Here is a 115,343-nt window from a genome sequence, read left to right as displayed (position 1 = left end):
ACTTAACAGATACAGATGAAGTCGTTTCTGATGGTTCATTATCTTATAATCATGCTAGTGCTGAAGGTAACCAAGAGTATTATTTCATTTTACGTGATGATCTTAACTTCGCTGCCGTAAAAGATGGTGCTGCCGTTGATACAGGTGAATTGGTTTCAGCAGAAGACGTTGTATTCTCATTAAATCGTGCAAAAAATCCAAAGTCAGTTCCAGACCATCGCACATATAGTCTTCATGAAAATATCGAAACAGTCGAAATCGTTTCTGATTTAGCTGAATTACAAAAGAAAAAAGTTGCAGGCTCTGATCAGTCTGTTTTAGATGCATTATCTCAAAACCTCCCTGCCTCTGTAACGCAGTTAGCAAAAGATAAAGGGACTGTTAATAACGCAGCGGGAGCATACCAAGTTGTTAAAATTACAACACCAACACCATTCCCACAAGTGTTAAATTATTTAGCACACCAATCTGGTGGTATCGTATCTGAAAAGCAAGTAACAAGCATTAACACATATGATGTAGCAAGCTATAATCCAGACAAGGATATCGCCTATGGTGATCAAGCTACGGTGACGGAAGGCACAGCAACATACAACAACCATCTTTATGCTAGTGGCCCTTACATTCTTATAAAGAAAAATGATTATGAAGCACAATTTGTGAAAAATCCTGCCTACCGTGTAGGTAGTGAATATGAACCGAAGATCGCAAAAATTAATGTTCGTTTTATCGCTGATAACGATAGTGCATTATCAGCATTACGTAATGGTGAGATTCATGTTCTCCAGTCAGTACCAGAAACAAAGCTAGACATTGTAAAATCTGATACTAAACTAACGTTAAATACTGCTGATAGTAATGCAGTATCATATCTACAAATGAATACATCTGGTCGCACTGTATCAGATTCAGTAGACCTACGTAAAGCAATTCTTTACTCTATTAATCAAAATGAATTTATTAGCTACTATCAAGGCAATAAAAAACCTTCTGTATCCACTGTTTCACCACTCATTAATACAGGGTTAAAGCTTGAAGCAGACAGTAAAAAAGTAAAAGAATATTTAAAGGCCTATAATGATTAATTTTTTAAATTAAGCGTGTGAGTATACAAAACAATCGGCTAAGCATACTAAAAAGCAGAACCTCCTCATATTATTTGAGGAGGTTTTGCTCATAATGTTGAAAACCAAAATGGTCAAGAATATTTTTGTGAATGTTGTGTTGGAAGTTCCATTCCATCACTTATCACTATAAAATTGAGAGATGTGTCATAAGGTGCATGCTGAGTGAAGTGGTTGATTGGAGTGGAGGCTGGGCGACTCCTCGGGGATCAGCAATAGAGGAACGCGAGTGAAGCGGCTCATCGGACGCCCCCAGGAAAGCGCCCAGCCGGAACGGAAATCAACCCCTAGCATTGCCAAAAAGACCTATTTTATTTACAACATAAACAGAGCCTCCTCATATTATTGAGGAAGCTCTGTTATCTATTTTATACTCTGTTAAATCTCATTGTGTGATTTTGGTTTTGGCCCTAGATCTTCGGGCTCAATATCTGCAAATGTCTCGCCCTCTTCTTCCAAATCACGCATACGATGGGCAATACGTGATGCGGCAGAAGCAGCGATACTGCCAACTAAATCATCTAAAAACGTATTTACATGATGTCCTGGTTCTGTATCTAACTTCTTAATAATACCGATTTTTTGCTTATCTAAGTGACCAAAAGTTGTTACCGCTATGCTACCGTATGTAAAAACAGATCCAAGTGCGATTGTTTCATCCACACCAAATAAACCTTCATCGGATTCTATAATTTGCTGTAACGGTGCCGATAATAACTTTTTCTCTGCAAGTTCATCTAATTCAATCCCTACTAATAAAGCATGTTGAACTTCACGCTTACGTAATACACGCTCGACAGAATGAACACAGTGGTCTAATGTTAAACCTTCATTATAGGATTTTTGCATTTCATAAACGATTTCAGCAATATCCTCTAGCGATACACCACGACGAATGAGTGCAGCTTGGGCCGCCTTCGCTACTTCATCAGAGTGTATGCGAGTTCTTTTATCATGCATAACTATCCCTCACTTCGATTTGATTGCTAGAATAGTGCTAGCCCAACCTATTATACCTTTACTTTAGCTATATGGTACAATTTCGTTACAAACATGAGAAGGAGTGTCATCATTGGATAAGGGAACTGTACAAGATTTAAAGTTCTATAGTGAAGCATTACAGGAGGAATTACTGCTCTATATTTATGTTCCTGCAAATTATTCCCCACTATATAAATATAATATTTTAATTGCATCAGACGGCAAAGATTATTTCCAGCTTGGAGGAATTACAAAACTTGCTGATGAACTTATCGATGACTATGAAATCGAAAATTTAATCATTGCATTCGTTCCTTATAAGGACATTAAGGATCGACGTCATAAATATATTCCTAGTGGAGAGCAACATGAAGCATACCTTCGTTTTTTAGCACATGAGCTTGTGCCCTATTTAGACGCTGAATATGCAACCTATCAAATGGGAATGAGTCGTGGGGTCATTGGTGACTCGATGGCTGCAACCGCTTCCTTAATGGCCGCATTAAAATATCCAAGTATTTTTGGTAAGGTAATTTTACAATCACCGTATGTTGATGAAAATGTTTTGCAAGCTGTAGAAAATTTTAAAGATCCAGGCGCAATCTCCATTTACCATATTGTTGGAAAAGAAGAGAATAAAGTTGTCACAATGGATAAATCCATTAAAGATTTTTTAACACCAAATCGTCAGCTGCATAATCTCATGTTAAACAAAGGATTTTCTATATTCTATGAAGAATTTAATGGCAATCATACATGGAAATATTGGAAACCTGATTTACGTCGTGCATTAATTGAAAATTTCAATTAATATAGACGAATCAAATTACGAAATCGGAAATTTCTGTTATACTTAAATAAAAAATTGTTTACTCTCGGGAGGTAATGGCCTATGAAGTACGGTATTGTGGCATTTCCATCAAAAAAATTGCAAGATTTAGCGAATACGTATCGCAAACGTTACGATCCTCATTATGCGAAAATTACTCCGCATCTAACATTAAAAGACAGCTTCGATGCGACGGAAGAGGATATTCAATCTATTATAAAGCAATTAGATGAACTTGGTGCCAAATATGCACCTTTAAACATCCATGCATTACGCATAAGTTCATTTTTCCCAATAACAAATGCGATTTATTTCCGCATTGAACAAACTGAACAATTAACAGCATTTCACCAAGCTCTAGAAGAAAAAGTACCTTTTGGTGATTCAAAACACGTATTTGTACCACATATCACGATTGCTCAAAAAATGACAGACTCTGAGCATGATGACATCTTTGGGCAATTACGTATGACTGGTGTTGATGAAAAAGATACGATTGATCGTATTCATCTTTTATACCAATTGGAAGATGGCTCGTGGACAACATATGAAACCTTCCGATTGTCAGGAGATGAGTAATCCTTGTACAACGTTAAGATTGTGGAAACAGCAAAAGAGCATGAAGATGCGTTTGCAGTTCGCAAACAGGTTTTTGTTGAAGAGCAAGGTGTGCCGCTGCATTTAGAATGTGATGCTGAGGATGCATCCGCAACGCATTTTATTATGTACGAAGACAATGACCCTGTAGGTGCTGCACGTTTACGCAATATCGTGGACGATGCTGCAAAAATTGAACGTGTCTGTATTTTACAAGATCAGCGAGGCAAAAAACTAGGTGCTTTAATTATGAAGGAAATGGAAAAGTACGCCATTTCAATGAATAAGAAAAAGCTAAAACTCAATGCACAAAGCTATGCTATTCCTTTTTATGAAAAGCTTGGCTATGCGGTAACATCTCCAGAATTTATGGATGCTGGTATCCCACATCGTGCTATGGAAAAAACGATTTAACTTCTTTCAGCTCAAAAAGGTGTTACGAAAATGCTACGGCATCTCGTAACACCTTTTTTATTTTTCTACAAAGCTTTAAAGGTTGATTTATCATTTAACCAACCTTTTAAACATATCATGTTATTTCATCATTTTAGTAATTTTATCTAAATCTAGTGAAGCACCATCTTGGATAATAGATTGGACTAACTTATCTTCAAGCTCTTGCGTAATTTGTCTATTGGACACCTTACTTACGCGTCGTACGATTTTTCTTACTTGTTTTTCATTTTTAAAATCAGCATGTTGAATTGCATTTGCTAATGCGAAGATTTCATCCATCGATACCCCAGTTTTTTGTTCAATTGAATTAAAAAACCCGCGATTCATGTTCCCCCTCCTATCTAGTTAAAATTTAAATTTATTTCCATTATTAATTTATGAAAACATTTAAAAATTAGTGAAGGCTTTAAACTTTATTCAGATAATGGTGCACTCTGAAGAAAAGCTAAAGCCTCTTATCGACTGTCACATTAGTCAAATTAGATGATCGTAGCACCAACAATGATTAAAAGAATGAATAGAACAACGATTAGAACAAAAGTTGAACTATGACCATGACCATGTCCATAGCCATAATATCCGCCGTAATCTCCTCCGTAACAACCGTCAGCATGCCCTCCATACGAATGAGCGCCCCAGCCTTGATATCCCATAAAAATACCCCTCCCTTCTACAACCTATAATATGTCTTCGTTGTAAAAATGGGTGGGGTATTCGTCTAGTCAATATTTCCTTTTGGTTTAAATATTAATGCTCCGATAAAGGCAAAGATAATGGCAGCACTGATTCCTGAGCTTGTTACTTCAAACATTCCAGTCAACACGCCTACAAGCCCATGCCTTTCTGCCTCAGCAAGCGCACCATGCGTTAAAGAATTCCCAAAGGACGTAATAGGAACTGTTGCACCAGCACCCGCAAAATTAATTAGAGGTTCATACAAGCCCATTCCGTCTAGAATTGCACCAATTACGACTAGAGTACTCAATGTATGCCCAGGTGTTAATTTTCCAAAATCCATTAATAATTGACCTATGGCGCAAATAATGCCTCCTACAAAAAATGCAAACACAAATGTCATAACCATAGCTTTCACCTCATTTCATTGTAATTTCAATCGCATGTGCTGTACATGGAATCGTCTCGCCCTGTTGAAAAGTAAGCGGAGACAGTAATGCTCCTGTCGCCACAAGAAGAACTCGTTTATACGTACCTGCTCGCATCTGTTGGATCACATAACTAAAAAAAACAGCTGCTGAACAACCTGCACCACTTGCACCGGATTGGAATGTCTCATCCTGTCCATAAAACTCGGCACCTGCATCACGTAAAGGTTTTAACTCCTCACTCTTTATGCCACTTTCAACAAACATGCCCTTTAAAAGTTTTAAGCCAAGTTGACCTAAATCACCCGTTAAAATTAAATCATAGTGGTAAATTTTTTGATTACGCTGCTCTAAATGTGATTGAATCGTCTGAAAAGCGGCTGGTGCCATCGCTGCACCCATGTGAAAGGGGTCATCCATACCATAATCAACTGATTTTCCAACAGTTGCTGCTTCAATAGAAGGATACTCTTCATGATGCTTACCAATAAGAGCATAACCAGCAGCCGTTACAGTCCATTGAGCAGTTTGGGGCTTTTGCGAGCCATAATTGATTGGATAGCGAAATTGTCGCTCAACCGCATTATGTTGACTAGATGCACCAGCGAGCGAAAAATTGGCGGCACCTATTTCGGTTAAAAGGCTCGCAACGATTACTGAAGATATAGAGGTGGCACATGCCGAGAATAATCCGATAAAAGGAATGTCTAAGTCTCTGGCCGCAAAATTGGTCGGTGTCATTTGATTCACTAAATCGCCGCCCATAAAGTAATCAATGTCCGTATTTTTCACGCCCGCCTTTTTCATCGCAAATTCACAGGCCTCTTCAACCATTTTGCGATGACCTTGTTCATTTGTTTTCATTTGCCATCGTTCATCATCATAAGTCGCATCAAAATGTTGACTAAATATACTGCGTTTCTCTAGTGGACCTGCTACTACACCTGCTGCTAGTAAGGATGGCTTCGATTGGAAGACAATTACCATGAAACCACTCCTATCGTTACAAGAATGTATTTAATAAGTGCAACAAAAAAGGCGGAGACAACACCAAATAATACAACTGACCCAGCTAGTTTGAATAAATTCCCACCAACACCAAGTACTAATCCTTCAGATCTATGCTCAATGGCAGCAGAAATAACAGCATTACCAAACCCTGTAACGGGCACAGCTGATCCAGCTCCAGCAAATTGACCAATTTTCTTATATAAGCCAAAGCCCGTTAATATCATGGCGAAAAATATCATTGTTGAAACTGTTGGATTTCCGGCTGTCGCTTCGGTAAAATCAAAGAAAATGATATAAAAAAGAGAGACGGCCTGTCCGATTGTACAAATAAGGCCACCAACTAAAAATGCCTTTGCAACATTTTTAAAATAGGGCGGTTTCGGCGTGACATTTTGTTCTAATTGTTGGTATTGTTCTTTTTCCACTATGTTTCCTCCTTCGCCAGCTTTTTTAATTTATTTATTTTTTCTTTCAATTTATTATCTTCAACTTGATCCCTTTTTATTTTATTGGCTTCATAAAATATTTTATAATCAGCTGAGACAAAAACGTCTTTGTTTGGATATTTTTCATTAAATTTCTTTTGCAACTTTTTTTCTAATTTAGCCTTTTTCCACTTATCCCATGGTTTAATTTGAACTGCTACAAGCATACTATTGTCGTATTGGATAACCGTTGTTTTGTCTACATATTTCTGCTCTTTTAAAATGGCTTCAACTTCTTTTTCATTTTCCGGTGAACCGTAGACAATAAATTTTTCTTTTTCACCGCAACCACTTAAAAGCGATAAACTGACTAATAGAGGTAACATCATTCCTAATAGCTTCAAGTTTTACCCTCCTTTTCTTTAAAGTTTCTCCATACATAAAAAAACTATTCATTTGACTATATATACAAAGGCCCGAGTCCATTTTTCATAAATACATATTGTAGAAGTAGTAACAAGGAAAGGAGGTGACAATATGGGTTGTGGCAAGCCAACAAATCCTATTGGACCAATCCATTCAGCAGGCTGCGTTTGTGACGTAGTACGCGCTATTTTAGACATTCAGAATCAAGCGGTGAGAGAAGAATGTCAACCATGTACAGCTAACTGTTTCCTAGAACCACTAGGAGGCATTGTAAGTCCAGCACGCTCTCATGCAGATACACGAGTATTTATGTTAATTACAAAAGACGGTACTCCTTTTAAAGCATTTTTCAGTTCTCCAACAGCAGATCCATGTATATGTACATCAGTATTTTTCCGTGTAGAAGATATGTTTGATGAGTGCTGCGCTACCTTGCGTGTTTTAGAGCCTTTATGTTCATTTGACTCCAGTGAAAGTACAGTCGATCTATTAAGTCGAGATGGCTGCTGTGTCAACATGAAAAAAATATGTAAAGTAGATGATTGGAATTCAACTGAGAGCTGTATCACTGTAGATTTATCATGCTTCTGCGCTGTACAATGTATTGCTGATGTTGACTTAGGGATTTGTGAATAATAGTTTCTCCTTTGACACACTACACATAAAAAAAAGTGTACAGCATCCTCTGCTGTACACTTTTTTCATAAAGTAGGTAATTGTTTACCCCGCCATAATACTTGTTCTATGTCCTCAAAATAGATAATCTCTTGTGTCTTTAATTCAAAAGAAGTAAGCATCAATGAATCCGTCTGTACATTCGATGCACTACCTCGTAAATTTCTACCATCCTTTAAACTTATGGCTAATGGTTGATAGGCTTTTTGCCGAAACGGCTTTTCTAAAAATTGAAGTTGCTTTAGTAAATACGGATCTATTTGTACTTCTTCAACCACTTCTTCTTTTTCTTCAATCATTTGCTCATTGAAATTGCCGTCCTTACTATACACTGACGTACTTTCATCCAAATCAAGTTCATGTAGCACCTTAGAAATATTTAAAAAATATGATGGTGACTTTATAAACAAGCGTGGCTTATGATCCACATTACTCACTTCCCTTTTTTCATACAATATGCGAAAGGAAGAAAATTGGTTCTCAGCCTAATTTGCTTATGAATGTTGTCGCCAAACCTAAGTAAATTAAAATACTTGTAATATCATTTAATGTTGTAATAAATGGTCCTGATGCAACGGCTGGATCAATTTTCAGGCGATGCATCAGCAGTGGAATAAAAGAACCTGCAAGCGTTGCTACTAAAATTGAACCACAAAGCGCCGCTCCTACCAGCATTCCAAGAATAAGCTCTTGTTTCCAAATATAGACGATGCCGATCACAATCAGTCCACAAACAATTCCAGACATTAAGCCCGTGCCTGCTTCACGTAGGAGTAATTTTAGCTTACTATGTTCTTCGACATCTCCTGTCGCAATTCCTCGAATAGCTACCGCTAGTGCCTGTGTTCCACTATTTCCAGAAGTACCTGAAATAAGAGGGATAAACACCGCGAGTAACGCAACCTGTTCTAACGTTGCCTCAAACTGTCCCATCAAATTAGCTGTCAACATCCCTAAAAATAATAATATGACAAGCCATGGTAAACGTTTTTTAGCCGCTTGGAACGAAGTTGTATCAAATTTATCCATATCGGAAATACCCGCTAATTTAGAGTAATCCTCCGAGGCTTCCTCATCAATAACGTCGATAATATCGTCGACTGTAATAATCCCTAGTAATTCACCCTTATCGTCAATAACTGGTGTCGCTAAGAAGTTATAGTCCTTCATAATTTGAGCAACCTCTTCTTGGTCATCCCCTGCGTGCACCATTACAACACGTTCATTCATAATCGAACGTATACGGGTATCTTCATCAGCAATAATTAAATCGCGAAGCGTAATAACACCTGTTAATCGATGTGCTTCATCCACGACAAATATATAATAAATGGTTTCGGCATCTGGCGCTTCTTTCCGTAAAATCGCCATTGCCGAACGAACAGTGGAATTTTCTGGTATCGCTACATATTCAGTCGTCATGATAGAACCAGCTGTACCTTCGTCATAACTTAATAACTCATTAATCTCTTCAGCAGTTTCCTCATCCATCATGCCTAAATAGCTTTCGCGTTGTTTGTAATCTAACTCATTTAATACGTCAGCTGCATCATCTGCATACATATGAGAAAGCATTTCTGCACCATATGACTGATCCATCTCAGCTAGATACGCTGTGTATTCATCATCATCTATTTCGATTGCCTCAAAAATATCAGCCATTTCCGTCGGAGACAAGAACGAATAGATGATCTTTCGTATATCAGGCTCCACCTTCTCATAAAACGTTGCCTGATCATATGGATGAAGCTCTAAAAACTCATCGCGGAATGCGTTTATATCATGTGCTTCGAGCATTTCTCGCAAACGCGCCTCGTCGAATTGCACATCATTCTTTTCATTTCTTTCCTCTATCATGCTTGTCCCCTCCTTCCGAGCATTAAATCATTGGTACGGGCAATGCCGTAAATCTACCTTTTATATAATAGAGGGTAAGGTACCTTTTCTGCAAACCCTTTTTTTACTACATAGCAACCTACAACATCTCCACAATCTAATTGGATAAATTTTTAGGTAAATGTTTCCATTTTCACCTACCACCATAACGTAGGGTTGATTTCTGTTAACATGTTTTTAAGAACACATATAAAATGATAAAGAGATGCCCGTTTGTGCGAACATCTCCTTAAATATATAACATGATTCAGTAATAGTTTTCACGCTTTGTGAACTAATGACTGTTTAGATAGTCTTCCGTTATAGATTTTGAAGGAAAAAACTTCAAACTAAGGAGTCATTCAATAATAACTGCATATCTTCGTTTACGTTACTTGTAAATTGTAACTTCTCACCTGTCAAAGGATGAAGCATCTTTAAGGATACACAATGTAAGGCTTGTCTATTTATATGATCACGACTTCCACCATAAAGCTCATCTCCAACAAGTGGATGTCCCACATAGGCCATATGCACACGAATTTGGTGTGTTCGCCCAGTGTGCAACTTTAGTTGTATATGCGTCATCGGTTCATCCTGTAAATAAAAGTGCCTTAAAATGGTCACATCTGTATGCGCAAATTGACCGTCCTCACACACCTCTCGCTCAATAATACTCGTCTCCTTGCGTCCAATAGGAGCTATGATGGATTGTACATCTTGTGCCACATGTCCATGTACAATGGCTTCATATTGTCGAGAAATCTCTCCGCTGCGCTGTGCAAGTCCTGTTAAATGATGAATATGAGCATGTTTGGCAATGCATAGCAAGCCAGAAGTATCACGATCAAGTCTCGTGACGATATGAGCCGTTGATGCTAGACCTTGCTGCTGAAAATGACCACATACTAGATTCGCTACACTATGTGTTGGATGCTCACGCGAGGGAATCGTACTTTGATGTGCTGGCTTATTAAGCACTAAAATTGCTTCATCTTCGTAAATAATAGAAAGTTCACCGTGTTCAACAGCGAGCCCTTCACTTTTTTCTTCTGGAGGGAATGTAACTTCAACTCGATCCCCAAAGTGAAGAGGATGTCGAACATTGCGTTCAACATCATTTACTGTCAGAAAGCCTCCATCAAATTTAATAGCCGTTAAAGCGCGCTTGGAGATGCGCCATTCAGCTAAGGCTTCCCTGAGTAGTTGGCCTTCCTTTTCCGCTATAAAATGCAGTGTAAACCTTGTATCCATTTTACTCATTGGCAACGAATGATTCATGTACTCGTTCCCAGAACGGGAATGGACGGAAACGTGCAAAACGCACTCTTTCATTTGCTACATTAAATGCAATCGACTTCACATCACCTTGCGTGACTTGTAAATGATCGACTGTCATATTAAAGTTTTGTTCATTTACTGGACGTAAAACACAGTGATGGTGTGCTGGTAAAATGAGTGGTGAACCAACTGTACGGAAGACACGGTTATTGATAGATGCTATCTCAGTAATTTGGAGTGCCGCTAAAGTCGGATGAATAATTGCTCCACCGAGTGCTTTATTATAAGCTGTACTACCAGAAGGCGTTGATACACAAAGACCGTCTCCACGGAAACGTTCAAACTGATTACCATTTAACTCCACATCCATAACAAGTGTGACATCAGGTGATTTCACAGTTGCTTCATTTAGCGCTAAATACGTATTGGATTCCGCATTATGGTGCTCCACCTTTACCTCTAGTAGTGGATACTCCACAACGTTAAATTCCTTTTTGGCAATGGATAAAACAAGCTTTTCTAATTCAGATGGCTTCCAATCCGCATAAAATCCTAAATGTCCCGTATGAATACCTACGAAGGCAACTTGATCTAGCAAATGAGCATATCGATGAAAGGCATGTAGTAAAGTGCCATCTCCTCCAATAGAGATTACGATTTCAGGAGCCTCTTCATCATAAGTTAACCCAAAATCCTGCAAATACGTTCTAGCTAGCTCCATTAATTCGTTCGACTGTGCATCTCTACGTGATTGAATGGAAAATTTCATTTTGAGTCACGCTCCTTCTCCGATAGTAAATTAGGATTCGATGCTTCTTTATATTCACTGAAATAGGCCTGCGCTTCTTGTATCTCACTACGAATGGACGACATTTCCTCATCCAATCGGAAAGCGGCCTCTGCTGCACTTTGAAGGCGATTTTTAATTTCCTCCGGGAACATGCCTTTATATTTATAATTTAAAGAATGCTCAATAGATGCCCAGAAATTCATGGCTAGTGTTCTTATTTGAATTTCAGCTAATACCACTTTTTTCCCCTGTATCGTCTCTACAGGATACTCCACAATCATATGATATGAGCGGTAGCCACTTGGCTTATTATGTGTAATATAGTCACGCTCTTCTACTACACGCATATCTTTACGTTGCCGTATAAGCTCCGTAACTGTTGAAATATCATCTACAAACTGACACATAATACGTAAGCCTGCGATATCCCCTAGCTCGTCACCTAGCTGTTTAGAAGGTTCAAAGGAAAGTCCTTTTTCTAATGTTTTATCATATATACTTGCTAAAGGCTTTACACGTCCTGTCACAAACTCAATTGGTGAATTTGCATTAACAATACCAAACTGCGAACGCATACCTTTTAATTTTACTTTTAACTCATCTACTGCTTGTTTATAAGGACTTAAAAATATTTCCCATTGTCCCATCACAAAAACCTCCCGACATTCGGTATCGAACAAAACCAACACCGTCTGTTCGTTTTGTCTTTTTATTCAGCAAGAATTGTCTTGAAGTGTTGTTCCACCGCTTGGACAAATTCCGCCCCATAATTGTAATTTCCTTCAATATTATACACGAGCATTTCCAATTCATCGTAAAAATTTGTAAGCTCAATAACTTCTTCACCTAGTTGTAGCTTTGGATTTTTCCCTTTTTGTAAAATATGTACAAGTTGATCCCAACTACTTGGCGGAAAACGCAAGTAATGATAATCCTCTCCTGCATCCAGTAAATAAATAAACGCAAAGTCATCAGAATCTGCTATTAATTGTGCAGCAGGTTTTAACTGTAAATTTACTTCATTGTCGTTTAAACTAAAATGAAGTTGTTCGTTTTCAAAATTCAATGTTTCTATTGTATAAATTTTACGCACACGCGGTTCCCCTTTTCGTCGTACTCTTCTTCTTATTTTAGCATAGAGGGTAATTAGTTGCAGTGTGTAAATACTAAATCAATGAAATAACGAACGAAACATTTTATCATAGCGTGTAGCTGATTTCCGTTCCGACTGGGCGACTCCTTGGGGATTAGCAATAGAGGAACGAAGGCTTAAACCATCACATCCTGTGATAACGCCTTCGTGACCAACATCATGCTGTTGCTGACGCTATAGTGATGAGACATACTAAATTTTTGTTCATCATCGGAAATTAGGGATGACATTTCGTCAAAACGTATGCCCTGCATATTAGTTGATTGGAGTGGAGACTGGGCGACTCCTCAGGGATCAGCGATAGAGGAACGAAGGCTAAAAGCATCACATCCTGTGATATCGCCTTCGTGACCAACATCCTGTTGGCCCGAGACCCTGGAGCGAGCAACGCGAGTGAAGCGGCTCATCGGACGCCCCCAGGAAAGCGCCCAGTCGGAACGGAAATCAACCTCACATTATGATGATGAATGATGAATCTTTCCCCTAATCAACACACATAAAAAAATTAAAATAAAAAGGTGAGCATAATGGCACAACAACTTGAAATAGAGTTTAAAAATCTCTTAACAAAACAACAATACGAACATTTATTGCAAGAATTCAACATTTCCGAAAATGCTATTCATCGTCAAACAAATCATTATTTCGACACACCTTCTCAAGCTATTCGGAAACTCCAAAGCGGGCTTCGTATTAGACAAATCGACAAATATTTTGAATGTACTTTAAAAGAAAAAAATGCAGAGCATGCACATTTAGAGACGACTGACGAAATAACTGCTGAGCAAGCTAAGAAAATGCTTGCTGGTGAAGGTTTCTATGCCCAAGAAGTAGCAAAAAGACTAGCTCTCTTTAACATTCTTTTGGAAGAATTGGAGATATTCGGTTCACTGACAACAGATCGTGTCGAAATTCCTTATAAGGATGGCCTTCTAGTATTCGATCATTCTTTCTATTTGCAGTGCGATGATTATGAGGTAGAATATGAATCAAAAGATGCAATAAAAGGAAATGCAATCTTCGACGAATTTCTACAGCAATATGGTATTGAAAAACAGGCCACAGATAAAAAAATTGCGCGTTTTATGAAAGCATTACAAATGAATAAAAAACAATAACAATAACAATAGCTTAGCTAGTATAACAAGAAAGGGTGGCAACTCCTTGGATATCCAATCACTCAGAACTTTACTTGACATTCAAGCATTACAAACACTAGGATCTTCAGAAAATTCATCGTCAAACAATCTTACAGACAGCAACTCTCTGTTTTCAGACATGATTAGCGAAATGCTCGGCGACTCAACTACTTCTAACAATGCAAAATTATCTAGTTTGCTCGGAGGTGTTTCAAGCGCTTCGTCATTGATGAATCAGTTTAGTAGTTTAAATGGGTTATCTGAAACCATGCAAAACAATGCGTATCAATCATTACTTTATAATGGTTCTAATAGCGTCTTTGTCCCTTCATCTGTACAAGCCGCTTTAGCAAACATACAATCTAGTACAACTAGTACAAAACTAGACTCCTATGTTTCGGATGACGTAATTGGTTCAACTGCCTATGCCAATTCATTAGCAGGTGCGAATCAGTACGCTTCGATTATTCAAAAGGCTGCCGCTACATATAATGTACCTGAGAAACTTATCGCTGCCGTGATTAAGCAAGAGTCTAATTTTAATGCAAATGTGGTTAGTCATGCTGGAGCACAAGGATTAATGCAATTAATGCCGCAAACAGCGCAACATTTAGGGGTTACAAACGCCTTTGATCCAGAGCAAAATATTATGGCAGGAGCCAAATATTTACGCCAAATGCTAGATAAATTTGATAATGATCCTACATTAGCATTAGCTGCTTATAACGCAGGAGCTTCACGCGTTACAAAGTATGGTGGTGTTCCTCCTTTCAAAGAAACGCAGAATTATGTCAAAAAAGTGATGAATTACTACACAGTTTAAGCGCATAATCATTGTTAATACAGTCTTTTTCAGCAAATTTCACCCGCGTGGTGAAATTTGTGCTTTTTTAGCGAAAAACATTTCGGAAGAGCGGTTTGTTTGTGTTAACGAAAAGACGTTGATAGAATGAAGGTAGTCACAAGAAATTCACATTTTAAAAAATGACTAAGTATAAAAATATACTTTACGATATAAAGAATTAAAGGGGCATTTAACTTATGAGTCGAAAATACACTGTTCCTTATGAGGAGCTGGGGGCTGAAAAGCTTTCAGAGCTAATCCATGCGTTCTATAGAAGAGTTGCACAGCATCCTGATCTTATTCCAATCTTTCCGAAAGATTTAACAGAGACAGCCCGCAAGCAAATTCAATTTCAAACACAGTATTTAGGTGGACCAAATCTTTTTACTGAGGAGCATGGTCATCCAATGATGCGTGCACGTCATATGAATTTTCCGATTACACCTGATCGTGCTCAAGCTTGGCTTGAATGTATGTCCGAAGCGATGGATGAAGTTGGGATGGAAGGTAAGTTCCGTGAAATTTATTATCAACGTTTAGTATTAACAGCTCATCACATGATTAATACACCAAATGACGATGAGGGGGAATTGTTACGTGAATAATATTCAAATGCTACAAGAGCCAACTCCTGAGATCTCTACTGCTAATAAGCCTATTGAATTGTATATTTTCGTAGATCCACTTTGTCCAGAAGCTTATAATATGCAAGCCGTTCTTCGTAAGTTACAACTAGAGTACAATCATTACTTTACATGGCGCTTTGTACTAAGCACAGAGCTTGCCTCTTTGAATTGTTTAAGTAAGCGTGTAAAGGGTTGTGTATCAGGTATTGAACTCGACATTAATCACCCTGTTTTACCATCGATCGCCATTAAAGCAGCAGAGTTACAGGGCAAACGTGCAGGAGCACGCTATTTGTCGAAACTACAAGAATATGTATTACTAAACCAACAAGATGTCAATTCTCATGCTACGTTGTTAAAAATTGCGGAAGATGTTCAATTAGACATGAATGAATTTTCCACAGACTTTGGTTCAAAGGAAGCAGCGCGTGCCTTCCAATGCGATTTATATATTAAACGTGAGATGGAAGTTGATGAAGTACCTAGCATTGTATTTTTCAATGAATGTATTGAAGATGAGGGTCTTAAAGTTAGTGGTAGCTATTCCTATGAAGTTTATGAACATATTTTACAAGAGATGATGGATGAACAGCTTGTGCGACAACCATTACCAACAATGGAAGAGTTATTTGCAAAATTCCATACCCTTTCAACAAATGAAGTAGCTTTCATCTACTCATCAACAGAACAAAATGCTGAACGTGAATTAAAGAAGCGTATGCTACAGCAAAAGATTGAGCGAATTCAGACAGATCACGCTACATTGTGGCGTATTAAATAATGCTATTATACTATTATTCTAAAGACAGGGACACAACACATTTAATGTTGTGTCCCTGTTCTTGTTGTTGAAAAATTATTATGTCAACTTTATTTATCGGAATGTTCTAGTGATTTATCGGAACATATTAGTATTTTATCGGAACGTTTCTGCGATTTATCGGAATACTTCTCAAAAAATAAAAGAAGCGCCACTATCCTCGACAGAGAGTGACGCCTCTTTTTCACAAAGGGGATGGGAGAAATGTTCACGTTCAAACAAAGGGGTGTATGTTTGTTTTTGTGATTTATTTCACATGAATCAATTTATCATGGAATAGTAAATATAGCAACAAGTCCGATGATAGATTCACAAATTTGTCAAATAGAAAGCGATTACAAACAGTATTTTTTCAAGATACGCACTTTTAAACATTTAAAAATCAAAAAAAATCATTATTCTTTAAATTTTTATTATTTAATTAATCATAGAAAAAAGACTGCAGGGAAATTCCTACAGCCTTCCAAATTAATTATTCAACAATAATTTTTCTAACTCATTTAAACGTTCCTCAAATACTTTACATGCATCATCAATTGGTTTTGCAACGTTCATATCAACGCCTGCTGCCTTTAATACCTCAATTGGGAAATCCGAGCAACCTGCTTTTAAGAAGTTATTAATATAACGTTCTACAGCTGGTGTACCCTCTTCTAAAATCTGTTTACTTAATGCTGTTGCAGCTGATTTACCTGTAGCATATTGATACACATAGTAATTATAGTAGAAGTGTGGAATACGAGCCCATTCTAAGCCGATTTCCTCATCTACAACAATATCCTCGCCGAAGTATTGTTTATTTAAATTATAATAAACCTCTGTTAGACGCTCTGCTGTTAAAGATTCACCATTCTTATCCATTTGGTGGATTAGGTGTTCAAATTCAGCAAACATTGTTTGTCTGAAAACAGTACTTCTGAAGCCGTCTAGCCAATGATTTAATAAATAAATTTTTTGTTGAGGATCTTCAATTGTTTTCAGTAAATAATCATTTAACAGCTCTTCATTACATGTTGAAGCTACTTCAGCAACAAAAATAGAATAATCGCCATAAACAAACGGCTGATTTTTACGTGAATAATAACTGTGTACACTATGACCAAATTCATGAGCTAGTGTAAACAGATTATTAACATTGTCTTGCCAGTTCATTAAAATATATGGATTTGTTCCATATGCACCTGAGGAATACGCACCACTGCGTTTCCCTTTGTTTTCTAAGACATCCACCCAGCGATGATCAAGACCACCTTGAACAATACCTTGATATTCCTCACCTAATGGCGCTAAAGCTTTTACTAAAATATCCTTCGCTTCGTCGTAAGTGACTTTCATATCGACTTCCTTAACGAGTGGGGCAAATAAATCCCACATATGCAGTTCGTCTACACCTAAAAGCTTCTTACGTAATGAAATATAGCGCTGCATAGCTGGTAAATGTTTATGGATTGTTTCTACTAATTGATCATAAACACTTTCTGGAATGAAGTTGTTAGACATTGCTGCGTGGCGTGCAGAATCATAATTGCGAATACGTGCACTTACATTATGCTTTTTCACATTGCCCGTTAATGTAGCAGAAAACGTATTTTTAAAGTTACCGTAAGTTTCGTACATTGCTTTAAAAGCATTTTCACGAACGGTGCGATCTTTACTTTCTAAAAACTTAATATAGTTACCGTGAGTTAGCTGTACTTCTTCCCCTTCTTCATTCTTCACTTTAGGGAAGACAATATCAGCGTTGTTTAACATACTAAATGTATTTGAAGCCGTGCCTGTAACCTCAGACATTTGTGCAAGTAATGCTTCCTGCTCTGCTGGTAATACGTGCGGACGTGCCATCGTAATTTCTTTTAAAGATTGCTTATACAATTGTAAGTCTTTGTTTTCTGCTAAGTAACGTTCTATTGTTTCTTCACTCAATGATAAAATCTCAGGTGTTAAGAACGATAGGGCTGCTGAGATACTAGTCGCTAATGTTTGAATACGACTATTCATATCTTGGTAGAAGCTATTTGTCGTATCTTGGTCATTGCGCATATGAGCATACGTGTAAAGCTTCATTGTACGTTCATAAATTTCATCGTGATAAGTTAGAACTGCTACTAATGCATCTGCTCCATTTTTTACAGTACCTGCATAGCTAGGCGCCTTTTTTGCAAGTTCCGCAACTTCTTTATACTCTTCTTCCCATAGGGCATCAGTTGCAAATATATCCTCCAAGCGCCAAGTTAACTCTTCTGGAACTTCATTTCTTATTAAAACTTGATTACTAGCCATGTGCCAGCCCCCTTTATATGTGAGTTTTTCCTATACTCTCATATTTTCTCAGTATATTGCGGCAATTGCAAATAAATGTGCGTACACTTGCTCACAAATATCCGGAAAATCATTATCTTTTTCATAACTTTTCGCCAGCACCATTCCGTAATTTTTAATAGCTTGTACAGCTTGGGTTGTAACCTCTATATTTTGTTGGCTTAAAAACGATCGAATATGTCTCTCGTCTAGTTCATGAGGTTCTAATTGTACTCGGCGACAAAAATGAAGTAAAATCGTTTGCCACTCTATAGAAAACATCGGTATCGCCTCTTCACCTTTTAGCGGAACACCTACATAATCAGGCATCCCCGTTAAAGCAAAGCGTAACTCATAACTACTTCGTAAAAATGAATCTTGTACCCCATTTTTACTATGGAATAATCGTTGATATACGAATTGCTTACAATACTTTTTATAAAGCTGCCAATAAAGATGAAATTCCTCTTTCGTAATTGTCTTAGGCTCATAAAAAGGAAAATGTTGCTTGTGAATAGTTAATTCTTGTACTTTACCTATAAAAGTATGCCCATGAACATGAAGAAGATTCGTCCAATAAATAAATCTCGATGTGTTTGCATCATAGGTCACTAAATAAGACAAACCTAGTGCTGTAGCATTTATCACCTTTTGCATAATTGGAGAAATAGAAATCTTTTGTATACCTTGTGTAGTTTGTCTTTGAGGCGTTTGAAAAAGCCACAATGGCTGTATAGCATTTTTCTCATATCCAGATGTACGCAATAACCACTTTTCATGAGAAATCGTACTACATTGAAATTCAATGGCAATTTGCTTATGCCCTTTTATCAGAAGCATATCTGGTCGCTGTGAAAGCTTCCGTAAATAAGGCTCCAGCTTCACTGTATGCCCGAGTTTTCTTAGCCATTCAAATAATTGGACTTTACCTTGTAAATGAAGTTTTGATTCACCCTCTGCAAATAACTGTACACAGCTATTAGTAGCAATATGGGCGAAATGGGGAATATTATATTGACCTATCTTTAATTGGACAGGCTGCTGGCATTGGGGACAATAAAATTTCATCTGCTGCCTATATCGTTGTAAAGCTTCCCTTGAATATTCGTAAGGGAGAAAAATCTGCTGCCGCTCGTCATAGGCCATAAGCATAAAATCATCTCCTTTTTAACTAATTGTAAAGGAGTCCTTTTATAGCGACAAATAAAGAGCGGCTTTTTCTTGAAATTTAAAAATTGCTATTTTCTACTTCCAGTGTTGTAGTGAAGCACAACGGCACTTCCCCAATCTATAGATACATTTAAATAAAAAGACTGTAAACTAACTTGATAATCACCAAGTTTGTTTACAGTCTAAGCCACTGAATCAAGTACTCATTACTTTAAATAAAGTATTTTCGTACAGTTTCAAAGCAATCAAATTCCATAATTTTTTCGCCATATTCCTCTAAACGATGGATTGTGAAATTCGATGGACTTAAAAATTCTTTGATAACCGCATTTCTATCGTGATGATTTAGTTCTTCATCTGCGTTCACGAAGTCAACTACTAGGTAATACCAATCTTCATATTTAAATAATGAGGAATCCACTAATTCATCTGTTATGCGTTTTGCTACAGGGATTAACTCATCAATATCTTTAAATTTATAAACATAAATGTCTGTATCCATAAATAATTCTGACTCATCAATGTCACCAAATTGAGTTAGTTGACTAAGAAGATCCTCTCCAACGTCCTCGAATGGAGCAAACATATCTTTGTGTTCATCAAAATGCGAAGAACCATCTAAGGTTTCACCGTCTTTTAAAATATGTGCACGTGTGACAATGATCTCTAAGCCTACTTCCGAAGCATTGATATGAATCCAAATTGGACCTTCTACATCAAAATAATCCTCCGTGTTTACTTCATCAATCATATCCCAAAAAAGTTGTTCACCCTTTGCTCGATTGTACCAAATTTCTTCACGACTATAGCCGCGATCCTCTATATCATTGTACGTAATAAAGAGCTTGAGTGTATTTTCGTTTACACGTTCGATGTCCACTAGACCTCATCTCCCTTCACTGTCATTTGTCGAAAAACAGTTTTGTTTCATTAGTATGCTATTATTCATTGTTTTTAACCTCATACTTCATTTTGTTTTTCAACCTTTGACCACACTACAGTAAACCCATCGAGCAACCGAAATCAAAAAATTAATGTCCACAGTTGTCTCTAATTATATTGTATGCTGTTCTGTCATAAAATGAAAAGGATATACACCGTTTCACAGAAGATATTTGAATTATTGAAATTGTAGTAAACTATTAAGCTAAAATCAAGTTTAACATACATTACCGAATATATATGACTTTTCCCTATTATTTATTATACTTTATATAGAAGGTTTTGCATAAATAAAACACGAAAAATAGATGTTACAATATGCTTGTTGCATATGTAACATCTAATACTTATTCTATGCAGAATACGGCGAAGTTAGTTCACCATACGCTGTGCTTCTTGCAGTTGATAAGCACGAACCTTCCGAGGTAGGAAACGGCGAATTTCATCTTCGTTGTAGCCGACCTGTAAACGTTTTTCATCTAAAATAATGGGACGACGTAATAAACCTGGATACTCTTGAATTAATTCGTATAAACGTTGCAATGGCAAGCTTTCAACATCAACATTTAATTTCTGGAAAATTTTTGATCGAGTTGAAATAATTTCATCCGTACCATCTTCTGTCATACGTAAAATTTCTTTAATTTCACTTATACTTAATGGTTCGGAAAATATATTACGTTCTGTATATGGGATTTCATGCTCCTCTAACCATGCTTTAGCTTTTCGGCAAGACGTACAACTTGGTGATGTAAATAAAGTTACTATCATACTGACACATCCTTTCCTTTTAATCATTATCTATAAACTAGTGTGTTAAATTAGAATTAATGTAATGTAAATATACATACCATTATACAGCACTCTGAGATGTTTGAATATAGTTCCAATAAAAAAGAATGACCATTTCACACGAAATTTTCTTTCTCTTCACACAAACTTCAAAGTATTTACTTCTTGGGATGGTCTAATGAACTACTAATAATATGCCCATTCGCAGAGCATTTTAAACATCCACTGTTCGATTGTTTTTGTTCTCATTTAAAAATTTTAAACGAGAATATTGTTGATTCTGTGTGTACAATATAGACGTATATTTACTAATATCGGTTGCATTTCCAAATAGAAAGCAGCAAAAGTAGCATATAATTTTTTTCGGTGAAAGAACACCGCCAAAAGTCTGACTTTACACACTTGCTTTTCACCGAGCCTTTATAATATAATTTTTTGCAACAAATCAATTATGTCTTTGGTGGATTCACCTCGTCATCCATACAGATGGCAGACAGTTATTGAGCTAAAAAACGCTGACGAAGAGTAGTACATTTGCTTTTACACGTTTAGAGAGTCTGTGGTTGCTGCAAACAGATCGTGTAAGCATTTGGAATGGACTTCCGAGTTAGCTTTGTGAACGTCTTAGTTTCTTACTTAAGTCTATTAGCAAAGCTCGTCCCTTCACGTTACGAAGAAGAGTGGCCGTTATAGGCAAGCTGGGTGGTACCGCGGATTCAAACATCATTCGTCCCTTCATTAGAAAACTAATGAGGACGCATGATGTTTTTTATTTTGGTACTTATGTAAAAACGACGTCTAAGGGACGAAATTCAAGGAGGAAATGACAATGACAACTATTTTTTCAGGCGTACAGCCAACGGGTATTGTAACTTTAGGGAACTATTTAGGTGCATTTAAACAATTCCCTGCATTACAAGATGAAGGAGATGCTGTTTATTGTATCGTCGATCAGCATGCAATAACAGTGGCTCAAGATCCAAAAGAATTACGTCAAAATATTCGCAACCTAGCAGCTACGTATATTGCTACTGGCATCGACCCTAAAAAATCTACATTATTTATTCAATCAGAAGTGCCAGCTCATGCTCAGGCAGGCTGGATGTTACAATGTGTTGCATCGATTGGTGAGCTTGAACGTATGACACAATTTAAAGATAAATCGCACGGTAAGGAAAGCGTATCTGCCGCTCTTTTAACATATCCACCATTAATGGCAGCAGATATCCTTTTGTATAACACAAACATTGTTCCTGTCGGTGATGATCAGAAGCAGCACATTGAGCTTACTCGTGATCTAGCAGAACGTTTTAACAAACGTTATGGTGATGTTTTAACAATTCCTGAAATTCAATTACCTAAAGCAGGAGCTCGTATCAAATCACTACAAGAGCCTACAAAGAAAATGAGTAAATCTGATCCAAATACGAAAGCAACTATCAAGCTTTTAGATTCAGCGAAAGATATTGAGAAAAAAATTAAGTCCGCTGTTACTGACTCTGATGGTATTGTGGCATTTGATGTGGAAAATAAACCTGGTGTTTCTAATTTACTAACAATCGAATCTGCCATTTCAGGCGTATCTATTGACGATCTTGTAAAAAAATACGAAGGCGTTGGCTATGGTGGTTTCAAACAAGGTGTTGCAGCAACAGTTATTGATCACCTGACACCAATTCAAGAGAAATTCTATAACTTAGTTGAATCATCAGAATTAGACATCATTTTAGATGAAGGTGCTGAAAAGGCAAATGCTATTGCTAGCGCTACATTAAAACGCATGGAAGAAGCAATGGGTCTTGGTCGTGCACGTCGCTAAGACATGAAATGAAGAAATGCTGTACCTTTGTTGAAATTTATTGTAAAAGCTTGGCCAAAAAAAGAGGAATATAAGTGTTACATCTTCTCTTTGTTTATAGTTTTATCATAGCCAAGATCAAACACAACAGCACATAACACAATGGCTGATCCAATTGCCACATAAAACGCCGTTGTTTGTGCCATGAATTTAAAAACAACTATCCAGGTATATCCGAGTGTCCGATAATTCAAATACAAGATGAGATTCCCAACGGAGAGAATTAATAAACCGTAGCTCATTAAAAATAAAAAGAGTCGGAACAAGATAAGGGCATCCTTTCTATTTCTTCTTAATTATCATCTATTCTTAAAACTATAAAAAAAGACGTCAGCCACGTAAATTAGGCTGACGTTTTTTAATGTTGTTCATATTAAATAAAGTGAGGTTATTCTTCAAAACGAGGGGTTGATTTCCGTTCCGGCTAGGCGCTTTCCTAGGGGCGTCCGATGAGCCGCTTCGCTGCGCTGCAGGGTCTCGGGCCAACACGATGTTGGTCACGAAGGCGTTATCACAGGATGTGATGCTTTTAGCCTTCGTTCCTCTATTGCTGATCCCCAAGGAGTCGCCTAGCCTCCACTCCAATCAACCACTTTACATAGCGTATATCTTCTGCCATGTCACTCTAATTTTTAGTGGTAAAACAAAAAGTGGGGACGATGAAGCCCCCACTGATTAAAGTTTTACTTTATTAATTATTCCTCGATTCTTTTGAATAGTAGACTAGCGTTGTGTCCACCAAACCCTAGTGAGTTACTCATTGCATATTGAATATCTGCTTTTCGAGCTTCATTCGGTACATAATCTAAATCGCAATCTGGATCTGGATCTGTTAAATTCATTGTCGGTGGTAAAATGCCTTCTTTAAGTGCTAGCGCTGTGAAAATAGCTTCAACACCACCAGCTGCACCTAATAAGTGACCTGTCATTGATTTTGTAGAACTCATTGCAAGCTTATAGGCATGTTCACCAAAGACTGTTTTTACTGCCTGTGTTTCAAATAAATCGTTATATGGAGTACTTGTTCCATGTGCGTTAATATAGTCAACTTGTGAAGCTTCTACATCGCCATCAGTTAAAGCTTGCATCATTGCACGAGAAGCACCTTCTCCTTCTGGAGCTGGAGCTGTAATATGATGTGCATCTCCTGTTGCACCATAGCCAAGAACTTCTGCGTAAATTTTTGCACCGCGTGCTTTTGCGTGCTCATACTCTTCCAAAATAACAATACCCGCACCTTCACCGATAATGAAACCATCGCGATTTTTATCGAATGGACGGCAAGCTGTTTCTGGATCTGTATTTAAAGATAAAGCAGTATTTGCGCAGAAACCTGCTACTGCCATCGTAACGATTGGTGACTCAGCACCACCAGAAATCATCACATCTGCATCGCCACGTTCAATTACTTTGAAAGCATCCCCAATAGAGTTTGTACCTGAAGCACAAGCAGTTACTGAACAAGAGTTAATGCCTTTAGCACCAAAGTGAATCGATACTTGGCCTGAAGCCATATCCGGAATCATCATTGGAATAAAGAATGGACTTACTCTTCTTGCTCCACGCTCTTGGAAAGTTAAAAATTGTTGTTCATATGTTTCCATCCCACCGATTCCAGAGCCAATCCAAACACCTGCACGTGGTGCTAGCTCTTCATCGATTGTTAATTGTGCATCTTCCATCGCCATGATGGATGCTGCTAAAGCATACTGTGTAAAGCGATCCATTTTACGAGCTTCTTTACGTTCGATATACTTTTCTATATTAAAATCTTTCACTTCAGCAGCAATTTTTGCTGCGAAAAGATCTTTATTTAAACGCGTTAATTCGCCAACGCCAGATTTTCCAGCTTTAATGTTAGTCCATGTTTCTTCGATGCTATTTCCTAGTGGTGTAACTGCGCCAATTCCTGTAATTACTACTCGTCTTTTACTCATTGTATTACTCCCCTCAAGCATTTTTCGTTTTTATTTTCCCCATCTTATTGTAACGGCGCCCCATGTTAAGCCACCGCCAAATCCAACAAGTACTACTATATCATCATCTTTTATCTTACCTGCTTCAAGCTCATCTACCAAGGAAATACCAATAGATGCTGCCGACGTATTCCCATATTTGTGAATCGTTTTTGACATTTTTTCTGGTGGTAGCTCTAGACGTTCACGAGCTGATTCCATAATTCGAATATTCGCCTGATGTGGCACTAAAAAATCTACGTCTTCTTTTGTTAAACCTGCTTTTCCTAAAACGTTTATTGCAGATTCACCCATTTGACGAACGGCAAATTTAAATACTTCACGGCCATTCATAGCGATTGTGTCTTGCTGTGTTAAATACAAATTCTTACCACCTGTGCCGTCAGCTCCAAGCTCAAATGATAAAATACCTCTACCTTCTGATACTGGACCAACAATCGCTGCACTTGCACCGTCACCGAATAACACAGCAGTATTGCGATCTTCCCAATCAAGTAATTTCGACAGCTTTTCAACACCTACTACTAAGACATATTTATAAGCATTTGTTTCTACAAATTGCTTTGCTGTCACTAAACTATATATAAACCCTGCACAAGCAGCCGCTTGATCCATCGCAGCTGCATTAACTGCTCCGATTTGCTCCTGAACCATACATGCTACGCTTGGAAAATTTTGATCTTGTGATACTGTTGCTACAAGGATTAAGCCTATTTCCTCAGGTGTAATACCCGCTTTTGCAATAGCCTCTTTTGCAGCAGCTACTGCTAAATCTGACGTTTCCTGATTATCTGCGGCAAAGTGACGTTCTTCTATCCCTGTGCGAGTTCGAATCCATTCATCCGAAGTATCCATCATTTTTTCTAAATCAAAATTCGTAACGACCTTCTCCGGAACGTATTTGCCAATTCCTATAATACCAGCGTTCATTTAGCAACCCCTCTGCTTTCTTACTATCAATTATTAGTAACTGGTCATAATTATAACTCATAATGAAGAACAGGTGCAAGATGAATTAAAATTAATGCGTTTTTTCCTATCGATTCCATCACGAATTAATCTTGCTATTTGTATTGCTTGAATCGGGCGACTGATAGCGATTCTATAGAATTTGGCGAGGCTTTGAAACCATTCCTAGAAGGCATTTGTGACGTATTCGAATGTCAGTGATCGTATTGAAATTTCCTTAAATAAAAAAAGTAACGTTATCGTTGTGACAAATTCGCCATGTTTCACAGAAAAGGTTCTTTTTTTTTCGATTTATGTTATGATATGATAATGAATATGTAGTAAAACTTTATGATATAAAAAAGTTCGGTTGAGGTGAAATTAATGCAATATATCGTAACATTCATATGGTCATTCCTACTAGTTACAATGTTAAACTACGTAGTAAGCTCTGTACTTGGTACAGCGTTTGATTTCCAAACTGCTATTGTCACATCGGTTGTATTTGCAATTCTTGTTTTCATTATCGGTGCAGTTATTCCAAACGAGTCAACTCCAGAAGCTGCAGACAATCATTAATTCAACTAAAAAACCTGTTTCGCTCAATGCGGAACAGGTTTTTTTTGTTATTTTTCAACGACACATTGGCCATCATGTATTCTAATGCGTAATGTTTCTCCTGGTAATACTTCACCTCGAAGCAATTCTTTTGCAACCGCAGTTTCAATATAACGTTGCACGAAGCGTTTTAATGGTCTTGCGCCGAACTGAGCATCTGCTCCTTGTTCTACAACCCAATCAACTACATTTTGTTCTACTTGTAAAGTAATGTCTTGCTCTGCAACTCGTTTGACAAGCTGTTCGATATATTTCCATGCAATGGCTGTAAAATGCTCATCTGATAGTGCATGGAACATAATAATATCATCCATACGATTTAATAACTCTGGTTTAAAATGTTGACGTAGTGCAGCCATCACTAAATCTTCAACAGCAGCATCGTCTTCTTTTGCTTCCATTAAATAGCTTGAGCCAATATTAGAAGTTAAAATGACCACTGCGTTCGTAAAGTTGACCATACGTCCTTGGCTATCAGTAATGCGCCCATCATCTAAAATTTGTAGTAAAATATTCGCGACATCAGGATGGGCCTTTTCAATTTCATCTAATAATACAACTGAATATGGATTTCGGCGAACAGCTTCCGTTAATTGCCCACCTTCCTCATAGCCAATATAGCCTGGAGGTGCCCCTACAAGACGTGATACGCTATGTTTCTCCATATATTCACTCATATCAATGCGAATAAAATGATCCTCAGAATCAAACAACTGTGCAGCTAGTGCCTTCGCAAGCTCTGTTTTACCAACACCTGTTGGACCAAGGAATAAAAAGCTACCAATTGGTCGATGCGGATCTTTGATACCTGCTCGAGCACGCCATACCGCTTCTGTCACAAGCTGTACAGCATTATCTTGTCCAATTACACGCTCATGCAAGGTATCTTTTAAGCGCAATAATTTTTCACGCTCACCTTCTACTAATTTCGTCACTGGTATTCCTGTCCAGCGCGAAACGATTGATGCGATTTCATCTGCTGTTACCTCTTCACGTAAAATACGTGATTCCGTACCATTCTCTAATTGTTTTTCCATCTCTTGAATTTCCTTTTCAAGTGTAGGAATTTTCCCATGACGTAGTTCAGCTGCTTTATTTAAATCATATTTACTTTCTGCTTCATCTAAGTCACGGCGGTATTTATCAAGTTTTTCACGCTTTTTCTGAATGCCATGTAACGCTTCTTTTTCGGTTTCCCATTGTTTACGCATGCCCTCAGAGGATTCTTTAAGCTTTGTTAATTCATCGCTGAGTTGCTCTAGACGCTTTTTACTTGCCTCGTCTTTTTCTTTACGCAATGCTTGCTCCTCAATTTCGAGCTGCATAATACGGCGCGTTACCGCATCCAATTCCTGTGGCATGGAATCAATTTCTGTTCGAATCATCGCACATGCTTCATCGATTAAGTCGATTGCCTTATCTGGCAGGAAACGCTCTGTAATATAGCGATTGGAAAGCTCCGCTGCCGCTACAATCGCACGGTCATGAATACGTACTGCATGATGTAACTCAAAACGCTCTTTCAAGCCTCGTAAAATGGAAACTGTATCTTCAATAGATGGCTCTCGTACAAGCACCTGCTGGAAACGACGCTCTAAAGCAGGATCTTTTTCAATATACATACGGTATTCATCTAATGTTGTAGCCCCGATACAATGTAGCTCGCCTCGTGCAAGCATTGGTTTTAGCATATTCCCAGCGTCCATTGCACCATCCGTTTTACCTGCGCCAACAATTGTATGAATTTCATCGATAAATAAAATAATGCGCCCTTCTGATTCTTTTACTTCTTTTAATACTCCTTTTAAGCGCTCTTCAAACTGACCACGATAACTAGCACCTGCTATTAAGGCACTCATATCCAACTCATACAGTATGCAGTCCTTTAACCCTTCAGGAACATCGCCCTTTACTATACGTTGGGCTAATCCTTCTACAATTGCTGTTTTACCAACCCCTGGCTCACCTATTAAGACAGGGTTATTTTTCGTTTTGCGTGTTAAAATGCGAATGACATTACGAATTTCTTCATCACGGCCGATAACCGGGTCCATTTTACCGTTTCTTACTTCATCTATTAAATTACGTCCAAATTGTTCTAATGGTTTTTTGTCATTTGTTTGTTGAAATTGCATATTTAGCACTCCTTTTCAATAATGTTAAGCGGAATCCCGTTTGCCATTCTATTTCATTAAAAATGTTTGACCTTTTTTGACTAACTTTATTTTACAACATGCGACAAACCTTAGCAAAGAATTAGCCCTAAAATTTCTTCACTTATATCTGGAAAATTACGTTATAATAAAACTATGTTGTTTCTTATAATTAGTAAAATGTTCACTTAATTTTGTAATAATTAAACAATTTTTACAAAAAGAAAGAGATGTGTTGAAGATATGGCTATTATGGATAATATACAAGAGAAATTTCACGATCTTTTTCAAAAGCACGGTGTTTTTATTAAAGTGAATAAGGATAGTAAAATCTTTTTAGAGGGCGAACGGGCGAACGAAATTTATTATATAAAAACAGGAGCTATCTCAATTAGTCAGGAAACCGAGAATGCGAAGGAATTAACCATTCGTATTTGTGGTCCTGATAGTATCATTGGAGAAAGCTCATTATTTTGTAACCTTACGTATAATTCGATGACTGCTAAAGTATTAGAGCCCTCCAGTTTATATGTTCTAAGCCGTGAATCATTGGAACTTTTACTAGTGGAACAACCTACTTTAATGGTGGAATATATGAAGTGGTTGCAAATAGAAAATTTAAAGCATCAAAGTCGTTTGCGCGATTTGATTTTAAATGGGAAAAAGGGCGCTTTATTTTCAACGCTTATCCGTCTTTCGAATACTTATGGGAAGCCTTTAGAAAATGGCACTATTTATATTGACTTCCCGTTAACAAATACAGAAATCGCTAATTTATGTGCGACGAGTCGAGAGATGATTAATCGCATGCTGAATGACTTAAAGAAGCACAATATTATATCTTTCGAAAAAGGTTATATAACCATTCACGATCTACAATTTTTAAAGGATGAAATCGCCTGTGAGAATTGTCCGTTACAAATATGTCGTATTGATTAATAGGCTACATGTTAAATCCCCGCTTATGAGTTATTAGCGGGGATTTTGCATGTTGCTATTATGTAAAAAATAAAGTATGGCTCTTCTGCTAAGCGAGGGGTTGATTTCTGTTCCGGCTGGGCGCTTTCCTGGGGGCGTCCGATGAGCCGCTTCACTCGCTTTGCTCGCTCCAGGGTCTCATCTGTGACGCTGATCCCCGAGGAGTCGCCCAGCCTCCACTCCAATCAACCACTTCTCATAGCGTGTATCTTATGGCATGTTACTATAATTCTAGTGATAGAACAAAAAATTCTAGCAACAATGTTTTGTCAGTGGGAAAGCGTAGTGCTACTGTAGCAGCAGCAACAAATGTTTTATGTTTGAAAGCGAAGCCGCAGCAAAACCAGATGTACAATAGCGTCATTATTATAAGTTTCTTCTGTTTTATTATGGTGAGTAGCTCGGAAAGGAAATCTCCCTCATTTAAAGCGTGCAACAGTCACGAAGATTTCTTTAACTGTTTTGTATTTCAAAACAGCAAAAATCCCCACTTAGTTATAAGCGGGGATTTTTTATTGTGCTTTAAGTGGACTTAGCGTACACCTAGTGCCATTTTTGCATAGCGTGACATTCTATCTTTTGACCAAGGTGGATTCCATACAATATTGACATTTGTACTTTTTACCTCTGGAAGCTCACCTAATGCTGTATTCACTTGATCAACAATAACAGGTCCCATTGGGCAGCCCATAGACGTTAACGTCATTGTAACGGTTGCTGCACCCTCTTCATCTAACTCTACATCATATACTAAACCTAAGTTGACGATATCAATACCAAGCTCAGGGTCAATTACATTTTCTAATGCACCGAACATGCTGTCTTTCATATCTTGATCCATCTGTATTTCTCCTTCCATCACAGTGTTAACTTAATCATAGCAGATGCATCTTATTATGCCAAATGCTGTGCAAGCCATTCAGTTGCTGCTAACATACCATCACGTGACACAGCATGACCCGCTTTCTTATTAGCTAAAAATTTCAAGTTTTCTGGATTCGTTTCATAATATTTACGTAAAGTTAAATAAAAATTATACGTTTCATTGAAAGGTACAGTTTTATCTAACTCCCCATGCCAAAATAGGACAGGTCGTCCTGCAAATTTTTCTGGTGTTAGGCTAACATCATATTTAGCTAGAAGTTCATTCGTTTGTTGTACTTCTTCTTCGGACATTGGCAAATTCACACCGTTTTTAGCGAATTGCTGTAATTGATACTCCGCTAATTTAGTAAAACTTGGTGCACCCATACATACTGCTGCTGTTTTGATCCAATCATAACGCTTTAAACAGCCTGATGTTACAATTCCACCCATTGATGTACCAGCAACACCAATTTTATCATTCGCTAATAAATTTTTATTCTTTAATTCATTATATAATTGTTCAACTTCATGAATAGAATTTAAAACAATATCCCAAAAGTGTAAGCTCAATTGCATCTCAGTCAGGCCTTCACTACGGTCGCCATGTAATTTTGCATCTGGTAATAGGACACGCACCCCTCTGCCTACTAATTGATATGCATAATGTAAGTTATGTTCTTTTGCACTCATGAAACCATGTAAAAAAATTACTACCGGGGTTTCTTCATTCATATTTTCCGTATGTATATGTAATAAAGGAATGTTTCCCCACAATTCTTTCTCAACAATCATCTTTGTCACTCCCAACTTTTGTCTAATCTTTATGTTAGCAAACTTTTTTCACTGTGACAAAATTTTGACGAATGGTTTACAAAACGATACTATTCAAATTATAAGAAAGGGGCAATGAGCTATGAAACCGCATTTAATCGTTTTGGACTTAGATGGTACGTTGTTAACGGACCAACAACAAATTTCAGCAAAAACTAAAAAAACATTATTGCAGGCAAAGGAACAAGGCCATCAAGTTATGATTGCTACCGGTCGTCCTTATCGTGCGAGTGATATTTACTATCACGAGCTTGGCCTTACAACGCCCATCGTGAATTTTAATGGTGCTTACGTCCACCATCCAAAAAACGCCACTTGGCAGACTAAGCATACTCCTATTGATTTAAGCGTAGTGCATGATGTTGTCGATTCGATCAATAGCTATGAATATGAAAATATTATTGCTGAGGTTAAGGACGATATTTATGTGCATACAGAGGATTCAAGGATATTAAATATATTTAATATGGGTAATCCTAAAATTACTCTTGGGGATCTCTATACCCATTTACTTGATAACCCTACTAGTTTACTGATTCAAGCGAATGAAGTGAATTCAATGATTATTCGTGATCATTTACATGCTGTTCATGCAGAGGTCATTGAACATCGTCGTTGGGGTGCGCCACTTCATATTATTGAAATTGTTCGCAGTGGCTTAAATAAAGCTGTAGGAATCGCTCATGTAGCAAAGGATTTAGGTATCCCACGCGAGCGTATTATTGCATTCGGTGATGAAGACAATGATTTAGAAATGATTGATTATGCCGGTATTGGTGTAGCAATGGGCAATGGCATCCCTGCTTTAAAAAATATTGCCAATGAAATTACGACAACCAATAATGACGATGGTATTGCTAAATTACTCATCGAACGCTTGAAATTATCCTAGTTAAGTAGTAATGGCTCATCACCAAAAGTTGTGGATGATATTTGTTAAAACCTATGCCATTTATGAAAGTTGATTGGAGTGGAGGCTGGGCTACTCCTCGGGGATCAGCGATAGAGGAACGAAGGCTAAAACCATCACATCCTGTGATAACGCCTTCGTGACCAACATCGGTGCTGTTGCTGACGCTTCGCTTTCGCACAGACAAACCCCTTTGCTGCCGCTACGTTAGCACTACGCTTTCGCGCAGAAAACATCTGTTGGCCTGAGATCTTGCAGCGAAGCGGGAGGGGAACGAAGGCTAAAAGCATCATGTCCTGTGATAACGCCTTCGTGACCAACATCCTGTTGCCCCGACGCCCCCAGGAAAGCGCCCAGCCGGAACGGAATCAACCACACGTTATAGTGATGAGCCCGTTTTTTTCAACTTGACTTTATTCAGGAGTACCATTTATTCAATGAGTACTTATTGAATAAAGTTAAAAATACATCACTATTTCCTAGGTTGCATTTATACTGAAACTCGAACTCGATATGATAATATATCTATATAACATTTTACTTGGAAGTAGTTTCGAGAAATATAGAGTGGAGAGTGAAAGCTCGACACGTGTTCACCTGTTATATAGTATAGGTATTTGAAAACTTTCATATAGAGTTAAAAGAATGTTAAATTAGGGGGACAAATGATGAAAATTTTTACTGATAGTGGATGTGATTTACCAAAGTCTTACTACGAAGAAAACAATATTGAACTTCTTCCACTACGAGTGCAAGTGAACAATAATGAATATGATGATGTCATTTCGATTGATTCCAAAGAAATTTACGATGCTATTCGTCAAGGTGCTCGCCCAAAAACATCCCAAGTATCACCAGAGCTATTTCTTAAGCATTTCGAAAATCTAGCGCAAAATGAAGAAGAAGGAATCTATATTGCCTTTTCATCGGAGTTATCAGGCACCTATAATACTGCGGTCATGATTCGCAATCAAGTACAGGAGCAATATCCATCCCTTAAATTAGCTATTATCGATTCTAAATGTGCTTCACTAGGTTTCGGCCTAGTAGTTGAAGAAGCCGTTCGCCTTCGAAACACAGGTGCTTCACTGGAAGAAATCGAAGCAAAAATTACAGCCCTTACCCCACAAATGGAGCACTTATTTACGGTAGAGGATTTAGATTACCTCGCTAAAGGTGGTCGTGTATCTAAAGCAAGCGCATTTCTTGGGGGGCTCCTAAGCATTAAACCCATTTTAAATGTAGAGGATGGTAAACTTGTGCCGATTGAAAAATCTCGCGGACGCAAAAAAGCCATCGCTCGCATGTTAGATTTAATGCAGGCGCGCGGTGATAATTTTTCTGAGAAAGTTGTTGGTATTAGCCATAGCGATGATGTGGAATTTGCCAACGAAGTAAAGGCTTCTATCCAAGAAAGATTTTCACCAAAAGCCATTCAAGTAACAATGATCGGTTCAGCTATCGGCTCACACGTAGGACCCGGTACAATCGCCATCTTCTTTACGAATAAAAGCTATCAAGCTTAACAAAAATCCCCTCCGCACTAAAAAAGTGTTGAGGGGATTTATCATTTCATCCTGCATAAACTGCCTTGATTAAAGTTTTATTTTAGAGTATTTTGCTCTTTACGTCGTACTTTACCTCGTCTAATAATAACAACTACAAATCCTATGAATATAAGCCATACTAATCCTAGTGCTACCATATAAGGTACATTAAAACCTTCATCATTTCTAACTTGATAAATCTCTACCATTTCACGATCTAAAATAATCGGATAAACGTCTTTTTCATTAATACGGACTTTTTCTTCATGTATAATACCATTTAGCATTTTACCTTCACCAAGCTGAGCAGGTGTTAAGTCAATGCGTTGTGTTTTACTAGTATTATTAACCATGATGACCCATTTCTCTTTATCGGACGTACGTGTAAATACAAGTAGGCCATTTTCATTTGTGAGAACTTCAAAATCACCATTTCGTAATGTCTCAGATTTATTACGTAAAGATTGGACATTTTTAATATAGTCGATTAATTCTGTATCTGTTTTAAAGTTATATGTTTGGTGCGTGTCTGGCTTTGTTTCCCCGTTCATCGCAATTTCTGTACCATATTGTACGACTGGAATTCCTGGCATCATAAATAAAGCACCCATCGCCATTTTCAAACGCGTTGGCGGAAACATATTTTCTGCTGCAGAATCAAATGTAAAACGTCGCGTTTCTAGCGTATCAATCATAATCTGAGTTGGTTTCTTACCTGTTAAAGGTTCCATCAACTTAGTAGAATCCATATCAACATTTTTAAAGATATTACGGTAAATATCAGCTGAAGCTTTAGAAAAGCTTGCATCAAAGTTTGCATCACTTTCTTCATTTGAAATCACATAGAGTGATTTTTTCGTATCCTTTAATGCTTTAATCACTGCATTGATAAATTCTGTATCAGCACCAGCGATATTTGTTAAACGCACCCCACCAACATCATATGTAGAGACAAAGTCTGTTGCTGATTTAATAAGTGCTTCTTGTACATCTTTGTTTGTTAAGTCCCACTGTACTTGTCCATTATTTGTTGAGGCAATCCAATCCTTTTTCGCTGGATCTTTTGCCCACTCATGGTTCGGACTTACATTGTTTAATGGAAAATCAACCATGACCGCTACGTTTTTAGCTTTATAGGCTTCAATGACACTTTGAAACTCCTCAGATGTCCCAAAATGACGCTCAATTGTAGAATAGCTCGTCGGCATCGATCCATCATATTTCTCAGTAGCAAAAATCGGGCCAATAGAAGTGATTGTAAAGCCCATCTCTCCGATAAATTTTAGTTTATCCTGTAAACCTGCAAAATCGCCTCCTGCAAATTTAGTAGCGTCTTGCGTATTTGTATCAAAATCGTTAGTGCCCGAACCATTAAAGAAACGGTCAACGAGTAAATCATAGATGCTTTCTTCTGCAATCGTTCTTGTCGACGCTTCATCAGCATGTGCAACTGGTGTAGCGCTTACTAATGAAGTTGCTAGTAAAAGCGATGCAGCTGTCGCACTTATCCACTTTTTGAATTTCACTATTATTCCCTCTCTTTCAAACCAATCCTTCGTCATTTTACCAAATAAAATAGTCCCCTCGCTATCATTTCAAAATATTTTCCGAAAATGACAAAATGAATTACGACAAAAAGGTGTCAACTTCGCCATTTAATACAATTTATCGACTTGGTTGCGGGACCCGAGCAGCTTTCTGATCCACCCGAGTGCTTCTTCAGCATACCCGATCAGTTCTCTGAGCGACCTAAGCAATTTCATCTTCCTCAAAAAATAAAAAGCCGTGAAGCGAAAACTTCACGACTTTTACAAAATTATGCTAAGAAATCTTGACCCATTGGTAATTTGAAGCCAAGGAACAATGTAATCAATAAGAATAGTGCAAATAAAATCCAAAACATACCTGTTGGTTTATTTTTCTTTTGACGAACTAATACCATTTCCATCATACCAATGACTAAAATACCACCTATGAATTTAAAGCCATAGAGCATACCCATGCCAAAATCCATGCCTTTAATGAATAGTGCCCCACCAGTGATGATAATTAAAATGTAGAATAAACGTAATGTCATATGTAAGCCTTTTGACTGCTTGCCCATTAATGCTGCAATTAAAAAGATTACGATTGCAACTACCCAAGTAGTAATATGCAAATGCGTTTGGCTAGTTAAGAAACTCATTATTGTCCCACCTCATATTCTTTTTTCTATCAAACTCTATCCTACCATGTGATGGAAAGGGTTTCAAACATTACAATAGTGTTCATAGAATATACATCAAATTTGCCTCGGTATAATTGCGTCCGGAGGCATTAGGCCGAAGTGGCAGCGGCAGATGTTTCTTGCGCGAAAGCAAAGCGACAGCGGCACAGATGTTGGTCACTCAGTCGTTACCACAGGACGTGGCATTCTTAGACTGAGTTCCTCTATTTCAGCGGATGTTTGGACACCCAAATTAAAAATCCGCGGAGGTAAACTCACGCGGATTTGGACAAATTATTCAAAATGATTCACTAAAGTACCGATGCCTTGGATAGATACTTTTACAGTATCACCAGCTTTTAAGAATTGTGGCGGATTCATGCCTTTGCCAACACCTGCTGGAGTACCTGTTAAAATAACGTCACCTGGCTCTAATGTAACATGCTGAGATAAAATCGATACTAATGATTCTACAGTGAACATCATATCTTTTGTTGAGCCGTTTTGACGTACTTCGTCGTTCACTTTTGTAACGACTGTTAAATCTTGTGGATTCGGAATTTCATCTTTTGTTACAAGGTAAGGTCCAAGTGGACAAGTTCCATCCAAGCTTTTTCCTAAGAAGAATTGCTTATGTTTTTCTTGTAAATCACGAGCTGTTAGATCATTGGCAATCGTGTAGCCAAATACATAATCGTATGCTAAGTTTTTCGGAATATTTTTACCACGTTTACCAATAACAATCGCTAATTCGCCTTCATAATCCATTTTAGATGAAAGATCGGCATGAACAGAAATTGTTTGGCCATCAGCAGCAATAGCAGTCGGAGATTTTGTAAATACCATTAAGTCTGTTGGAGCTGCCTCTGCACCCATTTCTTTAGCATGTTCATCATAGTTTTTCCCAATACACATAATGTTTTTTGGTGTACGTGGAATCGGTGATAACCACTCGATCACTGTAAATTCACGTTTGAAGCTTTCAGCACGGTCTGATTTTTCAGCGGCTTCTACTAATTTACGAATCTGTTCAACAAAATCAAAGCCTAGAGCAATGCCATCTACAATTGAACTTGAAAAAGAAGGGAGAACTTGAAGTTCATTTTGAATAGCGAGTACATCCCATACCGCTTCTTCTTTTTTTACTTTTGGTCCAAAGCTTACATGTCCACCTAATTTAAATGATAAAATTTTCATGATTTTCAGAGCTCCTTCTTTTTTTTACATAATACAACAAAATTATAGAAATTGCCTTACTTTTGCGAAAACTATTTTTATTCTTATTAAGTCGTGGGCTCATCACCATAACGTGGGTTGATTTCCGTTCCGACTAGGCGCTTTGTAGCTGCCGCTTTGCTTACGCTACAGAAAACATTTGTTGTTGCTGTCGCTACGCTTTCGCACAGATAAAACAATTGCTGACGCTTCGCTTTCGCACAGAGCAAAGCTTCCTGGGGGCGTCGGGGCAACAAATGTTTTCTGTGCGAAAGCGTAGTGCAACGCAGCGGCAGCAACAGGATGTTGGTCACGAAGGCGTTATCACAGGACGTGATGCTTTTAGCCTTCGTTCCTCTATTGCTAATCCCCGAGGAGTCGCCCAGTCTCCACTACAATCAACTTATATCAATTTCGCCTTGGCGTAATTGCGTCTGGATTTTGAATTGTGCCCAGGCCTGCACGAGGGCCGACACGATGTCGGTCATTTCTGTAATGCCACAGGACGTGGCGTTTTTACCGACGCAGGTCAGTTAGCCGTTTTCGCAGGATGCGAAGGTTTTAGGCTAACATCCTTTATTCATTCCTTTAAAAATCCATGACATCCGCCGGAGGCTTTGGGCCAACAAGATATTGGTCACTCAGTCGTTGCCAAAGGACGTGGCGTTCTAAGACTGAGTTCCTCTAGTTCAGTAGATGTTTAGCACCTACTGAAAGAGAACCACATCCGCATTCATTTCACCACCTTCAGAGGCAGGATTCTTCTACTGAATGAAGATAAATAACATACGTTTTAACAAAAGCTATCCCAAACTTTTTATAATGAGCCAAATCGCCATTCTTATTATACAAGACGTATTCATTAACTTTATGTTGCCCTCACATTGAAGATGAATGCTAATTTCCACCGCAGATTGCTCGCTTTTTGCACGAGAGTCAAGCACCTCAACAATTATCCTGCTTTCATTTTCGCCTTATACGTTAATTTGCGCCATAAAGCCTCTAACGGACCTTGTTGCCATTTCGCTAGCCAAATTTCCGCCACAACCATTTGTACAATAATAATGCTGACGGCAATTAGCACGCCTGTTGCGACGCTTACTTTTCCATACCAGCCAAATCCAAATTGATAAAATAGACATGTTCCAATGACCGATTGAAGTATGTACATCGTTAACGACATGCGCCCTATTTTCGCAAAAGGACTAAGTAATTTTGGTACAACTGGAAGTAAACAAAGTAAAACAATGAGCCCAATATAGCCTACTGCTAAAATTGGACCACCTATGTATACTTTCAAGTAGTCTAATAAATACGTACGCGTAAACATGATTGGTGAGCTCTTAATAAAAACACCAATTGCTAACCCAGCTATTGCTAATGCCAGCCATAGCCATTTAAGTTCCTTCGCTCGTTCTACTAAACGCCATTTAGAGGCTGCGGCACCAATTAACATAAATGGTAGAATTGTAAATAATGCCACAAACCACATGCCGATCCCTGCCTGAACAGATAAATCGGTTAAACGTTGCATAAATGCATCAACCCAACTCCCTGTTCCATAAGAAGTTATCGCCTGCTCTACCGAAGTAATATCTAAATACTCATCAATCGTTGTATTAAAATTAATATATCCTACTATAAGTAACATAAAAGCTTGCATGACACCGCTAATCATTATGCCGATTGACAATAACCAAATTGGATGTAGACGTAGTAATAGCACTAAAAAAACGCCGCAAAATGCATACATCATCAAAATGTCGCCCCACCAAATGAGCACAGCATGTAGCAAACCAAATACAAATAATACAGAAAGTCTTCGAATTCCTATCGCATAAAAATTTTGTTCACGACTTTGTGCTTTCTGCCATTGCATAGCAAGTCCGTAGCCAAATAACATAGCAAACAATGGATAAAAGCTACTTTGTACATAAATATCTAAATTTTGCTGCCACACTATATCTGACGGTGTTGTAAACCATGATGCCAAATCAATATAGGGCATTGGCAAATAAAAGGCAAACATATTAACGAGTAAAATGCCTAGTAAGCTAACACCACGTAAAATATCTAATGTTACAATACGTTCCTGCAACATTGTCGGTCTTAACTCCACAAAATAGCCTCCTTTATATGACGCTTTTAAACAGGGCATCAAGAGATAGCCCTGTTTTCAACGTTTCACTTATGCATGTAAAACCCGTTCAATATCAAATAAATATAGAACCTTATCACTCACTTTAATTTGAAGGATCGATTCAATCGCTTCACTATACACTCTAAGCTGAACTCCATATCGTTCTAAAAGTTCCTTCGTTAGCGCTGGTTCCTCAGCAAAATGTGAGAGGATACGATCTGTCTTATAATCAAGCAAGATCCATTCACCGTTTTCATCCTCAAATAAGCAATCAATAATACCTTGTACAATTTGAGCGTCACCGTCTTCATCTACTCTACTAATCGTAAATGGCAATTCTCTTCGAATTGTTTTTGCTTTTTTAAAGCGTTGTCCAATGTCTGTTGTAAAGAAATTATATATTTTTTTCCACGGAACAACTTTCCCCTCAGCCTCGGTTAGAAGCTGTCTTGCTACTAAATTAGCGACAAACTCCTGAACCTCCTGTACATCCATAAAGCCGTTTTGAGGGACATGTTGCATGACTGTATGAACCGCTGTCCCTATTTCTGCACCTGTCAGCTGTTTGTCCTGTAAAAAGGTTGGACGGGGTGCAACGGTAGTCGTTTTTTGCTTGGAAGGTGCTGAAAAGTAATATTCAGGCTCTTCCTGTCGCTGTAGATTTTCTAAACGCTTAATTTCACTTACAGATGTTTTTGAGCGTTTTTGTGTTGATTTCTGAAACGCATACTGTGCTTGAAAGCGCATCGTAATTTCCGACTGCAAAGCTTCGTCCTCTGGCGTTTCTAGCAATTGTTGTACCTCATCCTCTAACGCCTGTATATCATACGCATAATGGCTTGTTTCAATAGCTCGTACCCACCAATGCGATACATCCTCTGCTGCCTTATAGGAGGAAGTAGCAATGGCTGAAAAATCTGCATGTCTTGCAACTGCGGGCCCAAGCCAATCAAAGTAACTATTAGCTCTGGCGCGTAAATATTCCTGTAGTGGGGCATCTACCGGCAAACTTTGTGCATCCAGCCAATTGTCGCGGGTTTTATCCCAATTTTTTACCGATCCTACTAAAATAAGTCGCTCCTTTGCACGTGTCATCGCAACGTATAATACACGCATTTCCTCAGCACGCATTTCAAGCTCCTTTTTCTCCTTCAAAGCTAAAAATGGTAAAGAAGTATACGTAATACGATTTTCTGGATCAATTGCCTTCACTGCAAGGCCAAAATCTTGATCGAATAAATACGGGTTGTGGAAATCCATTTTATTAAACGGTCTCCCCATCCCTGCAACAAAGACAACGGGGTACTCTAACCCTTTGGAAGAGTGAATGGTCACAAGACGGACGACGTCATCCTTTTCTCCAATCGATTTCGCCGTTCCTAAATCATCACCGCGTGTACGCATACGATCAATAAAACGTAAGAAGCGAAATAGTCCTCGAAAGGCTGTTTTCTCATACATTAAAGCACGGTCATGTAAAATGCGTAAGTTAGCCTGACGCTGCTTCCCATTCGGCATCGCTCCAACCATTTCATAATAATGCGTGTCTAAATAAATTTTCCAAATTAAATCTGACAGTGAACCACGTCGTGCTAAATCTCGCCAGTTTTCAAACGCTAGCATAAATCGTTGAAGCTTCACAAAAGTGTCAGACTGCACACCATGCCCTTCACTTCGAATAAATTGCCTTAATGCATCATAAAATGGCGCTTTCGTATCTGCTAGCCGTATTTTTGCTAGCTCATTTTCTGTTAAGCCAACAAATGGAGCGCGTAGCACTGAAGCTAAAGGAATATCCTGATATGGATTATCGACAACCTTTAGTACATTCAGCATAATCATCACTTCAAGCGCATCAAAATATCCTTTCGAGGACTCTGCATAGAGCGGGATTCCCGCAAGCTTAAATTCCTCTACTAAATCTGTTGACCATGTCATTGAACGCATTAAAATGACAATATCACTATATTTTAACGGACGTTCTGTCTTCGTTTTTGTATCGAATACGGTTGTCCCGTCCTCCATCATCTGCCGAATACGCTCAATAATAAAACGTGCCTCATACTGCGATTTTTTTAATTCCTCTAATTCAGAGGCGTCGCTTACAGTATCTTCTGCCTCTTCGTCCAGCTCCTCTTCCCCGGGAGGATGCATGATGACTAGCTCTACCGGAACTTCTTTGTCATCATAGGGTGCTGCTGGTTTTAGTGAAGCATTTTCATCATAAAGAATTTCTCCAACTCGCTCACCCATAATTTGCGCAAATACATAGTTTGTAGCGTTCAACACTTCTTGTCGACTACGGAAGTTAGCGTTTAAATCTATACGCATTCCCGTCAAATCTGGGGTCTCTAGAAACTCGCTATACTTTCGCATAAAAAGCTTCGGTTCTGCTAAACGGAAACGGTAAATGCTTTGTTTGACGTCCCCAACCATAAATAGATTTCCATCTTGCTCACTACCTGTTTTCACAAGCTGTAATATGGTTTCTTGTAACATATTTGTATCTTGATATTCGTCCACAAGCACTTCTTTAAAACGTTGCTTTAAATCTAGAGCAACAGGTGAAGACTGTAATTCACCTTCGACTTCTACTGTTAAAATTTGCAAAGCGAAATGTTCTAAATCTGAGAAATCAATAATTCCTCGTTCTAATTTCGCCATGCGGAACTGTTCACTAAAAACTTTTGTCAATTCGACTAATGTTCCGATCGTCGGACCCATTAATCGAATCTCTTCCAGCAAGCGTGCAGGAGTCCGAACGAAAAAAGTCTCCTTAAGCTTGTTCACAATTTTTTTAGCTGCCTCACGTTTTTTCTTAGCAAGCTCCTGTAGCTCCACATCCACTAAAGCATCCTTTGATACACGCTTTAAAGTTGACCATTTTACCGTACTAAAATAATCAAAGAGTTCTTGCCACGTTCCTTCACGACTAATACGAATGCCTTCCTGAATCATAGCAAAATCCATTTCTGCAGTTTCAGCATATGGTCCAGGTCCCGCGGGCTGTAGCGTAATGGCACGCATTTCAGAAATTAACACAAACGCCTCTTCAAGACTATGCTTGACTGTTAATTTCACATATTTCGATAGCTCCAAATCATCAATCGTCACGTCCGCTGCTAAGTCGTATGTCTCTGGTAGACTACGAAGCCATTTTTGAGGCTCTGCATGAACACGGGACGTATCATAAAGCTTGCTTATTAATGTTTCGATTGCCTGATCATCACGATCCGATGTAAAGCTATCAACCAGGCGATAGATTGCTTGAACCTGTGCCTCATCCTCAGAATCGTAAGCATCTTCTAATACCTCTGCTAATATATCGTCCCTTAACAAAGCGACCTCTGCCTCATTTGCTATACGAAATCCTGGATCAATATCTAGCATATAAGCGTACTGCTTCACAATAGCTAAGCAGAAAGAATGCAGCGTTGAAATTTGTGCTTTATTGACAAGGCTTAGCTGGCGTCGCAAATGGTTGGAAGTTGGATTTTCTGCAATAGCCTTTTCTAGTGCCTCCGCCATACGGTGACGCATCTCAGCAGCGGATGCGTTTGTAAATGTTACGACAAGTAACTCGTCGACATTGATAGGATTCTCTGTCGCTACTACCTTTTCAATCATGCGATTAATGAGAACTGCCGTTTTACCAGAGCCTGCCGCAGCCGATACAAGTGTATCCTGGCCGCTTGCATAGATGGCCTTCCACTGGTCATCAGTCCATGTCACTTCCGCTGGCTTTTCAGGTATTTTTTGTACCAACTTACTTCATCTCCTTCCGAATTATCTCAACGATATCATTCGGTTTTGCTTGCTGTAACTGACGGTAGCTTTGCTTGCCATCAGATGGGTCAAATTGACAAACAGCTGTAAATTGACAGTAGTCACAGGCTGTTTTTGATTTCAGTTTATACGGACTAATAGAGGTATCCCCTGCTAAAATCCCATTACCAGCCTCTTGATGCTTGCGCCGTACAAAATGCTGTAGATTTTTCATATCATTAACAGGTACAATCCGTGACTGAGATTCTGATGGTGTCCCATCTTTCTTCATATAGACAGGAATAATTTTCGAATGCCCACTCGATTCCTCTAATTGCTCGTCCATCGATAAAATGGCCTCCGCATTTTCTGACAAAAGACCTTTCATTTTGTATTGTTTTAATCGGTCTTCCTCAATTTCACTGTCACTTAAATCCTTATCAAGCTTTAGCATTGGATTGTGGACATGTACATAAAGAACCCCGGCCGGCTCCGCTTCACCTGGTAGCCAGTAAGAGGAATTTTCCATCGCTACATCTAAATACGTTAGTACCTGAAGAGATAAACCGTAGTAAACCTCATTCAAATCTAAATCACGAGCTGATGATTTATAATCGACAATCCGTAAATAAGAGCGGTCATCAATAGACGCACTATCCACCCTATCAATACGACCTCGCATTAACATTTTCTTACCACCTGTTAAATCAATTTCAAGCGGTGGAAGCTGTTCATTTTGTCCCGGTCCGAATGATGCCTCAATGGCGATGGGCTTAAAGTGAGATACATTTGCATGCTGTGTAAGTGCCGTCATTGTTCGCTCGACAATCCGAATAAGCTTGCGTTGAATGTAGCGATAACGTGCGCTTGACAGTAAGATTTGATGTGAAAACACCGGTACAATCTGCTCAACGGCTTGTCGTGCTAATTGTTTAATTTGCTGCTTTGTTAAACGTATCCATGATAGCTGCAAACGGTGTGTCTCCTCAGTAATCCATTTCAATGCCTCATGGAATAAATCGCCCATTGCAAATGTTTCTAACCTATACTCTGCCCGCTCTTCTAGACGAAGTCCGTACGTTGTAAAATGCGAAAATGGACAACGGAAGAACTTCTCAACACGAGACACACTAGATGTTAGCTTTTGACCATATAATTCTTGCGTAATGTAGTTTTCTAAAGGCTCTGCCTCATTTTTATGAGTGATTGGATGTAAAACTCGATCATAAATAAGTGCCCAATAAGGATCCTGTTTATAAAACTTTTGCAAAGCTACCCACTCAGGAGCAAGCTCGCGGCTATGTTCAGCTTGGCGTTTTTGCACCATTAAATGCGCTAAAGCTGTACGCGGATGACGTATATACGGTAAAGCACTTTCATCAAGTAATTCAATTGGATCAATGACCACTCGTTCGACCTTGACACCACTCAAAAGGCCAGCCGTTCTATCATTGCCGATAATTTTCTTTATATAGAGTGAAGACAATAAGGCCTTACCCTCTTCATCTGCCGTTGAATAGGACATATATAATTTATCGGATGGCGTCGTTAAAGCACGATATAGCAAGAAATTTTCCTGCAGCAAACGATTTTTAGATGTTGGCGCAAGCTCGTAACCAATTTGACTAAACCACTCACGTTCAGTATCTGACAGCAATCCCTCATACTCCATACGGGTTGGATAAACCCCATCATTCATTCCTAAGACAAAAGCGACTTTTATATTCGATAAACGGGCTAATTCAACGGTCGCTACCATGACCTCATCTAATGTAGGCGGAATACGCGAAAATTCTAACGTATCAAAGCCCTCATCTAAAATTTTAGCCGCTTCTTCCACGGACATCTCCTGCTCACCAAACATATAAACAAACTGGTCGAGCACTGCAATCCATTCTTTCCAAGCTTGATCATGCTCACTTGCAGCTAACGCATCACCTCGATCAAGTTCACGGTCTTTCATTGCTTGAAGCTTTTCATAAACATGTAAACGCTCAATCAGCTCAAATAAAGCTGTCGCAACATCTCTGCCTGTTGTCGCTTCTTTCAACTTGTCCTGCATTAATTGGAGCGGCTGACGAACTTCATCGCGAATAGCCTCGATTTCTGCTTGCATAGCACGTTCTTCGTCCGTTTGTACGCGTGAATGGAATTCAAGTCCACGATACTTTTTAAAAAACCAGCGAGCTTCCTCAAACCAGCGCTCACCAAAGATACCCTGTGCTAAACAGTAGTTTTCTAAACGATCCCCACGCTCTCGCCAAACATTTAACTCGGAATGTAACGGGAAAAATAGATCTGTTTTCACACTACGAAAAACTGGCTCATATTTCCAATCAGAAGTAATAACCTCTAAAGCCGACCGACTAAGCTCAATTAAAGGATGATGTAACATCGTCTTTTTCGTATTCGTAAAAATAGGAATTTCATATTGCTGAAAAATAGTTGTAATAAGCGGATCATAGACTTCCGCTTGTCTATAAAGAAGTACTATATCTTGATAACGATACCCCGTCTCCCTTGTCAGCTTTGTTATTTCCCGGGCAATGGCATGTATCTCAGCACGTCGATTAGATGCTTCAAGTACGATTACATCACCTGAAGTTTCTTTCGTCTGAGGTACCAAATCAGCAAACTCAGCTTCCATATGCTGTAAATCCACAGATTGAAAACGATGAGTATGATAGAAGTGCAATGGTGCTTCAACTTCAACACCTTCTTCATAAGCAATGTCGTGTAAACGTTGGTTCGTAGAAGCGGCTTCATGGAATAAAGATTGCTCATCATACACTTCGTCAATATGGTCAAAGGGAAGAACTACCGTTACCTGTTTCGTCACCTTTAATAATTCTTTTACAAGCTCTAGTTCCCTTACAGTAAATGCTGTAAAACCATCTATATAAATAGACGCCTGCTTCATCGTCTCAGAGTATTTCAGATGCTCCGTTAAAATCGGATAATACCCCTCACTATCGACATACGTCGTGCCCAATCGTTCCTCCAAAGCTTGTAAAACGACTTGTAAATCATTCGCCTTTGCTTGCAATGTATTAGGCGCATCAATGGCCTTCAAAGATGTTGTTACTTCAGCTAACACTGAACTATTTACACTATAACGACTAAACTCTCGTAATAACGTTTCAATTTCTTCTGTAAAGCCTCGTTTCCCAGCTGCTTGTCGAAATAACGAAAACTCACTTTTTTGTTCCTCTAAAAGTTTACGGATCAGCATTCGATAGCCATAGCCATTTACTTCTTTTCGAGCAATACCACCCGTTTCCTGTAACACTAGCCATGCCAATCGTTTAAATGTCATAACCTGCGCACGAATTAAACCTTGCAAGCCATGCTTATTCGTTAGCTCATACTCCGTTGAGTACGACATTTGGTCGGGGACAATTACAAAAATTGGATGACCTAACGGATCCGATTTTAGTTGTTCGACAATCTCTTGATGAATAAACGTTGATTTACCTGTTCCTGAACGTCCTGATACAATACGCAATGTCATGTACTTTTCCCCTCCTGTTAATTATCTATTTATAAGAAGTGATAGTTGTAAACACCTGGGCTCTGCTATTCAACCTGAGCGGTTTTCGCATTGATCCAGTGCTTTGCTTCTAACTACGCGTTTAAATGTTTTATCTAAGCTCTACTTCATGTTACTCGAGCATTGTCTTACCTTTATTAAGGAAGATAATAAAAACCCCTTCTCTCATTTTACATGATAAAAGGGGTAAGTTGTGCATATTCAACTTTCAACGTTAATGATTTTTCGTCAATTTTCGCGCTTGTTTTAAATCTTTCTCTACACGCGCGTTTAATCGTTTCTCTATAAACTTGCCGATCCACCAAAGCAGAACAATCGCAACTGCCGCTACAATCAGTCTTACAGGGCTTGTTAGGAGCGCTTTTAAATCGTAACCGAGCACGCTCATTGCTAAAATCATAACGAACTTCCCAGCCATTGACACCACTAAATAAAACTTTTTATGAATATGAGATAAGCCCGCTACAATGTTTACAATGATTGAGGGTGTAAATGGAAAACAAAGTAAGACGAACAAGGGACTAATACCATTCATATCTACCCATTTTATTAGCTGCTGTACTTTTTTACTACCTGTAACAAAACGAAGCTTTGGATGCTTACCAAACTTTCGGACAAGCAAAAATACTGCATATGACCCCGCTACAGACCCTAACCAGGATAATAAAAAACCTAACCATAAACCGAATGCACTCGCATTAGCAATAACGAACACGACCAAAGGTAAAAACGGTAAAAACGCTTCTATAAAAGGTAATAATAATCCCATAATCGGGCCAAGCGTTCGATATTGTGCCGCAATATTCTCGATATTATCTACAGTAAACCATTCACTCAAATTCGACACCTCTATTTATATTGCAAAATTAAATGTAAAACCGTTAACTTTTCCGAAGTATTTTTATACTCATGGGGCTGATGTCCTGAGAATACTAGTGTATCCCCTTCTTCCAGTAATTCATGCATCTCTCCAGCAGAAATAATGGCTTGTCCTTGAATAACAGTTACAGTTTCTTCTACCCCTTCTGTGTGGGCCTCACTCCTGCTAAAGGCTCCGGGCTCCATTTCAATCTTATAAAGCTCCCAGCCACGTTCAGGATTATAAGGAATAATGGAATACACACGATATCGACCTTCATCTTCATCTACATGTGGCGCATCCTTACTACTATATTTCATGAAATGTGCTGTCGGTGCTTGTAGTAAAGAAGAAAATGAAATGCGCAATCCCGCAGCAATTTTCCAAATCGTTGATACTGTAGGATTTGCCTCTCCCTTTTCAATTTGTGCAAGTTGCGCTTTACTTACACCTGTAGCCTTGGCAACATCGTCTAAGCTTAAATGACGCTGTTGTCGAATCTTTTTTAATTGAAAGGCTAAATTCCGACTCATTTGTTCCATTTTAATTCACCAATTTCTATTGTTTATTTTATCAGACATATGTATACTTTAATAAACATTAAGAACTATCAAACTATTCCATCATTAGTATACATGGAAATTTTTAAGAAAGGACGATCTATTTATGACAAGTACAACTGATTTTCGGAATGAAACGGTAAACACGCCAGACGATAGCTTTTTACAAGGCGTGAAAGATTGTATTCCCACTTTACTCGGTTATATTAGCATAGGACTCGCTTTCGGTGTTGTAGGTTCCGCTTCTGGACTTTCTGTACTCGAAATTGCACTTTTAACTATACTTATTTATGCAGGCTCCGCACAGTTTATCTTTTGTGCACTTCTTTTAACAAATAGCCCTGCCTCTGCTATTATTGTAACCATTTTTGTTGTAAATCTACGCCATTTACTAATGAGTTTAACATTAGCTCCTCATTTTACACGTTATTCTTTGCTAAGAAATGTTGGTTTCGGCACATTATTAACGGACGAAACATTTGGTGTAGCTGTTACGAAGCAAATGCAAACCGGTAAGCTACATGGCAAATGGATGGATGGGCTAAATATAACTGCCTACTCATTTTGGATTCTTTCTTGTGTAACTGGCGCCTATTTGGGAAAGTGGGTAGCAAACCCTGAAAAATGGGGCTTAGATTTCGCATTGATTGCCATGTTTGTGGCACTCCTTGTTCTCCAGCTTAGTAGTGTAGGCAAAAGTAAAATAATGCATTATCTTATGTTAATCGGCTATATGGTTGTCATTATGTATGGTCTTTCTTATATTGTGCCTTCGCATGTGGCTGTTCTTCTTTCAACAATGATTGTAGCAACTATAGGGGTGGTGACAGATAAATGACGACAACTGCTACTATGGTATGGCTCATCATTGGCTGTGCACTTGTAACCTGGCTACCGCGTATTATTCCGTTTATATTCGTCCGAAGTGTGAAGCTACCAGACGTTGTATTAAAATGGTTAAGCTTTATCCCAGTTTGTATTTTGAGTGCCCTTGTCATTGAAAACTTATTGGATACCGAAAACGGAAAAATTGTTACACTTAATTGGCCTGTATTTATTACATTTGTGCCAACGCTTATGATTGCACTTGTTACCAAAAGCTTATCTATTACAGTTGTAGCAGGGGTTTTCATAATGGCAGCCGTAAGATTTTTCATGTAAAAAGGTCAGTCTTATAAGTGAGATAGCTATCACTTTAGACTGACCTTTTCTATTCACTTAAACTATACCTTTATTTTTTCATTTTACTTGCTAGCCAAAAGCCTACTGTTAACGAAAATGCATCGATAACGAATATAATAGGCGGCGAAGTATAACCTGCATAGACAGATGCCGCAATAAGCGCAATGGCCAATATTAACGCAACATACCGATTAAACGTAATTCGAGTAAACAATAATACGAGTAATGCTGGTAAAAATAACGCTAACATCATTTTCCCGAAAACATCCATTATATATCCCTCGGCTCAGCTAGTAATAATCCAATACGATAATGATCATTGCTATATATAACATGCTGTGTTAAGCGTACTTCATTGTTACGATCTACTACTTCTAGACGACAATGTGCAGCATTTAATTGCAAAGCCTCGTATAAATCATTTTCAGTAAAAATAGCATGACCGTTTACTTTACGAATACATTCCCCTGCCAGTAAGCCCATTTTTTCAGCTGGTGAATCAGGTAACACTGCCGCAATAATAGCGCCCTTTGAACTTGGGGCAACCGCATAAATGTCCGTTTTATCTTGCAGCGCGTAGAAGATTGAAATTATGATACGAATTACTACACCAATTGCTAGCGTTATAAAGCCGATGAATGGCTCCAAGGCAGCTGCGAGTCCACCTATTAAAATTACCTGTCCTAGCATTAGCACTGATCGGCCAATTTTAGGCAATTGCAAAGTCGGTAATTCTTTTCTAGTAAGCTTTGAAAAGCCAATAACAATTGGGAATAGTACAAGTGAAAAGGTACTCTCTCCTAATGTGAATTGTGGCCAATATGGAAAATCTACCGGAATAACATCACCAGGTATTACAAAGAAGATTGGTAGTACCCATACATTTCTTGAACGATAGACAATTGCCTGCATACCTCGCTTCGTCTTTTCAACTTGCGGCGTCGTGACCATAATTGCTGTTCGACGAATTAACATGCCCTCCGCAATCACACATAGACCTGCTAAAATCGTAATCGTTATAATGGAGCCATCTAATAAATTTACACCTTCTAAAGAGATGTTCCACCAAGAAAATGTCCAATCGAATTGATACATCCACCATATCGCTAACGTCGCAAACCCCATCGTATAGATAGGTGAAAGGGCATTAACGAAGTACAATAATAGTGCCAATGCAGAAATAGCGATTAAAATCATAATAAAAGCTTTTGGCAACGTTAAACCTAAACCAACACTTACTAGTGAAATAAGGAGGGCAGATAGCCAACCATATCTCCATTGACCCATTAGCTCTGTCCAACCCCAAATAATACGTCTATTAAAAAATTTACGCTCCTGCTTTACACGCCTATAACCTAATAAAATCGCAAATAATATTGCGATATACATTAATGGGTTGATTAAAAAGCGGCCAATCGCTGTTACAATTTCTATTAATATATCACTAACCATACGAACACCCGCCGTTTCTATCTAGAATACTATGAATTTATTGTATCAAACGACTACACTCTTGCGTAGTACAAACTAGAAGAAAGACTTCTATTCTTATTTTTTTCGTCATTTTGGTGGATGTCCCAGTTTATAATAATAAAAAATGAGGATATGAGACCAAAATATCAGTCTATATCCCCAAATCAAACTATCTACTATTTTTTATTCTTCAATATTATGCAATAAAAAGCTTGTCGCCATTTGGAACTGTACATCATTTTGACGATCCTCTTTATATTTTTTCAACGTTTCGTTTAAGCTGTTAAAGAAGGTAGTGTCCATATTAATATTCTCTTCTGCTTTTTTCAATTTCTTATCATCTCGATAAAGCTTAACAGCCTCATTCGTCGATTCATCCAAGTAACCGTCTAAACGAGCAATTTTATAACCAAGCTTTTTCAAAGCATTTTGCGTATAAGCAATTTCCTCACTCATATCGCCCTCTTTAAACTTGCCTGATAGTGGGTGCATCTGGAAAGCGAATAATTCATTTTGTTCAATCACTAAATTAGCCTCAATCCCTTGCCCATGAATCCATTCGCGCTTTGGCGTCAGCCATTTATTTGTGGACAATTTAAGTTCTCCACCATTTTTCAGAGACCAAGACTCCTGTACTGTTCCCTTTCCAAAGCTCTTAACACCAACAAGGGAAGCACGTCCCCATCCTTTTAAAGCGCCACCAAGCACTTCACTAGCAGATGCACTGCCCGCATTCTGTAAAACAACGATCGGTATTTTGTACATAGTCTGCAAATATTTTTCGTCAAAGCTTTTTGATTCCGTTTTTAATGGTTCCATAGCGCCTTCAGAATTTTGCATATAGGCAAACACTTTGCCATTCTCCAACACTGTGCTTAGTAGCGCTGCGACGCTATGTAAATAACCACCTGGATTATCCCGCACATCAATCACTAACCCTTTTATATCTTTTCGAAGTAATTTACTCGTTTCAGCAACCCATTCATTGGCCGTTTTCTCACCAAAAATCGAAATTTCCACATAACCTATTGGCGTATTTTCTACGTTCACTACTTCGCTCGTCACTGTCTTATTGGAAATTGCTGCTCGTTCCATCGTCATTTTAATATGTTTATCTTCACTTGGACGATAGACGACAATCGTTACTTTCGTCCCTTTCTCCCCTTGAATTAAATGCATTAATTCACTCATCTTTTTCCCTTCCACTCGAGTGCCATCAACTTGTACAATTTCATCGAGAGAGCGCATACCTGCCTTATCTGCTGGGGACGAACGGACTGGAGACACAACAATAAATTTCCCATTATTTTCAGTTAGCTCAATCCCAATACCCACTCGTTCCTCAGCTAACATTTGTCGGTGCTGTTCCGCCTCTTCCTTCGAATAATAGGTACTATAAGGGTCCTTAATAGCATCTGCCATACCACGAAGTGCCCCTTCCACCAATGCATCTTTTTTCGTACTGTATACAGATTTTTCCTCAATTAAATTCATCGCTTCATTAATCGAATCAGCCTCTGTAACGACCGGTTCCTTTTTATCCCCTAAATTAAACCAGTCAAAATAAATGCCACTCCCTAACAATAGACTACTAGCAAGTACGCCAACACCCGCCATTATTTTGCGCAAACCTTCCCTCCTCCGTCTCTTCTACTGTATGAATTTTATTTTTCAAACATACAAGATTAATCTTCAAAACACTTTGTTGAATCCTATGATTTTTGTTTCGCTAGTATTCTATTGTGTATCTCAGGTTTTCTATTTCGTAGCGCGGGTATTCTATTGCGGATTGAGGGGATTTGCATTTCCTAGCGTGAGTATTCTTTTGTTATTTGCGGGTATTTTATGCCAAGCGCGGGTATTTCCTTTCCTTCCGCGGGTATTCTACCGCCATTCGCGGGTATTTCCCTTCCTTCCGCGGGTATCCTCGCCATTCGCGGGTATTTCCCTTCCTCCCGCGGGTATTCACTCGCCATTCGCGGGTATTTCCCTTCCTTCCGCGGGTATTCTCGCCATTCGCAGGTATTTACCTTCCTTCCGCGGGTATTCTACCTCCAATCGCGGGTATTTACCTTCCTTCCGCGGGTATTCACTCGCCATTCGCGGGTATTTCTCTTCCTTCCGCGGGTATTTCTCTTCCTTCCGCGGGTATCCTCGCCATTCGCGGGTATTTACCTTCCTTCCGCGGGAATCTTCGCCAAGCGCGGGTATTTCCCTTCCTCCCGCGGGTATTCACTCGCCATTCGCGGGTATTTACCTTCCTTCCGCGGGTATCTTCGCCAAGCGCGGGTATTTCCCTTCCTCCCGCGGGTATTCACTCGCCATTCGCGGGTATTTACCTTCCTTCCGCGGGTATCCTCGCCATTCGCGGGTATTTACCTTCCTTCCGCGGGTATTCTACCTCCTATCGCGGGTATTTCTCTTCCTTCCGCGGGTATTCTCGCCATTCGCGGGTATTTCCTTTCCTTCCGCGGGTATTCTACCTCCAAGCGCGGGTATTTACCTTCCTCCCGCGGGTATTCACTCGCCATTCGCGGGTATTTGCATTCCTTCCGCGGGTATTCTCGCCATTCGCGGGTATTTCCCTTCCTCCCGCGGGTATTCACTCGCCATTCGCGGGTATTTGCCTTCCTTCCGCGGGTATCTTCGCCAAGCGCGGGTATTTACCTTCCTTCCGCGGGTATTCACTCGCCATTCGCGGGTATTTCTCTTCCTTCCGCGGGTATTCTCGCCATTCGCGGGTATTTCCTTTCCTTCCGCGGGTATTCTACCTCCAAGCACGGGTATTTACCTTCCTCCCGCGGGTATTCACTCGCCATTCGCGGGTATTTCCCTTCCTTCCGCGGGTATTCTCGCCATTCGCGGGTATTTCCCTTCCTCCCGCGGGTATTCACTCGCCATTCGCGGGTATTTCCCTTCCTCCCGCGGGTATTCACTCGCCATTCGCGGGTATTTCCCTTCCTTCCGCGGGTATTCTACCTCCATTCGCGGGTATTTCCCTTCCTTCCGCGGGTATTCTCGCCATTCGCGGGTATTTCCTTTCCTTCCGCGGGTATTCTACCTCCAAGCGCGGGTATTTCCCTTCCTTCCGCGGGTATTCACTCGCCATTCGCGGGTATTTCCCTTCCTTCCGCGGGTATCCATTCACGAATCGCGTGTAATCGATAAACAAGAATATATTCATATAAAAAAATCTGCTTCGTTTCTTACAGCAAACGAGCAGATTCTTTGAAATTTTTTTTTTGCTTAGTCCATTGCATCTACATAGCTTTTTAACATTTCCACATTCATCGGCCCTTTAATAGCTCGTTGAATATATCCATTTGAATCAATAAAATAGGTTGTAGGAATCGTTATTACTTGGTAGGCTAAACCGGCTGAGTTTTTCTGGTCGAGTAAAATAGGGAATGTTAAATCGAAACTTTCTCTAAATGTCATGACAGAATCTATTTTTGCGTCCTCTGTAACATCTCGCTCAGCCTCTGTTAAATTGACAGCTATTATTTCTACATTATCTTTTTTTGCATATTGTTCGTAATAATTTTGCATATGTGGCATTTCTGCCTTACATGGTGGACACCATGTTGCCCAAAAGTTTAACACGACTTTTTTTCCACGAAGCTCACTTAATGTCACATCTTCGCCATCCAAACCTGTTAAAGTAAAATCCGGTGGTGTATCTCCATTTTTTAATCCAATCTTTCGTTCATCCATTTCTTTCCCTAGAGAAGCTGTTTCAATTTCACGATCTTTATCAATCTGTTGTTTAACATATGTACCAATCATCGCGACTACTAATAACACGACGATAAGTAGTCCAATATTTTTTTTCATTTCTTACCTCCAAATAATTTAGTTACGCCAGCAAAGCGTTGAATCCCTATACCTACGATAAGTAATATGCTGCTCACCCCTACAGCCGGTTGCCATAAACCATGTGGCTGAAAGAAGGCCACTATCATAAGACCAAACGTATATAAAAATAATGCACGTTTGATAGCCGTTATTTTCCATAGTATGAGGACTGTTAGTGTGCTTAGCACAAGTAAAGTAATCACTTCGCTATTGATTTGATTATCATTTAGTAACACTACAAGCCATTGATAGATCGATTGCGTTAAAATGATTGCCCAGCTACAAGCAGCCATTCCAGTTTCGTCAAAATGAATTTTTTGGCGCTTCCACCAAAGCTGTAGCGATGCTGCCATTACTCCTAAAAAGACTCCAATTGTTCCACCATTGAAATAAAGTAGCGCAAACGGTTGCTCAATAACAGCTTTAAAATCAGTGACAATTATGCTAAATTTCCAAACGAGAATAAAGGTAAAAACTGCGTCTCCATATACCCCCGCCCATTTCTTCGAAAATTGTATCCGTAAAACGAGCCATACAATGAAAAATGTCACAAGCAGAGCAACAGCCGTTGCTGGTAATGTTAGTGCCCGAATAGAGAACCATTCTGTATTATTCACCTAAAAAATCCTCCACAAAAAAGATAGATTCAGCATAGCATATATTCTATATATGAACTGTCATTTCACACTGTGTTCAAAAAATCTCCCTGAAACATGCAAAAAATAAACTTTTGATGATCTTTTTTATTGAAATACCCATCAAGGTATTCACACTGTAATTATATTACATAAAATGGTGCCACACTAGGGAAAAGGCTTCTACATAACGCTAGGTCCAACTTAAACCGGGCGTATATTTGTTACTATAAAAAATGAAGAAAGCAAAAAAAAGCTATACATTAGAGGTACCCTAATGTATAGCTTGCAATATGTTTATACCGGAATATATTTTAATGGATTCACACTTCCAGCTGCTTGTCCTTGCCAAGCGCCGATGTGCACTTCAAAGTGTAAGTGAGGTCCTGTTACGCGTCCAGTCATACCCATTGTTCCTATTTGTTGACCTTGGGATACTTCTGAACCAACACTAACATTGAAAGAATTTAAGTGTGCATACACTGTTGTATAAATTTGACCGTCGATAGAATGTGTTACGATAACAACATTACCATACGTGCTAAGTGGTGCAGCATAAGAAACAACACCTTCAGCAGCTGCCCAAATTGGAGTACCTGTACTATTTGCAAGATCGACTCCATAGTGGAATTCTGGACCTGCGCCAATATTACGCCAGCCATAAGGTGATGTTAAACGACCATTTGTTGGCTTAATCCATGTACCATTCGATGGTGGGGCTTCGACTGTTGAAGACCCTCCGCCACTATTATTGCTTGAACTACTTGAATTACTTGAATTAGATGATTTTGCTGCGGCAGCGGCTGCAGCAGCTGCTGCCTTACGTTTCTCTTCTTGTTGACGAGCAATTTCAGCTAATCGATTTTGCTCATGAATGATTTTTTGTTGTAAATCCGCACTAATCTCAAGAGCCTCAGAATATTCTTTCTCAAGCAATACTTTTTCAGTCTTCAGCTTTGCTTGTTCTTTTTCTAATTGATCGATTAATTTGTTTTTCTCAGTTTTTTGTCCATTCAATGATGCTTTTAAACGATCAAGCTCAGCTTTTTTATCTTCGAGCTTTTGGCGTTTGCTTTCTAAGATTTGCTTTTGTTCCTCTAACTTTTGCTTATCCTCTTTTTGATCTTGGATAATTTGACGATCCGCTTCTAGTAAAGCATTGACAGCAGAGAATCGATCGATAAAATCTACGAAGCTATTAGAACTAAGTAGTACATCTAAATAGCTAACGGAACCACCAGCCTGAATAGCACGAGCACGATCCTCTAATAATAAGTCACGTTCTTCAATTTTACGCAGAAGCTCTGCTATATCATCTTCTAAAGCTTTTATTTCTTTATTTGTAGATTGAATTTCTGCTAATACATTTTTAATATTACTATTTGTTTTATCAATTTCAGCATTTAATGTTTGAATTTGATCTAATATTTTTTGTTGCTTGTCTTCATTTACAGTAATAGCATTTGATTTATTATGGATGGATGAATTTAAGCCATCTTTCTTTGATTCAATTTGTCTTTTTTCATCTTTTAAATCCGATAAACTATTTGCATAAGCTGATGGAGTTTGGATAAAAAGAAATAGTGCAGATGATGCAGCTAGTAATTTCATTAAGTTTTTCGCCATACTTTTCACCGGTTGAACTCCTTTTCGACTATAAATTTGGTTGATGTTCGTTCTGCCTCACATAACTTAGTGTGAAGCTTAACGAAACTAAATTTTTAAAAACTTACGTACTGACATGAAACTTCCCCAAATACCGATTAGCACACCAATCAGTAATAGTAGACCGCTTACTTGGTACACAAGAGGTGAGAAATCAAGTACTTGAACAAGTTCGCCTTTTAATCGAGGCGCAATAATTTTATATACATTGTGGTAAAGGGTTGCGATGACCGCAATCGGAATCATAGAACCTAAAATTCCGAGCCACATTCCTTCTAATAAAAACGGGATACGCACGAATGAATTCGTTGCTCCGACAAGTTTCATAATCTCTATTTCATCACGACGTGCAATAATGGTAATTCGAATCGTATTAGAAATTAAGAAAATCGCTGTAAATAATAATCCTATAATAAGCACGACCCCTACGTTACGGCTAATATTTAAGAAGTTAAACAGCTTTTCTACTTTGCCTTCACCATACATAACGTCATATGTATAATTAAATTTATCAATTGTTTTAGCAACAGTAGCTGTTTGCTGAGGATCTGAAGCCTTCACATAAATAACATTACGTAATGGATTACTTTGCTCAAATAGTTTAAAATCGTCCCCAAAATCTTTTACTAATTTGGTTAATTCATTTTCCCTTGTCGAATAGGTCATCTCTTCGATATCTGGCAATTTCTTAATTTTTTCCATGAGCGCTTTTTCATCAGCTTTACCTGCTGTTTCATCAATTAACACTTTAATTTCAACATCGTTTTCTAAATCAGATGCTACTTTATTTAAATTCATCATAATAAGCGCAAAGACGCCTACTAATATTAATGTAACTGTAACTGCACTTACGGAAGCAATAGTCATCCAGCTATTACGGCCAAGGGACTTTAAACTTTCTCTGAAGTGACGTTTTACCGTATTAAATTTCATAGCCGTAGTCACCTCCGTGCTCATCACGGACAATCATTCCGCCTTCTATTGCAATTACTCGACGACGAATCGTATTTACGATTTCACGGTTATGTGTTGCCATTACTATAGTTGTACCTCTCGCATTAATTTCTTCAAATAAATTCATAATTTCCCAAGACGTCTCAGGGTCAAGATTCCCAGTAGGTTCATCCGCAATAACGACCTTCGGCACATTCACAATCGATCGTGCAATCGAAACACGCTGCTGTTCTCCACCTGACAGTTCATTAGGGAACATTCTAGCCTTTTGCTTCAGTCCTACAAGCTCTAAAACCTCCATAACCCGGCGGCGAATTTCCACTGGTTCCTCCTCGATTACCTCTAGAGCAAACGCTACGTTTTCATAAACATTCAAACGAGGTAGAAGTTTAAAATCTTGGAAAACCACTCCGATTTGACGACGTAAAAAAGGTACTTTTTTATTTTTCAAGGAAGCTAAATCTATACCATTAACAGTGATTACTCCCGAAGTAGCTCTTTCTTCGCGATACATTAATTTAATGAATGTAGATTTCCCTGCTCCACTTGGACCTACAACGTAGACAAATTCACCTTGCTTTATGTTAACGGAAATCCCATTTGTCGCAACAACACCATTTGGGTACTTCTTTGTCACATTTTTCATTTCTATCATATTTAAACCACCTAAATCTCTTACCTTGTAAGAGGTATTTCGTTACCTATTATAACACTCTAATTCTACCTTTTTCATTACAGTTTCATTTCATTCCATGGTAGTTCCTGCTATTTCGTTATCTGTTTGCCATAAATGTGTTAAAACTCGACATATAAAAAAAACAGAAATCGAGCCCATTAGAGGAAAGTCGATTTCTGCTTATCTAAAGTTTTTAAGCAGTAAAAAAGCATTCAAGCTATGTTAGTTTACATAGCTTGAATGCTTTTTTTATATCAATTATGCCTCGGCATAATTGCGTCCAGAATCGGCTTTGTGCTTAGGCCTGCACGATGCAGGTCAGTTAGCCGATATCGCATGGATGCGATGATTTTAGGCTAACATCCCCTAAGAACTCCTTTCCGATTCTGTGACATCCGCCGGAGGCTTTGGGCCAACGTGATGTTGGTCACTCAGTCATTGCCACAGGACGTGGCGTTCTTAGACTGAGTTCCTCTATTTCAGCAGGTGTTGGAACACCCCTGAACAGTAGCTTAAATTCGCATTCATCTAGCCACCTATAGAGGGGAGACTTCTGTACCTGTCGCTACGCTTTCGGTACAAAATATATTTGCTGAAAGAAGTTAAACATGCTGCTCGTCAGTCGTTGTATAGCGTACTAAAACTGCACCTGTTTTAGACTCACCTTCGATAAATAGACGATTAGCATTTTCTACTTCTTTATCAAAACGTATTACTTTTGATAAAAATTGATCCTGTGATTCAATTTTCGAGACATCTTGAATACCCACATCTACTTTACCAAAATTCGTAACAATTTTACCGCTTAACGAGATTGTACGTGGTACATACAATTCAACAGCTCCTGCGACTGTTTGAGCTTTGATTTTCGATGAATTAGTAGAACATGTTGTGACTACAACATGTCCATTAACCGATTTTGCTTCAACTTCATCCAATGCGCCATCTAAATAGACACGGCCATTCATTGTTTCAGCCTCTAAATCTTTACCACGAACATTTGTTAGTTCAATGGAACCATTAGAAGAATCCACTTCTGCCTTTCCAAAGTTAAACTTAGAGCCTTTAATCGCACCGTTTAATGTCTTTACTTTTAAATGCTCGAAATCCGTATCTTGTAAAGTCACACTTCCGTTCATTAAACGCACTGATAATTTTTCTAATTTATCCTTTGGAACAAGGACTTTCACATTTACTTGCACAAGCTTAAGTTGACTTAAAATTCGCAGTGAATCTCCATCTTCCTTGACAACGAATTGCTCTAGGAAATTAGCACGAGTTTCCTCTTCACTATCATTAACAAGAGGTGCCTTTACCTTGCAAACGACTTGGAAGCTATCTCCTTCAGCGGTTTCTAAGGAAAAATTGCCATTCGGTAATTCAGCAATTATATTTTCTACATGTTCAGCTGCAACTTCTTCCGTATGTGTAAACTCAACTTTATCACCAAATGGAGAAGTTACATCAAATTCTTTGACCTTTTTTACTGCCGTATTCATCATATCCATAAAAAGTGAACCGATTTGTGTTAAATCTTTACGAAAATCTCGCATGTCTTCTTGGAAATACTTAGAGAATTCTTCATCTTTTTGCGGTTGTTCACTCTTATGACTTTCATCTTTAAATACTGACTCTTTTTCTGTTGGGGAATGCTGGCCCTCATTTGACACATCATTCATAACATGTTGAGTGGACTTGCTAGGTTGCTCTAATGCTTCTAATAATGTAATCGCCTCTTGCGCTGAAATTGTTCCTTTTTCCACAAGTTCTAAAATTCGTTGACGTTCATTTTGCATAATTAAAATAGCCTCCCTCAGTTCGTTATATTATTTATACGAAACACATTGTGAAAAGTTTCACCAAAAAACGAAAAATTGGGAATATATCTTATTTTAGGCTCATTACCATAACGTGTGGTTGATTTCCGTTCCGGCTGGGCGCTTTCCTGGGGGCGTCCGATGAGCCGCTTCACTCGCAAAGCTCGCTCCAGGGTCTCGGGCCAACACGATGTTGGTCACGAAGGCGTTATCACAGGATGTGATGCTTTTAGCCTTCGTTCCTCTGACGCTAATCCCCAAGGAGTTGCCCAGCCTCCACTCCAATCAACTTATTCACATGACATACGTTTTAATTGAATATCACCCAACTTTTGAAGTTTATCGATAAACTTTCACGTTTTATCACCCAACTTTTGAAGTTTATCGACTAACTTTCGCGTTTTATCACCCAACTTTTAACTTCTTTCAACGGGTATCCAAACACCCGCTGAAAGAAGTTAAGCCTCCGGCGGATGTCACGGAATCGGGAAGGAGTTCTTTGTGCTAGCACAAAGCCGATTCCAGACGCAATTATGCCGAGGCATAATTGATTTATTATCGACATCCACCTTCGCAGTATGCCCTTTATCGTAAAAAAGTTCGCAAATCTCCTTAGAAAATTTGCGAACTTTTTAGGACTTTATTGAGAAGCTTTGGCTAAAACAGCTTCCATACGTAGACGATCTCTTGTTAATATTGGCTTTAAATATTTACCTGTATACGAGCCACTGACTTCAGCGACTTCTTCTGGTGTACCTGTTGCCACAATCGTGCCACCTTTGTCTCCGCCTTCAGGCCCTAAGTCGATAATGTAGTCTGCTGTTTTGATAACATCTAAATTATGTTCGATGACTAGCACTGAATCGCCATTTTCTACAAGCCGCTGTAAAACAACGAGTAAACGTGCAATATCATGCGCATGTAAGCCCGTTGTCGGCTCGTCTAAAATATAGAATGATTTACCTGTTGAACGACGGTGTAATTCAGAGGCTAATTTTACACGCTGTGCCTCACCACCAGATAACGTTGTGGCAGGTTGTCCTAATTTCATATAGCCTAATCCTACATCCACGATTGTTTGTAGCTTACGCTGGATTTTCGGAATATTTTCGAAGAATACGACTGCGTTTTCAATCGTCATATCTAAAATATCCGCAATGCTCTTATCTTTATATTTCACTTCAAGTGTTTCACGATTATAACGCTTCCCATGACAGACTTCACATGGGACGTAAACATCTGGTAGGAAATGCATTTCAATTTTTATAATACCGTCACCACGACAGGCCTCACAGCGACCTCCCTTAACGTTGAAGCTAAAGCGACCTTTTTTATAGCCACGTACTTTCGCTTCATTTGTTACTGCGAAAACATCTCGAATATCATCAAAAACACCTGTATACGTAGCAGGATTAGAGCGAGGTGTACGACCGATTGGTGATTGGTCAATATCAATAACCTTTTCTAGCTCATCAATCCCTGTTATTTCTTTATGTTCTCCTGGCTTCACCTTTGAACGATTAAGCTTTTGAGCCAATGACTTATATAAAATTTCATTAATAAGCGTTGATTTACCTGACCCTGAAACCCCTGTTACTGCAACGAATAAACCAAGTGGTACATCCACCTTCACATTTTGAAGATTATTTTCCTTGGCACCTTTAATCGATAATTTGCGTCCATTCGGTTTGCGTCGCTCAATTGGCAGTGGAATAAACTTCTTACCACTTAAATATTGCCCCGTCAAAGACTCTTCATTTTCCATTACTTCCTGCGGTGTTCCTGCCGCTACAATTTGACCGCCATGCACACCTGCACCAGGACCAACATCAATAAGATAATCTGCCGCAAGCATTGTATCTTCATCGTGCTCGACAACAATAAGCGTATTGCCAATATCACGCATATTTTGCAGTGTACTTATAAGACGATCATTATCACGTTGATGCAAGCCGATTGATGGTTCGTCTAAAATATAGAGCACACCTGTTAAACGTGAGCCGATTTGTGTCGCAAGGCGAATTCGTTGAGCTTCTCCCCCTGAAAGTGTTCCTGCCGCTCGACTTAACGTTAAATAATCTAACCCTACATTAACAAGGAAGCCAAGTCGCTCTTCAATTTCTCGTAAAACAAGTCGAGCAATTTTCATATCTTTTTCTGATAAATCCAGCTCTTTGAAAAATGTATCAGCTTCCTGAATCGAATACTGTGTAACTTCACCAATATGCTTATCTGCTAGTTTTACAGCTAATGTTTCAGGCTTTAAGCGATACCCTTTACAAGATGGACATGCTTGCTGCGCCATATATTTCTCCATTTGTTCACGTACGTAATCAGACGTTGTCTCCTTAAAACGGCGCTCCACATTACGGATAACACCTTCGAATTCAATCATTTGATCTCGCACATTGCCAAACTCATTTTCATAATGGAAGTGGATTTTGTCTTTACCAGAACCATATAAAATTTTATCCATCTTTTCTTTCGGTAGATCCTTTACGGGTACGTCCATCGGGATAGCATAATGATCGCACACAGCCTTTAATAACTGTGGATAATATTGAGAGCTTGTCGGTTCCCACGGTGCTAAAGCATGCTCTAATAAACTTCGATTCCAATCAGGTACTACTAAATCAAGATCTACCTCTTGTGTCGAGCCTAAACCATCACAGCTTGGACAAGCTCCAAATGGACTGTTAAATGAAAACATACGAGGCTCTAGCTCACCGATTGAAAATCCACATAATGGACAAGCATGGTGCTCACTAAATAATAATTCCTCATGCTCCATCACATCGACAAGTACTCGCCCTTCTGCCAAACGTAATGCTGTCTCTAAGGAATCACTAAGACGTGCCGCGACACCTTCCTTCATAACAACACGATCGATGACTACTTCTATTGAATGTTTTTTGTTTTTATCAAGTTCAATTGAATCATCTAAATCACGTAGCTCACCGTCGATACGTACTCGAACAAAGCCTTGCTTTTTTAAATCCTCCAGTAGCTTTACGTGTGTTCCTTTACGCCCTGCTACCATTGGAGCAAGCAACTGCATTTTCGTTCTTTCTGGATAAGTTAATAAACGATCAACCATTTGCTCAATCGTTTGGGAGGTAATTTCAACACCATGATTCGGACAAATAGGCTTACCGATGCGCGCATATAGCAAACGTAAATAATCATAGATTTCCGTTACTGTACCAACTGTCGAACGTGGGTTACGGCTCGTCGTTTTTTGATCGATTGAAATAGCAGGAGATAATCCCTCTATCGCATCGACGTCTGGTTTATCCATTTGACCAAGAAATTGACGGGCATAGGCTGAAAGGGATTCTACATAACGGCGTTGTCCCTCGGCATAAATCGTATCGAACGCTAATGATGATTTCCCTGAGCCCGATAAACCTGTTAGCACGACTAATTGATCGCGTGGAATTGTGACATTGATATTTTTTAAATTATGTGCTCGTGCGCCCTGCACGACTATTTCAGTATTTTTCACAAGCCGTTCACCCTTCTAATTTCAATTCAAATATTGTATCGCGCAGCTCAGCAGCACGTTCGAAATCGAGTGCTTTTGCTGCTTCCTTCATTTCTACTTCTAGCGAAGCAAGTAACTGCTCTTTTTCCGCCTTCGTCAGCTTCTTACCTTTTGTGGCCTTCGCTACATAAGTCTCTTCTTCCTCTGCCACCTGTGTCGCACGAATAACATTAGGAATTTTCTTAACAATCGTTTTCGGTGTAATACCATGTTCCTCGTTATACGCCATTTGCAGTACTCGACGACGCTTCGTTTCCTCAATCGCCTTTTTCATCGAATCCGTCATATTATCTGCATACATAATGACATGACCATTAGCATTACGCGCGGCACGTCCAATCGTTTGAATTAATGAACGCTCTGAACGTAAAAATCCTTCTTTGTCAGCATCTAAAATCGCCACTAGAGAAACCTCAGGAATATCTAGCCCTTCTCGCAATAAGTTAATGCCGATTAAAACATCATACGTACCTTTTCGCAGCTCGCGAATAATTTCAATTCGCTCTAGCGTCTTAATCTCTGAATGTAAGTACTCCACCTTTAAGCCCATTTCTTTCAAATAAGCTGATAAATCCTCTGACATTTTTTTCGTCAATGTTGTAACGAGCACTCGTTCATTACAAGCAATACGCCCTTGAATCTCATCGATTAAATCATCAATTTGCCCTTCAATAGGACGTACTTCAATTTGTGGATCAAGTAGCCCAGTTGGACGAATAATTTGCTGCACCATTTCCGGAGTATGCTCAAGCTCATAAGGTCCAGGTGTTGCCGATACATAAATAGCTTGATGTATATGTTTCTCATATTCTTCAAAACGTAACGGGCGGTTATCTAGTGCAGATGGCAAACGGAAGCCATGTTCAACAAGCACACCTTTACGTGCTTGGTCACCGTTATACATCCCTCGAACTTGCGGCAAAGTCACGTGACTTTCATCGACCACAAGTAAAAAATCCTCAGGGAAATAGTCAAGTAGCGTATATGGAGTTGCCCCCGCTTCACGCAATGTTAAATGACGCGAGTAGTTTTCAATACCCGAGCAAAAGCCCATTTCACGCATCATTTCTAAATCGTAACGAGTGCGTTGCTCTAAACGCTGCGCCTCTAATAATCTATCCTCTGCACGCAAAAGAGCTAAACGCTCCTCCAACTCTTTTTCAATATTATCAATAGCTTTTAGCATTTTTTCTTCTCGTGTAACGAAGTGGGATGCTGGGAAAATAGCAACATGATCACGCTCTGCTAGTATTTCTCCAGTTAACGCATCTACCTCGCGAATTCGATCAATCTCATCTCCAAAAAATTCCACGCGGATACAATGTTCATCACGGGATGCAGGGAAAATTTCCACTACATCACCACGTACCCGAAATTTCCCACGTGTAAAACTCACATCATTACGCTCATACTGCACATCGACCAATTTTCGAAGCAACTGATTACGTTCAATTTCCATTCCCGTACGCACTGACACGACCAGTTCACTATATTCTTCTGGAGAACCTAGACCATAAATACAGGACACGGATGCAATAATAATGACATCATCACGCTCGAATAATGCAGATGTCGCAGAGTGACGCAACTTATCAATTTCATCATTAATGCTTGAATCTTTCTCGATATAAGTATCCGTCTGCGGTACATAAGCTTCTGGCTGAAAGTAATCATAGTAGCTGACAAAGTATTCAACTGCATTATCAGGGAAGAAGTCTTTAAACTCACTATACAATTGACCCGCTAGTGTTTTATTGTGTGCCATAATAAGTGTCGGTTTTTTTACCTGTTTAATGACATTAGAGATCGTAAACGTTTTACCTGTTCCTGTTGCACCAAGCAAAGTTTGATGACGTTTACCTGCACGCACACCCTCCACTAATTCCGCAATTGCCTGCGGCTGATCTCCACTAGGCGTATATGGCGCTTGTAAATCAAATGTTTGCACACATGTCCCCGTCCTTTCCTTCCAATTTGTACATATATTTTAGCATAGCGTTATTAAAATTTCGAACATTTAACGAACGAATGTTTGTAAATATTTTTCCGATTACTATATTTGCGATAAATTTAACAGAACGTATGTACTGCAATAATTAATTGGAACCTCTCTATAAATAGATTACCCTTTCCAAATGTTAGCTAATCGAGATGGGACGATGTAAATACATGACCTTGGCAGGAATATCACTGTTTGGTGATGGATTGCTCGTCGGGTTTAGATTGATTAAAGGGTTATGTAAGCGGAGCCTAGGGGAACTGATTGAAGAATTGATCAGGTTGCTTGAAGAACTGATCAGCTTGGTTGGAAAAGTGATCGGGTTACCAGTTAAACTGATCAACTTGGTTGGAAAATTATATTTTTAAAGTAAGTAAATAATTTGAAACACTAAAAGTAGAGAAAGTGAGATTTGCCCCACTTTCTCTACTTTTTTATTTTTGTGAGTTAATTGGTAGTGTAACCTCCAGCTCAGGAATATATTGAATTATCGGGTCACCATTTTCATCCTCTTGATATGTTCCTTTTGAGTAGTCATTATAAAGATAGATATACGGTTTGATTGTAATGGCTTTTGGTAAGGTTTCAAATGGATGTACTCGTAAATCCATGATGAAATCGCTATTTCCTTTATTTGTCTCACGTCTACCATTGCCATTAATTAGTTTTAGTTCACGCCCTTGTTCATCATAAACTTCGATACGTATTCCTTCCCGGAAATCTACAGAAGTTGATTTATCAAGCAAGGCTATTCTTGTTGTAATACTAGTTGTTATGGGAGTTAGTATAATTTGTTCAATAGTAAACTGATTATTTTTGTATTTTCTACTTATATTAGGTTGTAGGTTTACATAGTTACCAATATCACTCACTGGAATATCCATTTTAAAAGGTTCAGAAATCCCAGTTATTGTAGTGGATAATGTCAAATTAAACTGCTTTGGGAAGGGACTTCCACCTTGATTTTTCAAATCTGCAAATTCAAATATTGCGGAATTATTATCCTTACTTGGTTGTCCATAAACACCACTAAAATTGGTGTGATTCAGTGGTTCACCATTTAGTAAAAATTCAATATTACTCATTTGATCTGATAAACTTTCTTTTAAATTTTCACCTTCTTTATGATGGCGTTCAATCCCAATTGCAACACGTGTACCGTCATACACTACTTCTGTTACATTTAATGTAACGCCTTCATGCGTAACGCTTGTATTCAATTTTGTTGAGAGTCCCTTTTCATCTGCGGCGTGTAGACCAAGATCCCTTGTAAATTTAAAAACAGATGATAATAAAGGCACTTCTTTCATCGTCGCCGCCATCGTTGGTGAAATTAAACCCGTGACAATGATCAAACTAAAAATCATTGCTGCGGAGGCGGTAATCATCATGACTCTTTGACGTAAGTTCTTACGAGTTCTAAATTTTTCAGCCGGCTTTGTATTACGACTACTTTCATATTTGCTCATAGTACGATTTACCAAATCAACTTCCACAGGTGTTTCTCGAATGAATCTTTCTAACTGCTCTAACTCTTTATCCTCCTGTTTTGAACGAGTGTTCATACATTTCCCCTCCCAACTTATTCTTTTTCATCAATTTTTTACGTAATCGTTCATATTTTTTTCGAACAGTAGTTGGTTTAAGCTCCATAATCGAAGCGATTTCGTCGAAGCTATATTCCTCTATCGATCGAAGTAGCAGAATCCTTCTTTCGTCCATATGTAACTGTTCTAATAACTCATGAATGATATCGTCATATTGAGTTTCTTGTTCATGAGTGTGATTGTACGCATGATCTTTCTTAAAACTTGTCCAAAATTTATAGCCTTTATTTTTCTTTTTTATTAAATCAATACAGTGATGATGAGCAATTTTATAAAGCCATGCTGAGAAAGAAACAGTATAAGAAAAATTACTAATATTCTCTAACCCCTTTATAAAAATATCTTGTGAAGCATCCTCAGCTTCTTCTTTGTTTCCTAAAAGATAGTAGCAGTAAATATAGATTGGCTTTTGAAAACAACGAATTATTTCTGTATAGGCATGAATATCACCTGTTTGAACTTGTTCCACGATAGATTTTATATCTAAATCGGCTTTTTCCTTAGAGTTATTCAGTACAGTCAAATGTCTCCCTTCCTTTCTAACCTATATAACTGAAATTAATGGGGATTTGTGACACTATAAAAAAATTTTAGGGAAAGATTTTAAAAGAAGAGACACAGCTTAGGACGCGCTTTACTTCTATAACGTGTCAAGTGTGTTGATTAACCATTTTTATCCACTCTAATTAATTAGAAGGCTCTGATTTCCGCTACGTGCAGGGTCTCGTCTGTCTCGCTTTCCCGCGGGAGTCGAGTAGCCCTACGCTACAATCGGTTAAAATGAGCATACATTAGCAAAATATCAACAAAAAAATCCTTTTATCATCCAATAATAAACCTATAATTTCCTAATCAACACGCCTGATAGAGTGTATAAAATCCTTGCATAAATCATTTTCTACAAAAGAGACTTGGTTATCCAAGTACCTTTAAAAATCACTTTTAACCAAAAATGCCTTAGCTCGAGTCGCAAACCATGCAGGTACTTGCCCTACATTCCTAACGAATTAAAGGTTTCCACTCATCAATTTTGCAAATAAAATCACAAAAAAATCCCACCCTCCAATAACAGAGAGCGGGCTCGTCATATTATTCAGTTGTATCTTGGTGTAAAGCTTCTAGTTCGTTTGCGTATAGATGAAATGCTTTTTCATCTTTGTCATCGAGTGCTCTATCTATCAGAACCATGAGCTGCTCTTCACGATGCTTACGCTGGATATGATTTAAAAATAAATCTAAATAAATCTCGTTTAATAATTTCTCTGCCTCATCAACTTTCTTTGTCTGACCAACGGCTTTTAGAAAATCTGTATACGAATAATATTTATCCAACGATCTCACCTCGATCCTTTTCTAAATTATAAGAAAATTGAAATTAAAATGCAATGCTTAAGAACTGAAAATCACTTCGATTTACTATTATTCTCGTGCTATTTTAAGCAATTTTTCTAAGCAATTGCTTGAAATAGCGCGAGATTCCTTCATTTATCTATATTTTCTGAATTTAATTTTGTATTTTACACTTCAAGAAGAAAATAGAAAAAGGAGGCTTACATAGATGTCAGCAAACTACGTCAATGGATATTTACTTTCTTTTAACACCTATTTACTTCAACCAGTTCAGTACGACTCTAAAATTTTCACTCGGGTAATTGACAAGCATAATGAGCTTATCGTCACACGGAAGCCAATGCATATATTACGAAAATCTTGTATTTCACTAGGCACAACCTATGAAGCAGCAAAACATTCCGCCAAACGTTTCTTCGGCAATCAGCATAAGCTTCCAATCGTCGTTGCTTATGATTATGGTTATCCGTGTATTTTTCTACCAATCTATTCGCCAAACTCTATCCACAACATCTGGATTGGACTTCACGCCATTTCTAATATTGTACCGAGTATAACGGGCTGTATCGTCACACTGAAAAACGATAAACAAATTGAATTACCCATTCAATATGCTTCGATTAGCAAGCAATTTGTCAATGCATCGATGTTATATAAGCATTACATGGATGAGCGCAAGCAGATTAGTCAGGACACCCCGAATCACCCTCCTTTTTAAAGCAATCAATTTCGCCTTGGCGTAATTGTAGCTGGCGCTTTGCTTTCGCTACAGAAAACATTTGTAGCTGACGCTTCGCTTTCGCGCAGATAAACAATGCGTCCGCATCTCTTCGGTGGGGTCTTCTGTAGCTGACGCTTTGCTTACGCTACAAAAAATATCTGCTGAATGACAATAAAAACCCCTCAAAAGCACAATTTACTGTGCCTCTGAGGGGCCTTCATTACCCGATTTTTGAACGTAAATATGCATTAATGAATGGATCTAAATCGCCATCCATCACCGCTCCTACATTACCTGTTTCTTCATTTGTACGATGATCCTTCACCATTGAGTAAGGATGGAATACGTATGAACGAATTTGTGAACCCCAGCCGATTTCCTTCTGTTCACCACGGATTTCATCTAGCTGTGCCTGCTGCTTTTCAATCTCTAATTGATAGAGCTTCCCTTTTAACATCGTCATAGCTTTTTCACGGTTTTTAATTTGTGAACGTTCTGCCTGACATTGTACGACAGTACCCGTTGGAGTGTGCGTAATACGAACAGCTGAATCTGTCGTGTTAATATGCTGACCACCAGCTCCTGTTGCACGATACGTATCAATTTTTAAATCCTCTGTGCGAATATCAATTTCAATATTATCATCGAATTCAGGCATAACATCACAAGAAACGAATGATGTATGACGACGACCTGAAGAGTCAAACGGTGAAATACGTACTAATCGATGGACACCTTTTTCTGCTTGTAAATAGCCGTAAGCATTATGACCCTTAATGGACAATGTTACAGATTTAATACCCGCCTCATCACCAGGAAGATAATCAACTGTTTCCACTTTAAAGCCACGTTTTTCCGCCCAGCGTGTGTACATACGAAGTAGCATTGAGCCCCAATCCTGAGATTCCGTACCACCTGCTCCTGGGTGCAACTCTAAAATCGCATTGTTTTGATCATAAGGGCCACTTAATAGTAATTGCAGCTCAAAATCGCCCATTTTTTGCTGGAATTCTACTAATTCATTGCCTAGCTCCTCCTGCAATTCTTCATCAGGCTCTTCTTGCAATAGCTCTAGCGTCATGTCTAGGTTCTCGTGTGTTTCCACTAAATCTTTATATTCATTAACAATTGCTTTTAAGCCATTACTCTCATTAATGATTACCTGTGCACCTTGCTGGTCATCCCAGAAGCCTGGCTCAAGCATCATTTCATCTAATTCCTGCATACGTGCCTCTTTGTTTTCTAAGTCAAAGAGACCCCCTAAAGTCCGCCAATTTTTTGGCTGAAGTGTCTAACGCGTTACGTACATCTGCTAATTCAATCATTGTTAAATCCTCCGAACATTTTTAATGGGGCAATCTGATAAACTTTTATGACAACCATACAGGTTTTTAAAAGCGTTAAGAAATGATTTTAAAACACTTCTCCCTCATTTCTTTCAAGCCCCGTATCTCTTTATTATAACGTTTTTACGAAGGAAAACATACTTTTTTACAACACAGTTTTGTTTCTATCAGTTTTAACATCCTCGTCAAAGATAACGTTGTTCGTCATTCGCGGGAATACTCTACCTTGATCATATTGAACTAGTAAATGCTTCGTTCGTTTCTCCAGTTTATATTTTAGTAAATATGCTCTTTGAATTCTGTATTCAAATGATCTGAAACTTAGATCCACAGTAATTTCATAGCCGTTCATAAAAATTACTTTTGTATTCTTTTTATCCATAGCTTGATAGTCCTGAATATGATGGACAGCAAACCATTGACATTCAGGTCGTATAAAAGACTTACTTGGAAACCATACAATATTACTTCGTTCATGAACAACTATTGGATTTTTATTTAGCTTTCCCAGTATCATTTTCGAGCCATCGAATGCCCCTCTTAAGCTTGAACCAAAATATCGTAGATTATAATCCATTAATTTTGTAGGCGCTAATTTTGAAATATATTCGCTATCCCTTTCAATTACGCGCGTGCACAAGTTTCCTAAGGCATCATACTCCGGCATATACAGCATCGTTTCGCTACTCATAATGTCATCACACTGCATTGTTAATCCTCCTTTATTTTTTCTAGTAAAGAGGAGTATACTACTAAATATATTGGTATACTCCAATTTATTTCCTCGAGAAGGTCTTCCACGGACTACTGTTCTCGAGGATTTTTTATCTCCACATATCAATCACCCCCTCGGTTTCCTATTTCATAACTTTCAGACTATTCTTTTATATTCATAATAAATCAGAAAAAAGTTATAAACATTACCCTTTTTATTGAACTATTTACCTGTTGTTGTAGTATTATATACCTTTTTCTGAATTTTCAAATATTTTCACGTATAGCAAAGCATAAATGGACAAACCGTTCCTCATTGTCCGCTTTATTTGCAGCAAGGATATCCATCCATTTAAATCGTGAAGATATCCTCAAACATAGAAAAAAAGACCATTTTAACTTATCGTTAAAATGATCTTTTTCGTCATCATACACTTATTGCCCTGCACCATGGCAGTTTTTAAATTTCTTACCGCTTCCACATGGACATAAATCATTACGTCCGATATTTTCTGACTTACGGACAGGTTGCTTTCTCGGAGCTGAACCGCCATCCTCTTTCGGATTAACAGCTTGACCTTTTGCAACTTCCTCACGCTCTAAATTATTGTTGATTTCTGCTTTCATCGCATATTTTGCTACATCTTCGCGAATGGAAGCAACCATATCTTCAAACATAGCAAAGCCTTCTTGTTGATACTCACGAAGCGGGTCATTTTGACCATATGCACGAAGATGGATACCTTGACGTAACTGATCCATAGCATCAATATGATCAATCCACTTCGTATCAATTGAACGTAATAAGATAACTTTTTCAAATTCACGCATACGCTCTGGTGTAAGCTGTTCTTCTTTTTCATCATAACGTGCTTGGACAGTGTTAGAAATTAGCTGGTTAATCTCTTCTGCAGATTTACCTTGGAAATCTGTCACCTTCAGAACGCCTTCATCTAATAGATTTGCTGCGACAAAGTCATCAATTGCTTTTAAGTTCCAATCCTTCTGCTCACCTTGCGTATACACTGCGACAATGTTATCGATTGTTTCTTGAATCATCGACTCAACAAGCACACGCATATTTTCTGTTTCTAATACATCGTAACGCTCTTGATAAATAATCTCACGTTGCTGACGTAGCACATCATCATATTGTAATAAACGTTTACGAGCATCGAAGTTATTACCTTCAACACGTTTTTGAGCTGATTCTACCGCTCTTGAAACAACTTTAGATTGAAGTGGCTGTGAATCATCCATCCCTAACTTCATCATCATGGATTTCATATTATCAGAGCCAAAACGACGCATTAATTCATCTTCTAGTGACAGATAGAATTGCGTAATACCTGGGTTCCCTTGACGACCAGAACGACCACGCAGCTGATTATCGATACGGCGAGATTCATGACGCTCCGTACCAATTACCGCTAAACCGCCAATCTCCATTACACCTTCGCCAGGCTTAATGTCTGTACCACGACCAGCCATGTTCGTAGCGATCGTTACGGCACCCTTCATACCAGCATTCGCAATAATTTCTGCTTCACGCTCATGGTTTTTCGCATTCAAGACGTTATGTGGGATTTTATGTTTATTCAATAAATCCGAAATAATTTCAGATGTTTCAATAGCAACAGTACCAACAAGAACTGGTTGTCCAGCTTTATGGCGCTCTGCAATATCTGCCGCCACCGCTTTATATTTTCCTTCCATCGAAGCAAAAATTAAGTCAGCACGGTCATCACGAGCAATCGGCTTATTCGTTGGAATCGCCACAACACTCATATTATAAATATTACGGAATTCCTCTTCCTCTGTTTTCGCTGTACCTGTCATACCTGAAAGCTTTTGATACATACGGAAGTAGTTTTGGAATGTAATTGTCGCCATCGTCATCGATTCATTTTGAATCTCAACGCCCTCTTTGGCCTCGATCGCCTGATGCAGTCCATCTGAGTAGCGACGACCTTTCATTAAACGACCTGTAAAGCCATCAACAATAATGATTTCTCCCTCTTGTACAACATAATCAACATCATTATGCATACTTACATGTGCCTTTAACGATTGGTTAATCGCATGGTTTAAACGTACATGTGTTAAATCAAACAGGTTATCAATGCCAAATGCTTTCTCTGCCTTTTCAACACCAGCATCTGTCAACGTTACACCCTTTGTCGACTCTTCATATGTGTAATCCGTTTCCGCACTTAACATACGAACAAACGCATTAGACTGTTTATAAAGCTGCGCTGATTTCCCAGCCTGACCCGAAATAATTAATGGCGTACGCGCTTCATCAATTAAAATCGAGTCAACCTCATCGATGACCGCATAGTGTAGCGGACGTTGTACACGTTCCTCTTTATAAAGCACCATATTATCACGTAAATAGTCAAAGCCTAGCTCATTGTTTGTACCATACGTAATATCAGCTTCATAGGCTGCACGTTTTTCTTCTTTTGTAAGGCTGTTCAAATTTAAGCCAACCGTTAAGCCTAAGAAATTATACAGATGTCCCATTTCCTCAGCATCACGACTCGCTAAATATTCATTGACTGTCACAACATGTACGCCTTTACTAGTAATGGCATTTAAGTAAACAGCCATCGTAGCCGTTAACGTTTTACCTTCACCAGTTTTCATTTCCGCAATGTTACCTTCATCTAATGCCGCAGCACCCATAATTTGTACACGGAATGGGTACATCTCTAACACACGCTTTGATCCTTCACGACATACCGCAAAAGCTTCCGCACGAATCGACTCTAAAGGCTCTCCGTCGGCAAAGCGTTTTTTAAATTCTTCTGTTTTCGCTTGTAATTGATCATCTGAAAGCTGTTCCATTTGAGAAGCGAATCCCTCAACCTGGTCAGCGATTTTTTCTAATTTTTTTAGTTCACGTTTATTGAAATCAAATAATTTATTTAATAGGTTTACCATGAATTTTTTCACTTCCTATATAGTCTCAACTTTCATTTTACCATTGTGTAACAGTTTCATGCAAACAGAGTCTCTAGCCTAAAAAGAAATCAAATCAATTTCGCCTTGGCGTAATTGCGTCTGGATTTTGAATTGTGCTAAGGCCTGCACGACGCAGGTCAGTTAGCCTTTGTCGCAGGAAGCGACGGTTTTAGGCTAACACCCTTATATTGACTCCTTTCAAAATCTGTGACATCTGCCAGAGGCTTATCTTCATTCAGTAGGCGTTTGGAGAAAAGATAAACCTGCAATCATTCCATCACCTATTGAGATAAGAATTTTCTACTGAATGAAGATAAAAAAGGCCCCCGCTACGGCGAGAGCCCTTGGACATATTAAAGTTTAAGTTGTTTCAATTAAGCCGTATTTACCGTCTCTACGTTTGTAGACAATATTTGTGCCGTTTGATTCCGCATCTGTAAAGATATAGAAATCATGCCCTAGCATATTCATTTGTAAAACAGCTTCTTCTTGATCCATCGGTTTTAAATCAAATTGCTTTGTACGAACAATTGAGTATTCATCTTCTTCTGTTACTGCATCAGCGGCTGCTTGAGAAGTAGCAAAATAAAGGCCTGTACCTTCACGCTCACGGAATTTACGGTTTACTTTCGTTTTATGCTTACGGATTTGACGTTCTAATTTATCAACAATTAAGTCAATCGCAGCATACATATCAGTATGACGCTCTTCTGCACGAAGAGTTAAGTTCTTCATTGGAATTGTAACTTCCACTTTCGTTTGCTTGTCATTATAAACCTTTAAATTTACGTTAGCGTTGGCGTTAACATCTTCGTTAAAATAACGTTCAACTTTCTCGATTTTGTTCTCAACATATTCTCGAATAGCTGGAGTTACCTCAATATTTTCACCACGAATGTTAAAGTTTAACATGTAAACTCCTCCTTTATAACTGCTATACTTTATATTTCTACACAAGTGTGTGAAATTCCTCTAAAATAATTCTTTTTTTCAAAAAAATTTTTTTCCTGCATGAGCAGTATCAGCGAAAGCAAAGAAGTTAGGCACGGGATGAACAAAATCCCCCCTACTGATGAAATTTTACATTATGAATGAATATTATTTAGTTTTGCCTCATCTGCTTCTTTTCTTCGGCGCAACTTCAACTCTTCGATAATCAAATCTTCAAGCGAATCTTGATTATTGAAATTCACGCCATACTGCTTACCATTACCAAAAGGACGGCTCCAAATGACTTCACCATAAGCTCGTACCTCTTTTGTATCCAGAATAAAGCGTAAATCCAAAGGACGAGGATTGACACCTAAATCCACCTCAGTAAACATCTTTAATCCTCGTGGACTAATATCAAGCAAATCAGCCATTGCCGTTTGCGCTTGATTGACGCTACCATCCTCATATATGGCAAACGTCATTTTAACAGGCTCATCAAATTTAAATCGAAAGCCTTCTTGGCGTTTAAATATCATCTTCCCACCTCAATACTATTCTAAACATCTATGTAGCTTGATTATGACACGATGCATGTTTTACATCTAGAGGGAATAAGTAACATATCTTACTGAATAAAGACCTATTTTATGACTAAATCAATTATGCCTCGGCATAATTGCGTCCGGAATTGACTTTGTGCTTGCACAAAGCATTCCTTTTCGATTCCGTGACATCCGCCGGAGGCTTTGGGCCAACACGATGTTGGTCACTCAGTCGTTGCCACAGGACGTGGCGTTCTTAGACTGAGTTCCTCTATTTCAGTGGGTGTTTGGACACCTACTGAAATAAATTAAATGTTTCCCTTTTGTAATGATAAAAATGCCGTGTCTCGCTTTTCTCGCAAAGAAAAGAGACCATCATGAATTGATGGCCTCTATGTTGTCTAAATTTGTCCAGCGTTTCCCTGACCGAATTGCTGCTGTCGATTGATGCGAATAACTTCCTTCCATGTATCACGGAATTCTGTCACTAATCCCTCAACTTCTTCAATAATAGCGACATCATTTTGAATGTTTGCCTCGACTAAACGACGGTTGATATATTCATAAAGGGCAAACATATTTTTTGATATTTCGATATCCATATTCAATGTCGCCATCAACTCGCTTATAATTGCTTGTGCTTTAATAAGATTTGTATTTTTTTCTTGGACATTCTTTTCTTGAATCGCTAGCTTAGCTTTGTGCAAGAACTTTAAACATCCATTATAAAGCATTAACGTCAGCTCACCAGGGGAAGCAGTGGTAACACTATTTTGTTTATACGCGTTTTGTGCTGTTAAATTTGCTGCCAATAAAGGACAACTCCTTTGAAAGGTTACTTATTTACTAGTTTAAACCATATTAAGAAGAAAAGCGAATAGGTAAATGTTAATTCTTTTTGTCATAATACATGCCATCCATTACACGAACATTCGAGTAGGGATCGAAGTATTGTCCTTCACTTTTTTTCGTTTTTTGTAGATTTGCCATATCTTGCTTTACGGCGCTCATGACAGCAGCCAATCGTTCTTTTATCCCATGATCTAATTCAAGTAACGTTCGATGAATGCGATTCTGTTCGTCGAATTGAAAGCCATCTTGAACCAAATCTTCAATAATTTTTCCACGCTTGTCTAACATATTGTTAATATTATCAATATATTCATCACGCTCTTCACCTTTTGGAATGTCGCCTAAAAGTTTGAATAAGTTAGCTGACACCTGCAATAGTTGTTCTATTAGTTGCATAATATTCTCCTACTTTAGCTTATTGCTGTGCAAACATACTAGATTGCTGGTTTGCTTTATTGATTGCTGACTCCATGGCAGAGAATTGTTTCCAGTATCGAGCTTCTACATCTTTTAATTTTGCTTGTAATTTAGTAATGCGATCATCAGATTCAACAATTTTCTTACCTAAACTATATGTGTGATCTGTTGCTCCTTCTCTACCAGCCTTTTTTTCAATATTTTTTGTAAGTGTCTCAATTTCACTAATTAAACGTTGTGAAATACCACGTGAATCTTGTGTAACTTTTCTACCCTTTTCATCAGTTGTCGTAGTTACACTACCTGTATTAGTAAACATTTGAACAACTTGATCAGGGTCTTTAGCTAATGCTGCATCCAGTTTAGCATCATTAATTTTCAGTTTTCCACCATCCGATAATTTATCAGATGTTGTAATGCCAATTTCAGCTAATGAATCTATTGTGTCGTCCCCAAGTCCGTTTACCGATGACATAAACTGCGTACGGATTTTAGTTAAGCCATCTCGAATTAAGGAATCGCTACGTAATAAACCACTTTTTGCTTTTTCATCCCATTGCTTTTGTTCGTTTTCAGACATATCTTTACGTTGTTCACTTGTTAGTGGTGGATAGTCACGATATTTCTTCTCTTTTAATGAACTATTTAGCGAATCTACCATCTCATTATACGTTTTAACAAATTCTTGAATAGACTCTTTTATACTTTTGGTATCAGTCGTTGATGTAAGATTCACAGCCGCTACAGCTGGAGAAGTATCATTTGCCACGCTATCCGATGCTGCTTTTGCATTATCATAAGATTTTTGCGCTTCATCTAAACGTTTTTGACCCGCCACTGCATTGTTTTCAGCTGTTTTATATGCAGCTGCATTTTCGTTATTTGTTTTCTCAATGTCACTAAACTGTTGAAAATCTTCTAAGGAACCACTTAAATCAGCTAATTTATTTAAATCCATTCGATCCATCTTGCCGAATTTATCTTTAATAGCGTCATCTTTTCCTGCTAAAATTTGTTCAATTTCACTACCTGTTTTTCCTTTAATTTCGGATAAGAAAGCAATATCATCAGTTGTTAAGTCATTTAGAAATTTCTTATCAAGAGTTTTATATGAATTTTCAAAATCAACTTGATGTGCACGTTCAAGTAAATCTGCACCATCCGGGCTTTGTAATGCCTGTAAATCATCGGATGATAGTCTTAATAATTTTGCTTTTTGTTCATCTGTTAAGCTGGAATTATTGATAGATGATTTAATACTATCTGCATCTGTGTAATCAATGTTCAAAGATTGCAGGTCAGATAAATCATTAGAGTTAAGTAGAGCAACCTTCCCTATATTTGAGAACTTATTAAATTTTTCTTGTTGTTCGGCTGTTAAATTATTTTCCCCAAAAGTATCCTTATATGCATTTTTATACGTATTGTCTCGGTAGCTTTCATATGCAATACGCTTACTGTCTCTTTCTGCCTCTAAGCCAGGTAGTGCAGTCTTTGCATTATTTAATTCTACTTGTGCTGCTGCCAAGCGATCAGCTGCACCCGATTTAGCATTGAATGTTGACTTTAGTGATACCTCAAAACCAGAGATTGTAAAAGTATTTGATGAACGCTCCATTGAAATGCCATTTACTTTAAAGATTGCATTTTTACCTGAATTTGTTGTCGCATTATCCATACCTAACTCAGTAAACAGTTCTTTTCCTTTTCCTCCAAAGACAATTTCGCCGTTACCGCTTTTTACACTACCTGAATTATTTGCAGTTAGCGATAACTGTCCATTTTCGAATAGTGCTGTAACACCTGCATTACTTTGATTGATTTTTTTCACTAAATCATCAACTGTGTCTTTTGTTGGGTCAAAGGTAATTGTCGTTGCCTTTTCTGCTAAATTACCATTTTTATCAATAGCTTGTATCTCTACTGACTTAACAGATTCTCCTACCAAAGCAGATAACTTTGTTGATCCTGTATACTCTGTTTGTTTACCAATCATTTGGGTTGATGTTGCTAATTGTGTAACACTTTCTATATTGAGCGTTCCATTAGCTGTACTTGTTGCCTTTACAGTGGCTAAGTTTTCATTGGAAGATGTAGCTGTCTTTTTCATCATGTTACTTTGTAACCGCATACTATCCTTTAAAAACTGATTAAATTTCTGGGTTGTTTTATTGACATTGCGGTAAGCATCACGTTGCCATTCGAACGTTTGCTTTTTTTGAAAAGTTTTATCTAAAGGCACTCTTTCTGCCTGCATCAGCTTCTCTACAAGACTGTCAATATCCATCCCTGACGCTAATCCGCCCATTCTCATTACCATGTTTTTTTCCTCCTAATTTTCGTTTATATTTTCTCGTCTACAATCATTCCCACCATTTTTTGCATCTCATAGAAAGCATCTAATAATTTTTTAGGTGGAATTTCCTTAACAACTTCCTCAGTTTCACGATTTACTATCGTCACATAATAGCGTTCCAAACCCTCATGATAAATAAATTTTGAGGAACTATGATTTATTTCCAAAAATTCATTTACAACATCGACAGCTTGTTGTAGTTTTTCTTTTGAAAATTCCTGTTCTTCTCCAACAGTAGTTGCTTTTTCTACTACCAGTTGAGAGTCGGTTACTGTTGAAACATTAAGTGTCATATTTTCCTGCACATTCATTGCTTTTGTATTTGTTGGTCCAGTAATCGTCTCAATTGACTGCCCTTGCGATGCAATACGCATGTAACTCAACCTCCTAAACTTTTCAATACCTTACCATTATTATCGGAAGCATTTTGTATAGTTTCACGTTTTTTGGTAAACAAATAGTGTAAACTGCTGTATATTACCTAAATTTCGAATATAAAAAATACCTCAAATCCATACACTAATGTGAGAATTCGAGGTACATAATCATTTTTTGCTTAAAAGTCTTTTATTTAGGGTGTTTTAATAATTCTTTAATATTAGACACAATTATCGATAAATCTTCCGTAGTCATATTTGGATGAATCGGTAATGTCAAAGCTTTTTCATACCATTTTTCAGCAATTGGGCATATTCCCCGTTCATAACCAAGTTTTTTATAATACGGATGCCAATAAACAGGAATATAATGCACATGAACACCAATATTTAATAATCTCATTTGTTCAAACACAAATTTACGAGATATTCCCTCAAGCTGAAGCATATATAAATGCCAGCCGGAATTAGTTCCCTCTAGCTGCTGTGGAACGATAATTCCTTCTAAATCTTGAAATGCCTCCGTATAAAAGGCTGCAATTTCACGACGTTGTTGGATAAACTTATCAATTTTTTTTATTTGAGATAAACCAAGTGCCGCTTGTAAATCAGTCATTCGATAATTATAGCCAAGGTCAGTCATTTCATAATACCAACTACCTTGATCAGCTGAATAGTCCGTTCGCTCAATACCATGACTACGGAATAATTGTAATCTATGATAATATTCTTCACTATTCGTTACAATAATACCGCCTTCAGCTGTCGTAATTGGCTTAACAGGATGGAAACTAAACATTGTCATATCTGCCTGCGTACCAACTTTTTCCCCTTTATATTCGGCACCAAGAGAATGAGCACTGTCTTCAATTACAACTAAATTATGTTCACGTGCGATGTCCATGATAGCATCCATATCTGCTGGTTGACCTGTAAAATCAACTGGGATTATCGCCTTTGTATTTGGTGTTATCTTTTTTCTTATCTCTTCAGGATTAATGTTGTAAGTATTTGCGTCAATATCTGCAAAGACAACCGTTCCTCCCATATAACGCACGCAATTAGCGCTAGCCGCAAATGTGATGGGTGAAGTAATTACCTCAACTCCTTCACTTATACCTGCTGCATAACAAGCTGCGTGAAGTGCAGCTGTTCCGTTACAAAATGCAACTGCATATTGAGCGCCAACATAATTGGCTATTGCCTGTTCAAACTGTTGAATCTTTGGGCCCTGTGTTAAAAAAGGTGAGCGCAATGTTTCTATAACCACCTGTATGTCGCCCTCATCAATAGATTGACGACCATAGGAAAGAAATTCAGGTAATTTTTTCATTTTTTATAATCCTCTTTTCATTCAGCAGAAATAATAGGAGATTGCTTTCCAAATAGTTTACTATTTAAAACTAATCGATATTTAAATGCAGAATTGTATTTCTTTAGTATGAAATTAAAATATCAACTCTATAAAAATATATGTCCTTTAAAATAACTCTTGTTCTTCATAAAATGGACCTTCAAGTAATTTATGTATTTTTAATACTTCTATTGAAACTGAATAATCTTCTAGAGGATAATTTAACATCTTTACGATCTCTGATAGCCTATGTTTTCCATCTGAATAATTTAAAATCATTAGTATTTGGTTCAATTGCTGACGATTATCAAGCTTTGTATTATTCGATCTTCCACGTAAAGCTGGCGCATTAATATCAGGATATAAATTATATTTTCCCAATTTAGGTTCACCGTAGGGTTTTGTATTAACATAATAACCATTTAATTCTTGCAATTTTAAAATATTTTCTATTTCATTTACACTATCTAAAAGTGCTTCTATTGACATCGATTCCTTTGTATCAAGCGAATTATGATAACCAGGATATGTCCCGTAAGTCATTTTCGCAAATTGCCCAACAGGTAAATTAAACCCTGGCGAACAAAATTGTCTTTCATCCGATCCATTTAGCGGACTAAATGGTCTAATAAGTAAATTTGGATTCTCTTTACTATTTAAGTATTGTAGTAAAAGGTTTAATGGTGATTCATTATTACGGGAAGCTTTATAACTTAGCTTCTTCTCTTTTCCCCCTAGACATGTTAATACTGCTCCTGAATACATATTTTCCTTTAAATACTGTCCATATTTCGATAAATATGCAATAGATCCAATTGTTTCAGGTAAAAAGACAAATCGGTATGTTAGCTCTCTATTTTCCCATTGTTTAAGGCGGTTATATAAAAATGTTGCTACAATCGGTCCACTTAGTTCGTTATTAGCCATGGAAGGATGACAAATATAGGTACTAATTAAAACTTCTTTTTTTGATTTTCCAGGTAAAATAGCTTGTGCAAAGTTTAACTCACCATCAATTTTTTCACTATCAATATACACATGGTACTGTCCATCTGAAAGAGCATCTAACTGATTTTGGCTCATACAAAAACCCCAACGTTCCTTATAATAGGAAATAACATAGGGCACAGCTTCTGGTAGATGGGGAATCGTATGTACATGCTTCTTTAATTCCTCAAGAGAAAGCCACATATCTATAGGTTCACTATAATTTACAACATGTAAATTTAAATCCTTTATATCAATGATTGTCTCACCATGCTCATCCTTAATCCAAGCTTCACGTATAACCCACTCTTTTGGAATTTCCCAATCAAATACTTCTGTACCTGTTGGAATCCCTTCCATTTCAAGTGGTATATATTCTTGTAGGATACGAATGGTTTCTCGAACACCTTCCCCTGTAATACTACGCATAATTGGCAAAAGTCGATCGAACAATTCGTCCATTTCTTTTAATTCATTCACAGTAATAACTCCCAACTTAAAGGTGTTCCCTTCTTCACATCTTGCTTAATAGTCTTTTCAAGTACTAAATCATAGTATTTTGTCGGTAAGCCTAATCCAGGTCGAACATTTCGTAGATTCTCCTCAGTTAAAACGTCGCCCGCTTTTAAGTCTTCTCCTATATATAAAGAGCGTCGGAATTTTGTTGAGTCCTTTTCAGCTTCTGTTGGACCATATTGAATTTGCCCTAAGCTTTGCCACGCTCTTTCAGTTTCCTCTACTAGCATTTTTAACTCATGTGGCTCCATTGAAAATGCAGAATCTACACCACCATCAGCACGAGAGGTAGTAAAATGCTTCTCTATAACAGTTGCTCCAAGAGTTACGGCAGCAACCGATACACCAACACCCATCGTATGATCTGATAAACCAACCTCAGTTCCAAATAGATCACGCATATGAGGTATTGTAGCTAAATTAGAGTTTGCTGGTGTTGCAGGATATGTACTTGTACACTTTAATAATACAATTTGATGATTTCCTTCAGCTTTTGCAGCTCGAACTGCTTCATCAAGCTCTGCTGCTGTTGCCATACCAGTTGAAATAATAATTGGTTTACCAGTACGAGCAACTTTCCGAATTAACGGTATATCCACATTTTCAAATGATGCAATTTTATAAGCAGGTACATTCAAAGTTTCTAAAAAATCAACAGCTGTTTCATCAAAAGGTGAACTGAAAGCTAGTAAGCCATGTTCTTTTGCACGATTAAAAATCGCCTCATGCCATTCCCAAGGGGTGTATGCTTCTTTATACAAATTATATAGGGAATTCCCTTTCCAAAGGTTCGCATCGTCTTGAATAAAAAACTCACCTGTGTGAACATCCAATGTAATTGTATCAGGTGTATACGTTTGTAGCTTTAACGCATCCACTCCAGCTTCAGCTGCTAAATCTACTAAATGCAAAGCTCTTTCTAATGATTGATTGTGATTGCCAGACATTTCTGCAATAATAAAAGGCTTTGCATGCTTGCCAATTTCCTTATGTCCAATTTTAATCATGCTAACAACTCCATTATATGTGATAACCAAACATTTGGTTGTGGTGTTTCAGTTAATTGCAAACCAATTTTTTTAAGACTCTCCACATCTATATCGCCTAATCCATTTAGCAAATGTTTATACGTATCTATTGTGACATCTTCATGCCATCCTAAATTAATAACTGCTCCAAGTTGATCGGCATAGTTAGTTGTAATGAGCTGATTGTGAGCAACAATAGTACTTGAAGACGGGAGTCCAACATAGCAACGCTCCCACATTGAACTTCCACCTGCACCAATAGAAAAATCTGCTTGTCGCATTAGCTGTGCCATATAAGAAATTTGACAATGATAATGGTAATTACGTTCACGACAAATTTGTTCAATTTCTTCTTTATGAACATTTCCATTGCCTACAACAACATCTACATGGGCAAATGTCAATTTTTCAAGTGCAGTTAATATTTTTAGCGTTTCATTTGTTGGATCAGTTCCCCCCATAAATATAAGAAGTCGCTGAATATCTTGATTGCGCTGTCGAATTTGATGACAGGCTTCAATAAACTCTTCACGCATAATTAAGTACTTTGGGCCCAACAATTTGATACAATGCTTTGGTACAAGCTCATCATAACGGTCTTCAAAGTTTGGCACTACATTTTGATCAAGCAATGCATTACAATCATGCGCTCTTGCCAAATCATCAATAACCATTAGTTTTTTTGTATAAGGACGAATATTTTGTTCCCATTCCATATCAATCCCATAATGATCAATAATATAAAGATCAGCCTGTTCAGCCTTTGTAATAGTTTCATAGCCTTGTTGTGCAACATAATCTATTAAATTGCCAGCATGTTGCTCCATCCAAAATTGAACATAACAACCTTCCCGTTTTAAATTATGAGCAATTGTTAAACAGCGCATAACATGACCGCTTCCAATGTCTACTGACGCATCCGTACGGATAATTATTTTTTTCATTAAATCACCGGCTTTTGTTCAATATGTGCATTTAATTTAGCGACATTAGGCGTTTCTTGTAAATAGCGAATAACCTCTGAACTTGATACTAGCGGGTCATTAAAATGCTTGGCAACTGCCGAAATCAACTCATAGTCTTCCGCAGTATCTAACGTGATACGTAGCTCAGGCGCTATTCGATTTGTAGGTACCTTATATGTAACCGCATTGAATTCTTCAGGAAATTCATACGCATAATAAGTCACATGCTCACGATGACGTGATTCAGTTCCAATTTCGTATATACGTAATAATGCCTCATAGGAAATGAGTTCAACCGCTAAACCACGTGGAAGCTCTCCATTCACTAATACTATATCTTTCTGCTCTTTTTCCATTAGCGAAACAATCTCGCTTGCCATTTCGTAATCGACAAAGGGACAATCTGATGTAACACGCATAACATAATCAGGCTTATACATTTTAGCGCATTGTGCATAGCGATCTAGCACATCATCTTCAGAACCACGGAAATATGCTACTTGATTCATTTCACACCATTTTGCAATTGCATCGTCCTGTGGTAAATTACTTGTTGCAACAATTACTTCACTAACTCCTTGTATTACTCGGCATCGTTTTATATCATATGTAAGTACATCCACATCACCAAGCTGTTTTAAAATTTTACCAGGTAGACGGGATGACCCCATTCTTGCTTGGATGATTACAATAGTATTCACCTTGAAACACCTCGATTTATATAATTACTACTTCTCTTGTAAACGATGTTAAAAAACTTTGTCCGTCCCATACTCCATTAAAATCAAGTGCCTTACCGATAGGGACTATACGATCAATACCTCGAGTTGAAATAGCTTCTACTAAACTCTCAAGTTCCTCGCGTTTAAATCCAAAGTAGGCAATTGTTTGATCTTTGTCTATTAGTACATCTGCTAATTCTTCAAGTTTATCGACTTTGTATTCATAGAACAAACCACCTCCGCAGTGGCGCTCACGAACGTCTACTGGCACATCAGATAGTGTCACTCGTGAAAAATAAGTCCCATTTTTCAAATTCTCTACTTTACTTTCTGTTGCAAGCATTAAAGTTGTTGTATATTTTAAAACTTGTGTCGCAGCCATTAACTCATACTGCTTTTGCTGAATCTTATGTTCAAAGGCTGACCAAAAACGATTAATAGCCTGTTGATTTTCCCCACACCAAGTTATTAATCTTGGAGAAGAGCATGCCATTTGATCGAACCAAAATACGTCATTATAAAACTGATCTAATAGACTGTCTAGCTGTACTTCATCTAATTTAAAGATTACTTCGCTATTTAAAACTGCCAACGAGAAACGGTCTGGGAAAGCCAGTTCATTGGCTAAAGGAGCTAGTGGTATTTCTCTGATAGCAGAAATTGTTTCATCTCCGCCCCAAATTACACGTGTTTGACAAGCAACGCTTAATAAAGCTGTTATATTTTCTTCATGTCCATATGTACATATTATCGTCTGGTTAGCTATTTTTTGAAATTCGTTACGCGCTAATTCTTCTATAATAGTATGTAAAAGTACGTTTAATCCGTTTTGCTCCTTGCTTGAAATTCGTATAACATTTCGATTGCCTGCTAGTAAAGATAACATCCAAGAATAAACAAAAATCGTATCAACATTTGATGGTGCAATATGAAAGACTGTCCCACGTGCTCTTATTATTTTTTGAACTGCACCTTGTTCAAAAGCTGTTTGCATTTCTTTTACATTCGCCTTTCGTAGCCAATAACCTAAAGCCACTACTTCAGGTAATTCTCTCATTCGAAGAAAACGCTTGGAAAGTGCTTGTGTAAATGCCATAATTTCTTGATCAAATGGTAAATTCGGTTTATATGAAGATAGTTGCTCAATTGCAACTTTAAACTCTATATTTTTTGGCCAAAATAACTTCATCATTTTGTACCTCCTTGAAACGTATCACTACAACCTCGGAGCTCGGCTTTTGGAATTCTACCTGCTACAGAGAAGTATTTCCCTTTCCAACCACATGGACAATTATCTACTCCATGAATGGTACCTAAATCCTCTGTCAGTAACGAATGCCCTGGGTAGCTTTTTGGGAGTTCGCTTAGCACTTGAATCAGCCCCTGTTCTCCATAAGCAACTGGCTCAAATGTAATCGGATTGCGAATAATGACATCAGCGTAGCTAGGTGTATGAAGATGTCCCATACTACACTCAACAAAAATTGAACCGACCTGCTCGACCATGCCGTAATAATTATGTACCTCACGAATTCCCAGCTGCTCATTTAGCAGTTGATTAAATGTTAATGAATCGACCGCTTCATCCTTAAGCTTCTTCCAGCCACCGCCATGAATTAAAATACTATCGCCAAAATCAATTCCCAAGCCTTGAGATACAGCTTCCTTATAGACATACTGCCAAATCATAAAAGTAAAGCCAAACAGTAATATTTTCTGTCCTGCAAATTCTTTTAGATATGCCTGTAGACCTTCGACATCCAAACTCATATCATCATTTAAAGCATAAAAATGTTTACGACCAAAATTGGAAAAACCTAAGATTCCAGCACCACGTGCACTAAAGGATTTTCTGTCTTTTAAAACGGACTTCGTATCTAAAATAATCATCGGTAAGCGTTTACTGCCAAGTAGTGGCTTCATCACTTCTACCAATGTTTTTGTTTGTGAAACAGATGTTTCCTTATCTAGATAGATTTTTGACACTTGCTGCCCTGTCGTACCACTTGATGTAAGTACTTTTACTACATCTTCTTGTGAAATCGATTTTAAATCTAATAGCTTGAATAATTGTACAGGTAGGTAGGGTACTTCTTCTAATGAGTTTGCTTGCTCTACAGCACCACTTTTTTCAAGCATCGCTTTATAATCTGAACATTTTTCAATATGCCATTTTGTTAAATCATTTAGTTTATCTAATAGCTGCGCTGATTTTTGCTCTCGTTCCAAATGATAAGGGGCAATCATAAACAGCTCTCCTTTAATTTCATATAATCTGTTTTTCCATTTGCCAAGCGTGGTATTTCCATCACTTTTATCCTATAAGCTGTTTTATGAAGTTTGTACAAATCTTCTACGGCTTTTTTTATAGGTTCAACAAATACTTCTTGTTCAATGGCTATAATTAATTTATCGTCAGAACCAGTACAAGCTAAAGGTGTATGGAAGGAGGACTCGAGTTTTTTCTCTACCTCATCCAAGTTTATTCGCAAACCAAAAAGCTTAATAAAACGCTTCATTCGCCCAGTTATCGTAAAATATCCCTCTGCATCAATAGTCGCAGTGTCACCAGTATGGAGAACGCCTCCAAGTTCATCTCCTTTTGCTAAATCTTCAAGACATACAGCATAGCCCAACATCACATTTGTACCTTTATAAATAAGCTCTCCTGTTGCTTCGTTAACTTCCAAATGTCCATCAGGAATCGCCACACCAATTGTCCCGGCTTTTTCTAGCACTTTTTCAAAAGGAATATAGCTGATACGTGGTGCTGCTTCAGTCTGTCCATACATCACGTAAAACCGTTTATCTTTTTCCTTTGCATACTCTGCAAAAAACTTCACAAGCTTTTCATTTAGTCGCCCACCAGCTTGTGTCAAAGTTTTTAATGTCGGTAATTCCATTTTGGTAAAACCTATACGTTGCAACATTTGATACGTAAAAGGTACCCCTGATATAGATGTAGCCTGCTGATCCTTCACAAAACTCCAAAAGGATTTTTCCATGACACTTTCACCTGTTAATAATATAGAAGCACCAGCAAGAAGGTGGCTATTTACAATGGACATTCCATATGAGTAGGAAAGTGGTAAATTCATAATGGCCCGTTCATTTTCATCTATATCAAGATATTTAATAATAGACTCTGCATTTGAACGAATATTCTCATAGGATAAGCGAACGAATTTTTGACTACCAGTTGTGCCCGAAGTACTCAATAAAATCGCTAGGTCAGGATGTATATTCGTATTACTATTTTCGATTCTTACTAAATGCTCACTACTTTTCTCATATCCATCAAAACTCTCTAAACCTACAATCCATTTTGGTTCATACTGGTTTATAATATCTTCTAAAAGTCCACGATTAATATCTGCCGAAAGTAACATCACTGCATGCTTACTATTCATAGCTGAAACATATGATGATAGTATATCAATAGTATTCTCACATAAAATTAACACTAACTCTTTTTGTGTACTTTTAAATTCAACTCTAGAAATTTCATTGTAAGTATATGTACGTTCATGTGTAATGACTGCAACTTTATCGTTATTCAGTTTAAAAAAATTCATTCAATCTCTCCTTCCATTGAAAAAGGCGTGATAGTCTCTACCACACCCTCCTCAATTAAAACTCTACATCATATTTAATTAATATTTCCTTCGCTTTTGCAAAAGTACTCATATCTAATACATCATCTGTATCTAGCATTGTATCAAATTGATCGTCAATTTCTGCAATCAATGCCATATGAGCAATTGAATCCCACTCTGGAATTGAATTGTAAGTTAGTTCCTCTGTAATTTGATTAATATCAATCTCAAGCGCTTCTGCAAAAATCCCACGTAACTTCTCTTCATTCGTCATAAAATTATCCCTACCTACTTCAAATTGTATATATATTATTTCGGCTATTTCTACTTAATTATAATACAAATGTTGATTTAAATTTATGGAACTTTGTATACTCTTTCCACTCAGAAGCTAAAAGTTCAAAATACTCTACATCGTGAAATTGATCGTATTTATAAATATGATCTTTAAATGTTGCAACATGTGTAAAGCCATAGTGCTTATGCATTTTCATCATTCCATTATTTCCGTGCATGACTTCTGCATATACCTTATTTAAATCAAGTTCGAAAAAGGCAAAATTATAAAGATAAGGATGAATACGACCGGCGATAATCGAATAATTTAAATCACCAATGTAGTAGGCAAATGATGATTTTTTATTAGCTCGGTCCAACTGATTTAATGAAATTAAACCAATCGGCGTATTTTTAACTTCAATTATCCAGTAATATTGTGTATCATCATTGGATATTTTTTCAAACCATTGAAGCTGATTGTCCAAATTTTTTTCAATGTCTGTATACATATATTGTGTTACATGCAAGCTTGTACGCCATTCTAACACAAGCTCTAAATCACGTTCCTCTAATTTACGAAATGAAATCAATAATCCCAACTCCTATATAAAAGGCATGGCTTAAATCACCATGCCTCCATCTACACCTATAACCTGTCCTGTTACATAAGAAGAAGAATCTGAAGCTAAAAATAAAATTACATTAGCTACTTCTTCTGCGGTACCAATACGACCCATTTTAATTTCTGATAAACGCTGCTCATATTTCTCTTGTGACAATTGCTTTGTCATATTTGTCTCAATAAACCCAGGTGCTACTGCATTTACACGGATATTATAAGGCGCCAGCTCTTTTGAAGCAGAATACGTCGCACCAATTACAGCTGCTTTACTTGCACCATACACTGTTTGCCCAGCGTTACCAACTCTACCAATAATCGAGCTCACATTAACGATGGAACCAGATTTTTGTTTCATCATTAGGCGAGACGCATATTGCATATGGTAAATAACAGCTTCAGTATTAACAGCTAAAGTATGTGAAACCTGCTTTTCATTGACCATACCAAGCAATGCATCATCTAAAATGCCTGCATTATTAACTACAACATCTAGTTGTCCAACATTTTTCTTAATCCACATAAATGCTTTTTTTATAGCATCTATATCGCAAACATCATAGTTTAAAATATGTACATTTGTATTATAAAGAGTTTCTATTTCTTCTTTAATTTCCTGTAGACGTTTCTCATCTCTACCATTTAGGATTAACGTACAATGTTGTTTCGCAGCTTGTATAGCTGTAGCATAACCAATTCCACGTGTAGCCCCAGTAACGAAAATAGATTTCTTATTTAAATTCATACAATTCACTTACTTTCATATAAATGTTCAATCGTACAACTATATAAAGGCTCTCTGAAGGAGATTGTATTATCTGCAAAGCTTGTATTCTTCTTTACAATATGCCAATCACCATAAGTATAATTTAAGTAGCCTTGATAATCCTTTGGTACTTGAATATTAATACCTTCAAACGGTAGTTCATCGAAACCTTCAAAAAACTTAGCGGGTGTATCATTTAATTCTTGTTTAATCATATCACCTTCACCATACATACAATCGAAGTTAATCATAAATAACTTACGACCATTGTCTAAACAATCCATCGTAATAGAAGCTGGTTTTCCATTCGAGTAAGTTCGTAAAAACAATTTAATATCAAATAACTCTTCAAATTTCATAACCGATTGTAATAAAGTAGATTGGACATCATCAGTATCTGAAGCAAATATTGCAATATCAATATCATCATCCCATGGGATAAGTCCACCATCACGTGCAATTCCAAGCAATGTACCAAATGTATAGTAATGAGGTATTTCGTGTAGCACTTTTGATATTTCAACTATAAGATGATTCGTTTTCTTTAAAGTATTAGAATTCTCAAATGGTAACTCATCAATTTTCATTGAATTTTTAGAAGCGTATTCAACTTTCCCTTTAGGTATACCTAATTCTACTAGTTGTTTAGAAATAGAATTAACATACATACTTGCAACAATAATTTTATCAAAATGATAGCTATTAATTTGCTTAGGACTAACAATTTCAATATTATTCAAAAATTTACCGTGTTTATTCTTATCATTATCAATTATAGCTAGAAACTCATAATCACCTGCATGATTCTTTATAAAATTTTGTCCACCTAGACTAGCTCCGAAAAGAAGAACCTTCATAATTGAACCTCTCTCTATATATTATTACGACCTAAATCATTCTTAATAGTTGTAGTTGAAATATATTCTGTACGTGGAAGATAGAGAACTTCACAATATTCTTTTAAATAATCAAATTTCCCTTCCCAATCATCTCCCATTACAAATACATCAATATTTAAATGAACTATATTTTCTATTTTTTGATCCCAAGTAGCTTCAGGTATGACCTCATCTACATATTTTATAGCTTCTAAAATTGCTTTCCTATGTTCAAAACTATAATATGCTTTTTTCCCTTTACTAGCATTAAACTCATCAGTTGAAACCGCAACAGTTAGATGATCTCCTAATTGCTTTGCACGCTCTAAAATTCTAATATGCCCAATATGTAAAAGATCAAAGGTTCCATATGTTATCACTTTTTTCAAAATTCAAACCTCTTTACTTTTAAATTTTTCCTTATCTACGTATAAGATGAAAAAAGACATAAATCAATTTCTTTACTATTTGCAAGTTTGATTATTCGTCAATTCGAATAACAGTAACCCCGTCAACACCATCCCCACATATTCCCTTTATGTCATTTTCAATTTCTGCACCAAACGTATAAGAAGCAATAATTACTGTTTTTATTTCTTTCTCTAACAATCTACTTGGAGAAATTACTTCGATTCCTTCTACAGTAGTTCCATGCAGTTTCTCATTTCTATCAATTAAATATATCGGTTGAATATTTAAAACATTTAATGTATGAATAATTTGTTTTGCAATTTCACCTGCACCATATATTGTTAAATTTCCCGAACGTATCTTATCAAGGTGATGACAAATTTTCATGTATATTTCTCTTATAAAATCATATTTAACTTCCCTCATATTATAAGAAGAATCCTTTAAAGCTAATATTCCCTGAGGCCATAATACATTCGTTGACAAGGTACTAGCATGCAATGACTGGTAAAGATATTCCATCTTATAAGCACTTATTTTATTAAAATCAATTATCGCCTTATATTCAAGACTACCAAAATTCTTACTGTAATGTAATTTACCAACGGCTTCACTTTCCATTTTAAGTGGTTTATGGATTAACCTATGTAATGCTCTACCAGTAGTCGGTAAATAGAACTCAAAGTTATTATTCTTGAAATTCTCTATTGATAAAAAGATTTTTTGAAAATAAGTTATACCATCTTTTATATCCTTTCTTGCCTTTATTTCTTCATTCGGATACTGTAAAGCCTCACAAATCGGGACAACGTGACCATCTTTTACTTCATAGTCGAGAGTAGATCCTGTACTTCCCACGACAAATTGTTCAAAAACGTCTACGCATCTGATAATATCTTTTATATAAGGGTAATCTGAGCTATTAATATATGCTGAAAATGTTAAATTTTTTTTTAGTTTATCCAAGACTCCTTCATGTCCAAATAATAAATAGTGATGATAATTTACATTTTCAGATACCAACTCTAAATTTTCTTGGATGGTACCATTAAATCCAATATCGATGGTTGCAACATTTTTATGATCTAATATAATTTCATGTAAATATTTTTGTAATAACTCCTTTTTATTTTGAATAAAGCTCTCCATTTTTTCTTTACATAAAAATGCTTTGAAATGCTTAATTAATGTATCAAATTCTCCTTTTTTGTTCTGTTTTAAAGTAAATATATTCAACGAAGAATCAACTTTCGTACAAATTGGTATCTCAAACATTTTACAAAGATCCTCGATACTTATTAATTTCGATGAAAAATAATTAATAATTTCATCGACAGTAGTATTTTTAGATAACGAAGGTAAATAGGTAGCTTTCCTAGAAACATATAATGGTTTTGTATTAATAGAACTATTAGGTTGGCTATCAATTTGATTTAATAACATTTCATTCAGTAAATCGCCTTCTCGCATTAATGGCAATATTAGATTGATACCCTTTGCTTTTAAATCTTCATAGACAACTTGTACAAAAACACTCATTAACGGCCCTAGTAATAAAGCTCCAATGCGAAAATAAATGTTACTTTTGCACAAATCACTTTGAGATATTGATTTACGTAATAAGTAAAACTGTTCATCTATGTTTCTATAATACAATTCCTCTAAATCAATTTCATTTCTTGAAAATAGATCATATTCAAATTGCTCAATGGAGATTGAAGGATTAATTTTTTTAGTTAAATAAATTCCTTCCGTACTATCTCTCATATTGCTAATTTGTAAACACTTGAGTGACTCACTTAAATTATTGAGTAACTTTTCTAGTTGTTTATTGGAATAAGAAGTGTTATTTACAATATAAACCTCTATTTCATTTTCTATACAAAATTGTATGAATGAAAAAACAAAAGGATTGCTATACAAATTTCCTTTATCAATATTATATTCTAAATCAACAAAATCTACCTCATCTATTAATAAATCGCTCATTTGAAATGATTTTCTATTCGCCAAGTCTCTATACTTACTATAATTTGAGTGTCCTATAAAAGATTTAAAAAATCCTTGTTTTTGTGCAATTTCAAATACGTTCATATTAAAAGTTTGAGTGCTAGCAAATTTTCTGAAAGCTAGCACTCCCTCAAAATCAATAAAAATTTCTTTATGTCGCTGAGTTTGGATAATAGTTCTTAATAAACTAATATCATTCCAAAAATCCAACATAATTTGTTTCCCTCACTTGTTTATTTATAGTGAATTTTTTAGTCTCTTTTATTTACTATCCATACCTTTGAGCCGTTTATATGTTTTTCACGTATGAAAGTTTCTATATCCTTAAAAAAAGCGTTAGATGCAATAATAAAAGGTATGTTTTTAATATTTTTAACCTTACTGAAATCTACCACTGGGATATCTTCGACATTTCTCCCCCACAACAATGAATTACGATCAACAATGTATAAGGGTTGAATATTACTTGCTTTTAATAGTTTTACCATTAATAATCCTATATCTCCACAACCATAGACAATACATTGTTGTACATTTTTATCAAGACAATCTTTAATGGTTTCAATCACAAAATTAATATTTGGGTCACTTGTTTCTTTATATAGTTCCATAGCTAGGTAATATGGATATCGTCGTTCAATTATACCTGCAATCCAAGTTTCTTCTCTTCTTAGAGATTCTTTTTGATATCTTTTCAAGCCTTTTTGTTGTAATTCCAAATCATCTTCTAAAGAACATAACGACTTTTTAACATTTCTATCAAAATCATTCTCTGTTAGTAACTCACCTAACAATACCGCTTCTTTATTAATTGGATAATTCATTAATCTTTCGAGTATCCATAAATAAGAACTCCTATCAGTCTCATTGACAAGCATACTAGTAATATTTTTGTGTTCAATAAGCTCCAAAAAGTGATTATAAAAACAAATAACCCCTTCTAGACAAATCTCTTTAGCAACTTCATTTTGTTTTTCTATATAATTATCTTTAAATATTGGGTTAACTTCTTTATTTTTTTCTTTATATCCTATTACACTCGGAGAATTATTTGAAGTAAATGATTCTAATAAAAATGGTTTAAAATTATAATTTGTGAAAAAACTCTCGTTATTCTCATATGGGATAAAAACATCAATATTAGAGCCTTCTAAGATATTTTTAGAGGTATGTTTTTGTCCTAAAAGTAAAAAATCTCTACCTTTATATAGATCCCCTTTAATTTTTAATGCTTTCTGAATATTCTTCGATATTGTTCCACTGTAACCAATATCTATTGTAAAATATTCCTTTTTAACATCAACTTCTTGTTTAAAATAATTAGTGAATAAGAGATTTTCTTTTTTAAAAACATCTTTAAGTTCTTGCTTTTTTATTCTTATTAAAAAATCCTCAATTTTATCAAATAATGTAGTATTATCTATGTTAATAGATAAAGTTCTAGCCATACTAATATTTCCCCATTTTACAAAAGGATGATCTTTAATACCTATTCTATTCATTAAAGCACTTACCAATAACTGATCAGATTTCATTACTTCTCTCAAATCATTTGAAGTAAATTCTGTTTTGGAAGATAAATATGTAGACTTTCTTGATGCATAAATAGGATTAATATTAAACTTCAAATTTTTATCTTTAATTTTTAGTAAATCCCCAAAAATATGACCATCTCTTAAAATAGGATGTATATTATTTACGTTATTTTTAATTGCCTCTCCATAAATATATTCTGTAAATACACTAAATATAGGCCCAAGTATAGTTGCCCCATAATCAAACCAAAAATAACTATCGACATTACTATCATAGGGATTATTCAAAGCCACTTCTTTTCTTAAAGCCCATAATTCCCCTATACACTTTTCTTTTTTTACTAATTCTCTATCATATTTTTCATCAAAGTCCCCATTTAATTTATAATGTATAGTATTTAATCCAAATTTCTTAGCATTTATTATATCTGAAATATAATTATCTCCTATATGAAGAGTATTTGATGGTTTTATATTTTGATTTTCAATTATATATTCATACAATTTAGTATCAGCTTTACTTTTTTTTATTTCTGAAGAGACAATTATATTGTCAAATAATGTTAAATCAGCACCATTATAAATCAATATCTCTTCTAATTCTGGTTTAGTTAAATACATATCTGATAGTAGAATAATTTTTAATTTATTTCTTTTAGCAGCTTTAAGAAAAGAATAAATTGACTTATTTAAATAAATCACTTCCTTTTCTACATCAATTTCTAACTTCATTATCTTATTTACATCGCCAATATATTCCGGTAGATTATTATATATATCTTGTAAGGTAATTTCTTTATTTTTATATTTTTGAAATGATTTTTCCCTAGCAATTTTCTCAGCTAGTTCTCTTAGTCTTTTAAACTGTTGTTCATCAATACGATCTACTAATAGTTTACTTTCTCTTGCTTGCTTACCAACTTTTAAAAAAACGTCACTTGGTGTTAAAACGGTTCTATAAACTAAAGTATCAAAGATATCACAAGTAATAACGTTATAATTATTAAAATCAATATCTTTTAATAACCTATTTTTTTTGAATGATTCAGACAAAATAACTACCTCTCTCTTTCTATAAGACTAGAAATATTTGATTTGGTTATCGTAGTATATGAATTGCCTTCAGATTCTCCATACTCCAGTAACTCTTTTAAATTCTTAAGATGACTGCTATAGTACCATTCTTGATCTATAATATCGCGAAAGGCGGAAGGATGAGTTTTTCTTACCTTTGTAATCAAATCATTTTGTTGGGACCTATTATCGTGAGTCCATATTTTATCTTGACTATTTGATTTTCCATCTAAACCAGCAATATATACTTCTTTCTTCAAACTACTAGCTATTGGAATCATATAATTAGTAGCCACATTCATTACATTTTTAACATGTAGTGCATTCGTTGATGGAAATTCAAAAGTATCAAGATTTTTAATATCTATACCAATTAAGTAATCTGCTAATCGAGGATAGTAAAATTTTAAAAGTGGTATCCACTCTACTAAGGTAATGCAAAAGATTTTTTTTTCCTCAACTAATTTAGTTAAAGCCTGTCTAAAGTTAATAGAATATTCATTATAACTTAAATGAAACGCTGGATCAGAAAAAGTCATGACACCGTTTTTAATATTTTTCAGAAGTTTTACATTATGTACAATGCTATTACACATAACAACAAAATGTTTTTGCAATTCTTTGTAATCCATTTGTGAAATTGATGGTCCAGTTCCTAATACTAAAGTGCTATTATAGGAAATAGCTTGTTTTTGTAATAAAATAAACTTTTCTATTGAATTATCCTTTTGACTATTACGTTCAGCTAAAGGAAGAGTTAAATAAAATAATTTAGCTAAATTAACACTTTCTACTCCACCATGATAAGTTTCATCAATACAATATGTATAATCTTTGAATTTATTAATTTCAAAGTTATTACCTTGTTTTTTATCCCATATCAATAGTAAAGAGTCATTATCCAATTGGACGTCTTCTTTATTTATCTTTATTCCATGTTCTTTTAAAATATTATAATATTTATTTATATCTATACTGGGGGATAAACTTATATAGATATCTCTTGGATATCTTTCTTGATATGGTAAATACCATTTGAGCTTTTTAATCAATTTTATTAATTGCGTTTCTTGCTCTACCTTGGGGTATAAGATAAATTTTGTGATCAGTAATTCACTTGGAATATAAACATGTTTCCCTATCAGTTCACAAGGATATATATTATTATTTAAAATTCCAACTGATAGTAATGTCTGCAGCATCTCATTAGCATATGCAATAGAAGCTACAATAAAAATACAACTATCAATTTCTTGATTAGTTAGCTCGTCAGGATTCTTTACTATTTTCCCCTTAAAGTATTTTTCTTTAGGGGAACTTTCCAAGAAAAACATAACCTTATTTTCTAAACCATTGTCACTTAATGAATTAAAAATTTCTCTACCTATTTCACCTGTTCCATATATTACTATATTATGGCTTGAAGTATAAACTTCTTTCGATAAATTGTATAACATTATATTCTCCCAGAACTATTTTCAAATTTCTCATCTGTAGTTGAACTAATGGAATGTAAAACATTAGACTATTTTTTTCTACTTGAATCTCATTTTGTCTAGATTTTTTAACTTTGGTTGTTTTGTTCATATTTACTTTCAGTTAAAAAACTAATGGGGATTCCTTGAGCTATATTTTGAATAGCCCCTTTCATTTTTTTATTTAGACTTTTTACTTTATCGTGTGACATTGGTACAATGAAATCTAAATTAAAATAATTTTCAGTTAAATCCAAATCATAACCGTCAAATCCTGCAAGAGTTATATCTTTTACACTAGCTAGATTTAATAATTTAAGCAACATAAGTAATGCATTATCATTCAAATCATTTTCATCATATAATAGTTGGTTATAATCAACTACATATCTAGTATCATTATTAATATTAGAAGTAACTATTAAATTCTCTTTTTTATTTTTTAAAGCTTCATACCTTTTTATATTACTTACAAATACAAAATTAGATTTTATTTCATCATGTTCAAAATTAACACTAATTGTAATGGGCTTAAACTTTCTTATATATGAGAGTATTTTTTTAACATCATTAATATTTTTCCCAGGACCAATTATTAATACCTGGCTCTCTTTTAATTCATCAAATAACCTATTTATTGATTTTGAGTTGTTTATATTTTTTAATTGATAACTAATATATTGTTTTTCCGCATATTCTTTATTAAAAGAATTTTTATACACCTGATCAATTTTAGATATAATGTTTTCAATATCATCAATAGTTAATGAGTTTTTTGAAACAAGATATGTCGCATAATTAGGATGACAATTATGTTTAGCAGAAATGAAATGAGGCAAAGAGTATCCCCAATATTTTGACTGATAAATTGCTAATAATGATTCATCAATAATTTCTAATAAAGGTTTTATCTTATATCTTTCAATAAAATTATCATTTAAAAATTGTGTGTAAAGCTCAGTATTTAAATTTCCGGCACCTCTCCCCATTCCATATACACTACTATCAATGATTTTTTCCCTTCTTAAATTAAGCTTTGTAAATGTTTGTGCATTTGAAAATGCTAACTGTAAATTATTATGCGCATGATACCCAAGCTTAATTATAGGGTGAAGATTATTATCAATAAGTAAACTTATACGAATTAAATCAGTTTCTTTCATTACTCCGAAGCTATCTACTATATAAAATGCAAAAGGTTTTAATTCATTAACTGCATTAATTAACTCTAATAATTCCCTATCAGAATAATTATTTGTAATCATTGGTTGAACAAAGACTTTATATCCTTTTGACTGAATGCCTCGGCAATATTCTATTGCAGCGAACCAATCATTCTGATGAAAGGCAACTCTTATTCCACACAACCCAAAATTGTTATTATCAGGAATTTCGAGCAATGGATATTCACCGAAATTAACCATTGCAACCATTTTCGAATTAGTTGAAGAGCTAGTAATATAATTAATTGATTCTATAGTTGGAAAAATTGTTGAGTCTGAATTAAATTGAAAAGAGTAATTTAAATATCCACACTCTATAAAATCAACATTAGCTTCATCTAAATGACGAACTATAGAAAGAATATTTTTTTTTCTGAATAACCAATTATTTATGTATCCGCCATCTCGTAATGTACAATCTAAAACAGAAATTTTCATTTATTTTTCCCTCTTAAATTATTGTTGATATTCGCTACCACATTAGAAAAAATACCTATATCAACAGAATAAGCAATATATTTTACTCCATAATCTACCCAAGATTTTGCTGATTCAATAGTATCAACAAAAGTACCTACTTTAATATTTTTCTTCTTACATTTATGAATAATTTCTCTCATTAATTCAATGACTTTTGGATGATCTACTTGCCCAGGCATTCCTAACGATTGTGATAAATCATATGGCCCAATAAAAATAATATCAATATTTTGTACTTCTAATATTGAATCTATATTACTAACAGCTTCAACGCCTTCTAACTGTAATATAACCATAGTATTTTTATTAGCTTCTATAAAAAATTTATTTTTTTCTTTAAGAGAATAGTTAGCATCTCTTACATACCTACATACGCCTCTTTTACCTAAAGGATAAAACTTAGCCGCCTCAACTACTTCTTGTGCATCTTTTTGATTTCTTACTTGTGGAATTTGAACACCATTTGCTCCCATATCTAATGGTTTACTTACTTCTAATTCGCTTTTATTAGCAGTTCTTACGATAGAAACTAGAGAACTCACTTGAGCTGCTCTCAATAAATTAGCTATGGTTTCATGACTAGCATATCCATGTTCTCTATCTAAAATTACAAAATCAAAGCCCGCTAAACCAATTGCTTCAATAAAACTAGGATCTATTGTTTTGCAAAAAACACCATAAGAAACCTCTGAATTATCTAACAAATCTCTCATTTTTACTCTCCCTTTAAATTAGAAACTTAATGAACTTTCTAGGAAACATATTGTGACAATAACAAGCATACGTCCCAATCTTAATTCAATATTATTCTCTTTATTACATACTCCTACGATAAAATTTGAGACGCATAGATATTACTTATAGTTTCTTTTACTTTTTCTAAATCTTTAGGAGTGTCAACAGACAATGACTCACATTCAGCCTCAATAAAATGAACAACCTTATGATTCTCAATAAAGCGTAATAAATCAATATCCTCGATTGTTTCAAGGCAACCTCTTTTAGTGTTTACATAAAAATCTAAAGAAGGTTTTGTAAAAGCTAGAATCCCTACATGCTTTTTATAATTATAATCTATACTTCCTTTTGGATATGGTATTGGACTACGAGAAATATAGACACCAAAACCATTGCTATCAGTAACTACCTTTAAGTTAGTATTATCTATTACCTCAGCGGAATTTTTTATATTTGTAATTAAATTAGCTACATAGAAATTTTTTTCAACCTTTTCTGGAATCACTTTCTCAATAACTTTAGAATCAACTAATGGTTCGTCTCCATTTATACAAATATATAAATCAGCTTCTACCTTTTCGGATACTTCTTGAAGTCGATCTGTTGGAGTTACATGTTCATTCGAAGTCATAATTACCGGAATATCAAATTTTTTACATATTTCTTCTATTGATGTATGGTCAGTAGCAACAATAACCCTATCTAACCTTTTAGTTTTAATAGCTTGTTGATACACCCACCAAATCATTGGTTTACCTAAAATATCAGCTAAAGGCTTTCCAGGAAATCTAGAAGAACCATATCTCGCTGGAATAATTCCTAAAATTTTCATAATACCCCCACTAACTTTTTTGAATCTTATTAATAGAGCTACGGTTTTCTATTATTCTAATTTGTACTTTCATCGTTCTTATAAAATACATACAATAACATTCATCATCTTACTAAATGAAATATAACTTTACTCAAGGATTTGTTTTACAACTGGATCTTATGTGGAATTATATTTTGAAGCATTTAATTGTCTACATTTCCTCTGCCAAGTCCCTAAGTTCCTCAACAGTCAACCAATCCACATTATTGTCACTAGTATAAGCAAAATCATCAGATAAACTTTTTCCACCTTCAGCATATTTCTTTGACCACCATGGAAATTCCGGTTGTATAATATAGTAATGGTCAAATTCTACAGTATGGCGAGCGTCGTCTTCCATAATCATGGCTTCATGTAATTTTTCACCTGGGCGTATACCGATAATTTCAATTTTACATTCTGGTCCAATGGCTTTTGCCAAATCTACAACCTTCATACTAGGAATTTTCGGTACAAATATTTCTCCTCCATGCATACGAGCTAAATTATCGAGCACAAATTGTACTCCTTGCTCTAAAGTAATCCAGAAGCGAGTCATTCGCTCATCAGTTACTGGTAAAGTACCTAGTTCTTTCATTTTTTTAAAGAAAGGAACTACACTTCCCCGGCTTCCTACCACATTGCCATAACGTACTACTGCAAAGCTAGTTTTTTTATCTCCAACATAGGCATTAGCAGCTACAAATAATTTATCCGAAGCTAGTTTAGTAGCTCCGTATAAATTTACAGGGCTACATGCTTTATCCGTCGAAAGAGCAATAACCTTTTCTACTCCACAATCAATAGCAGCTTCAATAATATTTTGTGCTCCATGAATGTTCGTTTTCACAGCTTCAAATGGATTATATTCACATGCATCGACATGCTTCATTGCTGCCGCATGAATAACGATATCGACACCATCAAATGCACGATGTAAACGTACCTGATCACGAACATCGCCTATAAAAAAACGTAAACGTTTATCATCAAATTCTTGCTTCATTTCATATTGCTTTAACTCATCACGACTAAAAATAATAATTTTTTTTACATCTGATAATAAAGCCTGCTTCACAAATTTTTTACCGAATGAACCTGTGCCACCCGTAATTAAAACAGTCTTATTTTTTAATACGTCCATTACGTATATCCCCAATCTAAATAAATAAATTATGTATAACCTTATTGCTTTTATTATACATTTAATCTCTTCCTCTATATATCGACATTATTCCCTAAAAGTAAATAAAAACCCACAAATAGTGTAGGTTTTTATTCTGTAGTGACAATATAATTGAACTTTTTTTCGTCAATAAACGGTACTTTTGGAATATAAGCACCTTGCTTAGAGGTTGTATAAAGTTGCAATGACATCCGATTTGCTTTTTGTTCAATCCATCTAGCATATATCTGTAAAATAGAAGTTGTATAAATAAATGAACCATCATTTGCAGTAACTGTTCTTAAATGAGTATCATTTTGAACTTTTCTGCCCGATGTGGAATTTTGAGCATGTGTTTGATTTCCTACAAAACCCAAATCCTGACCAAATAAAATAATTTTTTCAAATTCTAGATATTCCAATAGACTAATGGCAACTGTAGATACAGAACCTCCCGTCTCAAGCAAAGGCATTTTATATTTCTTTGCAGCCTGTTCTGCTAAAGGATAACCTTGTTGAAACAAAATATAAGAATCCCCCAAATGTTGTAAAACAGTTTCGGTATTAGCAGTACTTAAATAATATAATGGACCTAAATAACCTGATCCTTCAATTTGTTTGACGATGCTATGTTTTGCATCTGAAATTATTGCAGCTGTAGGAGTAATCCCGTTTAACAACAATAATTTTAAAGCAGAGCCTACTGCAAATATTTCAACATTTTCTTGCATACCTTTTAACCAGCTTATAGTTTTATTGAGAGATGGCCCAGACGCAACAAGGCATGCAATTTTTTTCTTATATTCTAGGTAATGCGGTGTTTCCGTAGAAATTTGTAAATTTTTATTAAAATTATCCTCCATCAATTCAGCAAATTGCTTATATGATACCTGGTTAATTTTTATACTTTCTAAATACGTAAATAGAGGATGATCCTGTCCTATAGCTTTGATCCAGTTACCAGGTATTAATACCTGTGTCTTTTCATTTAATATGATATCCTTTAAATCATGAATAATTTCTATACTTAATAGTAATTCATCATCTAAGTTGTTTTTCAAAAATAATTCATACTCAAATTTCTCGAAAAAATAAACTATTACTCTTTTAGACTCAGCTAATTGCGCTAATCTTTCAGCATGATAACCAAGACCTAAACCAATTAAGAAATACTGTTCCACTGATTCATCAAATTCAGTATCAATCCACTTCCATGCATCTTCCCTAGGTCTATATTTACTATAAATGGCATACTTATTTACAGTTAATGTTGCTTCTCCATTTTTCGCGATAGCAACTTCCCAATTCATTAATTTTCAAACCCTTCAATTGGTGATAGTTGTTCAAAAAATGGTGCAATTTCATATTCGAACATATCAGCAACTAATACATAATCTTGAATTTCTAACCCATTATTAATTTCATTCAAGAACTCATGAATTTGTTCAACTGGTAAGTAAACTGTTACTTTATTTTTAGACAGTAAATCACTAGCTTCTACTAACCAGCTCATTCCTTCAGAAAATTGTAAAATTATTTGCATGGATTCAGGTATTTCATCTTTTCGTAAATGTTCCGCAATTTGAATACTTCCATGAGGTACTCTTAAAATATACTCATTATAACTTGCAATAACTTCAATTATTTCTTTCATATATTAAACCTCACTATTCTCTAGTACTTTTTTTATACAAGACTCTGTATAAATAGCTGCTTCTTGAAGCTGTGTATACAATGCTTTTGTTTGCCTATTAGCTCTCATATACGCTTCATTATCACTTTCATTTTCTACAGGTAAATAATTATTTAAAATATCTATAGTAATAATGTTAGTCATTGGCTCCATAGGTATTTTATCTAGAAGCTTATTTACTGACTTCTCTACACTATTAAATTTCTTAAGCGATTTATTATCATAGCCTTTTAATGACTCTATACTTTTTAAAAGTGTGATTCCCTTATCCAACTTCTCTTTTAATTCATCTAAATTAAGAAGAAGTTGTTTTAAACTTTTATGAGTATCTAAATTTAAACCGATATTATTTCTTTTCACTTTAGTAACTTCTTCATTATTAGAAAATTTCATAAGAAAATCTTCTAATGTTATTTGTTCAAATCCATTTATCTTAACGCCGCCTTCAGTACAATTAAAAAAAGGTTCATCTGGTTTTTTTACAGTGATAAGCGCTTCAAAATCTAATTTCATTGATTGAAAGACTGGATTTGTCCAAACAGGCTCTCCATAATATCCTTCAACTTGAAAAGCCTCTCGCTCTTTTATAAATGCTTCATCAATTTTCCGAGCATGTTTATTATTTGCCGCATGTGTTAAATCATCAGTATATGCTAAATCCTGTCCGATTAATGCAATTTCTCCCGAGGAAATATAATGGGCTATATTAAAAGCAGCATGTGCCACACTACCCCCATACTCTAAAGTAGGAAATTCTATATTAAATTCGGTTTCAAGGTACATTGATAATTTATCAAAACTTTCTGTTCCAATTATATACCCTCTTTGTGAGAAGGATTCTCTAACCTTATAGTGATTTTGCAAACCATAAATTATTTCAGCATTTCTCAAATTTAATTGTTTAAAATGATTGTAATTTGGTTCGCCACCATCTATCGTTACAACATAATCAGGCTCAATATTATTACTTATTAATGAATTAGTAGTTGAGCCTGCTGAAATTAATATCATATTATTCCTATATTTTTTTAATAACGGTATTTGTTTCGTTAAAGAGGGCCCCCCAGAAGCTACCACTACAGGGCAATTATATTGTCTATGCAGCTCCTCAATTGAGCTATCTTCGTTAAGATTACGTAAATTTTCAATAAAATTACGTTGCCAGTCTTTCGCATAGCGTATTAACGTATAATCATTTGTTCTATTTTTATATTGTATATCAACTATTTTTTTCAGTAATCCCTTGTACTCATTCGGGAATACTTTATCATAATTTGGAGTACATATCGTTTTAAATGATACACGAGTATTTGCAGCAATCTCATTTATATAAAGCTCGAATATAGGTATAACCGTACTATTAAACGCAAATAGATTTGGTGCTTGATGTTTAAGTTCTAAAGTTTGATTATTAAATAAAGGATCTACCACAATTATAGTCTCTTCAAATGCTCTACGTTTTAATAACGCTTCTACTATATAACCACATCCATAACCAAAAATGATATGAGTGTGATGTAATGTGTATTGACGATCTACTAATTGTTCTGCTTCCTTAATAGGGTTATATTTACTATGTACAAAATACTCGTTTAATTTTAACGTATTATCACCATTTTTAGCTTGCAATAACTCAACACTTATATTCAAAACGTATCACCTCAATACTTCTATCAACATTTATTTAAATATTTAAAAAAACCTCTAGCCACAGCTAGAGGTTTAGCGTTTAAAATTAGCCTAATAATTGAAGAACGCCTTGTGGTTGTTGGTTAGCTTGAGCTAACATTGATTGTGCAGCTTGCATTAAGATATTGTTCTTAGTGAAGCCCATCATCTCTTTAGCCATATCTGTGTCACGAATACGTGATTCAGCAGCTGTTAAGTTTTCAGAAGTTGCACCTAAGTTGTTAATTGTGTGCTCTAGACGGTTTTGAACAGCACCTAAAGATGCACGCGTTTCAGATACACGGTTTAATGCTTTATCGATAACTGAGATTGAGTTATTAGCAGATGTTTGTGATGAGATATTGATACCTGTACCAATTTTGCTAGTACCTAATTCAGCTACATCTGTTTTAACTGCATTTACACCAAGTGCACTTGCAGACATATTACCGATGCTTAAGTTGATAGATTGACTAGAGTTTGCACCGATGTGGAACACTTTTCCACCTTTTGCTGTTGCATTGTCAATACTGAAACCAGAACCTGATTGTACTTTACCACCAAAGTTACCATTTAATAATTTTTGCGTATTGAACTCAGTGTCTGTAGAAATACGAGTGATTTCTTCTGCTAAAGAGTTGATTTCTAATTGAAGTGCAGCACGGTCAGAAGATACGTTTGTATCGTTCGCAGATTGTACTGATAATTCACGCATACGTTGTAGAATTGAGTGAGTTTCGTTAAGAGCACCCTCAGCAGTTTGGATTAAAGAAATTGAATCTTGAGCGTTTTTAGTAGCCATGTCAAGACCACGGATTTGTCCGCGCATTTTTTCAGAGATTGCTAAACCAGCAGCGTCATCGCCAGCACGGTTGATTTTGTAACCTGAAGATAATTTCTCAAGGTTTTTAGAGGCTTGAGTGTTGTTGAAAGCAAGGTTACGGTGTGTGTTTAAAGCTGAAATGTTGTGTTGAATTCTCATTTGGAATTCCTCCTTGAATGTTTGTTTTTGTCATTCCACATCCGTGTGGAATGTTTCGGATTAGGTAGTATGTATGTACTTCCTGCCCCTTACAATTTATATATCGTATTTAGTTGGAAATGTTTAATAGTTTTTCGAAAGTTTTTTTATTTTTTTATGTAATAGATTACTAATTTAAAATTATCACTTAAAAAACGTATTCTTTATTTTTTCTTCAGCTGTTCTAAGAAGCTTGAAGATGCTGTTAAAGCTTCTCTATTTTGCGCTTGAATAGCTTCAAAAACTTCTGAACGGTGTACCTTAACAGTTTTTGGCGCAACAATGCCGATTTTAATTTGCTCGCCTTCGACAGCTAGTATTTTAATTTCGATTTGATCGCCTATCATGATAGATTCATCTTTCTTACGAGAAAGTACTAGCATTATTCCGCACTTCCTTCCAATGTTTGCATTGGGTAACGTAATGGATAGGATTTATTATCTTGCAGGACAATTTGTTTACCACATCTTTTATCCATGTTAACGATTATAGGTGCCAGCAAATTAATCGTTGATTCTTGGAATGTTTCCTTCATTGTAACTATAGAGTATGTAAGTACGTTCTCTTCCTTCTCAATTTGTAGTTGCTCACGATCATCTTCGCTTATATCAAAACTGTAGTCTTTTTTGAAGGCGAACGGATAGGCAACTACAAAACCAATTTCCACATTATCAATTGATTGCAGTATCGCTAAAGGAAGTTCTGCATCTATAGGTAATAATACGAAATTTTTTTCATTCCCTAATCCAAGTAAGCCATGTTCAAATGTTAAGATGTCCTGTTCCTCAATTTCAATTTCACCTAAAAATTTAGTAGCAATTTTCATTCTTTTATACGCTCCTTTAAATGACGACATTAATGTCAACATCCGGTCTTTGTACCATTGTACCAGTTACTTTTCCTAGTGTGTATTCGTGTATTGGTTTGTTCACTTTTGCGTCAATTATTGGCTCTCTTCGCTGAATATTGACATCGGTTGTACCTGGTGTATAGTCTATTTTCACTGAACCTACTGATGGTACAAATTTAATATTAAATGGCGTACGGTGTGGACCATGATTTTGTTTTGCGATATTTTGGATAGTTGCACGGCCCTGGTCTTTACCAGCGCTGACCATCATTTGACGTCCCTCTCTCGCTCTACGTGCCATTCCCTGTAGATTCTCTTGTTTTCCTTTTTCTGCGTAGTTGGCACTTGATTCTAACGGACCTATCATCCCAATATCCCGTCTTGCCTGAGAAGAGTCTATCTTTAAAACGCCTTTAGTCGTACGAATTTCTAAAATAGCGGCTGGCTGTTCAATGTGCTGTGTTGCTTTCGGTTGTTTAATAGATTGTTGTGGTTTTGATATATTAAGGTCTAATTTCGCATCAGTTGTATGAATTTGGATTTGTGGGAGTCTCATCTGTTTCTCTCCTTTCAAGAAAAGCGTCTGAACAAAATGTCCAAACGCTTCTTTTAATCTTATTCGTTAAGATCTCTTGTCGAAATTTAAATGGCAAAACTATTTTATCTAATAAAATCTACTAATGTTTGTTGAATTATTTTTGCACCAACAGAAAGTGCAGCTTGATGAATCGATTCACTAGTAACCATCTCAGTAATAGCCTTTGCATAATCAACATCTTCATTATTAGACAATTGCTTTGTTACACCTATTTCTCGGATAGAAAGGCGATTCTCCATTAACTCCACACGATTTTGACGTGCCCCTACATCAGCCTGAGCCTCGAGAATTTTATTATGGATCGCTGTAATGTCATCGCCAGTACTTTGTTCAGCTACTCCTCCAAGCGCATTACCAATTTCCTCACCAGTAGCTGGTCCACCAGCACGATTAGGATCTAATATATCCGAAATTTTCTCCATCATTTTATCGACATCTTGAAACAGTTCAGCTCCAGGAGTATTCACTTTCATTTGAATACCATCATAAACTTCAATAACTACATCTTCTGAGTTTACTTTTGTTTGATCAATTTTACCATTTTCAAACAATGGCTGATTTGTACGTGTTCCGCTGAAAATATAACGATCCGCAATCTTGGTGTTACCTACATCCTGAATTTGCTTACGAATTTGATCGATTTCAGCTTTAATTTTCGCACGTTCTTCTGGTGTATTCGTATCGTTGGCCGCTTGAATAACAAGCTCACGCACACGCTTCATCTGCTCACCAACTTGGTTGAGCGATTCGTCTGTTGTGTCGATCCAGTTATTAACCTCATTCATATTACGTGTATATTGTTCTACTTGACCTAAATCACGGCGATAGCCCATTCCTTTTACTGCTATTACAGGATCATCAGAAGGGCGAGTAATTTTAGAACCTGAAATGATTTGATCTTGTAGCTTAGACATTTTACCATAGCTATTATTTAAGTTTAAAAGCATGTTATTCGATAACATGGATTGTGTTACGCGCATATTTTTTAAAAGCCCCTTTCTATCTTAATGCTAGAGTATTTTCTATAGTCCTACACGGCCCATGCCGTTAATGATTTTGTCTAATGTTTCATCGACAACTGTAATCATACGTGCGTTGGCATTATATGCTTGTTGGAACGTAATCATATTTGTCATTTCCTCATCAAGGGACACGGAACTTACTGAGGCACGATTACCAGAAAGTGTTACTAATAATTTTTCAGAAGTCATGTTTAAGCGATATGCTTCTTCACCATCAGTTCCTAGTTTACCGATCATTCCTTGATAGAAAGAGTTAAATGTCGCACCATTTAACTCACTTTGGCTTTTGGATTGAAGATTAGCAAGTTCAAGTGCCCATTTACCATTTCCTTCTTCATTCTTTGCATCAGATGCGGCTAATTTAGAAGGATCTTTTATAAAAATATCATTTACAATAATATTGCCTGCAGTTATTGGTGATCCGTCTTTCGTAGTAAAGAAATCTATATCATTTTGAACACCTGTTAAATCATAGCCTTGCTTATGCATTTTATTGAAGGCTTCAGCAAATTTAACTGCCAATTCATTAAGGTCTGCTAATGTTTCTACGTAATAACCTTTTGGCCCATCTGCACTATCATATCCGTACGAATCAATAAGAGATAATAGTTTCCCTTTACCTGGTTCTAACTGGTCATATGTAATTGATTCTGTTGAGCCCAACCCGCTTACTTGGATAGATGAGAACATATTGGACAAGTTTGTGCCATCAATTTGCTTTGAACCACCCGGATTTGCTACATTGCCATTTACTTCTAAATTAGCATAGTCTTTACCATTCACTAGCTCAATCTCTTTATCTGTTCCATATGGTTTAAATACAACTGTCAGGCTTCCTTCAGCCACTGAACTAGCATTTCCGCCAGATTCTACACGTTTAATGGATACAGGTATGTAATTATTTAATTCATCGATTAAAACATCACGCGCATCGTATAAGTCGTTCGGTACATGACCATTTGGCTCTACTTCCTGAACTTGTTTATTGATGGCAGCAATTTGCTTTAAGAGTGAGTTAATACGATCCGTCGCTACATTTATTTCATTCCCTAAGTTACCTTGAACTGTTTTTATCTGCTTGTCCATATATCTAAATGATTCAGCTAGGTGTTCAGCTCGTTGCATCGCTACTTTACGAGAGGCTGCATTTTCCGGATTTGTACTGACATCTTGAAGCCCTTTCCAGAACTGTTCTAATGCTGCGTTTAAACCAAATTGAGACGGTTCGTCCATTATATCTTCCATTTGAGAAATTGCATTTGAACGTGATTCCCAATAGCCTAGCTTGTTTGTTTCTTGACGGACTTGACGGTCGATAAATTCGTCACGAACACGTTGAATCGATCCCGCTTCTACCCCTGTTCCGAGATGTCCCGGATAGTTAGGTTGATTTAAACCTGCTTGAGGGAAACCTTGCGTCGCTTGCATATTTACTCGTTGGCGAGAGTAACCTAATGTATTTGCATTGGAAATATTATGTCCAGTTGTATATAAAGCTGTTTGTTGTGTAAATAAACCGCGTTTACTTGCTTCTAAGCCCATAAATGTTGAGCGCATTTTTTTTCCTCCTTTTTTGAACGTTTATAATTTCAAGCAAATGTTTCTTGCATAGGTGCAAGAAACTATGCTTGAGAATCAAAAAATGATTTTTTACCAACCTTATTTGTTCCGCGTATTTCACTACCAGAGTAGTTCATTTGCTCGGTTTGAGGTCGTAAGGAACCCATTGTCAGATTGACAAATTGTAGTGATTGAAACACTAGTTTTTGATTTAAATCGTTTTGTTTTTTTAAGTCGTTGATAATTTGCAATAATCGATTGCGAACAGCTGAGAGCGTGTCTTTTTCAGTCTGTTGTTCAGCAGCCTCGATGACATCAGCGACAGTTGCTTTGTCAGTTGAAGCAAATCCTTTTGCCCCAAGGTAATCCGTTACCTGTTTCTGACGCTGTTGCTCGAGCTTATCGATGGCCGCTACATGTGCCTGCTCATCCTTGAGCATTTGGTCCAGTGCTTCGATATCACCAGCTGTAATGATTTCAGTTTTTTTTATGGCTAGTTCAAGTAAGCTTTTATGCATTCTTTCTAGTTTTGTTAGTGTAGAACAAATCGTTTCTACAGACATATTGCGAAGCACCCTTTCTGATATTCCTTAGAAACGATAATATTTCAGCATATCTTCTGCCACTTTACGAGCGTCCACTTTGTATTCGCCAGAAGCGATATCTTCTTTTAATTGTTTTACGCGTTCTGCACGCTCTGTGTTGTATGTTGAAATCCCTTGCATCTCTTGTGCAGTCTTTGAAATTTCGATTTTATCTGCGAAGGATGCCTTGTTAGTGCTTGATTGTACATTGCGCACCTGATTATTATAGGCGTTCACTGCATTAATCCCATATGATGTAATTTTCATGTAATCCCCCCTATCTAAAAAGCTTATCTACCTATTATTTCGGATTGTCTCACATAATGTTAAGTTTTCAAATATAAAAAAGTGTGCTAATTTTGTTTAAAATTAACACACTTTAGTCCTATCAATTATGCCTCGGTATAATTGAGATATAAGATGTTAGCCTAAAATCATCGATTCCAGGTGTTTTCACAGGATGTGAAGTTCTTAGACTGAGTTCCTCTATTTCACCGGGAGTTTGGACACTCGCTGAAAGAAGTTAATGTTTTCGATCTGCGTGATAGGTTACACGATCACGATCTGCCACACTCTCACGGAACTCCTTCGCCGCTTCGAATGTACGTAGCTCTGACTTCAATTCATCCTGACATTTTGTACAAAGCTTGCCTGTTGTCGTTAGATGACCGCAGTTATCACATGGATAGCCAAGATTCGGGAACATCGCAGGCTGTAAACGCCCCTTGCGTACCCATTTATACAATAGCTCCTCTTCAGCTCCTGTTGCCTCAACAATACGTTCCACTGTCGCCGCACGGTTTTCACGTTTACGTAAAAAGCGATAAACGATTTGATATAAATCTTCTTCAGATTGAGCGCATTTATGACATACTTCTCTGACCCCTATATAATTAAAAAACTCATTACATTTCGGACAATTGCGAACCTCTGCCATCTACTCTTCCTCCTCTTAAATCAATTTCGCCTTGGCGTAATTGCGTCCGGATTTTGAATTGTGCAGGGCACAATTCATTCCTTTCAAAATCCGTGACATCCGCCGGAGGCTTTATCTTCGAATGAAGATAACAACAAAATACGAATCTTATATATTCGTAATCTATTATACACAATGCATTAGCATTTTCATCCATTAATTAGTGTGAAGCTTTTGACATTTTCAGCACCTGCATTTAATAAAACCTCAGTAGCATGCCTTAAAGTCGTTCCTGTAGCTTTTATATCGTCAAAAAGAAGATATTCTTTATGCCTTACTTGTGCTCCTTCTATCAGGTGGAAAAGAGGAGCTGCTTGTATTCGTTGCTCTCTATTTCTGGAGCTTTGCGTTTCTATCGTCGTCTTTTCTAATAGTTGCAAAAAGGGAATATTAGCAGCCTTTAATAACTCCTCCATATGCGAAAAGGTACGTTCCCTTTGCTTAAGGCGGTGCATAGGAATCGGTATAATGGTTGCTTTTTCATGCTTCAATCGTGCATGTAGCTCCTGCCGAAATACTTTAGCAAGTGCGACATCCTGAAGAAATTTATATTGATGCAAATAATCCTTCATCGCATCGTTATATTGGTAAAGTGCTGTAGCTGTTGAGGAATATTCAAATCGAGCTAAGCATCTATCACAGATAGTTGGTTGAAATTGTTTTGTTAAAAGTAGTTTCCATGAGATTGCTGATTGCAAAGGCTGTGAGCATAATAAGCACAGTGTTTCAATTTTATTCATTATAAAAATCCTTTCTTATTATAATAAAGAATTTTTGTCCGTGCATCATCCATTTCAGTCGTAATGCCATGATGAAAAAATACGACGTCTCCATCTGCAAAATCGATATTTCGACCAACTCGCCCAGCGATTTGTATGAGTGCACTTGAAGTAAAAATGGTTGATTCTGCCCCAATCACTGCAACCTGTACATTCTTGATCGTAATCCCTCTTTCTAAAATGGTCGTAGTCAGTAAACCCGGAACTTCTCTCTCACGTAGTTTAAGCACTTTTTCTTTACGTTCAGGATCTTCTGCATGTACTGCCATGATGCTGTCGTCTAATAATTGAAAAAGAGGTGTAGCTATTTTCATTAACTCTACTTTTGGGAAAAATAATAGAAATGGCTCTTTGCGTACAAGGCGCTCCTCTGTCCATTGTTTCAGCTTTCGTGGGATCTTTCCTCGTTTCAAGCTTTTTTCATAGCTCCATAGGGAATGAAATCGAGGGACTGGTAATGGACGATCATGATAGCGCTTCGGGATAAATGAATAAGAATTATTTTGATACTGAGTAAGTAGTTTATGCGAAGGGGTTGCCGTGACCAACAATAGTGGTGTATTTTCCGTTTTTGCCTTTTGCACTGCCCTTTGCAACGTTTTATCAAATGTATACGGAAAGGCATCAGCCTCATCAACAATCATGACGTCAAACGCTCGTTCAAACCGATAAAGCTGATGAGTTGTCGCCAACACAAGCTGGGCATAGCCCTCCTGCTTCGGTGATCCACCATATAATGCATGGATTATCGTTTGCGGGAAAACTTTTTGAAAGCGTGGATATAACTCTAACACTACATCTGTCCGAGGCGTAGCGATACATACTCGCAAGCCCTGCTCTAACGCATAATGAACAGTCGGGAAAAGTAGCTCTGTTTTTCCAGCCCCACATACTGCATGGATAAGATGGGAACGCCTTGCCTTGACACTTTCTAGCATTCCATTTGCTGCCTGCTGTTGTAGCACTGTAAATTGCCCTGCCCATTTGAGTGAATGCTTTCTTGTCCTAATTGCGCGAGGGCCTGTCCAAAGCATCAATTGCGTACAGCTACTCACTCTCCCGATATTCAGACATTGTCTACAATATATACATTGCTGCTGGCACTTTGAACAATCAAACGTTGTAAAGTGTTGAGGATTTTCATTATGGCAACGATTGCATTTTAGATATGGCTCTTTTTGAATTCCTTCTATTATATGAAAGTATTGATGACTGATTGATTTCTCGATATCCTCCTTTGAAAATGGGGCATGCTCCTTTAACCAAATACGTCCTTCATGAAAATCTCGTAATGCAGGTGGCAACAACCAACCTTTATATGTCATTACTTTGCTCCTTTCATGCGCTTTTTACCGGCGATTTTTGTTATCGGCGATGTTCTACGGTTTATCAGCGATTCTCGTTCTTCTTCCGGAGAGAGGGAAATTTCCTACATAAAAAAACGGTTCTAAGTCAAATATTGGGGTGGTGCAATCTTTTAGCACATTAACCCAGATGAACCCCATTTCTTTATACTTTAAATTTAATAAGATTTTTGCTCGAAAGTGATCGAAACGTCGAAAGCCATATGCATTCCGTTTCATCACTTTTGTTTTATT

General features: G+C 36.9%; 106 protein-coding genes, 1 pseudogene and 1 other annotated feature (1 of these 108 running past the window's edge). Of the genes and pseudogenes, 18 read left to right on the top strand and 89 right to left on the bottom strand.

Annotated elements, in window-relative coordinates; genetic code table 11:
- Positions 1-1,085 carry the 3' portion of an ABC transporter substrate-binding protein gene (locus ACQKN2_RS02805; protein ID WP_427413597.1) on the top strand. It extends 709 nt beyond the left edge of the window, so the window shows 1,085 of its 1,794 coding nt (coding positions 710-1,794); its start codon lies beyond the left edge, outside the window; its stop codon occupies positions 1,083-1,085.
- Between the two features lie 417 nt (positions 1,086-1,502).
- On the opposite strand, the gene ACQKN2_RS02800 is transcribed toward ACQKN2_RS02805, so the two are convergent.
- Positions 1,503-2,084: a phosphatidylglycerophosphatase A family protein gene (locus tag ACQKN2_RS02800; RefSeq protein WP_427413596.1), complete on the bottom strand. Its 582-nt coding sequence runs from the start codon at positions 2,082-2,084 to the stop codon at positions 1,503-1,505.
- Positions 2,085-2,196: 112 nt separating this feature from the next.
- On the opposite strand from ACQKN2_RS02800, the gene ACQKN2_RS02795 reads away from it, so the two are divergent.
- The 3 genes from ACQKN2_RS02795 to ACQKN2_RS02785 all read left to right on the top strand — a co-directional run bounded on the left by ACQKN2_RS02795 (position 2,197) and on the right by ACQKN2_RS02785 (position 3,945).
- Positions 2,197-2,916 carry an alpha/beta hydrolase gene (locus ACQKN2_RS02795; protein ID WP_427413595.1) on the top strand — a complete coding sequence of 240 codons (720 nt, stop codon included), beginning with the start codon at positions 2,197-2,199 and terminating at the stop codon, positions 2,914-2,916.
- A gap of 81 nt (positions 2,917-2,997) precedes the next feature.
- A complete protein-coding gene (locus ACQKN2_RS02790; RefSeq protein ID WP_427413594.1) occupies positions 2,998-3,513 on the top strand; it encodes a YjcG family protein in 516 nt (171 codons plus the stop codon).
- Positions 3,514-3,516: 3 nt separating this feature from the next.
- On the top strand, positions 3,517-3,945 hold the full coding sequence (locus ACQKN2_RS02785; protein WP_427413593.1) for a GNAT family N-acetyltransferase: 429 nt from the start codon (positions 3,517-3,519) through the stop codon (positions 3,943-3,945).
- 120 nt (positions 3,946-4,065) lie between these two features.
- Here ACQKN2_RS02785 and ACQKN2_RS02780 read toward each other — a convergent pair whose 3' ends face one another.
- The 6 genes from ACQKN2_RS02780 to ACQKN2_RS02755 form a co-directional block, all read right to left on the bottom strand.
- Complete coding sequence (locus ACQKN2_RS02780; protein ID WP_427413592.1) at positions 4,066-4,314, bottom strand: stage VI sporulation protein F; 249 nt, start codon at positions 4,312-4,314, stop codon at positions 4,066-4,068.
- A 152-nt stretch (positions 4,315-4,466) separates the two neighbouring features.
- On the bottom strand, positions 4,467-4,640 hold the full coding sequence (locus ACQKN2_RS02775) for a YjcZ family sporulation protein (protein WP_427413591.1): 174 nt from the start codon (positions 4,638-4,640) through the stop codon (positions 4,467-4,469).
- A gap of 65 nt (positions 4,641-4,705) precedes the next feature.
- Positions 4,706-5,065, bottom strand: a complete 360-nt coding sequence (gene spoVAE, locus ACQKN2_RS02770; protein ID WP_427413743.1) for a stage V sporulation protein AE — start codon at positions 5,063-5,065, stop codon at positions 4,706-4,708.
- A gap of 16 nt (positions 5,066-5,081) precedes the next feature.
- Positions 5,082-6,077, bottom strand: coding sequence for a stage V sporulation protein AD (locus ACQKN2_RS02765; protein WP_427413590.1), 996 nt, complete (start codon positions 6,075-6,077; stop codon positions 5,082-5,084).
- On the bottom strand, positions 6,071-6,526 hold the full coding sequence (gene spoVAC / locus ACQKN2_RS02760) for a stage V sporulation protein AC (protein WP_427413589.1): 456 nt from the start codon (positions 6,524-6,526) through the stop codon (positions 6,071-6,073). Before spoVAC ends, ACQKN2_RS02765 begins: the two co-directional genes overlap by 7 nt.
- Complete coding sequence (locus tag ACQKN2_RS02755) at positions 6,526-6,930, bottom strand: YhcN/YlaJ family sporulation lipoprotein (protein WP_427413588.1); 405 nt, start codon at positions 6,928-6,930, stop codon at positions 6,526-6,528. The genes spoVAC and ACQKN2_RS02755 overlap by 1 nt, the downstream gene beginning before the upstream one ends.
- A gap of 133 nt (positions 6,931-7,063) precedes the next feature.
- On the opposite strand from ACQKN2_RS02755, the gene ACQKN2_RS02750 reads away from it, so the two are divergent.
- Complete coding sequence (locus tag ACQKN2_RS02750) at positions 7,064-7,588, top strand: CotY/CotZ family spore coat protein (protein ID WP_079559573.1); 525 nt, start codon at positions 7,064-7,066, stop codon at positions 7,586-7,588.
- Between the two features lie 65 nt (positions 7,589-7,653).
- Here ACQKN2_RS02750 and ACQKN2_RS02745 read toward each other — a convergent pair whose 3' ends face one another.
- From ACQKN2_RS02745 to ACQKN2_RS02720, 6 genes are all read right to left on the bottom strand, one after another.
- On the bottom strand, positions 7,654-8,055 hold the full coding sequence (locus ACQKN2_RS02745; RefSeq protein ID WP_427413587.1) for a hypothetical protein: 402 nt from the start codon (positions 8,053-8,055) through the stop codon (positions 7,654-7,656).
- Positions 8,056-8,107: 52 nt separating this feature from the next.
- On the bottom strand, positions 8,108-9,484 hold the full coding sequence (gene mgtE / locus ACQKN2_RS02740; protein ID WP_427413586.1) for a magnesium transporter: 1,377 nt from the start codon (positions 9,482-9,484) through the stop codon (positions 8,108-8,110).
- Between the two features lie 363 nt (positions 9,485-9,847).
- Entirely contained in the window at positions 9,848-10,756 is a 909-nt protein-coding gene (locus tag ACQKN2_RS02735) for an RluA family pseudouridine synthase (protein ID WP_427413742.1), read from the bottom strand.
- 1 nt (position 10,757) lies between these two features.
- Positions 10,758-11,552, bottom strand: a complete 795-nt coding sequence (locus tag ACQKN2_RS02730) for an NAD kinase (protein ID WP_323645473.1) — start codon at positions 11,550-11,552, stop codon at positions 10,758-10,760.
- Positions 11,549-12,220 carry a GTP pyrophosphokinase gene (locus ACQKN2_RS02725; protein WP_049668156.1) on the bottom strand — a complete coding sequence of 224 codons (672 nt, stop codon included), beginning with the start codon at positions 12,218-12,220 and terminating at the stop codon, positions 11,549-11,551. Before ACQKN2_RS02725 ends, ACQKN2_RS02730 begins: the two co-directional genes overlap by 4 nt.
- A gap of 62 nt (positions 12,221-12,282) precedes the next feature.
- On the bottom strand, positions 12,283-12,666 hold the full coding sequence (locus tag ACQKN2_RS02720) for a hypothetical protein (RefSeq protein ID WP_427413585.1): 384 nt from the start codon (positions 12,664-12,666) through the stop codon (positions 12,283-12,285).
- 587 nt (positions 12,667-13,253) lie between these two features.
- Here ACQKN2_RS02720 and ACQKN2_RS02715 point away from each other — a divergent pair.
- From ACQKN2_RS02715 to ACQKN2_RS02700, 4 genes are all read left to right on the top strand, one after another.
- A complete protein-coding gene (locus ACQKN2_RS02715; RefSeq protein WP_427413584.1) occupies positions 13,254-13,844 on the top strand; it encodes a CYTH domain-containing protein in 591 nt (196 codons plus the stop codon).
- Positions 13,845-13,890: 46 nt separating this feature from the next.
- On the top strand, positions 13,891-14,688 hold the full coding sequence (locus ACQKN2_RS02710) for a lytic transglycosylase domain-containing protein (RefSeq protein ID WP_427413583.1): 798 nt from the start codon (positions 13,891-13,893) through the stop codon (positions 14,686-14,688).
- A gap of 218 nt (positions 14,689-14,906) precedes the next feature.
- A complete protein-coding gene (locus ACQKN2_RS02705) occupies positions 14,907-15,314 on the top strand; it encodes a globin (protein WP_427413582.1) in 408 nt (135 codons plus the stop codon).
- Positions 15,307-16,116 carry a DsbA family protein gene (locus tag ACQKN2_RS02700; protein WP_427413581.1) on the top strand — a complete coding sequence of 270 codons (810 nt, stop codon included), beginning with the start codon at positions 15,307-15,309 and terminating at the stop codon, positions 16,114-16,116. The genes ACQKN2_RS02705 and ACQKN2_RS02700 overlap by 8 nt, the downstream gene beginning before the upstream one ends.
- A 507-nt stretch (positions 16,117-16,623) precedes the next feature.
- On the opposite strand, the gene pepF is transcribed toward ACQKN2_RS02700, so the two are convergent.
- The 4 genes from pepF to spxA form a co-directional block, all read right to left on the bottom strand.
- The gene (gene pepF, locus ACQKN2_RS02695; RefSeq protein WP_427413580.1) at positions 16,624-18,435 is read right to left on the bottom strand and encodes an oligoendopeptidase F; all 1,812 of its coding nucleotides are present in this window, start codon (positions 18,433-18,435) and stop codon (positions 16,624-16,626) included.
- Positions 18,436-18,483: 48 nt separating this feature from the next.
- The gene (locus ACQKN2_RS02690; RefSeq protein WP_427413579.1) at positions 18,484-19,605 is read right to left on the bottom strand and encodes a competence protein CoiA; all 1,122 of its coding nucleotides are present in this window, start codon (positions 19,603-19,605) and stop codon (positions 18,484-18,486) included.
- Between the two features lie 229 nt (positions 19,606-19,834).
- On the bottom strand, positions 19,835-20,503 hold the full coding sequence (gene mecA / locus ACQKN2_RS02685; RefSeq protein ID WP_427413578.1) for an adaptor protein MecA: 669 nt from the start codon (positions 20,501-20,503) through the stop codon (positions 19,835-19,837).
- Between the two features lie 434 nt (positions 20,504-20,937).
- Positions 20,938-21,333, bottom strand: a complete 396-nt coding sequence (gene spxA, locus ACQKN2_RS02680; RefSeq protein ID WP_024362527.1) for a transcriptional regulator SpxA — start codon at positions 21,331-21,333, stop codon at positions 20,938-20,940.
- Positions 21,334-21,863: 530 nt separating this feature from the next.
- Positions 21,864-22,095: a binding site (T-box leader), on the top strand.
- Positions 22,096-22,186: 91 nt separating this feature from the next.
- Here spxA and trpS point away from each other — a divergent pair.
- On the top strand, positions 22,187-23,176 hold the full coding sequence (trpS, locus tag ACQKN2_RS02675; RefSeq protein ID WP_427413577.1) for a tryptophan--tRNA ligase: 990 nt from the start codon (positions 22,187-22,189) through the stop codon (positions 23,174-23,176).
- 77 nt (positions 23,177-23,253) lie between these two features.
- Here trpS and ACQKN2_RS02670 read toward each other — a convergent pair whose 3' ends face one another.
- The 3 genes from ACQKN2_RS02670 to ACQKN2_RS02660 all read right to left on the bottom strand — a co-directional run bounded on the left by ACQKN2_RS02670 (position 23,254) and on the right by ACQKN2_RS02660 (position 26,121).
- Positions 23,254-23,481, bottom strand: a complete 228-nt coding sequence (locus tag ACQKN2_RS02670; protein WP_427413576.1) for a hypothetical protein — start codon at positions 23,479-23,481, stop codon at positions 23,254-23,256.
- 429 nt (positions 23,482-23,910) lie between these two features.
- Positions 23,911-25,152: a beta-ketoacyl-ACP synthase II gene (fabF, locus tag ACQKN2_RS02665; protein WP_427413575.1), complete on the bottom strand. Its 1,242-nt coding sequence runs from the start codon at positions 25,150-25,152 to the stop codon at positions 23,911-23,913.
- A 30-nt stretch (positions 25,153-25,182) separates the two neighbouring features.
- Complete coding sequence (locus ACQKN2_RS02660) at positions 25,183-26,121, bottom strand: beta-ketoacyl-ACP synthase III (RefSeq protein WP_427413574.1); 939 nt, start codon at positions 26,119-26,121, stop codon at positions 25,183-25,185.
- 402 nt (positions 26,122-26,523) lie between these two features.
- Here ACQKN2_RS02660 and ACQKN2_RS02655 point away from each other — a divergent pair, with 402 nt between their 5' ends.
- On the top strand, positions 26,524-26,718 hold the full coding sequence (locus ACQKN2_RS02655; protein ID WP_427413573.1) for a YjzD family protein: 195 nt from the start codon (positions 26,524-26,526) through the stop codon (positions 26,716-26,718).
- A gap of 47 nt (positions 26,719-26,765) precedes the next feature.
- Here the strand turns inward: ACQKN2_RS02655 and ACQKN2_RS02650 are convergent, their stop codons facing one another.
- Complete coding sequence (locus ACQKN2_RS02650; protein ID WP_427413572.1) at positions 26,766-28,892, bottom strand: ATP-dependent Clp protease ATP-binding subunit; 2,127 nt, start codon at positions 28,890-28,892, stop codon at positions 26,766-26,768.
- Positions 28,893-29,162: 270 nt separating this feature from the next.
- Between ACQKN2_RS02650 and ACQKN2_RS02645 the strand changes: the two genes are divergently transcribed.
- Positions 29,163-29,849, top strand: a complete 687-nt coding sequence (locus ACQKN2_RS02645; RefSeq protein WP_427413571.1) for a Crp/Fnr family transcriptional regulator — start codon at positions 29,163-29,165, stop codon at positions 29,847-29,849.
- A 571-nt stretch (positions 29,850-30,420) separates the two neighbouring features.
- Here the strand turns inward: ACQKN2_RS02645 and ACQKN2_RS02640 are convergent.
- Both ACQKN2_RS02640 and ACQKN2_RS02635 read right to left on the bottom strand, forming a co-directional pair.
- A complete protein-coding gene (locus ACQKN2_RS02640; protein WP_197139853.1) occupies positions 30,421-30,729 on the bottom strand; it encodes a metal-sulfur cluster assembly factor in 309 nt (102 codons plus the stop codon).
- Positions 30,730-30,782: 53 nt separating this feature from the next.
- Positions 30,783-31,547 (bottom strand): prolyl oligopeptidase family serine peptidase, encoded by a 765-nt coding sequence (locus ACQKN2_RS02635; protein ID WP_427413570.1) that lies wholly within the window; start codon positions 31,545-31,547, stop codon positions 30,783-30,785.
- 121 nt (positions 31,548-31,668) lie between these two features.
- On the opposite strand from ACQKN2_RS02635, the gene ACQKN2_RS02630 reads away from it, so the two are divergent.
- Complete coding sequence (locus ACQKN2_RS02630; RefSeq protein WP_427413569.1) at positions 31,669-32,478, top strand: Cof-type HAD-IIB family hydrolase; 810 nt, start codon at positions 31,669-31,671, stop codon at positions 32,476-32,478.
- Positions 32,479-33,164: 686 nt separating this feature from the next.
- Entirely contained in the window at positions 33,165-34,022 is an 858-nt protein-coding gene (locus ACQKN2_RS02625; protein ID WP_427413741.1) for a DegV family protein, read from the top strand.
- Positions 34,023-34,099: 77 nt separating this feature from the next.
- Here the strand turns inward: ACQKN2_RS02625 and ACQKN2_RS02620 are convergent, their stop codons facing one another.
- The 8 genes from ACQKN2_RS02620 to ACQKN2_RS02585 form a co-directional block, all read right to left on the bottom strand.
- A complete protein-coding gene (locus tag ACQKN2_RS02620) occupies positions 34,100-35,569 on the bottom strand; it encodes an alpha-amylase family glycosyl hydrolase (protein WP_427413568.1) in 1,470 nt (489 codons plus the stop codon).
- A 290-nt stretch (positions 35,570-35,859) separates the two neighbouring features.
- Positions 35,860-36,228 (bottom strand): YisL family protein, encoded by a 369-nt coding sequence (locus ACQKN2_RS02615; protein WP_427413567.1) that lies wholly within the window; start codon positions 36,226-36,228, stop codon positions 35,860-35,862.
- 315 nt (positions 36,229-36,543) lie between these two features.
- Positions 36,544-37,446, bottom strand: coding sequence for a fumarylacetoacetate hydrolase family protein (locus ACQKN2_RS02610; protein WP_323645495.1), 903 nt, complete (start codon positions 37,444-37,446; stop codon positions 36,544-36,546).
- A 970-nt stretch (positions 37,447-38,416) separates the two neighbouring features.
- On the bottom strand, positions 38,417-39,583 hold the full coding sequence (locus ACQKN2_RS02605; protein WP_427413566.1) for a DUF418 domain-containing protein: 1,167 nt from the start codon (positions 39,581-39,583) through the stop codon (positions 38,417-38,419).
- 69 nt (positions 39,584-39,652) lie between these two features.
- A complete protein-coding gene (addA, locus tag ACQKN2_RS02600; protein ID WP_427413565.1) occupies positions 39,653-43,369 on the bottom strand; it encodes a helicase-exonuclease AddAB subunit AddA in 3,717 nt (1,238 codons plus the stop codon).
- 1 nt (position 43,370) lies between these two features.
- Positions 43,371-46,880: a helicase-exonuclease AddAB subunit AddB gene (gene addB / locus ACQKN2_RS02595; protein ID WP_427413564.1), complete on the bottom strand. Its 3,510-nt coding sequence runs from the start codon at positions 46,878-46,880 to the stop codon at positions 43,371-43,373.
- A gap of 253 nt (positions 46,881-47,133) precedes the next feature.
- The gene (locus tag ACQKN2_RS02590; RefSeq protein ID WP_427413563.1) at positions 47,134-47,757 is read right to left on the bottom strand and encodes a TVP38/TMEM64 family protein; all 624 of its coding nucleotides are present in this window, start codon (positions 47,755-47,757) and stop codon (positions 47,134-47,136) included.
- Between the two features lie 11 nt (positions 47,758-47,768).
- The gene (locus ACQKN2_RS02585; protein ID WP_427413562.1) at positions 47,769-48,320 is read right to left on the bottom strand and encodes a helix-turn-helix domain-containing protein; all 552 of its coding nucleotides are present in this window, start codon (positions 48,318-48,320) and stop codon (positions 47,769-47,771) included.
- A 124-nt stretch (positions 48,321-48,444) separates the two neighbouring features.
- On the opposite strand from ACQKN2_RS02585, the gene ACQKN2_RS02580 reads away from it, so the two are divergent.
- Both ACQKN2_RS02580 and ACQKN2_RS02575 read left to right on the top strand, forming a co-directional pair.
- On the top strand, positions 48,445-49,176 hold the full coding sequence (locus tag ACQKN2_RS02580) for an AzlC family ABC transporter permease (protein ID WP_427413561.1): 732 nt from the start codon (positions 48,445-48,447) through the stop codon (positions 49,174-49,176).
- Complete coding sequence (locus ACQKN2_RS02575) at positions 49,173-49,499, top strand: AzlD domain-containing protein (protein ID WP_427413560.1); 327 nt, start codon at positions 49,173-49,175, stop codon at positions 49,497-49,499. Before ACQKN2_RS02580 ends, ACQKN2_RS02575 begins: the two co-directional genes overlap by 4 nt.
- A gap of 70 nt (positions 49,500-49,569) precedes the next feature.
- On the opposite strand, the gene ACQKN2_RS02570 is transcribed toward ACQKN2_RS02575, so the two are convergent.
- The 8 genes from ACQKN2_RS02570 to ftsE form a co-directional block, all read right to left on the bottom strand.
- A complete protein-coding gene (locus ACQKN2_RS02570; RefSeq protein WP_323645505.1) occupies positions 49,570-49,791 on the bottom strand; it encodes a DUF2198 family protein in 222 nt (73 codons plus the stop codon).
- Positions 49,791-50,972 carry a PDZ domain-containing protein gene (locus ACQKN2_RS02565; RefSeq protein ID WP_427413559.1) on the bottom strand — a complete coding sequence of 394 codons (1,182 nt, stop codon included), beginning with the start codon at positions 50,970-50,972 and terminating at the stop codon, positions 49,791-49,793. The genes ACQKN2_RS02570 and ACQKN2_RS02565 overlap by 1 nt, the downstream gene beginning before the upstream one ends.
- A gap of 204 nt (positions 50,973-51,176) precedes the next feature.
- Complete coding sequence (locus ACQKN2_RS02560) at positions 51,177-52,622, bottom strand: S41 family peptidase (protein WP_427413558.1); 1,446 nt, start codon at positions 52,620-52,622, stop codon at positions 51,177-51,179.
- A gap of 1,617 nt (positions 52,623-54,239) precedes the next feature.
- The gene (locus ACQKN2_RS02555; RefSeq protein WP_427413557.1) at positions 54,240-54,827 is read right to left on the bottom strand and encodes a redoxin domain-containing protein; all 588 of its coding nucleotides are present in this window, start codon (positions 54,825-54,827) and stop codon (positions 54,240-54,242) included.
- Positions 54,824-55,465, bottom strand: a complete 642-nt coding sequence (locus ACQKN2_RS02550; RefSeq protein ID WP_427413556.1) for a hypothetical protein — start codon at positions 55,463-55,465, stop codon at positions 54,824-54,826. Before ACQKN2_RS02550 ends, ACQKN2_RS02555 begins: the two co-directional genes overlap by 4 nt.
- Positions 55,466-55,780: 315 nt before the next feature.
- Positions 55,781-57,118 carry a murein hydrolase activator EnvC family protein gene (locus ACQKN2_RS02545; RefSeq protein WP_427413555.1) on the bottom strand — a complete coding sequence of 446 codons (1,338 nt, stop codon included), beginning with the start codon at positions 57,116-57,118 and terminating at the stop codon, positions 55,781-55,783.
- Positions 57,119-57,196: 78 nt separating this feature from the next.
- Positions 57,197-58,081 carry a permease-like cell division protein FtsX gene (gene ftsX / locus ACQKN2_RS02540; protein WP_427413554.1) on the bottom strand — a complete coding sequence of 295 codons (885 nt, stop codon included), beginning with the start codon at positions 58,079-58,081 and terminating at the stop codon, positions 57,197-57,199.
- Positions 58,071-58,757 carry a cell division ATP-binding protein FtsE gene (ftsE, locus tag ACQKN2_RS02535; protein ID WP_427413553.1) on the bottom strand — a complete coding sequence of 229 codons (687 nt, stop codon included), beginning with the start codon at positions 58,755-58,757 and terminating at the stop codon, positions 58,071-58,073. Before ftsE ends, ftsX begins: the two co-directional genes overlap by 11 nt.
- Before the next feature lie 428 nt (positions 58,758-59,185).
- Here ftsE and ACQKN2_RS02530 point away from each other — a divergent pair, with 428 nt between their 5' ends.
- A complete protein-coding gene (locus ACQKN2_RS02530) occupies positions 59,186-59,320 on the top strand; it encodes a hypothetical protein (protein WP_427413552.1) in 135 nt (44 codons plus the stop codon).
- A 60-nt stretch (positions 59,321-59,380) separates the two neighbouring features.
- Here the strand turns inward: ACQKN2_RS02530 and ACQKN2_RS02525 are convergent, their stop codons facing one another.
- The 6 genes from ACQKN2_RS02525 to ACQKN2_RS02500 all read right to left on the bottom strand — a co-directional run bounded on the left by ACQKN2_RS02525 (position 59,381) and on the right by ACQKN2_RS02500 (position 69,077).
- Positions 59,381-60,574 carry a DUF4097 family beta strand repeat-containing protein gene (locus ACQKN2_RS02525; RefSeq protein WP_427413551.1) on the bottom strand — a complete coding sequence of 398 codons (1,194 nt, stop codon included), beginning with the start codon at positions 60,572-60,574 and terminating at the stop codon, positions 59,381-59,383.
- Between the two features lie 661 nt (positions 60,575-61,235).
- On the bottom strand, positions 61,236-64,100 hold the full coding sequence (uvrA, locus tag ACQKN2_RS02520; protein WP_427413550.1) for an excinuclease ABC subunit UvrA: 2,865 nt from the start codon (positions 64,098-64,100) through the stop codon (positions 61,236-61,238).
- 7 nt (positions 64,101-64,107) lie between these two features.
- Positions 64,108-66,087: an excinuclease ABC subunit UvrB gene (gene uvrB / locus ACQKN2_RS02515; RefSeq protein ID WP_427413549.1), complete on the bottom strand. Its 1,980-nt coding sequence runs from the start codon at positions 66,085-66,087 to the stop codon at positions 64,108-64,110.
- Between the two features lie 485 nt (positions 66,088-66,572).
- Positions 66,573-67,703, bottom strand: a complete 1,131-nt coding sequence (locus tag ACQKN2_RS02510; RefSeq protein WP_427413548.1) for a DUF4179 domain-containing protein — start codon at positions 67,701-67,703, stop codon at positions 66,573-66,575.
- Positions 67,675-68,268, bottom strand: coding sequence for an RNA polymerase sigma factor (locus tag ACQKN2_RS02505; protein WP_427413547.1), 594 nt, complete (start codon positions 68,266-68,268; stop codon positions 67,675-67,677). The genes ACQKN2_RS02510 and ACQKN2_RS02505 overlap by 29 nt, the downstream gene beginning before the upstream one ends.
- 566 nt (positions 68,269-68,834) lie before the next feature.
- Positions 68,835-69,077: an IDEAL domain-containing protein gene (locus ACQKN2_RS02500; RefSeq protein WP_427413740.1), complete on the bottom strand. Its 243-nt coding sequence runs from the start codon at positions 69,075-69,077 to the stop codon at positions 68,835-68,837.
- 226 nt (positions 69,078-69,303) lie between these two features.
- Here ACQKN2_RS02500 and ACQKN2_RS02495 point away from each other — a divergent pair, with 226 nt between their 5' ends.
- Complete coding sequence (locus ACQKN2_RS02495) at positions 69,304-69,813, top strand: competence protein ComK (RefSeq protein ID WP_427413546.1); 510 nt, start codon at positions 69,304-69,306, stop codon at positions 69,811-69,813.
- A 223-nt stretch (positions 69,814-70,036) separates the two neighbouring features.
- On the opposite strand, the gene prfB is transcribed toward ACQKN2_RS02495, so the two are convergent.
- The 44 genes and pseudogenes from prfB to ACQKN2_RS02275 form a co-directional block, all read right to left on the bottom strand.
- Positions 70,037-71,141 (bottom strand): peptide chain release factor 2 gene (gene prfB, locus ACQKN2_RS02490; RefSeq protein WP_427413545.1). Its coding sequence is split into 2 segments (ribosomal slippage): positions 70,037-71,065 and positions 71,067-71,141, totalling 1,104 coding nucleotides; the frame shifts between segments, so codons are not numbered across the junction.
- A 166-nt stretch (positions 71,142-71,307) separates the two neighbouring features.
- Entirely contained in the window at positions 71,308-71,871 is a 564-nt protein-coding gene (locus tag ACQKN2_RS02485) for a competence protein ComK (protein ID WP_427413544.1), read from the bottom strand.
- Positions 71,872-72,311: 440 nt separating this feature from the next.
- Positions 72,312-74,822 carry a preprotein translocase subunit SecA gene (gene secA / locus ACQKN2_RS02480; RefSeq protein ID WP_427413543.1) on the bottom strand — a complete coding sequence of 837 codons (2,511 nt, stop codon included), beginning with the start codon at positions 74,820-74,822 and terminating at the stop codon, positions 72,312-72,314.
- Positions 74,823-75,203: 381 nt separating this feature from the next.
- Positions 75,204-75,755 carry a ribosome hibernation-promoting factor, HPF/YfiA family gene (hpf, locus tag ACQKN2_RS02475; protein WP_427413542.1) on the bottom strand — a complete coding sequence of 184 codons (552 nt, stop codon included), beginning with the start codon at positions 75,753-75,755 and terminating at the stop codon, positions 75,204-75,206.
- A 173-nt stretch (positions 75,756-75,928) separates the two neighbouring features.
- On the bottom strand, positions 75,929-76,312 hold the full coding sequence (locus ACQKN2_RS02470; RefSeq protein WP_427413541.1) for a PilZ domain-containing protein: 384 nt from the start codon (positions 76,310-76,312) through the stop codon (positions 75,929-75,931).
- A 407-nt stretch (positions 76,313-76,719) separates the two neighbouring features.
- Positions 76,720-77,130: a flagellar export chaperone FliS gene (fliS, locus tag ACQKN2_RS02465; RefSeq protein ID WP_427413540.1), complete on the bottom strand. Its 411-nt coding sequence runs from the start codon at positions 77,128-77,130 to the stop codon at positions 76,720-76,722.
- 76 nt (positions 77,131-77,206) lie between these two features.
- Positions 77,207-77,566, bottom strand: a complete 360-nt coding sequence (locus ACQKN2_RS02460; protein ID WP_427413539.1) for a flagellar protein FliT — start codon at positions 77,564-77,566, stop codon at positions 77,207-77,209.
- A gap of 19 nt (positions 77,567-77,585) precedes the next feature.
- Positions 77,586-79,907: a flagellar filament capping protein FliD gene (gene fliD / locus ACQKN2_RS02455; protein WP_427413538.1), complete on the bottom strand. Its 2,322-nt coding sequence runs from the start codon at positions 79,905-79,907 to the stop codon at positions 77,586-77,588.
- A gap of 23 nt (positions 79,908-79,930) precedes the next feature.
- Entirely contained in the window at positions 79,931-80,317 is a 387-nt protein-coding gene (locus ACQKN2_RS02450; RefSeq protein ID WP_427413537.1) for a flagellar protein FlaG, read from the bottom strand.
- 193 nt (positions 80,318-80,510) lie between these two features.
- Positions 80,511-81,653 carry a UDP-4-amino-4,6-dideoxy-N-acetyl-beta-L-altrosamine transaminase gene (gene pseC, locus ACQKN2_RS02445; RefSeq protein WP_427413536.1) on the bottom strand — a complete coding sequence of 381 codons (1,143 nt, stop codon included), beginning with the start codon at positions 81,651-81,653 and terminating at the stop codon, positions 80,511-80,513.
- 147 nt (positions 81,654-81,800) lie between these two features.
- Complete coding sequence (locus tag ACQKN2_RS02440; protein WP_427413535.1) at positions 81,801-83,141, bottom strand: DUF4910 domain-containing protein; 1,341 nt, start codon at positions 83,139-83,141, stop codon at positions 81,801-81,803.
- Positions 83,138-84,184: a pseudaminic acid synthase gene (gene pseI, locus ACQKN2_RS02435; RefSeq protein ID WP_427413534.1), complete on the bottom strand. Its 1,047-nt coding sequence runs from the start codon at positions 84,182-84,184 to the stop codon at positions 83,138-83,140. Before pseI ends, ACQKN2_RS02440 begins: the two co-directional genes overlap by 4 nt.
- Positions 84,181-85,149 (bottom strand): UDP-2,4-diacetamido-2,4,6-trideoxy-beta-L-altropyranose hydrolase, encoded by a 969-nt coding sequence (pseG, locus tag ACQKN2_RS02430; protein ID WP_427413533.1) that lies wholly within the window; start codon positions 85,147-85,149, stop codon positions 84,181-84,183. The genes pseI and pseG overlap by 4 nt, the downstream gene beginning before the upstream one ends.
- On the bottom strand, positions 85,149-85,871 hold the full coding sequence (locus tag ACQKN2_RS02425) for a cytidylyltransferase domain-containing protein (protein ID WP_427413532.1): 723 nt from the start codon (positions 85,869-85,871) through the stop codon (positions 85,149-85,151). Before ACQKN2_RS02425 ends, pseG begins: the two co-directional genes overlap by 1 nt.
- A 16-nt stretch (positions 85,872-85,887) precedes the next feature.
- Positions 85,888-87,084: an acyl-CoA reductase gene (locus ACQKN2_RS02420; protein WP_427413531.1), complete on the bottom strand. Its 1,197-nt coding sequence runs from the start codon at positions 87,082-87,084 to the stop codon at positions 85,888-85,890.
- The gene (locus tag ACQKN2_RS02415) at positions 87,081-88,139 is read right to left on the bottom strand and encodes an acyl-protein synthetase (protein ID WP_427413530.1); all 1,059 of its coding nucleotides are present in this window, start codon (positions 88,137-88,139) and stop codon (positions 87,081-87,083) included. Before ACQKN2_RS02415 ends, ACQKN2_RS02420 begins: the two co-directional genes overlap by 4 nt.
- Positions 88,136-89,467: an AMP-binding protein gene (locus ACQKN2_RS02410; protein WP_427413529.1), complete on the bottom strand. Its 1,332-nt coding sequence runs from the start codon at positions 89,465-89,467 to the stop codon at positions 88,136-88,138. Before ACQKN2_RS02410 ends, ACQKN2_RS02415 begins: the two co-directional genes overlap by 4 nt.
- Before the next feature lie 55 nt (positions 89,468-89,522).
- A complete protein-coding gene (locus tag ACQKN2_RS02405) occupies positions 89,523-89,762 on the bottom strand; it encodes an acyl carrier protein (protein ID WP_427413528.1) in 240 nt (79 codons plus the stop codon).
- A gap of 58 nt (positions 89,763-89,820) precedes the next feature.
- Positions 89,821-90,357: a UDP-4-amino-4,6-dideoxy-N-acetyl-beta-L-altrosamine N-acetyltransferase gene (gene pseH / locus ACQKN2_RS02400; protein ID WP_427413527.1), complete on the bottom strand. Its 537-nt coding sequence runs from the start codon at positions 90,355-90,357 to the stop codon at positions 89,821-89,823.
- Between the two features lie 30 nt (positions 90,358-90,387).
- The gene (locus ACQKN2_RS02395) at positions 90,388-91,131 is read right to left on the bottom strand and encodes an SDR family NAD(P)-dependent oxidoreductase (protein ID WP_427413526.1); all 744 of its coding nucleotides are present in this window, start codon (positions 91,129-91,131) and stop codon (positions 90,388-90,390) included.
- Positions 91,132-91,136: 5 nt separating this feature from the next.
- Positions 91,137-92,009: a LicD family protein gene (locus ACQKN2_RS02390; protein WP_427413525.1), complete on the bottom strand. Its 873-nt coding sequence runs from the start codon at positions 92,007-92,009 to the stop codon at positions 91,137-91,139.
- A 14-nt stretch (positions 92,010-92,023) separates the two neighbouring features.
- A complete protein-coding gene (tagD, locus tag ACQKN2_RS02385; RefSeq protein ID WP_427413524.1) occupies positions 92,024-92,419 on the bottom strand; it encodes a glycerol-3-phosphate cytidylyltransferase in 396 nt (131 codons plus the stop codon).
- A gap of 91 nt (positions 92,420-92,510) precedes the next feature.
- On the bottom strand, positions 92,511-94,664 hold the full coding sequence (locus tag ACQKN2_RS02380) for a hypothetical protein (RefSeq protein ID WP_427413523.1): 2,154 nt from the start codon (positions 94,662-94,664) through the stop codon (positions 92,511-92,513).
- Between the two features lie 38 nt (positions 94,665-94,702).
- Positions 94,703-97,039, bottom strand: a complete 2,337-nt coding sequence (locus ACQKN2_RS02375) for an HAD family hydrolase (RefSeq protein ID WP_427413522.1) — start codon at positions 97,037-97,039, stop codon at positions 94,703-94,705.
- Positions 97,040-97,044: 5 nt separating this feature from the next.
- On the bottom strand, positions 97,045-98,517 hold the full coding sequence (locus ACQKN2_RS02370) for a hypothetical protein (RefSeq protein WP_427413521.1): 1,473 nt from the start codon (positions 98,515-98,517) through the stop codon (positions 97,045-97,047).
- 107 nt (positions 98,518-98,624) lie between these two features.
- Entirely contained in the window at positions 98,625-100,196 is a 1,572-nt protein-coding gene (locus ACQKN2_RS02365) for an aldolase catalytic domain-containing protein (RefSeq protein WP_427413520.1), read from the bottom strand.
- Positions 100,193-100,951, bottom strand: coding sequence for an HpcH/HpaI aldolase family protein (locus ACQKN2_RS02360; RefSeq protein WP_427413519.1), 759 nt, complete (start codon positions 100,949-100,951; stop codon positions 100,193-100,195). Before ACQKN2_RS02360 ends, ACQKN2_RS02365 begins: the two co-directional genes overlap by 4 nt.
- A 113-nt stretch (positions 100,952-101,064) precedes the next feature.
- The gene (kdsB, locus tag ACQKN2_RS02355) at positions 101,065-101,808 is read right to left on the bottom strand and encodes a 3-deoxy-manno-octulosonate cytidylyltransferase (RefSeq protein WP_427413518.1); all 744 of its coding nucleotides are present in this window, start codon (positions 101,806-101,808) and stop codon (positions 101,065-101,067) included.
- A gap of 193 nt (positions 101,809-102,001) precedes the next feature.
- Positions 102,002-102,973, bottom strand: a complete 972-nt coding sequence (gene pseB, locus ACQKN2_RS02350; protein ID WP_427413517.1) for a UDP-N-acetylglucosamine 4,6-dehydratase (inverting) — start codon at positions 102,971-102,973, stop codon at positions 102,002-102,004.
- Between the two features lie 131 nt (positions 102,974-103,104).
- Positions 103,105-104,304, bottom strand: a complete 1,200-nt coding sequence (locus ACQKN2_RS02345) for a motility associated factor glycosyltransferase family protein (RefSeq protein ID WP_427413516.1) — start codon at positions 104,302-104,304, stop codon at positions 103,105-103,107.
- Positions 104,304-104,648, bottom strand: a complete 345-nt coding sequence (locus ACQKN2_RS02340; RefSeq protein ID WP_427413515.1) for a hypothetical protein — start codon at positions 104,646-104,648, stop codon at positions 104,304-104,306. Before ACQKN2_RS02340 ends, ACQKN2_RS02345 begins: the two co-directional genes overlap by 1 nt.
- Before the next feature lie 3 nt (positions 104,649-104,651).
- A complete protein-coding gene (locus ACQKN2_RS02335; RefSeq protein WP_427413514.1) occupies positions 104,652-106,337 on the bottom strand; it encodes a motility associated factor glycosyltransferase family protein in 1,686 nt (561 codons plus the stop codon).
- Between the two features lie 85 nt (positions 106,338-106,422).
- Positions 106,423-107,337 carry a flagellin Hag gene (gene hag, locus ACQKN2_RS02330; protein ID WP_427413513.1) on the bottom strand — a complete coding sequence of 305 codons (915 nt, stop codon included), beginning with the start codon at positions 107,335-107,337 and terminating at the stop codon, positions 106,423-106,425.
- 203 nt (positions 107,338-107,540) lie between these two features.
- Positions 107,541-107,759 (bottom strand): carbon storage regulator CsrA, encoded by a 219-nt coding sequence (csrA, locus tag ACQKN2_RS02325; RefSeq protein WP_323645554.1) that lies wholly within the window; start codon positions 107,757-107,759, stop codon positions 107,541-107,543.
- Complete coding sequence (gene fliW, locus ACQKN2_RS02320) at positions 107,759-108,202, bottom strand: flagellar assembly protein FliW (protein WP_427413512.1); 444 nt, start codon at positions 108,200-108,202, stop codon at positions 107,759-107,761. The genes csrA and fliW overlap by 1 nt, the downstream gene beginning before the upstream one ends.
- 16 nt (positions 108,203-108,218) lie before the next feature.
- On the bottom strand, positions 108,219-108,782 hold the full coding sequence (locus ACQKN2_RS02315; RefSeq protein ID WP_427413511.1) for a DUF6470 family protein: 564 nt from the start codon (positions 108,780-108,782) through the stop codon (positions 108,219-108,221).
- Positions 108,783-108,886: 104 nt separating this feature from the next.
- A complete protein-coding gene (gene flgL, locus ACQKN2_RS02310; protein WP_427413510.1) occupies positions 108,887-109,804 on the bottom strand; it encodes a flagellar hook-associated protein FlgL in 918 nt (305 codons plus the stop codon).
- A 42-nt stretch (positions 109,805-109,846) separates the two neighbouring features.
- Entirely contained in the window at positions 109,847-111,403 is a 1,557-nt protein-coding gene (flgK, locus tag ACQKN2_RS02305; protein ID WP_427413509.1) for a flagellar hook-associated protein FlgK, read from the bottom strand.
- Between the two features lie 65 nt (positions 111,404-111,468).
- Positions 111,469-111,969: a flagellar protein FlgN gene (locus tag ACQKN2_RS02300; RefSeq protein ID WP_427413508.1), complete on the bottom strand. Its 501-nt coding sequence runs from the start codon at positions 111,967-111,969 to the stop codon at positions 111,469-111,471.
- A gap of 27 nt (positions 111,970-111,996) precedes the next feature.
- Positions 111,997-112,257 carry a flagellar biosynthesis anti-sigma factor FlgM gene (flgM, locus tag ACQKN2_RS02295; protein WP_323645560.1) on the bottom strand — a complete coding sequence of 87 codons (261 nt, stop codon included), beginning with the start codon at positions 112,255-112,257 and terminating at the stop codon, positions 111,997-111,999.
- A 256-nt stretch (positions 112,258-112,513) separates the two neighbouring features.
- Positions 112,514-112,927, bottom strand: a complete 414-nt coding sequence (locus ACQKN2_RS02290; protein ID WP_427413507.1) for a TIGR03826 family flagellar region protein — start codon at positions 112,925-112,927, stop codon at positions 112,514-112,516.
- A 188-nt stretch (positions 112,928-113,115) separates the two neighbouring features.
- Positions 113,116-113,706, bottom strand: coding sequence for a ComF family protein (locus ACQKN2_RS02285; RefSeq protein ID WP_427413506.1), 591 nt, complete (start codon positions 113,704-113,706; stop codon positions 113,116-113,118).
- A complete protein-coding gene (locus ACQKN2_RS02280; protein ID WP_427413505.1) occupies positions 113,706-115,070 on the bottom strand; it encodes a DEAD/DEAH box helicase in 1,365 nt (454 codons plus the stop codon). The genes ACQKN2_RS02285 and ACQKN2_RS02280 overlap by 1 nt, the downstream gene beginning before the upstream one ends.
- A 160-nt stretch (positions 115,071-115,230) precedes the next feature.
- A pseudogene (locus tag ACQKN2_RS02275) lies at positions 115,231-115,343 on the bottom strand (transposase); the annotation flags it as partial.

This window comes from Lysinibacillus sp. NPDC093688 (assembly GCF_050280145.1).
Taxonomy (GTDB): domain Bacteria; phylum Bacillota; class Bacilli; order Bacillales_A; family Planococcaceae; genus Lysinibacillus; species Lysinibacillus xylanilyticus_B.
Note: the sequence above shows the minus strand (reverse complement) of the source record. Positions and strands in the feature narration are given on the sequence as shown.

Excerpts from the sequence above, each read along its gene's own strand:
- ACQKN2_RS02800 (WP_427413596.1), bottom strand. The coding sequence starts at position 2,084 with ATGCATGATAAAAGAACTCGCATACACTCTGATGAAGTAGCGAAGGCG.
- ACQKN2_RS02790 (WP_427413594.1), top strand. The coding sequence starts at position 2,998 with ATGAAGTACGGTATTGTGGCATTTCCATCAAAAAAATTGCAAGATTTA.
- ACQKN2_RS02780 (WP_427413592.1), bottom strand. The coding sequence starts at position 4,314 with ATGAATCGCGGGTTTTTTAATTCAATTGAACAAAAAACTGGGGTATCG.
- ACQKN2_RS02775 (WP_427413591.1), bottom strand. The coding sequence starts at position 4,640 with ATGGGATATCAAGGCTGGGGCGCTCATTCGTATGGAGGGCATGCTGAC.
- spoVAE (WP_427413743.1), bottom strand. The coding sequence starts at position 5,065 with ATGACATTTGTGTTTGCATTTTTTGTAGGAGGCATTATTTGCGCCATA.
- ACQKN2_RS02765 (WP_427413590.1), bottom strand. The coding sequence starts at position 6,077 with ATGGTAATTGTCTTCCAATCGAAGCCATCCTTACTAGCAGCAGGTGTA.
- ACQKN2_RS02750 (WP_079559573.1), top strand. The coding sequence starts at position 7,064 with ATGGGTTGTGGCAAGCCAACAAATCCTATTGGACCAATCCATTCAGCA.
- mgtE (WP_427413586.1), bottom strand. The coding sequence starts at position 9,484 with ATGATAGAGGAAAGAAATGAAAAGAATGATGTGCAATTCGACGAGGCG.
- ACQKN2_RS02735 (WP_427413742.1), bottom strand. The coding sequence starts at position 10,756 with ATGGATACAAGGTTTACACTGCATTTTATAGCGGAAAAGGAAGGCCAA.
- ACQKN2_RS02730 (WP_323645473.1), bottom strand. The coding sequence starts at position 11,552 with ATGAAATTTTCCATTCAATCACGTAGAGATGCACAGTCGAACGAATTA.
- ACQKN2_RS02725 (WP_049668156.1), bottom strand. The coding sequence starts at position 12,220 with ATGGGACAATGGGAAATATTTTTAAGTCCTTATAAACAAGCAGTAGAT.
- ACQKN2_RS02715 (WP_427413584.1), top strand. The coding sequence starts at position 13,254 with ATGGCACAACAACTTGAAATAGAGTTTAAAAATCTCTTAACAAAACAA.
- ACQKN2_RS02705 (WP_427413582.1), top strand. The coding sequence starts at position 14,907 with ATGAGTCGAAAATACACTGTTCCTTATGAGGAGCTGGGGGCTGAAAAG.
- pepF (WP_427413580.1), bottom strand. The coding sequence starts at position 18,435 with ATGGCTAGTAATCAAGTTTTAATAAGAAATGAAGTTCCAGAAGAGTTA.
- ACQKN2_RS02690 (WP_427413579.1), bottom strand. The coding sequence starts at position 19,605 with ATGCTTATGGCCTATGACGAGCGGCAGCAGATTTTTCTCCCTTACGAA.
- trpS (WP_427413577.1), top strand. The coding sequence starts at position 22,187 with ATGACAACTATTTTTTCAGGCGTACAGCCAACGGGTATTGTAACTTTA.
- fabF (WP_427413575.1), bottom strand. The coding sequence starts at position 25,152 with ATGAGTAAAAGACGAGTAGTAATTACAGGAATTGGCGCAGTTACACCA.
- ACQKN2_RS02660 (WP_427413574.1), bottom strand. The coding sequence starts at position 26,121 with ATGAACGCTGGTATTATAGGAATTGGCAAATACGTTCCGGAGAAGGTC.
- ACQKN2_RS02655 (WP_427413573.1), top strand. The coding sequence starts at position 26,524 with ATGCAATATATCGTAACATTCATATGGTCATTCCTACTAGTTACAATG.
- ACQKN2_RS02650 (WP_427413572.1), bottom strand. The coding sequence starts at position 28,892 with ATGCAATTTCAACAAACAAATGACAAAAAACCATTAGAACAATTTGGA.
- ACQKN2_RS02645 (WP_427413571.1), top strand. The coding sequence starts at position 29,163 with ATGGATAATATACAAGAGAAATTTCACGATCTTTTTCAAAAGCACGGT.
- ACQKN2_RS02640 (WP_197139853.1), bottom strand. The coding sequence starts at position 30,729 with ATGGATCAAGATATGAAAGACAGCATGTTCGGTGCATTAGAAAATGTA.
- ACQKN2_RS02635 (WP_427413570.1), bottom strand. The coding sequence starts at position 31,547 with ATGATTGTTGAGAAAGAATTGTGGGGAAACATTCCTTTATTACATATA.
- ACQKN2_RS02630 (WP_427413569.1), top strand. The coding sequence starts at position 31,669 with ATGAAACCGCATTTAATCGTTTTGGACTTAGATGGTACGTTGTTAACG.
- ACQKN2_RS02625 (WP_427413741.1), top strand. The coding sequence starts at position 33,165 with ATGAAAATTTTTACTGATAGTGGATGTGATTTACCAAAGTCTTACTAC.
- ACQKN2_RS02615 (WP_427413567.1), bottom strand. The coding sequence starts at position 36,228 with ATGAGTTTCTTAACTAGCCAAACGCATTTGCATATTACTACTTGGGTA.
- ACQKN2_RS02610 (WP_323645495.1), bottom strand. The coding sequence starts at position 37,446 with ATGAAAATTTTATCATTTAAATTAGGTGGACATGTAAGCTTTGGACCA.
- addB (WP_427413564.1), bottom strand. The coding sequence starts at position 46,880 with ATGACATTGCGTATTGTATCAGGACGTTCAGGAACAGGTAAATCAACG.
- ACQKN2_RS02585 (WP_427413562.1), bottom strand. The coding sequence starts at position 48,320 with ATGGAACAAATGAGTCGGAATTTAGCCTTTCAATTAAAAAAGATTCGA.
- ACQKN2_RS02580 (WP_427413561.1), top strand. The coding sequence starts at position 48,445 with ATGACAAGTACAACTGATTTTCGGAATGAAACGGTAAACACGCCAGAC.
- ACQKN2_RS02575 (WP_427413560.1), top strand. The coding sequence starts at position 49,173 with ATGACGACAACTGCTACTATGGTATGGCTCATCATTGGCTGTGCACTT.
- ACQKN2_RS02570 (WP_323645505.1), bottom strand. The coding sequence starts at position 49,791 with ATGGATGTTTTCGGGAAAATGATGTTAGCGTTATTTTTACCAGCATTA.
- ACQKN2_RS02565 (WP_427413559.1), bottom strand. The coding sequence starts at position 50,972 with ATGGTTAGTGATATATTAATAGAAATTGTAACAGCGATTGGCCGCTTT.
- ACQKN2_RS02555 (WP_427413557.1), bottom strand. The coding sequence starts at position 54,827 with ATGAAAAAAAATATTGGACTACTTATCGTCGTGTTATTAGTAGTCGCG.
- ftsX (WP_427413554.1), bottom strand. The coding sequence starts at position 58,081 with ATGAAATTTAATACGGTAAAACGTCACTTCAGAGAAAGTTTAAAGTCC.
- ftsE (WP_427413553.1), bottom strand. The coding sequence starts at position 58,757 with ATGATAGAAATGAAAAATGTGACAAAGAAGTACCCAAATGGTGTTGTT.
- ACQKN2_RS02525 (WP_427413551.1), bottom strand. The coding sequence starts at position 60,574 with ATGCAAAATGAACGTCAACGAATTTTAGAACTTGTGGAAAAAGGAACA.
- ACQKN2_RS02510 (WP_427413548.1), bottom strand. The coding sequence starts at position 67,703 with ATGAACACTCGTTCAAAACAGGAGGATAAAGAGTTAGAGCAGTTAGAA.
- ACQKN2_RS02495 (WP_427413546.1), top strand. The coding sequence starts at position 69,304 with ATGTCAGCAAACTACGTCAATGGATATTTACTTTCTTTTAACACCTAT.
- ACQKN2_RS02485 (WP_427413544.1), bottom strand. The coding sequence starts at position 71,871 with ATGCAGTGTGATGACATTATGAGTAGCGAAACGATGCTGTATATGCCG.
- secA (WP_427413543.1), bottom strand. The coding sequence starts at position 74,822 with ATGGTAAACCTATTAAATAAATTATTTGATTTCAATAAACGTGAACTA.
- hpf (WP_427413542.1), bottom strand. The coding sequence starts at position 75,755 with ATGTTAAACTTTAACATTCGTGGTGAAAATATTGAGGTAACTCCAGCT.
- ACQKN2_RS02470 (WP_427413541.1), bottom strand. The coding sequence starts at position 76,312 with ATGATATTTAAACGCCAAGAAGGCTTTCGATTTAAATTTGATGAGCCT.
- ACQKN2_RS02460 (WP_427413539.1), bottom strand. The coding sequence starts at position 77,566 with ATGCAACTAATAGAACAACTATTGCAGGTGTCAGCTAACTTATTCAAA.
- fliD (WP_427413538.1), bottom strand. The coding sequence starts at position 79,907 with ATGGTAATGAGAATGGGCGGATTAGCGTCAGGGATGGATATTGACAGT.
- ACQKN2_RS02450 (WP_427413537.1), bottom strand. The coding sequence starts at position 80,317 with ATGCGTATTGCATCGCAAGGGCAGTCAATTGAGACGATTACTGGACCA.
- pseC (WP_427413536.1), bottom strand. The coding sequence starts at position 81,653 with ATGAAAAAATTACCTGAATTTCTTTCCTATGGTCGTCAATCTATTGAT.
- pseI (WP_427413534.1), bottom strand. The coding sequence starts at position 84,184 with ATGATTAAAATTGGACATAAGGAAATTGGCAAGCATGCAAAGCCTTTT.
- pseG (WP_427413533.1), bottom strand. The coding sequence starts at position 85,149 with ATGAAAAAAATAATTATCCGTACGGATGCGTCAGTAGACATTGGAAGC.
- ACQKN2_RS02420 (WP_427413531.1), bottom strand. The coding sequence starts at position 87,084 with ATGATGAAGTTATTTTGGCCAAAAAATATAGAGTTTAAAGTTGCAATT.
- ACQKN2_RS02415 (WP_427413530.1), bottom strand. The coding sequence starts at position 88,139 with ATGATTGCCCCTTATCATTTGGAACGAGAGCAAAAATCAGCGCAGCTA.
- ACQKN2_RS02410 (WP_427413529.1), bottom strand. The coding sequence starts at position 89,467 with ATGAATTTTTTTAAACTGAATAACGATAAAGTTGCAGTCATTACACAT.
- ACQKN2_RS02405 (WP_427413528.1), bottom strand. The coding sequence starts at position 89,762 with ATGACGAATGAAGAGAAGTTACGTGGGATTTTTGCAGAAGCGCTTGAG.
- ACQKN2_RS02395 (WP_427413526.1), bottom strand. The coding sequence starts at position 91,131 with ATGAATTTAAATAAGAAATCTATTTTCGTTACTGGGGCTACACGTGGA.
- ACQKN2_RS02390 (WP_427413525.1), bottom strand. The coding sequence starts at position 92,009 with ATGAAGGTTCTTCTTTTCGGAGCTAGTCTAGGTGGACAAAATTTTATA.
- ACQKN2_RS02380 (WP_427413523.1), bottom strand. The coding sequence starts at position 94,664 with ATGTTGGATTTTTGGAATGATATTAGTTTATTAAGAACTATTATCCAA.
- ACQKN2_RS02370 (WP_427413521.1), bottom strand. The coding sequence starts at position 98,517 with ATGTTATACAATTTATCGAAAGAAGTTTATACTTCAAGCCATAATATA.
- ACQKN2_RS02365 (WP_427413520.1), bottom strand. The coding sequence starts at position 100,196 with ATGAAAATTTCTGTTTTAGATTGTACATTACGAGATGGCGGATACATA.
- ACQKN2_RS02360 (WP_427413519.1), bottom strand. The coding sequence starts at position 100,951 with ATGAGAGATTTGTTAGATAATTCAGAGGTTTCTTATGGTGTTTTTTGC.
- kdsB (WP_427413518.1), bottom strand. The coding sequence starts at position 101,808 with ATGAAAATTTTAGGAATTATTCCAGCGAGATATGGTTCTTCTAGATTT.
- pseB (WP_427413517.1), bottom strand. The coding sequence starts at position 102,973 with ATGGACGTATTAAAAAATAAGACTGTTTTAATTACGGGTGGCACAGGT.
- ACQKN2_RS02345 (WP_427413516.1), bottom strand. The coding sequence starts at position 104,304 with ATGAATTGGGAAGTTGCTATCGCGAAAAATGGAGAAGCAACATTAACT.
- ACQKN2_RS02340 (WP_427413515.1), bottom strand. The coding sequence starts at position 104,648 with ATGAAAGAAATAATTGAAGTTATTGCAAGTTATAATGAGTATATTTTA.
- hag (WP_427413513.1), bottom strand. The coding sequence starts at position 107,337 with ATGAGAATTCAACACAACATTTCAGCTTTAAACACACACCGTAACCTT.
- csrA (WP_323645554.1), bottom strand. The coding sequence starts at position 107,759 with ATGCTAGTACTTTCTCGTAAGAAAGATGAATCTATCATGATAGGCGAT.
- fliW (WP_427413512.1), bottom strand. The coding sequence starts at position 108,202 with ATGAAAATTGCTACTAAATTTTTAGGTGAAATTGAAATTGAGGAACAG.
- ACQKN2_RS02315 (WP_427413511.1), bottom strand. The coding sequence starts at position 108,782 with ATGAGACTCCCACAAATCCAAATTCATACAACTGATGCGAAATTAGAC.
- flgL (WP_427413510.1), bottom strand. The coding sequence starts at position 109,804 with ATGCGCGTAACACAATCCATGTTATCGAATAACATGCTTTTAAACTTA.
- flgK (WP_427413509.1), bottom strand. The coding sequence starts at position 111,403 with ATGCGCTCAACATTTATGGGCTTAGAAGCAAGTAAACGCGGTTTATTT.
- ACQKN2_RS02300 (WP_427413508.1), bottom strand. The coding sequence starts at position 111,969 with ATGTCTGTAGAAACGATTTGTTCTACACTAACAAAACTAGAAAGAATG.
- flgM (WP_323645560.1), bottom strand. The coding sequence starts at position 112,257 with ATGAAAATTACATCATATGGGATTAATGCAGTGAACGCCTATAATAAT.
- ACQKN2_RS02290 (WP_427413507.1), bottom strand. The coding sequence starts at position 112,927 with ATGGCAGAGGTTCGCAATTGTCCGAAATGTAATGAGTTTTTTAATTAT.
- ACQKN2_RS02285 (WP_427413506.1), bottom strand. The coding sequence starts at position 113,706 with ATGAATAAAATTGAAACACTGTGCTTATTATGCTCACAGCCTTTGCAA.
- ACQKN2_RS02280 (WP_427413505.1), bottom strand. The coding sequence starts at position 115,070 with ATGACATATAAAGGTTGGTTGTTGCCACCTGCATTACGAGATTTTCAT.